This is a genomic window from Mycobacterium shunyiense, assembly GCF_058270075.1.
This window is the reverse complement of record NZ_JBZDPU010000017.1, coordinates 134,884-245,604: the sequence shown is the minus strand read 5'-3', so window position 1 is coordinate 245,604 and position 110,721 is coordinate 134,884. Positions and strand designations below refer to the sequence as shown.

Here is a 110,721-nt window from a genome sequence, read left to right as displayed (position 1 = left end):
TGATGCTGCACATGCTCGGCTTCGACGAATCGAAGTATCTGCAGTGGGTGAGCTGGGTACATGCGTTCGTTCACGATCGAACGCACGACGAAGAGAAGGCCGCTGCCGCGACCATGGAACTCTTCACCGAGATCCACAAGCACATGAGCGAGCGGCGCGAGGCCGATGAGGTCGGTGACGACCTGTTCGCGGCGATCCTGACGGGCCATATCGACGACACGCCGCTCGACGACATGCAGATCACGATGTACACGGTGCTGATGATGCTCGGCGGTATGGACACAACCAGTGGTCTCACGGGCAATTCGCTCTTGACGATGATCGAGCGTCCGGAACTGCGCCGCGCTCTTCTGGACGACCCGGAGATTCTCAAGCCGGCGACCGAAGAGTTCTTGCGGCATTCCACCCCGACGCTGGGATTGGCGCGGACCGTCTCCCGCGATACAGAGTTCCACGGCCAGGAGCTCAAGGCCGGCGACCGAGCCATCCTGATGTGGGCAGCTGCCAACCACGACCCTGCAGTGTTCGAAGATCCCGACAAGATCGATTTCAACAGGCCGAACGCGAAGAAGCACATGTCTTTTGGCATCGGTCAGCATCGCTGCCTCGGCTCGCACCTTGCGCGGGTGATGTTCCAGGAGATGATCGCCGAGATCCTTGAGCGGCTGCCCGACTTCGAGCTGAACGGGACTCCGGTACGTTTCGAGGACGCCGGCGAAGTCCATGCGCTGCGTCAACTACCGATCCGGTTCACCCCTGGTGCGGTCAAGACCCCGATCGGCGAGGGCGCGTTCTGATGACACGTATCGGTTTTGACGCACCGCACTGCGTTGGACATGCCCTGTGCAACGCGGTAGCGCCCCTTGTCTACGAGCTCGACGACAATGGCTATTGTCTTCCGCCCGCAGAGCGCATCGATGAATCACTACGTGCCAGCGCGATTGAGGGCGCCGATGCATGTCCCGAGCAGGCGCTGACGGTCATCGACGATCCTGCGGAGGCCTGAAACCCTCGGGTGATGCCGTCGGTATCACCGGAGCCGGCGGCATTCCGCACTACCGGATCGGCTCAATGCTGATCGTCGCTATCGCAGTGGACTGACGAAGGAGAGTGGGCGTGGCGGGTCGCGCGAAGCTGGTAATCGGAGCCAGCGGATTCTTGGGATCGCACGTCGCACGACAATTGGTCGAGCGCGGGGAGTCGGTACGTGTCCTGCTCCGCCGCACCAGCTCCACGAAGGCCATCGATGACCTCGACGTGGATCGCAGGTACGGAGACATATTCGATGCCGACGCCGTGCGCGAGGCCATGGACGGCTGTGACGATGTGTACTACTGCGTCGTGGACGCGCGGGCATGGCTGCGCGACCCCTCCGTTCTGTTTCGGACCAACGTCGAAGGGCTGCGTCAGGTTCTCGAGGTCGCGGCCGACGCCGAGCTGCGCCGCTTCGTGTTCACCAGCACGATCGGCACCATCGCGCTATCCGAGAACGGTGGACCCGTCACCGAGGACGACCCGTTCAACTGGCTCGATCGGGGCGGAGGCTACATCCGCTCCCGCGTTGAGGCCGAGAACCTGGTCCTTGCCTATGCGCGCGAGCGTGATCTGCCTGCGGTTGCACTGTGCGTGTCCAACACCTACGGCCCCGGCGACTGGCAGCCGACCCCGCATGGATCCTTGGTTGCCGCAGCGGCTGCGGGAAAAATGCCCGTCTACGTCAAGGACATGGCGATGGAAGTCGTCGGCATCGAAGACGCTGCTCGCGCGCTGATCCTCGCCGCAGACAAAGGCCGCGTGGGGGAGCGCTACATCATCTCCGAACGCTTCATCACCGCCCGCGAATTGTATGAAACCGCCGCGGACGCCGCCGGAGCCAAGCGACCGAGGTTCGGGATCCCGCTCAAGGCGATGTACGGCTTGGGATTCGGCGGAGATATGGCTGCAGCCGTGCTTCGCCGCGACATGTTGCTCTCGACGTTGAGCGTGCGGCTGATGCACATCATGTCGCCGATGGATCACGGCAAAGCCGAGCGGGAACTGGGATGGAACCCCGAACCTATCCACCACTCGATCCGCAAAGCGGTGGAGTTCTACCGCGGCCGAGCGTCGGCCTAGACCTTCCTGTGGCCGCGAGCCGGTCAGGCCGGTCCGAGCTTGAGACTCTGGCAGATGTCGGCTAGGGCCGACCGCAGCTGCCCGAGGCGACGGTCACCGATGATGTCTGTGATCTCGGCATCGAGCCGCTCGCCGACCGCGGCGGCGTCGGCCATCATGTCGACCCCTTTCTGGGTGTAGCGCACGATCTTTGCGCGCCGGTCACGAGAGTCGGCGACACGCTCGACGTAACCCAGCTCCACGAGTTCGTCGACGAGCTGCCCGATGGCGTTCTTTGAGACATCCTGGGCGCGGGCGATGTCGGAGATGCGACTGCCCTCCCATCCGAGGAAGACCATCAACCGCGCATGCGCGGGCCGCAGGTCGGTATGACCGAGCGACTGAGCGCGCTCGAGGCTGGCGCGCATCATCCACTCCCCGAATTCGATGGCATGCCGCTGCAGTGAATTCGTCTGAAACTGTTCGAGCTTGCGGTCTGTTCGTGCCGCGGCACGGGTCCGTTTCCTGCTCAGTTCGCAACCTCTTTCCAGCAGTCGTTGTGGTGTGGTTGACATTACAGCCGAATATAGTGAAGCTTACTTCACCATATCGTGAACTAGGAGCGGACACTGTGTATTTCGCCTCGGAAGAGTTGGTGCCGCCCGCCACGCTGGATCCGAGCGGGGTTTGGGTGTTCAACTGGGTGATCCCGATCGTGGGCAGCATCTTCATCGTGCTGGCGAGCGCCGACGTCGTCCGCAGACGGCGGTTCACCTGGGGTTTTCTGTTTCTGTTCAACAGCATCGCCGTGTACTGGATGGAAACCATCGGCGACTGGGGGCAGCAGTTGTTCTACAGCCCGGCATTCGCCGAGCACCATCTCCTCGAGTGGTTGCCCCTGAAGACCCCCAACGACCCACTGTTCATGCCGTTCGCCTATGCGGTCTACTGGGGCATGCATGCGCTGTTGGTGCTGTGGCTGAGCCAGTGGGTGTCATCGAAGTTTGGCTGGAGCATGCTGAAATCGATGCTGGTGCTTGCTATTCCGGTCAACTATGTCTGGGATTTCGTCGTCGAGGGCACCGCTACCGCCATGGGTTGGTGGACCTACGACCCCGGTATCGGCCCGGTTTTGGAGTGGGACAACGGCGGCCGGATCACGCTGGTGTGGACGATCGGCATCATGTGTACCTGGCCGAACCTGATCGCCTACTGGGCGGGTAAGCCGCCGATACGCGGGCTGAACCACCTTGAGCGGTTCTGCCGCCTCGATCGGTTCACCAGGCCGAAGTCGGCATCGGGGGTGCCGGCGAACGGTGGCCCCACGCCACAGGGTGGTGTCGCAGTGGTTGCCGTGACGCCGATGACAAAACAGCAGGAGTTCGACAGTTTCCTCAATTACGAAGTGACAATTGCCCGTTGGCGATTCGAACTGATGCGGCTCGGGGCATGGTTCATCGGCTTCCAGGTGTCATTCTTTGTGTTCCTCGTCCTGCCGCTGCTCACCATGCGGTGGGCCACCGGCTCCGGCAGTCCCTACATTCCGTGACCTGAGAGGACGACATGAATAACGAACCGCGCAAGCGCACCGCCATGAAGGACATGCCTGCCGAGTTCTTCCTACCACCGCAGAGCAACACCGCACTCTGGGACGAGACCGTCAAGCTCGTCGCGGGCTGCGTGGCCTATCTGGTGATCCTCGGCATCGTCGTGGCGCTGACACAGGGCATCGTCGTCTCAGTTTGACGGCAACGGACCCGCCAGTCCCCGCGGAGACGTGCCGTAGAGCCAGCTGACCGCCTGCCCGATCTCCGAGAAGTCGAGCGAAACACCATCTTTGGCGTAGTAGGCGCCAGCCGCTTCGCTGAAGCCTTCGATACGGGTGAGCTTGCCGCCGTCGATACGCAGGATTTGTCCGGTCAGCCAGGACGACTGATCGGACTGCAGCCACGCCACCACGGCCGAACTGCGCGCCGGATCGAGCGCGGGATCGTTCGCGCGATCGGCGAACACGTCAGCCGTCATTCGGGAAGCGGCCAGGGGTGAAATCGCGTTCACCGCAACGCCGTACCGCCGTGCTTCCATCGCGGTGACGACAGTCAGATTGGCGATTGCGGCCTTGGCGGCACCGTAGGCGCTCTGCCCGACGTTGCCCCACAGACCGGCTCCGGAGACGGTGTTGACGATGTGTGCGTCAATCACGTTGCCCGCCTTGGACTGGGTGCGCCAGTACTCGCAGGCGTGCCTGGTGACGGCGAAGGTACCCTTCAGGTGTACGGCGATGACCGCGTCCCAGTCGGCCTCGCTGCTGACGGCGACCATCGAGTCTCGCAGGATGCCTGCGTTGTTCACCACACCCGTCAGGGTGCCGAAAGTCTCGACGGCGGTGGAGATCATGTCGGCGACGTCATCCCATGCCGATACCGAACCCGTGTGCGCGACGGCTTTGCCTCCGGCCGCCTCGATCTCGGCCACGACATCAGCTGCCGGGCCCGAGCCGTCGGCGCTGGAACCGTCCCGGCCGACGCCGGGGTCGTTCACCACGACCGCGGCTCCCTGGCGGGCCAGCTCCAGGCAGTGGCCGCGGCCGATGCCGCGCCCGCCCCCGGTCACCAGGACAACTTTGCCGTCCAACGGACTTTCAGGCATTGCTCGTTAACTCCCTTATTTTGAGAATAATTCGGTGATCAGCTGTCGTCTTTGCGTCCAGTCCGCCGCGCGCAGATCGACGTGGCCGGACTCGGTGACAATCAGATCGACATCGTGGGCCGGCGTAGACGCGGGCCGGCTGAGTTGCGCGACGAGTGGTGAGCGCCCGTTCACTCTGGTGGGCACGGCGATGATTGACAATCCGCCGCAACTCATTCGGGCAGCCGCACAGTAGTCGGGATGCCCACCGATTCCGCCGAACACCTTGTCACCCACGCCTTCGACGTTGATCTGCCCGAATGGGTCGATCTCGATGGCGGTGTTCACCGCGATCAGCGGCGCGCCGCGCGCCAGTCGGGTGACGTCGTGCGTGTGGTCGATCCCGCGCAGGATCGGACGGCCGTCGGCCCAGTCGTAGAGTACGTCGCTGCCCAGCAGGTATGTCGCCGACGGGATGCCGGCCAGCAGGCCGCGACGGTCGAGGTCGACGACGGCGTCGGTGAGCAGACCGGTGTCGATCTGCAGCGGCGCCTGAGCCCGCTGGAGCAGTGCGGTACCGAGTTGGCCCGGCCCGTACTGCAACCGGGCGCCCTCGGGAACGAACCGCAGCACCGCGTCGGCCAGGGTCTGGTGGATCGGTTCGGGCCGCCGCTCCGGTAGCCGGGCCAGTCCGCCATCGACCGTGCCGATCACCTCCACCGTGGATGGATCGAACGCGGGTTCGGCGTCGGCCGCGGGAGCGGTCGTGTCGATGATTCCGAATGTCCTTGCACCGGCGTGGATCACCGTGCGCTGCCAGGACACCTCGGTGCCGAATTGCAGGCCATCGTCACGTTGCACGAAGCGGGTGAGCAAAACGTCGGGGCGCAGTACGTCGGTCAACAGCGCAGGAATCGCAGCCAGTCGGGTCGGCAGGAACCGTGCCGACGGACTGCGCAGTACGTCGCGCACACCCCAGCCCGGCATCAGCGCGACCACCTCGGCAAATGCGTCGGCGTCGAGGCCGTCCACCTCGGTGGGCAGCCAACCCAGCACGAGTCGTACCGACTCCACGTCGCGGGCCACGGCGCTCAGCACAGCTCCGACCGAAGTCCCGTCGTCGAGGCAACTCAGTGCGCCGACACCGTCGCCAAGGGCCAGCGTCATCCCCGGACGCAGCGCTTCGAGCAGTGCGCCCCCGAGGGAGGCTGCGGTCAAACCTGCGTTCAACTGAGCACTCTGCTCATCGCGGTTCCTTGGGGAGCCCCAGCACCCGCTCGCCAAGGATATTGCGCTGAATCTCGCTGGTACCACCAAGAATCGTCTGCGCCCGGCCGACCAGCATGTGGTGGACCAGATCGGCAGCATCACTCGGGCCCGTCGGATCGGTGCACGCATCGGTGCCCAATACTTCCGTGGCCATGTCACCCAGGTCCCGATCGGTCTCCGAGGTCATCAGCTTGAGCACCGAGAAAGCCGGCGATGTGAGGTCGCCCGAGTCAATGGCACGTTGCCAGGTGAAGCGCAGCAGCCACATCCGGGCCCACAACCGGGTCAATGATCGCGACAGCACCGGGTCGAGGAGGTTGCGGTCACGGGCAGCGTCGAGCATCCGTTCGTGCAGCTGGAACATGGCTACCGCCTGCGTGCCCAGCGTCAGCCGCTCGCGACCCAGCGTGACCATCGCCACCGCCCAGCCCTGGCCGACCTCACCGATCAGCGCGTCGTCGCGCAGTTCAGCACCGTCCAGAAAGACCTCATTGAATTTGCTTTCGCCGTCCATCTGGGTCAGGGGGCGAACCGTGACCCCTGGAATATCCATCGGCACAACGAACATCGACAGACCGCGATGTTTGTCCGGACTCGTGCGCGCGAGCAGGAGACCGTAGTCGGCCGACGCGGCCGCCGAACTCCATACTTTCTGACCGTCGATCCGCCAGCCATTCTCGGTGCGCTCGGCCCGGGTGCGCACGCTGGCCAGATCCGACCCCGCTCCCGGTTCGGAGAACAGCTGCGTCCAGACGTCGTCGCCGAATCGGATCCCGTCGAGATAGCGGTCCTTCTGGCCTTGGCTGCCGAACTTGATCAACACCGGGCCGACCAGATCAGCGCCGGTGATGTTCAGTTGACGTGGCACACCTGCGCGGGCGCATTCTTCGGCAAAGACAGCCTGGTACGCGACAGACGCTGCAGCACCGCCGAACTCGTGCGGCCAGTGCAGACACGCATAGCCGTGATCGGCGAGATAGCGGTGCCACTGCCGGCCCGCCTCGACGTCGTCGGCAGTGGGCGTGGGCCCGTAATTCCGCAGGCCCACCGGCTTCGGTGCGTTGTCCAGAAATTCGCGGATTTCGGCGCGCACGGCGTCGATGTCCTCGACGACGTCAGCAGAAGCCGACACAGTTACTCCTTGGTCTCGGCCGGGTGAAAATCACTTCCCGGCCAGATAGTCGTTGTACTCGTTGTTGATTGATTCCATGGCGTGGAGCCGGCGTTCCAGCAGGGCGATCTCGGCAGCGTTGCCGTCTAGCCTGACTTCGTCGAGCCGGACCCGGGTGCGAGCGATCTCCTCGACGAGGCGCTCCCGTGCCTCGTCCTTGGTGAGGAGATCCTGATCGGTCCAGTCAGACCGAGGGAGTTGCTCGATCCGTTCCGCGTCGTCGCCCGTCATGCGGCCCGCGGAAAGTTGTAGAACTCACGGGCATTCAATTCGACTATGCGGTGCACCTCGTCGTCGGGGACCTTTTCCAGGGCCTGCGCGGCGCGCTCCCGGCTCTGCGGCCAGAATGAGTCCGAGTGCGGGTAATCGCACTCCCAGGTGATCTTGTCGATGCCGATCATGTGCCGCGTCTCCACTCCGAAGTCATCCTCGATGAAGCAGCCGTGGATGTGCTTCTTGAACAGGTAGCTCGGCGGGTGGTCCTGGTTGATGTTGTTGTAGAAACGGTGCTTACGCCACACGCTGTCGCAGCGCTCCAGGATGTAGGGGATCCAGCCGATGCCGCCCTCGGACAGGCCGATCTTCAATTTGGGGTGGCGGTACAGGGTGTTGGAGAACAGCCAGTCCGTCATCGCAGTCATAGACATGGTGCCCATCAGCGTGATGAACACGGCGAACGGAGCGTCCGGCGCGATCGGGGGCGGGAACCCCCCGGAGCCGAAATGCTGCGCCAACACGAGGTCGGTGTCCTCCAAGGCCGACAGCAGCGGATCCCAGTGGTCGGAGTGCACTGACGGCAGCCCGAGCCGATCGGGCAGGTCGGGGAATGTCACGCATTTGGCGCCTTTGGCGGCAACGCGATGGATCTCTTTGACGCTCGCCTCGACATCCCAGAATGGCAACATCGCGACAGGGATGAAGCGATCCGGCGCGGTAGCCGCCCACTCGTCGAGGTGGAAGTCGTTCCACGCAGCCGAACACAGCTTGGCCAGTTCCTTGTCGTCACCTTCAGCGAACACCGCCCCTGCGAACCGCGGGAACGACGGGAAGCAGGTCATCGCCTGCACGCCGTCGATGTCCATGTCGGCCACGCGTGCCTTCGGGTCGTAACAGCCGGGGATCATGTCGTCGTATCGCACCGGCTCGATGCCGTACTCCTCGGGTTTCTTGCCCGCGACCGCGTTGAGACCGATGTAGGGGTAGATCCGGCCTTCGTACTCCCAGACCTGGCACATCTGGCCGGTGTCGGGCCGCTCCCATTCGATGATCTTGGGACCCGCCTCGAGGTACTTGCTGGGTAGCCGGTCGCTCCACACCTTCGGGTGTTCGATCAGGTGATCGTCGACGGAAATCAATTCCATCCATGGTTGCAATGGCACGGGTGACCTCCTCGATGCAACGCGGGCCGGACGGGCTTAAAGAGAAAAACATTTAGTTATTTAGCCCTGAGTCTAGTCACCAGTGGTTGGGCGGGCAAGCGAATCCTGACGGGGGTGTATTGCGAGGTCAGACCAGCTTGATCAGTGTGGCCAAGCGGTCCCAGTGCTGGGCGGGTGAGCCGAACAGCACCTCGTCGGTCCGGGCCCGCCGGAGGTAGAGATGCGCTGAATCCTCCCAAGTGAAGCCGATGCCGCCGTGAATCTGGACGTTGGCATGCACTGCATTGCGCAGTGCCTCAGAGCACACCGCTTTGGCCATGCTGGCCCGCCAAGCCGCTTCACCGGCGCCGCTGTCCGTGCCGTCGAGCGCCTGCAGCGCCGCCTCCGATGCCGACCGCGCCCACTCCAAATCGACGAGCATGTCGGCGCACTTGTGTTTGATCGCCTGGAAACTTCCGATCGGGCGGCCGAACTGCTCCCGAGTGCGCGCATAGGCGGTCGCGCTCTCGAGCACACGTTCGCATGCGCCGACCTGTTCGGCAGACAGCACCGCCATCGCCACGTTGACATTGCGTTCGATGACATCGTCGACCGGTTCTGCGCCGGACAGGCGAACCGCACGGGCCGTGCTGAACGTGATGGTGGCCATCGGCCTGGTGCCGTCGAGCACGGCTTCGGGTTCGACTACGACGGCGTCGTCTCCGGGGTCGAGGATGAACACCGCGGGTTCACCGTCTTCGGCATTGGCTACCACCACGAGATCGTCGGCGATGGCGCCGCCGAGCACATGACGTACGGTGCCGTCGACGTGCCATTCCGCACCGCTAGGAGTCGCGCTGAGCGTCACTGCATTTCGGCGCCACAGCCCGCCGTCACCGGTGAGCGCGGCCGCGGCGGTGCGCCGGCCCTCGGCGAGCCCGGCAAGCCGCTTGTCGGCGTCGGGGTCGCCCTCACTCAGGTCGAGCAGCAGTCCTGTTGCCAGCACGGTTGAACTGATAAATGGCACCGGCGCCAGCGCGCGGCCGAGTTCGTGGGCGACCACACCCAGCGCCGACGTGCCGTAGCCGGCGCCACCGAGGTGTTCGGGTAGCGCGATGGCGGCCACCCCGACCTGATTGCACAGTGCGTCCCAGAGGGCCGGGTCGTACCCGTCCCCGCCGTCGTCGGCTTCGCCGTAGGCGACGGCGCGCACCCGCTCTTCGGACGCCATCCGCTCGCAGGCAGCGCGTACCGACTGCGCGAGTTCGTGACGTTCGTCGTCCGCTAACGCGGTCATCGGGTTCCTCCTGTGATCTGCTGGGCCAGTTCGGATTTGGCCACTTTGCCCAACCCGGTCAGCGGTAACTCGTCAACGATGACGAGCCGCTCCGGCCATTTCTGCTTCATCAGTCCGCGCTCGTCGAGGAACCGGCACAGCTCCTCGAGGGTGACGTCGCGGTGCCGAGGCGAGCGGCGCACGACCGCACACACCAACTCGCCGCGCAATTCGTCGGGCTGGCCTACCACCGCGATTTCATCGACAAGCGGGTGAGCAAGCAACTCGTTCTCGATCTCGTCGGGCGCGATGTTCTCGCCTTTGCGGATGATGAGATCCTTGGTACGACCGGTGACCACGACGCGACCATCGGGACGCAGGTATCCGCGGTCGCCGGTGCGGAACCATGCGTCTGCGGTGATGGCCAGGTCCCACTGTTCGGAGTCGGTGTATCCGGGTGTCAGGTTGCCGCCGTGCACCTCGATCTCGCCGGTCGGCGCGATCCGGACCTGCGATCCGGGGATCGGCCGCCCCGCGCTGTTGGCGAGTTGTTCGTCAGTGTCGGTCGCCTCGCTGACGCAGACCATCGGAGCTTCGGTCATGCCATACGCGTGTACCACGGGAATGCGCAGGTGCTGGCGCACCTGCCAGTGCACTTCGGGTGGGCAGGCGGCGCCCCCGCCTATCAGCATGCGCAGCGACGGCATCAACAGTCCGGATGTCGGTGCGCTCATTTGGGCCGCAACGAGCATCTGGTACAAGGCGGTGCTGGCGCCGGCCAACGTGACGCGGTGTTCGGCAAGCTGGCGGGGCAGGCTCTCGACGGTGACCTTCGGGACCAGCAGCACCGGTAGGTCACCGAGCAGCGCGGCTGCGAGGTAGACCATTCCGCCCACGTGCGCGATGGGGAAGGCGATGCTTCCTACTTCGTTCGGATGACTGCCCATCCCGAGATGGGTGACGAATCCGCGGGAGGCGCTGAGTAGGGTGGCGTCAGTGTGTTTGACGCCCTTGGGGCGGCCGGTGGTGCCCGACGTGAAATACACCCAGCGCGGGTCTGTTGCGGCGCGCAGGCCGTCCAATTCAGGCCGCAGTCCGGGTGTGGTCTGCAGGTGTCCGAGGATGTCGTCGGGTATGACGACGGTGGGGATGTCCGCGGGCGCGTTGTCACCTGTCGACTTGTCGACCAGAAGGATATCCGCCTGGGCGACGTCGAGCGCTGTGCACACCTCGCGCTGGCGGTAGAGATGCAGCACCGGGGCCTGGGTGACGGGCATGCGGGACAGCGCCAGCATCACTACCGCCGCCACGACGTTCGAGGGCAGCTGCCAGGCCACGGTCATGCCGGGCTGCACACCGGCGTCCCGGAGCCATCGCGTGGCCGCCGCCGACATCGAGGCGACCTGTGACACGGTCAACGTGATGCCGTCGGTGTCGTGCAGCAGCGGCCGGTCCGGTCGGGCGGCCGCACACGCATCTAGCAGACCGGCGACGGTGGCTGGTGTAGTCGATTGTGTTACTGGCGAATTCATGGATCAGCCGTCCAGGAACTGGCGGATCGCGGACGCCGTCTGCTCGGGCCGGTCCGACATCACATATGTGGATGCACCGGCGATCGGCTCGAGTGTCGAGTTCGGGAAGGCATCGGCGAGGCGCCGGGCGTGGGACAGCGGAAACATCTCGTCGGCCTCGCCCCACGCGAGGAGAACCGGTTTGGTCCACGCTTCGACGGCATCCGCGGCGGCCATGGTGTGACGCGGCTGAAGGCCGGCGGTGAAGCGCAGTGCCTGACGGCGGACCGCCGCAGATGACAGGAAGCCGCCGAAAACCGCAGGGCGGCGTTCGGTGTCGATACCGTCTCGGGTAACCGCACCGATGAACACCTTCAGCCCCGGCGGCGTGGTCAACAACCGCAGCAATGCGGCGCCGACGAAGCGGTTGAGTCGGCACAGGCGCACTATTGGGGCAAAGCTGCGAGGCGGGAAGTGTTCGTAGCTATCGCAATTCGTGAACACCAGCCGCGAGACACGACTCCAGTCCAGCCTCGGATCGGCCAGCGCCGCCAGCACGATCCCACCGCCGGTGTCGTTGGCCACCAGCGTCACGTCTGACAGGTCCAGTGCCTCGAGCAGGCCCAGGATGCGTCGTCCGGCGGCCGCCACGGAGAGGTCGGCCGGTTCAGCGACAGGTTTGCGCTGTGCGCCGAACGGCCAAGTGGGGACGATGCACCGATGCGTGTCGGAGAGTCGGTGCGCAACGTCGTCCCACAGTGCCCCGGTCACATAGGCGCCGTGTACGAACACCACTGGCGACCCGGTGCCGCACTCTGTGTACTCGATTGCCGCTCTGTCCACCTGCAGCGTGAACGCCGTGTTTGTCAATGTCAGCTCAACCGTGTGCCGGGAGTGAACTTGACCGGCAGCTTGCGCACAGCATGGACCTCACCGGCATCTTCGAACCGCTCGTAGTCGCCGTCGAGTTCGAAGTCGGGCAGCCGCTCCAAGATTGCGGTGAGCATGACCTGGAACATCATCTTGGCGTAATGCGATCCAAGACAGCGGTGCATGCCGACGCCGAATGCCATCTGCTTCTTGGCATTCGCGCGTTCGAGATCCAGCTCGTCGGGATTCTCGAACATCGCGGGGTCACGGTTGGCCGCCGCCCACAGCAAGATCGCCCGGTCGCCGTTGCACATCGGCTGACCGTGGAACTCGGCGTCGCGTGAGACCGTGCGGGCCAGACCGAGGGTCGGTGTGAACATCCGCAGCAGTTCGTCGGTGCCCTTCACGATCTGGCTCGGATCGGCGATCAGTCGGTTACGCAATTCGGGGTCCTGGCACAGGCGCAGCAGCACGTTACCGGTGAACCCACTCGTGGTGTCCGTGCCGCCGAGCATCATCAAGAACCCGTACATGGTGATCTGGATGTCGTCGAGTGGCTGTCCGTCCAACGTGCCCCGCAGGATATCGCTGAAGAGGTCGTCGCCGAGGCCCTCGGCTCGTCGCTGCTCTATTTGCTTGGTGATCTCGCCGAACAGTTCCATGCCTGCCGTCGCGGCCCCTTCGGGGTCATGGGCGCGATCGTGCACGGTGGTGTGCACCCAGTTGACCCAGTCCAGGTACCGCGACTCGTCCCACTTCAGCAAGCGAAGGATCAGGCGGGCCGGCAACGGCGTCGTCAACTCACCGACGAGATCGCATTCGCCGCGCTCGATGAACTCGTCGATCGCGGCGTTGGTCATCTCGGCGGCCATCGCCCTGGCCCTGTCGGCTGACCCGGGCGAGAACTGGCGCAGCGTGACCTGACGCAGCTCGAGGGTCTGCGGAGGGTCGGATTCGATGGGCAGAATCGGGAACGGCATGCCACTTGCCGGCACACCGACCGACGGGTAGGAGTTGAAGAGTTCGTCGTCGCGGGCGGCCTCGAACACGGAAGCGTAGTCGGCCAGCGCCCAGAAGCCTCCGTGATGATCCGAATGCGCGACCGGACAGCCGGATTCGCGCATCTTCCGGAACGTGCCGTAGGGATCCTCACGGAACTCAGGTGAGTGGTGATCGAGATCGACCTCGGCGCGTTGGCGTGCTTCGGCCCGGGTTTCGGTCATTGGGGCTGTCCCTTCATTCGACTACCTTGAAAGAATCGCGACCGCGGCGGTTCCCGGGGCGCCGTACAGTTGGGCCAGTCCGACCCGCGGGTCGTTGGGCACCTGACGTTCCCCGGCAGTACCACGTAGTTGCTGCACCAGCTCATAGACCTGGCGCAGACCGGATGCCCCGACGGGCTCGCCGTTGGCGAGCAGACCACCGTCGGTGTTGATGGGCAGTCGGCCGCCGATCTTGGTAGCGCCGTCGGCCAGTAGCGACTCCTGCTCGCCGTCCTTGCACAGGCCGGTCTCGGCCATGTGAATGATCTCCGAGCCGGAATCGGTGTCCTGCAGTTGCGCGACGTCGACATCCTCGGGGCCGATGCCCGCGAGTTCGTATGCGGCCGCGGCCGCCTCAGCGGTGGTGCCTGGCACGATGGGCAGCTCGATGGAGGTCCGCAACAGCTCGTAGGCACCCTCGCGCCGGCTGCGCAGCGCCGTCGAACGCAGATAGATGGGAGTGTCGGTGTACTGCTTGGCCTTATCCGCACGGCACACGACCACCGCCGCGGCGCCCTCGTTCGGGTTGCAGTACATGTACTGGCGCAGCGGCGCGTTCACGACCGGTGAATCGAGGATCGCCTCGATGCTCATCGGCTTGCGCCGCCACGCGTGCGGCGCCAACGCGCCGTTGTCGAAGTTCTTGGCCGCGACGCGAGCGAGCGTCTGCTCGGAGATACCGTGGTCGTGCATGTAGCGCATGATCTTGGTGCCGAAGTAATGGGTGGTCAGGAACATGCCCTGCTCGCCGTACCACCGGGGCAGCCCCGATACCGACGGGTCGGCACCGAAGGCGCCGCGCGGGTGCTTGTCCAGTCCGACGCCGACGGCGATGTCTGCCTCGCCGAGTTGGACGTCGCGCGCAGCGAGGGTCAGCAGCGAGTTGCCGGTAGCGCAGCCGCTCAGCGTCGCGCGCGCCGGAATGCCGGTCATACCGGCCAACCCGGTCACCGCCTCCGGGTTGGACACTTCGAGGCTGCCTGCGTACAGACTGCCGACGTCTGACCACGCCACTCCGGCGTCGCGTAGCGCCCTGCTGATGGCCACGGCGCCCATCTCCAGCGCAGAGCGGTCCTCGTACCGTCCGAACGGATGAAGTCCGACGCCGATGATGGCGATATCGGGCGTGCTGCTCATTGTGCTCCTGGGGTCTGCTTTGACTTGAGTACGCTAACTCTATAACTATATAGCGGATTCTAGGGTCTCGAGTCTAGAATCGTGTCAACGCCAGATGGCGATGGACTCGTTGGCGATATTGCGCGTGAAAGCGGAGGACGTTGAGTATCTCGTTGCTACTTGAGATGGCTGTTTCGGGCGATCCGGGCCGGGTTGTCCTCGTAGACGGTGATTTTCGGCTGACCGCAGCCGGGCTCAGCGAACTTGCCGACGGCGGCGCGGGCGTTGTGGCCGGGTCGGGGGCATCGCACGTCGCCTATGTGGGCACCGGAGGAGCGATGCTGCCGCTGCTGATGTTTTCTTCAGCACGCGCCAACGTCGCGTTCACCCCGCTGAATTACCGGCTGAGCGCAGAGGGGCTGGGACAGCTCGTCGACCGACTGGCTGCGCCGTTGATCGTGGTCGATGACGACTATCGCCATATGGTCGCCGACACGGGGGCACGTGTCCTGAGTTCCGGCGAATTCCTTGCTGCCGCGCGATCCGCCGAACCCGCGTCGGAGTTCGCCGATCCTGATGACGTGGCGGTCGTGTTGTTCACCTCGGGCACCACGTCGCGACCCAAAGCCGTTGAGCTCACGCATAACAATCTCACCAGCTACATCACCGGAACCGTCGAGTTCGGCTCCGCCGACCCGACGGATGTGGCGCTGGTATGTGTGCCGCCGTATCACATCGCCGGGGTCATGGCCGCGCTGTCGAACCTCTACGCCGGTCGCAAAGTCGTGTACCTGCGCCGATTCGATCCGCGTGAATGGGTGCGGCTCGTGGCCGACGAGCGGGTCACCACCGCGACGGTGGTGCCGACCATGCTGGACCGCATCGTATCGGTATTGGAGCAGGAAGCGACCGAACTGCCTACGCTGCGCAGCCTGGCCTACGGTGGATCGAAGGTGGCACAGCCGCTGGTCCGCAAAGCACTTGACCTGCTCCCGCAGGTGGGTTTCGTCAACGCGTACGGGCTGACCGAGACCAGTTCGACCATTGCGGTGTTGACCCCGGACGACCACCGGCAGGCTCACGGCGCCGACGATGAGGTCGTGGCCCGGCGGCTGAGCTCGGTCGGACGTCCGGTCCCCGACATCGAGGTGCAGATCCGGGCGGAGGACGGCACTGTGCTCGGCCCAGGTGCAACCGGCGAGCTGTTCGTGCGCGGCCCGCAGGTATCCGGCCGGTATGCCGAGATCGGCTCGGTGCTCGACGCTGAGGGGTGGTTCCCGACCAAGGACATCGCGATGCTCGATGACGAGGGCTACCTGTTCGTCGGCGGCCGGTCCGACGACACCATCATCCGCGGCGGCGAGAACATCGCCCCCTCGGAGATCGAGGACGTGCTCGTAGAGCATCCCGACGTCCGCGAGGTCGCGGTCGTCGGTCTCGAGGATGCGGAATGGGGTCAGATCATCGTCGCGGTCATCGTGCGTGAGGCCGGCCGGGATCCGGAACCCGAGAAACTGCAGGAATTCGTCCGCACCGCGCTGCGAGGTTCGCGGACGCCGGACCGTATCGAGTTCCGCGACGAGCTGCCCACCACGCCCACCGGCAAGGTACTCCGCCGTGAAATCCTCGACGAGCTGAAGCTCGCCTCCGCCGAGCAATGAGAATTCCACCGAAAGAACAAGGAGCACAGCATGGTCAAGAACGGCACCCGGTTGCAGAGCCAGGTGTGTGATACCCAGGTGATTGTCGTCAAAGCGGCGGAGAGTCTCGATGATCTGCGCTGCGGCGGTCAGCCCATGATCCCGGTCGGCGCTGATCGACCGGCCGGTGTCTCGCCCGATCCGGCTTTTGCCGACGGCAATGCGATGGGTAAGCGCTATGTCGACGAGGGCGACGCCGAAGTGCTGGTCACCAAGGCCGGCGCGGGGACCCTCACCGTCGGCACGACCGTGCTGACGCTCAAGGAAGCCAAGCCGCTGCCCGCCAGCGACTGACAGCTCAGTCAGCGACTGACAGCTCAAAAGGGGCGCCCGGGCATAAGCCCTGGGCGCCCCTTTTTGATGCTCAGGCGTTGGCCAACACCGGCGGCTTGACGGCTTCCGGGTCGGGGTTGGCGATCGGCAGGCCCATGAATCGCCGCGCGTTGTCACCCATGAAGTCATAGGTGCGCCGTACGTCCATGCCCTCGGCGTACTTGAAGTAGCCCTTCGGGGTCGCCAGGCCTTCGGGATGCGGCCAGTCCGAACCGAACAGCACCTTGTCCCACCCGACGGTTTTGACGACATCGGCCACCGAGCCTTCCCAGAACGGGCTGACCCAGATATTGCGGCGGAAAACCTCGTGTGGGTGCTCGGGGAAGTTCTGCGGCATCTTGCCATAGGTCGAAGCCAGATCATCGAAAAGCGGTTGGATCCAGGCGCTTCCGTTCTCGACGCTGGCGATCCGCAGCTTCGGGAACCGAGTCAGGGTGCCGTGGCAGATCATGCTGGTCAGCATGTCGGCGATCTCGCGGTGGCCCAACGCCGTCCACTTGAACGCCGACATCTCGAAGGCGTTGCTGGTGTCAGCGGGCTCCCACTTCTCGATGTACTCCTGCAGTGGGGGCTGGCTGGCGTGGAACACGATCGGCAAACCGGCGTCCTCGACGTCCTTCCAGAACGGGTCGAACTCGGGAAGGGCGGGGGAGCGCCAGCCCTTGTAGCCCTTGACCGGGGCAGGCTTGATCAGCGCCACCTTGGCGCCGTTGTCCAGGATGTATTCGAGTTCCCGACGGCCCTCGTCGACGATGCCCAGGTTGATGACCGGCGTGGAGTAGATCCGATCGGCGTGGGTGAATCCCCAATGCTCGAGCATCCACTGGTTGAGCGCGTGGATGATCGCCGCGGTCAGTTCGGGATCTTCGGCTGACGAGTGCTCGACCAGGTTGGCCAGCGTGGGGTAGTTCAGGCACGCTTCGACGCCTTGACCGTTCAGTTCGGCGATGCGGTCTTCGGGATTACGCGCACCGGGAGGCGTGTCGATGCCACGGCCGGACATTTCGCGCATGGTCAAACCCTCGGGGTTCTGGCCCGAATAGAACTTCTCGTGTGCGCCGGGAGCGGCGACCCGGTCGAACGTCGGGTTGGGCATGTAGTCGGTGATCTTGTTCAGGATCGCGATCCGGGTGTGCCTGCCCATCTGCACGAACTGCACCTTCGACTTGTACTTGTCCGGCAGGAACTTGAGCAGCGCATCCGGGGTCTCGTACATGTGCTGATCGGCATCAAAGATCGGCGCATCTGTGAACTGTTCAGTTGGCTGTGTCATCGCGGTTCTCTCCCTTGAGTCAAACGTGGGCTTGGAAATAGCATTGCGCAGACTTGACACTACTGTCAAGTAGAGCCCGCGAAATTGATATAAACGTCGGGCAACTGCGCTTATTGCACTTGACAGTACCGTCATATATCGTCGCCGCATGACGGTGACCTCAGGTGCTGCAACCGGTGCGCAGTTGGACGGCAGTCGTGGTGAACGCACGCGGTCAGCGATCCTGGAGGCCAGTCGCCGGCTGTTTCTGGAGCGCGGCTATGCCGGCACCCCGATCAACGCGATCACCGAGGCCTGTGGCATTTCGCGGGCGGGCTTCTACACGTATTTCAAGGACAAGCGGGAGATCTTCAACATCCTGGGCAAGACCGCGTACCACGAGGTCCTTGCGGTCATCGCCGAGTGGGCTGAGGCCGATCACTCGTTCGATGCGACTGATATCAGGACCTGGGTCGGCCACTACTTCGATTACATGGACCACCACGGTGCGTTCGTGCTGGCTTCGACGCAATCGGCGCCCGACGACGACGCGTTCCGAAATTCCCGTAACCGCATGGTGTCTCGCGCGTCGTGGAAGTTGGGCCAGGCCATCGCCGGCGACGGCGCGCACTCGCCGGACGTCATCGGTGTCGCGGTGATGGGGTTGTTGGACCGGGCCTGGCACACCGTGCACCGGCAGACGGTCGCCGTCGACCGTAACGAGATGATCGCGGTGGTCGCCGAGATGATCGTCCCGATGGCCCCCCGGTCGGCGCCACAGCCGGGTTGAGCGCTGCGGCAACACGATTGAAGGAGTAGCCATGGCACGCATCTCGCCGATCCCGGTCGAGCAGTGGCCTGACGATATGGGTGGCTTCAAGCGCACTCCGCTCAGCGACGTGGAGCGTGACGTGCTGGGGATCCACGCGTATCTGCCTGCCACGGCAAAGGCCTTCTACAAGACCAAGGCCGTGCTGGCGAACGAGGGAACGCTATCTGCGAGGCTGATCGAACTGGTCCGGCTGCGTATCGCGTTCTTCAACCAATGCCGCTCGTGCATGGCGTTGCGCTACAGCGGCGATGAGGTCGACGAGAGGGCGGTGTGTTCGCTGGAACACCCGGCGGAGGCCGACGACCTGACCGACGCCGAAAAGGTCGCGTTGCGGTTCGCCGAGTTGCTCGCGACCGACCACCTCGCGATCGACGACGACCTCTACAACGAATTGCGTAAGCACTTCACTGAATCCGAACTCGTGGAACTGGGTACTGCTGCCGCGCTCAATGTCGGGATGGGACGTCTCGCGGCGACGTGGAAAGTTACCGACCGCGTTGAGCCGCGTTATGCCGAGCCCGGGACAGTCAGCCCCTGGTGAAGTTGCGTCCCCGGATGTGCTGCTGTGACTGTCATTTCGGTGGTGTTGATGACCGTGCGGCTACGGATGCGACCAGAAAGTTACGCAGCACGCCTTCGTCGCCGCCGTCTTCGGGTTCCCCGGGTTCGGTGGCCAGGCTGAGGCTTATCCGCCAGATCCATCGCAAGATGGCCTCGACGGGGACGTCGTCGCGGACGTACCCGTCGGCTGCGGCCCGCGTCAACCATGGTCCCAGTGTTTCCCGGGCCAGCGCGTGCCACTCCTGCGACGCCGTCGCCGCGTGAACCGTCAGGCCGGCAGCTTCACCGGTGCTCAGCAGTAGCGCCATCGCTGGTGAGTTCCGCGTAGCCGCAAGGCTTTCCAGCGTCGCGGCGATCAGCTGTTCGATGAATGGCTCGTCGGTGAGGAAGTGAGCTTTCGCAGCATCCAAGATCGCCCGGGCCGAGCGCACGAAGGACGCTGATATCAACGCACCTTTGGACGGGAAGTAGGAGTAGACGGTAGTCCGGTGCACGCCGGCCACCTGGGCAATGTGGTCGATGCGAGTGCCTGCAACACCTCGTCGGGCGTAGCACTGGTCCGCGGCGTCGAGCAACCGTCCTCGGGCTTCGTCGTCACTGCCGGGCACGTCGGTACCCCAGTGCGTGCTCCGCCGGCCGTGGTCCGTTTTCGCACTCGCCATTGACGCCAGCCTACAACTTCTCTAATTTGTAGCCAAACGACAAAAAATAATTTTTGTAGCCAAAGGAAGCGGGTCCGTCGTGGATCAAAGCCCACCTGTCCTGGGATGGCTGTTCGAAGTTGTCGGGCCCTTGATCTGGGTGGTCTTGGCGGTGTTCTTCGCCTACACGTGCATCAAACGCAAAGAGCTGACGCTGCCGACGCTGGTGTTCATCGGCGGAACTACGATGTGGTGGCAGGAGTGGTACGGAGACTGGGGTGCTTACGTGCTCTACAATCCGCATCTCGCTTTGATCCCCGGCTACGACTGGCCGATGACCAGCCCCAACAAGCCGTGGGCCGTCATCCCCGCTTATGGGTGGTTCTACGCGCTGGTGTACTTCCCTGTCCTCTGGGTGTGTCAGAAGGTGCACGCCCGCTTCTTCCCCGATGCTAAGTTGTGGATCATCATCGTCGCCGTCAGTTGGCCCATCTTCTACATCTGGGACACCCTCATCGAGGGCGGAGCGTCCATCATGGGCATCTGGAGCTATGTGGACTTCTACGGACCAGCCATGGAAAGTGCGCGTGGCAACTTCCCATTGCTGTATCCCGTGCTGACGTTCTCCGCGATGATGACGGTCACTCTGCTGGTCATTGCCGCCAAAACGCCACAGGGCACCCCGCTGGTCGAATCCTGGACGCGAGTGGACCGCCTGCAGGGCACGCCCCGGGCGATCGGCCGCATCGTGACATGGATCGTCACGATGAACCTCTGCTACATGATCTTCATCGTGCCCACGGTGGTCATTCGGCTTGCCTTCCTGCGAGACAACGCGCTGGTGCCATAGCGGGATCGGTACGCCCGACCGCGGCGGTCAGGCGGTTGGAGCGCTACCTGTGCGCGGTCCATTTCCCGTGCGGGATGTGGTCGGGTATTTCCCAGAAGCTGCGCACGGCGCTGCTGCCGTCGGGATTGAGGCGCCACACGTCGACGCTGGGGATGATGAGTGGCTCGCCGCGGTAGGTGCCCTCGTTGTGGCACACCACAACTGCTTCTGATCCGCCCAGGATGATCTGTTCGATACGTACGGCGGGATGATTTGGTCCGGTGCGATCCCACAATTCCGCGGCCAGATCCCAGCCACGTTTGACGGGTGTGCCGACGGGATCCTCAAGAGTCGGTTCACCCGGTGCGACGTCCTGCCAATGCTGTAGCCAGCCTTGCTTGTCCTGTTCGTTCCACAGTTCGTACCAGCGCCGGATGAAATGCTCGAGTTCCGTGCCCGTGCCCGTGACGGCCATCGATGTACCTACCTTTCGAGGGGGGCGTGCCAAGTCATGGTGAGTGAACAAATTTGGTCAACGAGTACTTGCGGCGGCAGTGGCCGTGTCCGGATAGAACTGACGTGACCAGGCGCGGAAGGCGCGGGTGTACTTCGCCTCGTACCCGACTGCCGGCGGATGCTCGCGGTAACGCTGGTTCTCCCATACCCGTCGATCGGCCGTCGGCCCGAACAATTCTCGGGTGTTGGCCGCGGCGATACCGAGGGCAAGACCGTCGGGTTCCGAAGAGCCACGCTCGCGTTTGGCCACCCAGACGGTGATGAAGCCTTCACTGCATGTCTGGTCGATAGGCGTGAAGGCTCCCAACGTGGTCGACCGGAATCCGTCCACCACCCGGTTGATGTTGAGTCCGACGCCGTAGGCGGTGTTTTCGGTGGCCACGCGAACCGAGCCTTTGGGGGTGGAGATCACGCCGTCGTAGTCGACTCGCAGGACGGGTCCGTCTTCCTGCCACAGCGCGATGTCGGGGATCTCTTCCCAGCGATGAACGTAACGCATGTGTGCGAGGTCGGGGAAGTTCTCGGCGGCGAACTGCGGGTGCATTCGCATCGGCTCCCGATGGGTAGCCCATGGGTGAGGCGGGTAGAAGTCGTCGGTTTCGGCCTCGGGTAGGCGCGGCGGATCCCAGCTGGGCGCCGAGCCGTCCGCGGCGTGCCACACATAGACAACACCGCTGACTTCGTACACTGGCCAGCTGCGGGCGCGGGCGTTGATCGATTGACGGTCTCCGTAAGGAATGTCGGCATTGCGGCCATCGGCATCCCACAACCAGCCGTGGTAGGGACAGCGTATGCAATTGCCTTCGACTGAACCGCCGTGCGCCAGATGGGCGCCCATGTGTGGGCAGTACGCGTCCAGCGCGACGACGCGGCCCCACGGGTTCCGGTCATCGGGATCGGTGCGGTACAGAACCAGGTCTTGTCCGAAGTATTTCTCGGCCACCACCAAGCCGGGGCGATATTCGGCCGACCACCCCACCTGGAACCACCCGGTGGGGTATGCCTCGTGGGGGAACCCGCGTTCCTGAAAAGTCTGGGCGCGACCGTCGAGCGAATACATCTGCGTCTCCTCATCGAGTTGGTCGGCATCGATGCAGACCGAGCGCAGCATGACCGTCGAGCGGTTGCCGGACCGCACCTTCAGGGAATGGTATTCCCGGTGTGGCGGATATTGTGCGGGAACGCCATTCCCACTATGGTCCGAGGATAACGCCTGCCGCGCCGGATAACCAGCCCGGGCGCAAGTGGGCAGGTCGATGAAGGTGCGACGAGGAGAACGAGCATGGATCTCGGACTGCAGGACTCATACGTTGTGGTCACCGGCGGAACGGCCGGGATGGGCCGCGCGACCGCGGAATGCTATGCGCGCGAAGGCGCACGAGTGGCCGTGCTGGCGCGCACGCGAAGCGCTCTCGATGCCACTGCCGCGGCACTGACCGACGCGGGCAGCCCAGACGCGGTGGGGATCGCCACCGACCTGTCCGAGCCGGGCAGTGTGAGTGCCGCATTCGACGAACTTGCGGCTCGATGGGGACAGCTCAACGTATTGGTGAACACCGCCGGCGCCGGCGCCACGATAGTCGGCGAGTTCGATGCGCTCGATGATGCGAAGTGGGATGAGGCGTTCGACCTGATGGCGATGGGCGCGGTGCGCACCTGTAGGGCTGCGTTACCGCTCCTGCGTAAAGCGGATTGGGCACGCATCGTCAACGTGTCGGCGCATTCGGTGCAGCGGCAGTCGCCGCGCCTGATCGCATATACCTCGGGCAAGGCCGCGCTGACGAGCCTGACCAAGAACCTGTCGCAGACATTGGCGAAGGAAGGCATCCTCGTCAATACGGTCTCACCCGGCAGCTTCGTGACCGCTCAGATCCGCGATTACGTTGCCGACGAGATCGCCAGCCGGGGCCTCGATTCTGACGATCCTGTCGACGTCGCCACGGTCTTGGAAGACATGTTCGGCGACGCGTTGGGCCAGCTGGGTCGGGCCGGGTTGCCCGAGGAGATCGCCCCGATGATCACCATGCTCGGGTCGCGCCGCAACACCTACACCACCGGCGCCGATCTCAACGTCGATGGTGGCTCAGACTTTCGGTAGGGCTTCACCGGGCGGCGATACCGGCTGGGTCGACGTGCACGGCGGGTGCGGAGAGCCCGGTCAACACCAGCCCGACCACCTGATCGCGAACCTCGGTGAAATCGGTGTGCACGCGACCGCGGATGCGCGCCTCGACGTGGCGTACGGCGATTGCATGGATGGCGAACGCATCGAGTTCGGGGCGGGCGTTGGGCAGGGTGCCGTCGGCCAGTCCCGCGGCCAGTGCGGCGGTGAGCACCTCGCGGTGGCGGGCGTAGGTGGCTTCGAGACCTACCCCGATGCCTGGCACGCCGGCAACTTCGGAAGACATGAACGCCATTGCGTCGCGGAACCTGGTTTCCCGCCAGCCGATGCTCAGGTAGTCCTCGATCCACGCGGCCACGGCCGCCGATGGCGTCGCGGCGGCGGCGACGGCCTTGTGCAAGTCGGCCAGGATCAACTCGCCCGCCCACTCCTGCATCGCGATGATCAGGTGGTCCTTCGAGGCGAAGTGCCGGTAGAAGATCCGCCGGTTCACACCCGCCGCCCGCAGGATCTTCTCGATCGATGTGCCGGCTGTGGTCGAGGTAGTGCCGCTGCTGATCAACCGGTATGCAGCACGCACGATAGCGTCGCGCTCGGACTGGTTACTCATACGCGCACTCCATTCTTGGGAATCCAATTCCCAAAATAGCACCGGTGTTGTGTGGGAACGCCATTCCCGATAGCATGAAGATCATAACTTCGCGTGCTGACCGAAGGCGCGACATCTAGATACAGGCACCTGCCGACAGTCCATCCAGGCGGGTGCAAATGACCGCCGCGGTGATGTGTGCCGACATCGAAGGAGTCAACATGAAGGGTCTGCCCAGCATGCAGCCGACCGGATGGTTCCAGGTCGGCTGGAGCGCTGACATCGCCGTGGGCGATGTGATCGGTTTGCATTATTTCGGTGTCGACCTCGTCGCCTTCCGTGACCGGGAGGGCGCGGTGCATGTGCTGGACGCACACTGCCAACACCTTGGGGCCAACCTGTCCAAAGGTGGCTGCGTCGTCGAGGACGGTATCCAGTGCCCGTTCCATGGTTGGGTGTGGAACGGCCAAGGCCGCAACGTGCGGATCCCTTACGAAAACCGTCCCAACCGTGGGCGCAAAGTGCGGTCCTGGCCGGTCGCCGAACTCAACGAATCCATCTACATCTGGCACGACGCCGCAGGGCGCGCACCGACCTGGGAGGCGCCCGACGGGCTACAGGTACTCGGGGATCACATCCGTGATCGGGAGTACCTCCCGGTTGGGCCGGAAGCGCGGATCAAGTTCCAGGGGATTCACGTGCACCCGCAGGTCATCGCCGAAAACGCTGTCGACCCCCATCATTTCCGATTCGTCCATCACACCCCGGTCAGCCCAACGGTGCTCCGTGAATACAGCGATGAGTCCACCTGGTCGGCCAAGGTAGGTTTCGGTCGACGGTGGAGTGAAGGCGTCGACATACCAGGGGAGACAACAAACACTCTGGAGATCTACTGGTCCGGCCTCGGGATTGCGTTCAACGGCGAGCACACCCGGGACGGGTACCGGGTCATCGCCATCTGCGCCACACCGGTCGACGACGAGACGTCAGACATCTTCTCCACCTACTGGATCGACGAAGCGAGCGGCAACTACGAGGAACGCCTGAACGCGGCGCAGGCGGCGCTGCCGGACGATATCGCGATCTGGGACAGCCAGCGCTACATGGATCCTCCGGGCCTGACGGCTTCCGAAGCCGCCGGATTCCGCCAGTTACGCGATTGGGCACGCAGCTTCTATCCCGAAAATGACACGGCCGCTGCCGATCCCATTCCATCCGGTGCCCGCTGACCAACGGCATTCGACTGACCCTCGTTACCGCACGGAGAGGATTCACCGGTGTCCACCAGGACGTGGAGCCTGACCGTATCCGAAGTCGTCCCCGAGACTGCCGATGCCGTCACCATCGTGTTCGATCCGGCCGGCACCACCGGCGACGACGGGTACCGCCCGGGCCAGTTTCTGACCCTGCGCGTGCCCAGCGAACAGACCGGAAGTGTTGCACGCTGCTATTCCTTGTGCAGTTCACCGGTGACCGACAAACGTATGGCCGTGACCGTCAAACGGACTGATTCCGGCTACGCCTCGAATTGGCTGTGCGACAACGTCCGTGCCGGCGACGAGATCGAGTGTCTGCCACCTGCCGGCCTCTTCACCCCTGCCGACCTGGACGCGGACCTGCTGCTGATGGCCGGCGGGAGCGGTATCACCCCGATGATGTCGATCGCCAAGACGACCTTGGCGGACGGATGTGGGCGCGTGGTGCTCCTCTACGCCAACCGCGACGCCGACTCCGTCATCTTCGCCGCACAGTTGCGCGACCTCGTCGCCCAGTATCCCGACCGGATGACGATCGTCCACTGGCTGGAGGCGGTACAAGGACTGCCGAGCGAGGCGACCATGGGCACGCTGCTCGCGCCTTACGCCAACTATGAGGTATTCATTTGTGGTCCAACGCCATTCATGAAGTCCGCACGGAGCGCGATCGAGGGGTTCGGGATGCCGCGCGCCAAGATCCACATCGAGAACTTCGTATCGTTGTCGGGGGATCCGTTCAGCGACAAGCCGGTCGAAGTTGAGGATGACACCGAGTCCTCCGCCGCCGCGCAGCTGACCGCGGAACTGATCGTGACTCTCGACGGTGCCACTCACACGCTGACGTGGACGCACACGGACACTTTGATCGACCTGCTTGTCGATCGGGGCATCGAGGCGCCGTACTCGTGCCGTGAAGGCGAGTGCGGAACCTGCCAGTGTGTCCTGATCGACGGCAATGTCGAGATGGACAGCCACGGCGCACTCGACGACGAGGACATCGCCGATGGCATCGTGCTCGGGTGCCAGGCGCGCCCGGCGTCCGAGCACATCACGATCGAATTCTGATGAGCGCCAACGAATATTCGCACAGTGTGCGGAGCCGCCGTGCTACTAGCCTCTGATCGCTCGCTCGATCAGAGCCTCGGCGTCGGCGACGCTGCGCAGCAGATCGTTGAGATGTGTGCAGGTACTGGTCCCGTACAGTTCCTGGCGGACTCGGAAGTGTAAGTCACCCAACACCATTCCGGTTATCTGCTCGGCGCTGGTGACCGCCCCGGGGCATTCCTGCCACGGCAGCACTCGCGGGGTGGCATGGGAGTCGAGGATCACCCCGGTGACGGCGTCCACCGTGGCAACCAGGGTGTACTCGTGGATGATCGTCTCCACGCCGTCGGCCCGCATGTAGGTATCGCGGAACATGGCGTCGATGCCGATTCGGCCTGGAGTTTCCTCGTACACATCGATCCGGCGCCGCCGGCGCATACCGTGCACCGGTAACGACGCCATCTGATGCCAGGCATCCGGGTCGTTGCCGTCATCGAGGTCGGGTGCCTCCGGTCCGGTGACCACGGCCGGATCGCCGGTCTCGAACGAGGACATCAGTAGTCCGCCGGTGGCGAAGCCGGCACATTGATCGGCAACGGGCAGATAACCAGACTTTCCGACATCACCGAGCAGACCGGACGCCGACAGGGCGTGCCCGGAGATCAGCGTCGCGACGGGAACGTCGTCGAGCAGTGTGTAGCGCAAGTCGCGGGCCTGCCGCAGCGACGGTGCGGCCTTGTCGGCCGCGGCGCGGAACCCACGCATCGCCGGTGCGCCGCACAGATGTGCGACCGCGGCGACGGGCGGCGTGACCTCGACGTGGCGGACGACCCGAGCCACCAATTCGATGGTGGCCGACAGCGCGGCCGTATCCCATTCGGTTGTCGTGCCGTCGGCTGCTGTCCACAGGTCGCGCGCCCGGCCGTTGAGGTACACCGGATCGAGCGCGCCGTCGTCGCGCGTCATGTCGATCGAGGTGGTTCGGCGCCCGGACCGGGGCCGCCGCGGCGGATTGCCGGTCGTGGGTTCGTGCACGCCGTGCAGGGGATGAAGCCCGAACGATGGGACGCCCAATTCCGTCACATCGTGGACCCTACGTGGCAGGACGGAACGCGAACGTCACCAGTGACTTGCCGTCTTCGGTCTCCAACGTCGTGGTGGTCGACACCAGCCGTTGGCCGATCTGCAGCTGGTCTGCGGCCGCACCAACGATGAGCGACTCCACCAGCACGCCCTCGGCCAGTTCGACGAAGCCCACCACGTACGGCTTGAACACCTTCGGATCCCGAATGCCCTTGTACGGCAGCGGTGGCACGAACTCCTGGGTGGTGTAGGTGTAAAGGATTCCCTCGGTGGACAACTCGATGGCGTCGATATCGTCTTGGATCTCGGGGTCGCCGTCGAAGAGTTCGGGCCGCTCGGCGGGGAATTTCACCACGCCCGTCGAACGCCTGCGCGAGGCCAACAAGACCGCGCGGTCGCCGTCGACCCGAAACAATCCCTCAGTGATCAGTGTGCTCATCTCATCCCACCTCGATAACCATCGCCGCGCCCATGCCGCCGCCCGCGCACATGGACAGCACGCCGAGACCGCCTCCGCGCCTGCGTAATTCGTAGATCGCCGAGGTGACCATCCGGGCACCGGTCGTGGCGATCGGATGGCCCAGGCTGATGCCCGAGCCGTACACGTTGACGATCTCCTCGTCGAGCCCGAGTTCGCGGGCGCACGCCACCGCCTGCGCGGCGAACGCCTCATTGATCTCGAACAGTGCCACATCCTCCAGCTTGCGGCCGGCCAGCTCCAGCGCCTTGGGGATTGCGGTGATCGGTCCGCTACCGGTGCGGTTCGGGGCCACTCCGACCGCCGACCACGACAACACGTTGGCCAGGACCTTTTGCTGCGTATCGGGTGACGCGAGCGCGACTACCGCCGCTGCGTCGTTGATCCCCGACGAATTTCCCGCGGTCACGGTGAAGCCTTCGATCTCCGGATGCAGCACCTTCAGCCCCGCAAGCGTTTCCAGAGAGCTGTCGCGGCGCGGATGCTCGTCCTCGGCGAAGGTGATGGTGGTTCCGTCGGCCTGCGGCACCTGGATCGGCACAATCTCGTCGACGAAGGATCCGGAGTCGATGGCTTTGACCGCGCGCTGATGGCTGCGCAGGGCCCACTCGTCCTGCGCTTCGCGGGTGATGCCGTACTGCACCGCGCAGTTGTGCGCCACGGTGATCGACATGTCCAGGGCTGGGGCGTCCTCGGTGGGCGGGTGGGAGAACGGGAACCATGGGTCCTCGTAGTCCTCGGCGGCCTTGCCGGTGGTGAACGGCTTGCGCTTTCGCAGCAGCGGTGTGGTGGAACAGGATTCCATGCCCCCGGCCAGGATGGCCTGGCTCATGCCCGACGCGATCTGGCCCGCGCCAACGGCGATCGCCGACAGGCTGGATGCGCACTGGCGGTTCACGGCAAGTCCGGGGATGTTGGTCAGACCGAGATCGACTGCGATGTAGCGGGCACTGTCGCCGCCGCCCTGCAGGCTCTCCGCAAGCACCAGGTCGTCGAAATCCGCGGCGTACAACCCGGACCGTTCGACGACGGCGGCCACCACTGGTTTGGCGAGTTCGATCGCGGGCATGTTGGCGAGCGTGCCTCTGCGTGCTGTACCGATCGGTGTGCGGGCAGCGGCCACGATCGCTGCCCGGGACCTCGTTGCGGCCATGTGTCTCCCAAGATGGTCGGTCGAGCGGGCTGATTACCCTACTGCGGGGCCAGTCTATACCGTTAAATAAATATCGGTATATCGGGATGACTGTCAACATCGAGCGTTCCTTGGCTCCCAGCGGCGAGGTTGATCGAAGCTGACTCGCTTGACGCATTCCGACAGCGATCCATACCGTGTTGGATGGACAACAAAACATGCAAAATGTTGGGTTCGCAACGCCGACGCGATGTGGAAAAGAAGGATTTGGTCGAGTGAGCGAAGAGGCGACGATTTCTGAGTGGATCGCCCGCAACATGGGTGCGCGGGTTGTCGGCATTGCGCGACAGGCGCGTTGGCGTTCGGCATGGCTGGTCGATGCGGAGCGCGATGGCGTTGTTATGCCGTTGATCGTGCGTGGGGAGAGAGGCGCCGGGATACCCATGCAGTTCCCGCTCCACCATGAGATGTCGCTGCAGCGGGTCATGGGGGAGTTGGGCGTTCCGGTCCCGACGGTATACGGCTGGATCGAGGCACTCCCGGCGTACGTGATGGACCGTGTCGAGGGGCGGCCCGGATTCGATGACCTCACCACTGAGCAACGCGACGCGGTGATGCGCGACTACATGGCCGAACTGGCCAAGTTGCATCGCCTGCCGCTCGAGCCGTTCCTCGAAGCGGGCATCCAACGTGCTCCCATCCCTGCCGAGGCGGGCGGCTACGGTATCGGGCAGTTCGAAAAGGTTTGGCGAGCAGGAAAGAGCGCGCCCAACCCGCTGCTCGAGTTCGTCCTCGGGTGGCTCAAGCGCAATCCTGTCGACACCCGTGGCCGCGAGTCGGCCATCGTGTGGGACTCTGGCCAACTGCACCAGAAGGACGGGCGCCTCGTCGCCATCCTGGACGTGGAAGCCGGCCACATCGGTGATCCGATGATGGACCTGGCTGCCCCCCGGATGCGTGACACCGTCCTCCATTTCGGCGACTTCGAGGCGCTCTATCGGGAGTACGAGCGGGCGGGTGGTTTTCCCATCGATATGGACGCAATCCAGTTGCACCACATCGCCTTCACGCTAACCAACGAACTGGCGTTCCGGAATTCGCTCAACAATCCCGAACCGGAGTCGGACTACATGACCAACCTGCACTGGTGCAGTGAGACCAACCTGCACGCCATCGAGGCGCTAGGGGAGCGGCTGGGCATTCAGCTGGAATCTCCGGAGATCCCCGCCGCGACAGTAACCCGAGCCGCAACCGCGCACGATCAGCTCATCCACATGCTGCGGGGAGTATCGACCGACGACGAGTTCATCCGGTATCGACTCCGTGTCGCCTTCCGGCTGGCCCGCTATGTGCAGCGCCTAGACGAGGTTGGCGCAGAGCTCACGGACGCCGATCTGGATGACCTCGCACCACTTCTGGGGCATCGGCCGCGGACCTGGCAGGACGGTGACGCCGCGCTGGAGCAGTTCGTCCTGGCGGACGGAGGCCAGCACGATGAACACCTATGCCAGTTGTTCTACCGTCGTCAGATTCGCCACAAGAGCACCCTTGGTCCGCTGGGGTCGGCAATGGTTGCGCATCACACCTGCCAGCCGTTCCCCGAGCCCGTGGCGTAATTGGCACTCGCACTACACCCTGCTGGAGACGTCCTCCGCGCTCTCCGCGTCGACGGTCGGTATGACCATTTTGTAGCCAACGACGACGAATACGATAGAGAGGACCGCCGAGGCCACGGCGCACAGGTTGATGATGAGCAACGACGTCGTTGAACTCATGCCCAGGCCGATCGGAACGATGGTGACGACGCCGACGCCGATGATGATGCTCGGCACCAGAAGGACCAAGTAGGCGGGACTCTCACGCACCAGTGCAGTCTTCATGGCAGCGTGTACCAGGAGCGACACGATGAAGATGACGGCACTGTTGGAGAACGCCATCCACAACGGGTAACCCAAGACCGCAATGGGCTGCTGAGATCCGTAGTACTTGTACAACCCCAAGGCGAGCATCGGCACCTCGAACAGCAAGGTCGCGGGGATGGCAAAGGCGAACATACGCAGCCAGCGCTTCAAGGTGGTGCCGGTCTCGAGTTGGTTTGTCAGATAGAGGATTCCAGGCGCCCAGAAGGCCACGTACATGAACATCGTCCACAGCGGAATGGTGCCGCCGAATCCGCTGAGCGACGTCAACGCGCCGGACGGGTGGTACACGATGTCGACCATGAAATCGCCCAACGGCTCATAGCAGACTGCCGCCATAGCCCCGAGCGACATCCAGAACATTTCAGACCGGCCGGTCGTTCGCCACATTTTGATGGCGTAGCCGAATACCGCGGCTGCCAGCAGCACCGTTACCGCCAACATCGAGACCTGCCACGTCATCGACTTGATGAGTTCGGGGGCCGGGTCCTTCGGGATGAGATCCGCCCGCGTTGGAAGATCTTGAAAGTTCACCATGTGCGCTCCTTGGCTGGTCTGTCGTCTACCGAAACCAGTGACGCCAAACACAAAGGGTTAGAATGTGGGATGTCCAACACAGTAAGCAATCGTGTCGGACAGGGTCAAGGTGTGAGTAGACTTCGTTTCGTGACCGCGCATCCCGATGCGGCCCGCGCTGGTGCTTGGGGTGCGGATGTCCCGCTCAATGAAGAACAGGCCCGGGAGCGCCTGCTGGCGGCGGCTGAAGCCTGTTACGCCGAACGGGGGCCCACCCGGACCCGCATGAGTGACATTGCCACCAAGGCGGGCGTGAACCGGTCGACGGTCTACTACTACTTCCAGAACAAGGAAGCGGTGCTCGTGGCGTCCTTTGTGAGGGCGCTGGCCAGTATCTTCGTATCCATCGAACCCTGTTGGCGCACTGATGAGCCGTTTCTTGATCAGTTGGTCGCGGCCTGCCTGGCGGGCAATGAAGCGGCCCGGACATCACCTACCGCAAAGCTTCTCATCGAGAACGATGAGGCGCTACACACCTACCATGCCGCCCAGGCATCGGACCTGTGGCGCACCGAACTCGCCAAGGCTCTCGGTCACCGGATCGCCGGTGCGGCCGCGCGCGGCGAAGTGCGCGACGATATCGACCCGGAAACATTGGCGCGATGGGTGACCCGCATCAACTTCAGCCTCATGACCGAACCTGCCAGTGCCGAGGATGGCGGCGAGGAAGGCATATTGCGCCATCTGCTCGCGGCCTCCCTTGCCCCCCGGCGGTAGGCAACCGGCCTTGCGTGCGCTGCCGCCTCCTCCTCGTATATAGTTAAATGAATAGTGATATCGCGCGAGATGGGGAGTCGAATGAAAGTCATCGGGTCAATCGCTGAGGCGGAACAGGCCGTCGGCGAGGAGCTGGGTGTCGGCGATTGGATCGTGGTTGACCAGCAGCGCATCGATGCCTTTGCCGACATCACCGAGGATCACCAGTGGATTCACGTTGACGTGGACCGGGCGAAGGGCGAAAGCCCGTACGGGGCAACCATTGCCCATGGCTTTCTGACGCTGTCCCTGCTCCCGGTCCTCAGCTCGCACAACTACCGGTTCGAGAATTCGAAGATGAGGGTCAATTACGGCCTGAACAAGGTGCGATTCCTGGCTCCGGTGACCGCAGGCAGCCGGGTGCGTGCACGGACGGTGCTCGTCGACGTCGTGAAGGTCGACGAAAACACGGTAAATGTGACGATGCGCCACACCATCGAGCTCGATGGCTCGGATAAGCCGGCGGCGGTGGCGGATTTGATCGTGCGGGCGATTTTTTGACCCCGGGAGACCGCATGACGGATCAGCGAGAAGCAAAGCGGGAGCACGCATGACGGGCGGTCCGTTCGACGGAAAGGCCGTCCTGACCGGGGCCGGCAAGTCGCAGGTCGGCCGCAGGTTGGGCCGGACGGGCCTGGACCTGACACTGGAGGCGGTGCTGCGGGCCATCGAGGACGCCGGTCTCAGCGTCGATGACGTGGACGGGATCGCGAGCTATCCCGGACCGGGTGTGCCCGACGCCGGATTCTCCGGCGCCACCGTCCAGGAGGTTCGCAACGCACTCGGATTGCGTTCGCGTTGGTATATGTCGGCGATGGAGACCGCGGGCCAGATCGGGCCGGTGATCGAGGCGTGCATGGCGGTCAGCCTCGGCTTGGCCAACCACGTCGTGGTGTATCGGTCGGTGTGGGAGTCCACTGCGGCTCAACAGGCCGGCGGCGGCAGGGCTTCGGTGCTCTTCGGTGGTGGCGAGTTGCCCCCGCATCTCGAGTGGATGGCTCCGTTCGGTGCGCTGTCGGCAGCCAACTGGCTGGCGATGCCGGCCCAGCGCTACATGCACGACTTCGGGTTGACCCGCGAGCATCTCGGCCACATCGCGATCAACGCCCGTACCAACGCCGGGCTCAACCCCGACGCCGTGTACCGCGATCCGATGACGATGGAGGACTACCTCAGCGCTCGGATGATCTCCGAACCGCTCTGCCTCTACGACTGCGACGTGCCGTGCGACGGCGCTACCGCCGTGATCGTGTCGCGCCGCGATGCTGCGACCGGACTGCCTCGGCATCCGCTGACGGTGGAGTCGGTCGGGCCGGGCATGTTCGAACGCGCCACCTGGGACCAGCGCGTGGATATCACCACGATGGCGGCTCACGATTCCGCCGCGACGCTGTGGGAGAACACCAATCTGACCCCGGCCGACGTGGACATGGCCCAGCTGTACGACGGCTTCTCGTTCCTGACCGTGATGTGGTTGGAAGCGCTGGGATTCTGCGAGCACGGCAAGGTCGGTGAGTTTTTGGGAGATAGCCCAGCCGATGGTTCCCCCATCTCCCTGGAAGGCCCCCTGCCGATCAACACCAGCGGCGGGCAGCTCTCCGGCGGTCGGTTGCACGGCATGGGCTTCCTGCACGAGGCCTGCGTGCAGATGTGGGGCGAGGGCGGCGAACGGCAGGCTCCCAAGACCCCCGAGGTGGTGGCTGTGGGGGTCGGCGGTGGACCGGTTGCCGGGTCGATGTTGTTGAGCAGCAGGTAATTCCACGCCGATGGGCTGTGCCGAGACCGCGGATATGACGCTCGGTGACATAGTCACTGACAATGCGGTGCGCTATCCCGACGTCGTTGCCTACCGGCACGGCAACCGCACCGTCAGCCATGCGCAGTTGCGCGACCGCGCCGTGCGGCTGGTGTCGGCGATGGCCGCGGCCGGCGTGCAGCGCCAGGATCGCATCGCGGTGCTCAGCCGCAACAGCATAGAGTTCGGCGAACTGAACGCGTCCGCCCAACTCAGCGGAATTATCTTGGCCACCATCAACTTCCGGCTCGCCCCGCCGGAGATCCACGACGTATTGCGTCGGGTGGAACCGTCCATCGTGTTCGTCGCCGACGAGTTCCTCCCGGTGATCGCTGGTCTTGTCGCTGATTTGGCGTCACCACCGATCGTGGTGGCTATCGGCGGTGAACCACCCGCGGGCACGATGGATTACGACGCGTTTGTCGGGAGCGGCGGGGGTGGTGAGCTCGAACTCGTCGCCGAACCGGATGATATCGCCTACCTCTTGTTCACCAGCGGCACTACCGGCGCCTCGAAGTGCTGCATCCTCGGGCAGCGGGAGATGCGCGCGGTCGCGCTCACCATGAACAATGAGATGCGGTGCGGCAGTGATGACCGTGGACTCATCACCATGCCGATGTTCCATGTCGGGGCACTCGCAATCGTCGGTGGCTTGCATGCCCGGGGTGCAACTGTGGTGCTGCAGCAGCAGTTCGACGCGGCCGATGCGGCGCGGTTGATTGCCGCCGAACGGATCACGGTGTTGCATCTGGCTCCGGTCATGCTCCGGACACTGCTCGACGCCGTAGGGGAGCTTACGGAGGTGGAATCCGTACGCACAGTGGTCTACTCGGCTGCGCCGATGACAGCCGCCGTCCTGCGACGGGCGATGGCGACGCTACCCGGCGCAGGGTTCCTCAACCTGTACGGGCAGACCGAAGTCATCGTGTCCGGTCTTCCGCGAGAACTGCACGCGCTCGACGGCCCCGACGTCGGGGAGCGTCTGCGCTCAGTGGGTTTCCCGTTCCCTGGCACACGGATTCGCATCGTCGACGAGGACGGGCGGGACGTGCCCACCGGGCATGCGGGCGAAATCGTCGTGCGGTCGGCCTCCATGTTCCGTGGTTACTGGCAGGACCCGGCGGCAACCGCGGCGACACTGGGCGACGGATGGTGCCACACGGGCGACGTGGGCCGCATGGACAAACGCGGACTTCTGTACCTGGTGGACCGTAAGAAGGACGTCATCATCAGCGGTGGGGAGAACGTCTACTCGCCGGAGGTTGAGGATGCGATCAACGCCCTCGACGGGGTAGCCGCCTGCGCTGTGGTCGGCGTGCCCGATGACCGATGGGGTGAGGCGGTCTGCGCGGTCGTCGTGCCGAAAGCCGGCGCGTCGCCCACTCTGGAGTCGCTGCAGGACGGCATCCGGGGGCGACTGGCTCGCTACAAGGTCCCCCGTCGGCTGGTGCTAGTCGCTGATTTACCGGTGTTGGCTAGCGGCAAGGTGGACAAGAAGCGGCTGCGTGCCGAACTCGCGGGCTGAGTTACAGCGCGGGCTGCCCGTACACCGCGACTACCACGGAGCGTGCCAGGCTGTTCTCCGACCACACCCCGATGGCGGTGTTCGCGCAGTCCTGCATGATGGCCCGCCGCGGCGGGTCATACCACCATTGGCCGAGGATCTCGATACCGCTGATCGCCAGGGCGGGGTTGATCGCGACGGTCTCGCTGACCTTGCCGACGAAGTTCTGCCCATTGGCCCGGTCCTGCGCGGTTGAGCCATCAGAGCCGATGTCGCCGTCTAGATTCGGGTTGTTCAGCACGTCAAGGGTATGAAGCCGAGCTGCCTCTACCAGTCGACCGTCGAGCTTCGGCTCGGTCGGGCAGTCGTTCTGCTTCTGAGCCGTGTAGATGTTGACGAACACGCTCTCGTTCAGCCTCTTGTTGTCGGCCTGGGCGGGAGGCACCGCGAAAGCGGGTGCCACAGCGGACATCAACGCCAACGTCAACGCGCAACGCCGGCCGGCGCGGGAAAACGACATGGTTGAAGAGACTACCGGCAAACAGGTATATGAATTACCATTTCGCTATCTATGAAGCGATCATTCTCATCGGTCGGATTCGCCGCGCTGCTCGCTGCCGTGATGGTGGGGACGCCGGTGGCCCACGCGGACAACATTGGGTACCTCGTCAACGTGACGATGCGGCCCGGATACAACTTCGCCAACGCGGACCAGGCGCTGGCCTACGGGTACGGGATCTGCGACAAGATCGCCGCGGGCAGACCGTATGCGCAGCTCGTCGGCGACATCAAGGCCGACTTCAACACCACAGATGAATTCCAGGCCTCGTATCTGATCTCGCAATCGGCGCAGGAGCTGTGTCCGGCCCAGATCTGGCAATTGCGCAATTCAGCAGCGGGCTATCGCGGTGCGCAGGGCTGACATGTTGTGCTCATGCAGAGCACAGCAGCGAGCGCCGCAGCAGGTTCACCATGAGGTGTGCGGAATGCTCCTCGCTGTCAGATTCGCCGGCCCCTGTCGGTTCGCTCATTCTGCCCAGCACTGCGAGAAACACTGCACTGGCCACGTCGCGGTCGACACCCGGGAGCAGATCAACCGAGCCCAACAGTGCACCCACCGCCTGGTGTATCGCACCTATGCCATGATCGACCGCGGCCTCGGACAGTTGTTCGGCGACGGTGCCATCGAACCACGCCCGGATCACACCGCGATAGCGGCGGTGAAACCGGACATAGCCCACCATCCAGCTGGTCAGTGCATCAATGTCAGCGACGCGCGGGAGGGTGGCGGCGTGCTCCTCGACCTCGGCCGCGGCCTCACCGGTGAGCTCGGCGAGAATCTTGTCCTTGGTGCTGAAGTATCGGTACAAGGTGGCGCGGCTGATGTCGGCGGCGGCCGCGATGTCCTCCATGCTGACCGCGTAGTAGCCGTGCTCGGCGAACAGGGCCGAGCACACCGACAGCACGTCGGCAGGGATCGGCGACGACAGGGTGACAGTGCCGTTCGATCTCGATGTGGCCTTCTCGGCAGTGGCCGGCGGCGTGGTCATTCCATCCTCGACGCACCGCGGTGCGACCATGAGATCAGCGGCGGTGTCGGGGAACAGCATCAGTTGCAAGACGACCGTCAATGACCACGACACCACATTCCTGGCGGGCAACGGGAACATTGCGCGGTGCCGGTATAGATGAACCATGTGCGGGATTCGCGTCAGCGTAGCCACCGCGTCCTCCAGAGCGAGTTCCCGCGGTCGTGCTGCGCGTAGCCGAGACGTGACGCGACGATGAAACTCCGCGGCGACCGGGCCTACATCGATGACGGATAGCGCTGCGGCGGTTCCGATGCCGGGGAACTCGGCGAAGACCGCCGCGTGTGTGTCGTAGATGTCGGCCCAATCGGTGAGCCAGCGGTGCAGGACTTCGACTCCCTCGCGGGTCGGGCCGAGATTGCCCAATCGTTCGCCGTGGTCAAGTACCGCATTACCGGCTGCGGCGCTCAACTCACCAAAAATGTCTTCCTTGCCGGCGAAGTACTGATAGACGGTCGCGCGGGACGAGTTCGCCGCCTTGGCGATCGTGTCCAGTGAGGTGCCGTAGTAGCCGTTTGCAAGGAACACGTCGGCCGCGCAGGCCAGTATTCGCTGACGGGTATGCAGCCCGCGGCGTCCGACGCCGATGCTGGCGGACGGGGCATATCCGGGACGGCGAATCTTGTCCGGAGTGAGTGCCATGCGAGAAGTATCCATGTGCCCTGGCGCATGCCCCGAGGCGCGGCGGGGAGCGGTGGTCATTCGGCTGAAGGAGGTCCCGGCAGGTTGCGCTTGGCCTTGCCGGGATATCCGAAGAATTTCTCGAAGTTGGCGTCGTTGATGGGCTGGGCGCTGTTGCGCTGGGCGGCTGCGCGCAGCGCCTCGAGGCGGGCGCGGGCAGCTTCGATATCGGTTGGCGTGCCCTCGGTTTGAAGTTGGTCGAGGTGGGCCGATGCGGCCGCGATCTCGAGGCGCAGACGTTCGCCCGCTTCACCGAAAGTGAGCAGATCATGGTCGTCCTCGTCAAGCTTTTCTCGGGCGGGGGCGGGCTCGGGCCGAGCAGAAGAGTCCATGTGGCACCTCTCAATCGATGGACGGATGTGGCGTCGATCATATAGTCTGTGAGACGAATCGTCAGAAAACAAGACGAACCGTCAGAAAGAAGGAGCGTGTCATGCCGCTTCAGGACCATCACCAGATCGTGTCCGTGGACGACCATCTGATCGAACATCCCCGCGTCTGGCAGGACCGATTGCCGGCCAAGTGGCGTGAGGCCGGGCCGCGGATCGTCGAGACGGAGGGTAAGCACCTGTGGCACTACGACGGGCAGATCTTCCCCACGATCGGGCTAAATGCGGTGGCCGGCAAGCCGCCGGAGGAGTGGGGCCTGGATCCGGTGCGTTATGAGGACATGATTCCGGGTTGTTATGACCCGGTGGCCCGGGTTGCTGACATGGATCTCGACGGCGTGCAGTCGGCCTTGTGTTTCCCGTCGTTCCCGGGGTTCGGCGGCGGCACTTTTCATCGTGCCAAGGACAAGGAGCTGGCGCTGCTCTGTGTGAAGGCGTGGAACGACTTCTACATCGACGAGTGGTGCGCGACTGCCCCGGAACGCTTCATTCCGTTGGCGATCCTGCCGACGTGGGATATCGACGCGTGTATCGAGGAGGCCACCCGGGTGGCTGCCAAGGGGGCGCGGACGGTCTCGTTCCCGGATAGTCCGGTGCCGTTGGGTTTGCCGTCGTTTCACTCCGATCACTGGGATGGCTTGTGGCAGGTCTGCTCGGAGGCCAAGATGCCGGTGTCGTTGCATTTCGGTTCGGGGTCTTTCGTCCCGGGGTTTTCGTTCTCCTCGTTGAAGCCCGACAACAGCATGGCGAAGGCGTTGCCCGACGCGCCGTTTGTGGTGGCAACCACCCTGTTTTCGTCGAACCTGATGTGGACGACGGTGGATCTGCTGTTCTCGGGCAAACTGCAGCAGTTCCCGGATCTGCAGATCTCATTGGCTGAAGGCGGTATCGGCTGGGTGCCCTACATCCTGGAGCGGTCGGATTATGTGTGGGAGCGGCACCGCTACTACCAGAACATCGACTTCGACACTCGTCCGTCGGATTTGTTCAAGAAGCATTTCTGGGGCTGCTTCATCGATGACATTCACGGCGTGAAAAACCGCTATGAGGTCGGTATCGACCGCATCACCTTGGAGATCGACTTTCCGCACTCCGATTCGAACTGGCCGAATTCGCGCAAGCGAGCCGCTGAGGTGTTGGCCGAGGTGCCCGACGACGAGTGCTCGCTCATCGTCGAGGAAAACGCCCGCCGGATGCTGAACTTTCCGCGCGTGCAGGCAGGCGAACAGCAATTGGCCGCGGTGTGAGCTGATCTCACTGGTTGGCGGCAGCCACCAGGGCGGTGATGTCGAATGAACTACACGCGGGGCCGGGACACCTCGGCCCCGCGTTGTCGTTCGACCGCGTCGCCCGCCGGGTGAACACTGCATGGGGTTACCGCGCCGCGCGAGACATGTTGAGCGGCAATGGCATTGCGCTGGATCTCGTTGGTGCCTCGGCCGGGTGATTGCGCCCACCGCTGGCTGGGCGAGGGTGCCGAGCCTGGTCGGCGATGACATCTCGCGAACACTAAATAGTTAATCCTTTAGTCTAATGGAGTCAGTTTCCGAACCGTCTGCCAGGACGGTCGAGTGGAGGAGGCCGCATGAAAGTTCGTCTTGAACACACGAAATGTGTGGGCCACGCGCAGTGCTACGCGGTTGATCCCGATCTGTTCCCGATCGATGACTCGGGGTACTCCATTCTCGAGCCGACCGAGGTGAGGCCCGAAGATGAGCAGCGGGTTCGTGATGGCGTTGCCGCATGCCCAGAGTTGGCTCTGATCCTCGAAGGCGGGTAGCGGGCTCTTGCCAATCGGTCGCAGCCGCGTCACTATGCTTACATAGTTAACCAGGTGATCGTAGTAGTGAGGTGTGATGCAGACAGCTGATTGGCGTGCGCGACTGGAATCGTTACTGGCCGAGTTCCGCGATCGCCAGGACCAGACAGCCCGGTCCGGCGTCAAACCGGACCGGATCGAGTCGGCATGCGCGTGGCATGCCGAACTGGTTGACAACGGGTTGGCAGCGCCGGGATGGCCCCGGTCGGTCGGCGGCCTGGAGTTGTCGCTGAACGATCAGCTGGACTACTACCGGTTGACCACCGACGCCGGCGCACCGCCGCATCCCTGCCCGCTGTCGTTCATCCTGGCTCCCACCCTCATCGCGCACGGCACCCAAGAGCAGAAGGACCGCTTCCTGAAGCCGCTGCTGCGGGCGGATGAGTTCTGGTGCCAAGGCTTTTCCGAACCGGGAGCGGGCAGCGACTTGGCATCGCTGTCCACTCGGGCGGTCCGCGACGGCGACGTGTACCGGGTCACCGGGCAGAAGGTGTGGACCTCGATGGCCGACCGGGCGGACTGGATGTTCGCACTCGTGCGCACGGGGTCTGGGGACAAACCCTCTGACGGCATCACCTACCTGCTCATCCCGATGAGCAGTGCCGGGATCACTGTGCGGCCACTGCGTGACATCAGTGGTGCTGCGCACTTCGCCGAGGTGTTCCTCGACGATGTGGCCGTACCCGTCGAGAACCGGGTGGGTGAGGAGGGCGCGGGTTGGTCGATCATGCGGACGTCATTGGGGCATGAGCGGGCGACCGCGTTCCTCGCCGACGAATTCAAGTACCGGCACACCGCAGACCGGGTGCTCGAGTTGGTGGCATCCCGGCAACTCGACAGCGATCCGCTGGTCCGCCAGGATGTCGCCCGGCTGGAATCCGGGGCACGCACCATCGCCGCCAACAGTGCCCGCGCGCTGGCCGCGGTGCTACGCGGGGAGGACCCCGGTGGAGTGGCCTCGGTGAACCGGCTTGTGAAATCAGAGTTCGAACAGCACCTGCATGCCCTGGCGTTGCGTGCGGTCGGCCCGTATGCCGCACTGGGCAGCCGGGCCCATGACGCCGTCGACAACGGCCGCTGGACATTCGGCTACCTGATGAGCCGCGCCACCACCATCGGTGCCGGCACCGCCGAGATCCAGCGCAACACCATCGCTGAAAGCGTGCTCGGCTTGCCGTCGCACCGCGGCGAGGGCACGCGAACCGCGGCCGTGACCCCCGGCGCACCGCTGGCCGTGCCCGAAGAGGGCGAAGGTGAGCTCCGCGATGTGCTCGCGAAGACGCTTTCGGCCAGGGTGGACGTGACGACGCTGCTCGACCGGAAACGCCCGATCGATGCCACCGACGACGCCGTGTGGTCGGCCCTTGTCGAGTTCGGCCTGCCAGGCCTGGCCGTAGCGGAGTCCCTGGGGGGCGCCGGTGCGCGACCGAGGCTGCTCTATGCCGCCATCGAGGAGGCCGGCAAAGCGCTGGCGCCTGCCCCGTTGGTCGCGACGGTGACCGCACTGGACGTTGCGGTGCAGTGCGCGGCGAAGGAGTTGGTGCAACGGATCACCGCGGGCACACCCGCCGCTTTCGCAGTGCCGTTGAACGATGGCGGTTGGGTGACCAGCGGACCGGAGCTACCTGAATGGGACGGCGCCGGCCTACACGGAGTGGTGCCGATCGTGGCGGGCGCACCGAGTGCCGAGGTGTTGATCGTGCTGGCTCGCACCGCCGTCGGAGAGGTGCTCGTCGCGGTCGACGCGGCCGACGATGGTGTCGAGGTGACGGCTCAGCAACCGCTGGACCTGACCGGCACGGTCGGTGCTGTGACCCTCACCGGTGCTTCGGGAGAAGTGCTGGCCGACGGTGCCGAGCTGAGTCGAGTGCTGCGTATCGCGCGCCGCCAAGCCAAGCTGGCCGTGGCTGCGGACTCGGTCGGTGTCGCGGCTAGGGCATTGGCATTGGCTGTGGAGTGGGCCCGCGAACGCCATCAGTTCGGGCGGGCGATCGGCAGTTTCCAAGCGATCTCGCACCGGTGCGCGGACACCCTGGTCGCTCTCGAAGGCGCCCGCAGCCAGGTGCTGGCGGTTGCTGAGCTCGATCTCGCGGGCGATGGAGCGGAGTCGGAGTATCTGGTGGATCTCGCTACCGCGGCTGCCCTTGACGCGGCGGTGAGCGCCACCGAGGCCGCATTACAGATCCACGGCGGCATCGGTTTCACCTGGGAGCATCCAATCCACCTGCTGCTGCGGCGTGCACAGGCGAACGCCGTGTTGGTCGGCCGCGCGGATGCGCTGCGCGACCGCGCCGCGGGGGAGCTGCTGCGGCCGTCGCAGGCGAAGCGCCCCGAACAAGCACTGACTCGCTGAGCCAGCCACATCGAACAGAAGGACAAAAAGTGGAATACGGTATGGGCCCCGAGTTGGAGGACTTCCGCGCAGAGGTCCGGGCGTTTGTTGCCGAGCACGCACCCGCCATCCCGCCTCGCGCGGGTGTGCGCAGTGCCGAGAACGAGACCGAGCTGAAAGCGCTGAAGGAATGGACGGCGCGGCTGTTCGAGGCAGGGTATGTCGGCGCGGACTGGCCTGCCGAGTTCGGCGGCCGCGATGACCGTTCGGCCGAGCACGCCATCGTCGTCGGTGAGGAGCTGGCCCGCGCCGTGGTCCCGGGGGTGCAGAGCGGCAGCATCCTCGCCTCGCACGCACTGATCCACTACGGCACCGACGATCAGCGCCGCAGGCATCTACCCGAGATCCGTGCGGGTCGACAACTGTGGTGCCAGCTGTTCAGTGAGCCCGGCGCGGGCAGTGACCTCGCGGCTCTGCGTACCCGGGCGGTGCTCGACGGCGACAGCTACATCGTCAGCGGGCAGAAGGTGTGGACCACCGATGGCCACTGGGCCGATTTCGGGTACATGTTGGCGCGAACCGACTCTGAGTCCCCAAAGCACAAGGGAATCAGCGCATTCATCGTCGATATGTCCAGCCCGGGTATCACCGTACGGCCGCTGCGCGAACTGACTGGCACCTCGGACTTCAATGAGGTGTTTCTCGACAACGTCAAGGTGCCCGCCGAGGCGATGATCGGCGCGCCGGGGCAGGGTTGGGCGATCGCGAATGCCACGTTGGCGCACGAGCGTACCGGTGTCGGCGCTGCGGTGGTGAAGCTCAAGCTGGCCGTTCAGGCGCTCACCGACCTGGCACGGCAGGTGCACGTGGGCGGGCGCCCCGCTATTGAGAGTGATCTCGTGAAGGATCGGATCGGCCAGTTCAGCGCCGAGGTCGAAGCGCTGGCAGCGCTGACCTATGCGAATGTGACGCGGTGGTCGCGTGGTACTGAACGGATGCACGACGCCGCCATGGCCAAGCTGATGTTCAGTGAGGTCAACCTCGAAATAGCCCGCTTCGCAGTGGAACTCGGTGGCGAGGACGGGGTGCTGGTGGAAGGCGACGCGAATGTCCTCGACGCCGGGCGCTGGCAGGACGAGTGGTTGTACGCTCGCGCGTACACCATCGCCGGCGGCAGCTCGGAGATCATGCGCAATCTGATCGCCGAGCGTGGACTGGGCCTGCCGCGTGGGCGCTAGGCCCTCACGCGGTGACGAGGGCGGCCCGGTGTTCGACGACCGTGCCGTTAAATGCCTCGTCGACCTTGATTCGGCGTAGCAGCAGATGCAGGTCGTGTTCCCACGTGAAGCCGATACCACCGTGCACCTGCAGGGCGTCACCGGCGACGCGGGCGGCGGCGGATTTCGCGTATGCGGCGGCCGCGGAGGCCGCCCGGGACCGGCTGGCACCGACCGAGGTGTCCAGCGCGAGTGCGGCGGCCCAGAGCGAGGCCCTGGCGGACTCCACCGCGACGACCATGTTGGCGCAGTGATGTTTGACGGCCTGGAACGAGCCGACCGGTACGCCGAATTGCTCACGCTGCCCGACGTATTCGACGCTCATATCGAGCAGTCGGGTCGCGGCGCCCAACGCGTCGAACGCACGGTGTACGGCCAGCGCATCCCGCACTGTTGCCAGGGTTCCGGGGGGCAGTTCGAGGCCATCGTCGGTCCCGTCGAAGTTCACTCTCGCCCACGACCGGGTCAGGTCGAGCGTCGTCATGGCGATCAGCGTGGGAGCGGACACCACCGACAGGTATTCCTTCTCACCGATGTGCCGTGCTACCGCGACGGCGGCCAAATCGGCTGCCATCGGCACAGGGGTGCCGACGCGGTCCCGGCCGGTGCTGAAGGCCAGCCCGATCAGAGCGTCGTCGGTGCTGATTCCTGCCCGGTCGAGCAGCCATGTGGTGATGGCCAGGTCGGCGATCGGCAGCGCACTGGCCGCGTAACCGTGGGCTTCGGTGAGGACCGCAAGATCGACGTGGGTGCCACCCATTTCGGGCGTGAGCAGCGCCAAGAGTCCGGATTCCGTGGCATGGGCCACCGCAGCCGGATCGATGGCGATGGGTGCTGAATCCAGCGTCGCGCGGACGCGAGCCAGCGGGTCGTTGCGGACCAGCCAGGCGCGTTCGGCCTCTGCCAGTTGGTCCTGCTCGTCGGTCAATCCGAAGTCCATGACGAAATCCTTCCAACTAAGTTGACCTAGTAAACCATGTCGATTAGGTTAAACAGAATACTGATTACGGCGAACCGTTCGGAAAGTGACGATGACGAGCATCGAAGAAGCGTTGGGCCGGCTGTGGGATGCCAATGACCACGCGCGCATGCTGCAATGCGACGGGCGTTGGGAGTCCTGGGGTCGCATCCGTAGTTTGACCGAGCGGATCGACAAGGAGTTGACCGCGGCGGGGTGCGGTGAGGGCGGCCGGGTCGCGGTTGTGCTGCCGAATCGCATGGAGTCGGTCGCCGCCCTCATCGCCATCTTCCGGGGCGGACGCACTCTGGTGACCATCAGTCCGCTGCAGCCACCGGAGCGGTTGAGCGCCGACCTGGCTGCAGCCGGAGTGGCCTACGTCCTGGCGCCGCACGCGGTGTGGACGGAAGATGTGTTCGACTGGACGGTCGGGGATCTCGGCGCCACAGGGTGGAGCCTCGACGGTGACGATGTGATCGTGCAGGCTCGGGGGCGCGCACAGGCGGACGCCGGCGATTCCACCGTCGCGATCGAGATGCTGACGTCGGGTACAACAGGCCCGCCGAAACGTATTCCCTTGACCCGTGCCCAGTTGGAGGTCGCCCTTTCCGCGGCGCTGCAACACAACGACCGGCCCGGGTCCCGGACCAAACCGCCGCTGTCGGGAACGGTCGGCCTGGTGACACTGCCCATCGTTCACATCGGCGGCCTCTGGTCGCTGCTGCAATCCTTGGTCGCCGCCCGACCGATTGCGATGCTGGACAGGTTCACGGTGCCGGGCTGGCACTCGGTGGTCAAAGAGCACAGGCCCGCTCTCGCGGGCTTGCCGCCCGCGGCCATCAGATCGGTGCTCGATTCCGATGTTCCGGTCGAGGATCTGGCGAGTATCCGCGCGGTGAACGCGGGCACCAGCCCGGTCGACCCCGCACTGGTCGACGACTTCTTCGAGCGTTACGGCATTCCGATCCTCGTCGTATACGGCGCAACCGAGTTCTCCGGTGCCGTGGCCGGGTGGACGATGAAGGACTTTCACGCGCTGTGGGCCGAGAAGAAGGGCAGCGTGGGACGCGCGTTCCCCGGCGTCCGGCTGCAGATCGTAGACGAGGACGGCGCGGTGCTCGGCCCGGATGCGACTGGAAGGCTGCAGGTTGCTACCCCACAGACCGGACGCGCGGACGAGTGGGTCACCACCAGCGATCTGGCGCACCTCGACGCCGACGGCTTCCTCTACATCGACGGTCGCGCCGACGACGTCATCGTTCGCGGCGGGTTCAAGGTGGCACCGGAGACCGTTGTGCGGGCGCTGCGAGGGCATTCAGCGGTAGCCGATGCGGCGGTGGCGCCCATTCCTGATCGCCGTTTGGGCCAGATCCCGGTTGCCGCAGTCGAATTACGTTCGGGCGTCGATGCCGACGGTGACGAATTGCGTGAGCACTGCCGTGCTGTGCTCACGCCATATGAGGTGCCCGCCCAGGTGTTCGTGGTGGATGCGCTACCGCGGGGGGCGGCGCTGAAGGTGGACCGTCGGCGCCTGCTGGCCATGCTGGCGGACCTCGGTGCCGGACAGGCAGATCCCCAATCAGAGAACGCCAACAATCCGCAGAAGGAGAATTCATGACTGACGCCGCCATAGTGGAGCGCAGAGGCAACGTCGCGCTCATCACGATCAACCGTCCGGACGCCCGCAACGCGGTCAACGGTGCGGTGAGCATCGCCGTCGGCAACGCATTGGAAGCCGCGCAGAACGACCCCGATGTGTGGGCGGTGGTGCTCACCGGGGCCGGAGACAAATCCTTCTGTGCCGGGGCGGATCTGAAGGCGATCTCACGCGGGGAGGATCTCTTTCACGACACAAACCCCGAGTGGGGCTTCGCCGGTTACGTACACCACTTCATCGACAAGCCCACGATCGCCGCGGTCAACGGCACCGCCTTGGGCGGTGGTTCGGAGTTGGCCCTGGCCAGTGATCTGGTGGTCGCCGGCGAAACTGCCAGCTTCGGCCTACCCGAGGTCAAGCGCGGCCTGATCGCCGGTGCGGGCGGGGTATTCCGGATCATCGAACAGTTGCCGCGCAAGGTGGCGCTCGAACTCGTCTTCACCGGAGAGCCGGTCACCGCCCAGGAGGCGCTGAGGTGGGGGCTGATCAACCAAGTGGTAGCCGACGGCACCGTGGTGGAGGCTGCTCTCGCGCTCGCCGAGCGGATCACGGTGAACGCGCCGCTGTCGGTGCAGGCCAGCAAACGGGTCGCGTACGCCGCCGACAATGGCGTGATCGCCCATGAGGAACCAAAGTGGGAGCGCACTCAGCGTGAGTTCACCGCTTTGCTGAAATCCGAAGACGCTCAGGAAGGCCCGCTGGCCTTCGCGCAGAAACGTCAACCGGTCTGGAAGGCACGCTGACATGGGCCGGGTAGAGGGAAAAGTCGTTCTGGTCACCGGTGGAGCGCGCGGTCAGGGGCGTAGTCACGCAGTCAAACTGGCAGAGGAGGGTGCCGACGTCATCCTCTTCGACATCTGCCACGACATCGAGACCAACGGATACGCACTGGCCACATCGCGTGATCTCGAAGAAGCCGGACTGGAGGTGGAGAAGACCGGCCGCAAGGCCTACACCGCCGAGGTCGACGTGCGGGACCGGCCTTCGCTGGCGCGTGAACTCGCCAATGCGGTGGGCGAATTCGGCAAGCTCGACGTGGTCGTCGCCAACGCCGGGATATGTCCGCTGGGGGTGGGCCGCCCCGTGCAGGCCTTTGCCGATGCGTTCGATGTCGACTTCATCGGCGTCGTCAACACGGTGCACGCCGCGCTGCCTTACCTGAAGGAAGGCGCGTCGATCATCACCACTGGGTCCGTCGCAGCACTTATCGCTGCGGCACAGCCCGGGGCCCCCGGGCCGGACGGTCCGGGAGGTGCAGGCTACAGCTACGCCAAGGAGTTGGTGGACTCGTACACGCTGCGGCTGGCACGTCAGCTGGCACCACAATCCATCCGTGCCAATGTCGTTCACCCCACCAATTGCAACACCGCGATGCTCAACAGCGAGCCGATGTACCGCCAGTTCCGGCCGGACCTCGAGTCGCCCACTCGGGACGACGCTCTGTTGGCGTTCCCCGCCATGCAAGCCATGCCGACGCCGTACGTAGAGCCGTCCGACATCTCGAATGCGGTCTGCTTCCTGGCCTCTGACGAATCCCGCTACGTGACCGGCCTGCAGCTCAAGGTCGATGCCGGCGCCATGCTGAAGTTTTAGGAGAAGCGATGACCACCACCCAGAAAAGCGGAGCAGATACGGCAGCCGAAGAAGGCCGGATCACCGACGAGGACATCGAGCGCGCCAAAGCGCAGATCGGGATTCCGGTATTCCAGCGCGACGAGGCATGGAACAAGCTGCCATCCGGCGATGCCATCACGCAGTTCGCCTTCGGCTGTGGCGACGACAACCCGTTGTTCCACGATCCTGCGTACGGACCGAGCACCCGCTGGCACGGGCAGATCGCCTCACCGACGTTTCCGATCGCGACCGGCCTGGATCAGACCCCGAAGTTCACGGACCCGGAACGAAAGAAGTTGTTCCGTGGGTTGTTCCGCGGTACCGGCAAGTACTACTCGGGAGTGAAGTGGACCTGGTACCGCCCGGTATATGCCGGACGTCCGGTGTTGGCCGAGAACTACACGCTCGATGTCCAGGTCAAGGAGAGCGAATTTTCCGGCGGTCGCTCGGTCAAGGAGACCTTCCGGTATCTCTACGTCGACATCGACGGGAATCCGATCGCCACCCGCGACGAGTCCTACATCAACGCCGAGCGGCAGGGTTCGAAGAAGTCCGGCAAGCTCAAGGGAATTGAGCGCCAGCACTGGACACCTGAAGAGTTCGCACAGGTCGAGGCCGAGTACGAGGCCGAGGTGCGCCGCGGCGCCGACCTGCAGTGGTGGGAGGATGTCGCTGTCGGTGACGATCTTCCTGGAATCATCAAGGGCCCCCTGACTGTGGTCGACATCATCTCGATGCACATGGGATGGGGCTGGGGTGGATACGGTGTCGGCCCGTTGAAGTTCGCCCACCAGTTGCGTAAGCGGATGCCTGCGTTCTTCCAACCCGACGAGTATGGCGTGCCCGATGTCGTGCAACGGCTGCACTGGGACGCGGCCCGCGCGCAGGCGCTCGGCATTCCGGCGCCTTACGACTACGGGCAGATGCGCGCAGCATGGGTCAGCCACCTGCTGACCAACTGGATGGGGGACGACGGCTGGCTGGCCGAGATGGACCTGCAGATGCGTGGCTTCAACTATCACGGCGACGTACATCGGTGCACCGGCAAGGTCACGGCCAAGGGCGACTGCGCCGACGAGGCGGTGTCGGTGGAGGTGTTTGCCACCAGTCAGCGCGACGAGGCCACCACCCGCGGCACCGCGAAGGTGCTGCTTCCGTCGAAGGCCACCGGCCCAGTCGTGCTACCGGTACCCGACGCTGACCTCAGAAGACGTGGAGCGCAGGTTGTTTCGCGAGTATCAGGCAAGGTCGGCGAGGAAATGCGCCGACTGTACGGAGAGTGAGACAGGCATATGAAGCGATTGGTTTTGGAAGCCGAGCACGAGGCGTTCCGGGATACGGTACGGCAGTTCATAGAGCGGGAGCTCGTACCGAATGCCGAGCAATGGGAAAGCGCGCGGCTGGTTGACCGCTCGGCGTATGTGGCTGCCGGCAAGTACGGCCTGATCGGGTTCAATATGCCAGAGGAATTCGGCGGTGGGGGAGTTGACGACTTCAGGTTCAACGCCGTAATCGACGAGGAGCTGGCCCGCTACGGGGGGCCGGCACCGTCGTTGAGTCTGCAGAACGACGTTGTCGGACCGTACTTCTCGTCATTGGCCAATGACGAACAGAAGAAGCGCTGGCTCCCGGGTATCAGCAGCGGGGAACTGATCGTAGCCGTCGCTATGACCGAACCGGGTGCGGGCAGTGACCTGGCGGGCATTCGTAGCACTGCGGTCCGCGACGGTGACGATTGGATCGTCAACGGCTCCAAGACGTTCATCTCCTCGGGTATCAACTGCGACCTGGTGGTAGTGGTGTGCCGCACTGATCCCGAAGCCGGGCACAAAGGCTTCACCCTGCTCGTGGTCGAGGACGGCATGGACGGGTTCAGCCGCGGCCGCAAGCTGGAAAAAATGGGTCTGCATTACCAGGACACCGCCGAACTCGTCTTCGAAGACGTGCGGGTCCCCGCAGCCAACCTGCTGGGCAAAGAGGGCCGCGGCTTCTATCACCTGATGCACAATCTGCCGTCGGAACGTTTGTCCATCGCCATCTCGGCCATCGCGGGTGCCCGCGAAACCTGGCGACAGACCCTGCAGTACGCCAAGGACCGCAAGGCTTTCGGGCAATCGATCGGCAGCTTCCAGCACAACCGGTTCCTGCTGGCCGAGATGGACACCGAACTCGAGATCGGTGAACAGTACATCGACCGGTGCCTGCAAGCGGTGGTCGACGGTGAGCTGACGGCAGTCGAGGCATCGAAAGCCAAATGGTGGTGCACCGAGCTGGCCAAGAAGGTGGTCGATGGCTGTGTGCAGTTGCACGGCGGCTATGGCTACATGACCGAGTACCGAGTGGCCCGCGACTACATGGACAACCGCATCATGACGATTTTCGGCGGCACCACCGAGATCATGAAGGACATCATCGGCCGCGACTTGGGCCTGTAACCACCTGTGCCAAACGGTGTTTCGGTCCACGACCACGACGCTGTCCGGCGGATCCGTCTGGACCGGCCGGAGAAGCTCAATGCCGTCGATACCCCGATGCTCGACGAATTGTCGTCCCGGCTCAGCGAAACCGCGGCCGACAACTCGGTTCGAGTGGTGCTGCTCACCGGAGCCGGGCGCGCCTTCTGCTCCGGTGGCGACCTGATCGGCAGGGATACAGAAGGTGCCGCGCACGCCGCCAACCGGGTGGTGCAGGCAATCACGACTCTGCCCAAACCGGTGGTTGCAGGGGTACACGGCGCGGCGGTCGGCTTCGGCTGTCCGCTGGCGCTGGCCTGCGATCTGGTGGTGGCCGCACCGCCCGCGTACTTTCAGCTGGCTGATTCTGACCGCCGATTCGGGAGTCGTTTGATCACGAATTTCGGAGTCGGTGTTGTGGCGAAGGTGTTGTTGACTGTGAATTCGGGAGTCACCGGCTGTCCATGTGGCGTGGCTTGGATGTCTGTGTGCGGCCTTCGGGGTCGAAGTTGGAGCTGTACGCGGCGATCCGCCGGGATGCTCGCGCTGGGAAGTCGGCGCGGGCGATTCAGCGTGAGTACCGGGTGTCGTGGACAACGGTGCACAAGGCCTTGGGGTCGGCCTGGCCTTCGGAACGAAAGCACTATCCGAACCGGGGCAGCAAGATCGACGGTTACCGCGAGGTCATCGACAGTTGGCTGCGGACAGATCTGACCGCCCCGCGCAAACAGCGTCATACGGCTAAGCGGATCTTCGATCGGCTGCGCGAGGAGCATCAGGCTGAATTGTCGTATTCGCGGGTGCGCGCGTATGTGTCGATGCGACGCGCGGAGATTCTCGCCGAATCCGGCCGGGCCCCGATCGAGGTGTTCGTGCCGCAGTCGCACAGGCCCGGGGAGGAAGCCGAGGTCGACTTCGGTGATGTGGTCGTAGAGCTGCGCGGTCAGCCGGTGACGTGCTCGTTGCGGTTCTCGTTGCGGTTGTCGTTTTCGGGTCGCGCGGTGCATCGGGTGTTCCTGTCGGCTGGCCAGGAAGCATTCTTGGAGGGCCACGCGCACGCCTTCGAGGTTCTCGGCGGGGTGCCGTTCGGCCGGATCCGCTACGACAACCTCAAATCAGCAGTCTCAGCGGTGCTGGGTATGTCGCGGCATCGGGTGGAAAACGACCGCTGGGTGGCGTTCCGGTCCCACTACGGGATCGAGGCGTTCTACTGCCAACCCGGAGTACAAGGTGCCCATGAGAAGGGCGGGGTGGAAGGCCAGATCGGCTGGTTCCGCCGCAACCACTTCGTGCCGGTGCCGCAGGTCGAATCGATCGCTGAACTCAACGCCATGATCGACAAGTGGGACGCCGATGACCTGGATCGCCGCATCGGTTCCCGGGTCCGCACCGTCGGTGAGTTGTTCACTGCCGAGGCGTCGTTGTTGGTGCCGTTGCCTGAGGCCGCGTTTGAGACCGGGCGCTGGTTCAACCTGCGCGTGGATCGGCACAGTCAGATCACGGTGCGCACCAATCGATATTCGGTGCCGGTCCGGCTAGCCGGACGTCATGTGCGGGTGCAGCTGCATGCCTCGCATCTGGAGGTGTATTGCGACCGCCAGCTAGTCGCCACCCATGAACGCTTGCCGGGCAAGGCCGAAACCCGGCTGGAGTTGGATCACTACCTGGAGATTCTGCTGCGCAAACCCGGTGCCCTGCCGGGTTCGACGGCGTTGGAGCAGGCCCGCGCGGCGGGGCGGTTCACCCCGGTGCACGACGCCTGGTGGGCAGCGGCCCGCAAGACTCACGGCGACGCTACCGGCACCCGCGAACTGATCGCCGTCTTGCTGGCGCACCGGCATCTGCCGCATGAACTGGTGGTCATAGGGTTGGTCCGCGCCCTGGGCGCCGGGGCGCTGACTGCCGACTCCGTGGTCTTAGAGGCGCGAAAGGCGGCTGAGGACAACACTTCTGAACACCAGGGCGAACGCCATGAAACCGCAGACGAGGCCGAGGCGGTGGCGTCGCTGACCGCGCGACGACTGGCCGCACTGCCTACTGATTCTCGGCCGCTGCCCTCGGTGGCGGCCTACGACGCTCTGCTGCGCAATCCTAGGAAGGACACCGCCACCTCATGAGTACGACTTCTGCGAGCACCAGTTTGCCGCACCGGCGCGGGTTGACCGAGCAAGCTGCTGACGCTGCTGTGGAGCAGGCCTGCCGGATGCTGCGCTTGCCGACGATTCGCGTCAACTTCGCCGAGCTGGCCGACGAGGCCGCCGCCGAGCAGATGTCCTATCGCGGATTTCTGGCCGAACTGTTGATGGCCGAATGCGATGACCGGGCCCGGCGCCGTGCTACGCGGCGGATCAAAGCCGCCGGCTTCCCCCGCGACAAGTCGTTGCGGGCGTGGGATTTCGACGCCAACCCTCACGTTGACGCGGCCGCGGTGTACACGCTGGCCAAATGCGAATGGGTCAAGAAAGGGTTGCCGCTGTGCTTGATCGGCGATTCGGGCACCGGTAAGAGCCATCTGCTGATCGCGTTGGGCACCGAGGCGGCGATGGCCGGGTACCGGGTGAAGTACACGTTGGCCACCAAGCTGGTCAACGAACTCGTCGAGGCCGCCGACGACAAGCAACTGTCCAAGACCATCGCTCGCTACGGCCGGGTCGATCTGCTCTGCATCGATGAGCTGGGCTACATGGAGCTCGACCGGCGCGGCGCTGAACTGCTGTTTCAGGTGCTCACCGAACGCGAGGAGAAGGCTTCGGTGGCGATTGCGTCTAACGAGAGTTTCTCTGGGTGGACCAAGACGTTCACCGACCCACGGCTATGCGCGGCCATCGTGGACCGACTTACATTCGGCGGCAACATCATCGAAACTGGAACTGATTCCTTCCGTCTGGCCCAGACCCGATCAAAACACAACCCCGCAGCCTCCGACGATGCTCGTGCCTGATCGTCGGCACTCGACGGCGAGCTAGCTGTGTCAGCTGTTTGAGGCGTCGTAGGCCTCGGCGATGAGTTCTGCGCTGGCGTCGGGATGGTTTGGCTGCCAGTGCCAAGCGCGGCCGGGCAGAGGACTGCGCCTCCACCCTCGCCGACCGCTACCTGGTTTCGTATTAAGGCGGGCCCTATCGTTCCTGGTTCGCGATGTTCCCGACACCGACGAGCAAGTCGACCAGGTAGTCGGCGAGCTGGGCGCGATCGATGTCGAGAACACCGCGAGCCCAACGCACCACGACTTCGAAGATGCCCGACGCCAACACAATTGAGGTAAGTTGTGCTTGACGATCGTTTTGATCGAGAAGTTCCTCGGCCGCACTTTGCATGAGTTGAGCGACCAGCGAGACAGCGTTGTCACGGCGTTCCCGCAGTGCCGGGGTGGCCGTCAGATTGACGATGAGATGTCGCCAACGGGGGTCGTCATCGACAATCGACAGAGTGGCCTCGGTAGCTGCCCGAGCCCACTTGGCGGGATCCGACCCCGCGTCAGTCAGCCGAACTTCTAGGTCCGGCAGTAGTCGCGCATGCAGCCCGTAGTCGGCCAGGGCCCCGAGCAGTTCATCACAGCTCGTGAAGTGCTCGTAGAAATAGCGGTCGTTGAGTTCCGCCCGCCGACAGACGCCACGCACAGTAATCGCTTCGACACCTGACTCGGCCAGCACATCCAGGGCCGCCCCTAGCAGCGCCACCCGGCGGCGCTCCTTACGCTCAGCGACGCTCAATCCGGTGTACCGGTATCGGTTCGGTGTCGTCATCGTCGAATCGATCCTAGGTAACCCCCCGGTATGTGATCGGTCAGGCCTGCTTGACGAACCCGCATCCTTTGGTGAACAGTATCACCAAATGATGTTTTGGTGAGTCGATTCACCAAAAGCCACATGGGAGGGCGTCGAACATGAGCGTGAGCATTCCTGCAGATCCGGACACACCGATCACCCCACTCGGGCCCGATTCGCTGTTCTGGCGGTTGTTCGCTGACTCCCGGGTGGTGCCCTATGTGTTCTGGGGTGGCACGATTCAGAACCTGTATCCCGGGTTAGCCGCAGTCGTGGAGGAACACTCCACGGTCAAACAGGAACCAATGCAGCGATTGCTGCGATCCCTGTACACGATCCTGGGCACCGCCTTCGACGGTGAGCGCGCCCACCAGACATCTCAGGAATTGGTGCGGTATCACAGCGGGCTGGTGTCGACCGACAGCACCGGACGCCGCGCCCCTGCGCTGCGCCCGGACACGTTCTACTGGGCACACGCCACCTACATTGTCGCAGCCCTGGAGATGGCCGAGAACTTCTACGGTGGATTCACCAAGGGGCAACAGGAGCAGCTGTTCGAAGAGTTCAAGGTGATCTGGCGCCAGTACGGCATCAAATACCGAGACGAACCAGACACCCTGGACACGTTCTGGGTCTACTGGGACCACATGGTCAGCCACGAACTGGTGATGACCCAGGCATTCAAGGATCTGTTCTACTACCGATTCGGCGTGCACAACACGCCACCGCGCTGGATCCCCGCACCGCTGTACCGAGGCGTCCTCAACGGAATCGGGATGCCGATCTTTCGCCTGTATGCGACCGGGATGTATCCCGGGCCGGTGCGTCGGCTCGCCGGGCTGAAATGGACCCGCACTCACCAACGGATTTTCGATGCCATCAACCTCGTGCTGCGGCTGGTGTGGCGGGTACTGCCCGAGCGGGCCCGCATGCACCCGCGAGCACGGCAAGGGTGGCTTCGAGTCCGCGGCGATCTGCCCGCCGACGCACCGCTGCTGACAGCACCGCCCCGCTACGCCCCGCCACCGCAGTACCGCAACCGGCCCCATAATTTCCAGCCGATCCCACCAACCGAGAACACCGCTGCGTCGCAGTAAAGCCCCGCCCCGTCGCGCAGCTGCCGCGCCGAGCCCCAGCCCCATATTCCGTTGAGCCCCAAGGGAGAAACACCGCAATGGTGCAACTTGATGTGTTCTGGTCATACAGTATCGGCGCCAGCCTGGCACTGTCGGCCACCCACCAACTCCGATCCGCCGCCCGCGCCCCCCGGCACACACCCATCGACCGGCCGCGATGGCAGTCAGCGTTGACCGACCCCTACCTGACCGCAACCATGTTGTTCTGCGCCGGCCTGTTCGCCCCCAGCGGGGCATGGCTGCTGTTGGGCTTCACCAGCTGGGAAACCATGCACGCCGCACCCACCCATGACGCACTGCCGGTATGGCTGGTCGCCGTGTTCGCCGCCACCAACACCACCCAAGGCGTACTGGGATACCTGGTGACCCGATGGCTCATCACCCGCGACCACATGCAGTGGGCCTTCATGCAGATGGTGGCCGGCTACTTTGCACTGTTCTTCATTCTCAGCTACGGCTGGAACGGCACCGGCTACCAACGCTTCTTCTCCGCCGATGCCACCACATTCGCGCACTGGACTGACGCTCCTGCATCCCAGAACATTCGGGCGTGGGCCACTTCCCCAGTGGCATTGACCCTCTATGCGTTACTCGGGATGCTCGTCGTCGTGATGCTGTTCATCATGGGACGCTGGCACGCCGACGGGCTACGCCTCACCGGACGCCTCGGCCCACGCCCTCTGGTGGCGCTCGGACTGTGGGCAACCACCATGATCGTTACCCTGGTGGCTGCGCTGACCACGGGACTGCTTGTGCACCTTCTTGGTTGGATACCCACCATCTTGTTCGCCGCGGCCATCACGTGGGGCCTAGTAACCCGCCGCAACGGAATCGCCGAGCGCACCGTCAAGCTCTTCGGCATCAACGACACCACCACCCACCCACTACCGGCCACCGCATCCCTTGTGTGAGAGGCGCGTTCATGCGCCATACCCAACTGAAGGTCAGCGGGCAGGTGCTATGCGTCAGAAGCTCGCCGGTCCACGTCGAGATCCAGACAGGCAGATGCTCGACGATGATGTGACACCTGGGATGCCCTATCTATCGCGAGATGGTGGGAGGATCCGACTGGGTAGGCCCATGACCGTAGCGAGACCTACCGGCGAGCAGCGCTAGAGAGACTTCGGTGCGTCACTGTTGCAGCGGTGGCGGGCCCACTAATCGTGATGTTTGATGTGACGTCCTGCGCATCTGAAACACGGCTCTGCTGGACGAAATCGTCCCATCCAACTTGATCGGTCGGTACCGGAAAGACGTCTTCAAACCGGCTGCGGGGGGCTGGATGGATGGGGCAATTGACAAAGTCCCTGACGCCGCAGTGGAGCCGAAGACGGGGGCGCGCATGTAACTCGCGACGCCGCGTTTCGTACGCGTGTTCTGCCCTTAACCCCTGATAAACCGTGGACCGCCGGGCCAGCGGTCAATCCACGCTACCGACTCCCATTTTCGTGATCAATCCAACCCACGAACCTCCCTCAGCGACTCCGAAATTCGTGATCAAACGACTCCCGAATCGGCGGTCAAAATCAGCTGGCATTCAGTCGTGTCGGGTTGATGCCCGACGGAGGTGCCTGTGCGCTCCTGCCGGCGCTGATCGGACGTGCCCGTGCCGCACGGATGGCCATGACCGCTGAACGTGTCGACGCCGCAACGGCGTTCGAGTGGGGGATGATCTCGCATCTGACCGCCGACGACGATTACGACACGGTTCTGGAGCAGGTACTGCGGTCGGTATCCGCCGGGCCGACGTTGTCGTACGCCTGGACCAAGCGTGCGCTGGCGGCGGGGACGCTCGGTGAGTTGGAGCAGGTTCAGGCCATCGAGGCCGATGGCCAGCTGACGTTGGCCGGCACTGCGGACTTCCGGGAGGGAGTCCGTGCGTTCCGGGAGCGACGGCCTCCCGATTTCCGGGGGTGCTGAGCGGTCTGGAGCGTCGCGATGAAATTTGGTGACAAGAACGCTAAACAGTTATCTGATTTATGGTATTTTTCTGTGGCTTGACACACTCGTGTGATTCGTTGTGATCCATGTCATAGGAAGGTAGCTCATGACCGGAGCGCTGCTGGGCCTTCTCCTGCTCAGCCTGGGCGTTGGTGCAATCACGGGTGTCGTCGTGGCCGCCGTGCTGGGGTACACCACCGCGGCCATCGTCATCGGGATCGTCTCAGGTGCCTTCTTCGCCGGTCGGGTGTGCTGAGCAGACGCATCATCCATCGGACGCCTGTTCGCGGGGGGAGCCGGCTTCGCTGCTGGGGCTCGGCCCTGAGCTCCTGGGTTGTCAGATGTGTCCTTCACCATCGTTATCGGGTCCGCCGGCAGCTGAAGATGCTGGCGCATGCCCATTTGCTCCCAAGCCCGCACGAGCATGGTCTTCGTCGCCATCAGTGTGGACAGCGACGCGCCAGCGATCTGGGCCGTCAACGCTTCCGTCACCGGTTCGAGCGCGACGTGGGCGACGACGCGGTTGACCAAGCCCATCCGCAAGGCGTCCGCCGCGGACAGGGGAGGTGCAGGGTCATCCGCGCTACTTCCGTTGAATTAGTTGCTGATGGCCGGTGCGGCCAGGGAGTATGTGGCATCGGTGAGCTGCGCGATGAGGAAGGTGGCGATATCGGCTCGTGTCATCGCCGATCCCACTTTGTCGCAGCCGAGGAAGCCCGCACGCACAGTGCCTTTCGGTTTCCCGTTGGTCGGGCGGGTGATCCGGGCGATGGTCCAGTCGAGTCCGGACCCGGTCACCGCCTGTGTCATCCCGACGAGCTCGGTGAGTGCATTGGGGAACATTGTCCCGGCGATCAGCGGCAGAACTTTGGCCTTCAAGGTGGGTTGGTCCTGCTCATCTGGAACCGACGGTGTGGCAAGGCCGATGAAGCGACCGACGTTCTCGGCTGTCATCGCGGCGACGATGTTCTTCGTCCCGTCGGTGACAGGCGTCCCTTTGACGCCGCGTTTCAACGACGGCCCGAGTGCGCTGATGACCGCGTCGGCCCCGCGTAGCTCCTGCCGGATGCGCTGCGCGTCCGATAGTTCCCCGGCGACTATGTTCAGTTGGGCATCGTCAATACCGAGCTTGGCGGGGTTGCGTACGTAGGCGGTGACCTTGTGGCCGGCGGCGAGCAGATCAGCAACGACGAAGCGTCCGATATTGCCGGAGCCGCCGAAGACAGTGATGTTCATAGCGATACCTCTAGGTTAGTCAGGGTCGGCGCTTGGTATCTGGGCTCCAATTCCGATCAGGACGATATCAACGAATGGTCGAACATGTTGGTAAGCATTAAGTTTCGCATCGTGATGACTACCCCGCGCCAGGTTCATCACGTGCATCAGGACACTTCCGAACAGGCACTCCGCGACATCGAGTGACGCCGCTTCCGTGGCCATTTCACCCTGGCGCAGCGCGCGCTGGAAGGTTGTCAGCCCCGCGACGATGCGTGCGATCGAGATCGGAAAGACAGGAGTGTCCGTCGAGGGCGTGCTGACGATGCCGAGGCTCTTGACGTGGACATCCGCACGCTGATCGGCGGTATGCGCCGTCCGCAGTCGCTTCGCAACAGCACACACCGGGCGAGTTCCCCGATCTGCGGCCAGGCGTTGTGGCGTGACTTTCCGCCACTGGCGCTCGACCCGGTACTGCGAGCCGCCGTCGAGTCGTTCGTGGCGACCCGCTATCATGGTGCCACCATGCGCTCTCTGGCGCAGCGGGCCGGCGTCAGCGTTCCCTCGGTCTATCACCGCCACCGCGACAAGCAGGATCTCCCGGTGCGCATCTTGGACATCACCATGGGTGAACTGCATTGGCGGGTACGCGCCGCCCGCGACGAGGGGTAGACGAGCATTCACCGGGTGGCGCTGATCGTCGAGGTGCTCGTGCTGTACCACGCGCACCGGCGTGACCTGGCATTCATCGGCGCGAGCGAGATGCGGAGTCTGGCCGGAACGAATCGATTCCGAATTCCTAAACCACGCAGTGATATCCAGCAACTGCTCGATGAGGAGATCGCGGCCGCGGTCAGTGACGGACATGTTGCGACCAAGCACCCGCGCGACGCCGGAAGTGCAATCGCGACGATGTGCACATCGCTGGCCCAATGGTTCCGGTTTGACGGTGCGTCCTTCCTGGAGCATATCGCCCGGGAGTACGCCGATTTCGCGCTTGACCTACTGCGCCGCGACTGATCAACGACCGCGCTGTCCGCCATGGAGGTGTCCCGCCGGTTTATTTCCACGTACGAAACACGTTGCGCTACAACAATACGACAACCGGTGCCGCCGGTTCGACAGCACGCCAACAGCATCTGCTCAGCATGGACGCGCCGATGACCCGCTGTTCCGCCCACCAACTCACGGACCGGGGGTTGGCCAGCGGAGAAATGTGCCAAATTTGTTAAGGAAGCTGAAGCCGGACCCCCTGTGGGGCTAGACAAGTAGGAAGGAAGGCGCGGATGAGTCCTTCGTCGCCGCCGTCATCGGCCCGGCCGGGTTCGGCGATCAAGCTGAACGCAATGCGTGTCACCCAGCGCGCCATGGTGTCGGCGGTGAGGTCGTCGCGAACTTCGCCGGCCTCCATGGCGACTTCGAGCCGTCGGCCCAGAACATGTGCAAGGTTCTGGTTCCAAGTTTCGGACGCTTCGGCCGCGTGAAAGGTCTTGCCAAGATCGTCAGCGCCGATCAGCAGTGCCATGGTGGGCGAGTTTCGTGCGGCCCGCAGCCCGACCGTGGTGGCGTTTACGAGTTGGTCCAGGAAGGGCTCCTCGGTGTCCCAACAAGGTTCGGAGACGTCAAGCACGGCGCGGACCGCTCGCACAAAAGATGCGGCCAGCAGCGCGTCCTTGGTGGGGAAGTAGTCATACACCGTGCGGCGATGCACACCGGCCCTGTTCGCGATATCACTCATCCGGGTGCGGCTGACGCCGCGCTCGACATAGCACGCTTCGGCGGCCTCAAGCAGTCGCTCCCTGGCCTGCTCTTCGCCGACGGGCGCGTCGGCACCCCATGGTGCAGCCCGCCGTGAACTCGTCCGCCCTGACACGCCCGCCATTCTTGCAACCCTCGATCGCGCGCTTCCTTGACTGCAAACCACGTTCCACCCTACCGTGTGGTGGCAACCACAATATTGAGAATATGTGGTCCAGGGCTCGACCGATGAAGCGGTTCAACATGTTGATCTTTCCGTAACGACGTGCACCTAGTAATCTATGTTGTCTATGTGATCCATATCTCGACAAGTTGAAAACGTTCGTCGATACTGTCGCGGACTGAAGTCTCATTGATGAGTCACTGATTAAAGGTAAGCGCACATGGAGCCCTGGCCCGAGGATGGATGTGGGTAGATGCAGAAACCGATGACCGGGGTGCGCGTCCTGGAAGTCGCGCAGTTCACCTTCGTGCCCTCGGCGGGCGCCGTCCTCGCGGACTGGGGTGCCGACGTCATCAAGATCGAGAATCCGGTGACGGGCGATGGGCAACGGGGCCTGGTGACTGTCGGCGGTCGCTCGGCCACTGCGCCAGGGGTCGCGTTTGCTCCCATGATGGAAGCACCGAACCGCGGCAAGCGCAGCGTCGGCCTGTCCCTTGCCCTCAACCAGTCGCGCCCGGTGTTCGAGGAACTTGTCCGTCGCAGTGATGTTTTCCTGACCAACTACCTTCCGCAGGCGCGGGCCAAGCTACGCATCGACCTCGATGAGATCCGGCGGATCAACCCGGCGATCATCTACGTCGCCGGCAGTGGATTCGGCAGCGAAGGACCGGATCGAGATACCGGCGCACACGATGTCACGGCGTTCTGGGCGCGTTCGGGCAGTGCCGACGGGGTGACGCCCGCCGACTCGGAAGTGCCGACCGGCATCCCGGCCGGGGGTTACGGCGACAACATGGGTGGCATCACCATCGCAGGTGCGGTAGCCGCGGCGCTGTACGGCAGGCAGGCCACGGGCCAAACCTCCGTCATCGACGTTTCTCTGCTGGCGGTCGGGGCGTGGGCCAACCAGTTCAACCTGAACCTGGCGATGCTGTATGACTGCCCGCTTCCCAAGATCGACCACCAAGGCCAGGCCCCGGGCAACCCGCTGACCGGGGCCTACCGGTGCTCGGATGGCCGGTTCATCCAGTTGTCGATGCTGCAGCCGACCCGCTACTGGTCACCCATATGCCGGCTGTTCGGTCTGGAGGGGGCTGCCGACGACGAGCGGTTTGCCTCGCTGGAGTCGCTCGCGGCACACGCCGACGAGGCCACGGCACTCATCGGACGGGCAATCGGTTCGCGGACCTTCGAAGAGTGCAAACGCCTACTCAGCCTGTCGGGCGGCCAGTGGGCGCCGGTGCAGGATGCCTGGGAGGCCGCCAACGACCAGGCACTGATCGCCAACGGGCGCATCGCCGATGTCGTTGATGCACAGGGTAATAAGCAGCGATTGGTGGCCAATCCGGTGAAGTTCGACGAGGCGGCCGCCCACCTCACCCGCGCACCGATGTTCGCCGAGCACACCGACGAGGTGTTGCGGGAGTTGGGCATTGGTGATCACGACCTGGTCGAGCTGAAGATCGAAGGGGCAATCACCTGACCAACGACGGAGGTGGCGTGAACCCGGGGTTCACCAACGCCGATGCCATGCCGCTGCCGATGGGCCCCGACTTGTCGAACAGCGTGGCGACGCCGGTGCCGACTCCGGCATTTCCGTAGTGCGTCAACGAGGCCAAGCCGATGTAGGGACCTTCGGGCAGCCGGCTGAGTGTGAGGGTGTAGTCGGCGTTGATGAATTGCAGCCCGTCGGTACCCCAATGGGTTATCGAGCTGGTCACATCCCCCGCCATCGCGGCGCGAATGAAAGGGGACAGCGGCTCGTCGTCGACGAGCGACTTTGTCTCTCGCACCCACGCGAATTTCTGCCCACCGTGGCGCCACTCGTCGACCCCGACACCCGGGCTGCCCGCAACCCGATCGCGGCCGTAGGAATGGAACAACATGAGGTCGCCGTCATTGACCGCATCGAGTTCAGCGGGGATCTCCGGCATCGCCATAGGCGTTGTCCACACGTTGTCTGTGGTGTGCTCGCCGCGACGGAGGAACAATGCGCTGGCCCGTGCCACCATGACGTTGTTCTGAGTCATGATCGCGTCGACGAGTCGAAGTCGGCGGCCGTCACGCACCACAGAGGAATGCACCTGCAGGGGTGACAGCGCGACGGGTCTGATCAGATCGACCGTCAGTCGGGCGGGCTGCCAGTCGGCATCGACAGCGTTGACTTCCTGCTCGACCGCTCGCCCGAGCAACCCGCCGACGTAGTGACCGCTGAGTGACGGGCCCCATGGCCCTTGTGTCAAAGGGGTTGGCATGTAACGAGCGCCGTCGCTGACAAAGAAGGAACTGGGCACTACCTTCACCGTTCGATCAGTTGGGACGCCAGCACGTCGATATCGGTGCGGAAGTCGCTGAAACTCCGGCTGGCCGGCTCGATGGTGATCCAGGTGACGCCCGCCTCAGCGTACGCGTCGACCTTGGGCCGCACTGCAGACGAGAACGCTGTGCAGTCGCCGCTGACGAGCAAGTCAGCCTCGAATGGCACGAACGACACGTCGGCCGGGCCACGGGCGAGCTCAGTCCGCTTCTTGTTCACCGAACCTATCCATTCACTGAGCGTCCCAATATCTTCCAGTGGTCGAGCCCGGGTGATGGCGGCCATCTCGCCCGATGCGGCCATCGGCATCCAGCCGTCGGCCACCTCGATCACACGGCGCTGTGCGGCGGTGCTGTTGCCGCCGATCCAAATCGGAGGTCCACCGTCCGTCAGTGGTGGCGGAAGCGCGATGTGTCCGCTCACCCCGAATTCCGGACCGTCGTGGTCGACGCCGGCCCAGGTGGCCCGCCACGCCGCGATCGCTTCGTCTAGCAGTGCACCGCGACGGCCGAAATCGGTTCCCAATGCCTCGAATTCGGACTTCAGATAGCCCGCACCGGTGCCGAGGGTGAAGCGGCCGCCGGACAGTAGGTCCAGACTTGCGGCTCCCTTGGCCGTCAAGAACGGGCTGCGATAACCCGACACCAGGATGTAGGTCATCACCCGGATGCGGGTGGTCGCGGCAGCGGCGAAACTCAACGATACAAACGGGTCGAACGCATGGTGGCCGCCGTGGGCCAACCACTCCTTATCGGGGTAGGGGTGCTCGGACATCGCGAACCCGTCGAAGCCGGCCTCTTCGACCAGCCGCGCGATATCGCCGATGGTGGCGCCCTCGGACCACCGATTCCAATGCTTGACCGCCCGCATCGGGAACATCAGGTTGTAGCGCACGTGACCCCTATCGCCAGCAATTAGTGAACTATATAACTATCTTGGTAATGACCTGGCAATGACCTCACGTGAACTTCGGTGGCACCTTCACCAAGCCGCTTGACCCGCAGGTCACGGAACCACCGTTCCAGCGGCAATCTTGGACCTGGGTATCAGTCGTGCGCTCCTCAGCGGGTTCGCGGCTTCTTCTTGTTGTTGAGCGAGTCGGGGGTCGCGCCGGCGTTGCCGAGGTCGGTGTAGAACTTGCCGTGGCGAGCGGCGATCGTGGGCGGCAGATCCCGTGCTTCCCACATCGCCCGCACCGTTCCCTGAATCCCTTCGGGCCGGCGCGCGGCGATCTCGGCCGCCAACTCGGCGGCGCGGCTGCGCAGCTGATCGTCCGGGACGATCTCGGTAACCAGGCCGATGCGCAGGGCAGTCTGGGCCGTCATCCGCTCCTCGCTGCCGAGCAGCGCCCAGCGCATCACCTCGCCGTAGGGCACGCCCAGGGGAAGCATGCCCATCGGCTCCAAGGCCGAGACGATGCCCGCGTTGGCATGGGGATCGAAAAAGGTGGTGGTCTCGGCGCAGATCGAGAAGTCGCATTCGTTGACGAAATACATCGCACCGCCGGCGACGATGCCGTGCAGGGCGGCAATGACCGGCTTCCACACCTTGTGCGCCTTCGGCCCCAGCAGCTCGCCCGGGTCCTCCTGGTTGAAGATGGACTTGTGCGTCCACCAGGTCCCTTGGGCGACGTCGATGCCGGTGCAGAAGGCCCGGTCACCGTTGGCCTGTAATACCGCGACGTGGATGTCGTCGTCGTCGCGAACCCGGGCCCAGACCGTCGCGAGATCGGCGGCCATCTGTTCGGTGAAGCTGTTCAACTTTTCGGGACGATTGAGCGCCACGGTGGCGACGTGGTCGCTGACGTGAAACTCGATGGTGCTCAGGCTGGTCGCGTCGGTCACGGCAGCTCCTCTGTCGATCCAATGGATACCGGCATCATCGCACTCCATCGCTGACATCATTCACCTGGTTAGCTATCTCGCATTCGAGGATCTTCCCGCGGGTGACCTGACTCGTCCTGTCGCAGCATCATGCTTTGCAACTGAGCTCGGGTATCACTGGGCAGCGGACAAGGTCCGTCGTCGTCGACCGCCACCAGCACGGTGTCGCACAGACTGATGCACTGATCGCCGAGGAAGACGGCCGAGGATGCGACGAACGAGGACGTCCCCACCCGCCCGACGCCGACGGCCGCCCGGAAAGTGTTGGGCCACAACGTCTCGGCCAGAAAATGCACCACGTTCTGCGCGCTGACCAGACGCAACTGTCGTTGTTGCGGATCATAGGTTCCGGGCAGCACAACGGCGTTCATCCTGGCGCGCACGTCCTCGTGTAGCGACTCGATGGCCAGGTTGTTGATATGTCCGTAGGCGTCCATATCGGCGTACCGCACCTGCATGTCCACGGTGATGGGGTACATGGCGATGTCGGATCGTTTGGGATGCGGCCGGTCGACCCGCTGGAACAGTCCGCTGTCGTCCTGGCTCACGGCTGGTCCGGACGCAGTTCGATGAACAGTCCTTCGGCCTCGGCGCACAAGGTATCGCCGTCCTTCAGCTCAGCTCGCAGCAGCCGTTTGCGGCCCTCCTCGTTGGCGAACCACCCGCGCACCGTCAGCTCCTTGCCGACCAGCGTGATGGACCGGAAGTCGGTGTGCAGATAGGCCGTTCGCGACGGCGCCCGGCCGCCGGAGTTGGACAGGCGGCCCAGCACCTCGTCGAAGAGCAGCGGGATCGCACCACCGTGCACAGCGCCCCCTCCGCCGAGGAAATATCGACCGAACCGCACCGTGCCCCGCACGCTGTCCCGGTCGCCGTCGACCGGCACGAAGTTCGGCGACATGGTCTGGCCGCGACCGGGCAGGTCGAGCCGGCGGGCGAAAATCTGGCGCCGTTCACCGACCACGGCCGGCGCCAACCGGTCGGACCAGCCACGCAGGTCCCGGGCCAGCTCCACCGTCGTCGCGGTATCCGGCGCCGCGGCGGCAACGCCATCGAGGAAGTCCCGCAATGCCGCGATCATGTCCCCATACTCAGGACCGCCGCCTGGATTGCGGAGGGCAGGCTCCTGCCAGGTGCGCATCTGCGGAAATCCACCGCGGATCGCGGAATCTTCGGTCATAGGCCGCACCATACAGGTATACATCTAACGCTAATGCATTGACATTAATCTGTGGCGCTGCCATGCTGACGTGGCGCGCATCACAACGCTGCGTCAAGACCTTTGGGGCTCACACGGAGGAGCGAATATGGCGGCAGATCACCCGGCAACCGAGGGCCCCCTGGCCGGCCTGGTGGTGGTCGACCTGTCGACCACGCTGCCTGGTGCGCAGGCGACGCAATTCCTCGCCGACTGCGGTGCCGAGGTCATCATGGTCGAACCGCCCGACGGTAGCCCGCTGCGTGATCTGGCCGGCTGGCCCGCGTTGCTGCGCGGTAAACGCAGCGTCACGCTCGATCTGCACGACGACGCCGATCTGAACCGGTTGCGAGCGCTGTTGCGTCGTGCCGATGTCACGGTCAACACGCTGCGACCCGCATCCGCGGAGCGACTCGGCCTGAGTCCTGCGGTGTTGTCCGAGCGGTATCCGCGGTTGGTGGTCGCCAACATCACCGGTTGGGGATCGACCGGGCCGTGGCGCGACTACAAGGGCTGGGAGGCCCTCGTCATGGCGAAGACCGGCGTCATGCACGAGAAGCGCGGTCTGACCCAGCGCCCAGGGCCGGCCTACATTTCGACGCCCTATGCGTCCTGGGGAGCCGCGCACGCTGCGGTTCAGGGAATTCTGGCCGCGCTCATCGAGCGTGACACCAGCGGGCTGGGCCAGATCGTCGAGTCGAATCTGATCACCGGCATGGGGTCGATGGACCCGTACAACTGGTTCTACGAGATGGTGCTCGAACGCTATCCCGGGGCGTTCGAGCCGATGGACGCCGCCTATGACGAATTGGGACGTCCGCAGGCCTACCTCATCTATGCCTTGCTGGTCGCTCCCACCAAAGACGGGCGTTGGCTGCAGTTCGCGCAGGTCTCACCGCGGCTCATTCACGCGTGGCTGACCGAGCTCGACCTGTTGGGGGAGCTGGCCGACCCGAAGTGGCAGGGCTTCCCGATGCTTCCCACCCCCGAAATCCGTACGGAGTGGTGGGACATGATGCTGGAAAGGGTGGGCGCCCGCACGCTGGCCGAATGGGAAGAGGCCATGGCCGCCAATCACGACCTGTCCGGTGAGCTGTTCCGTACCCCGGACGAGGCACTGGATCATCCCCAGGTTGTCCACGATGGCCGCGCCGTCACCGTGATCGATCCGGAGCTCGGGCCGGTGCGCCAGCCCACCACACTCATTCATTCCGAGGGCAAACCGCTGACCGAAATCCGGCCTGCGCCCCGCCTGGGTGAACACAACTCGTCAGTGAGCTTCGAAGCGCCCGACGCCGGCAATCGGCAGGCCGTCGACAATTCGGCCGATCTACCGCTGGCCGGGGTGACGGTGCTGGAGTTCGGCAGCATGTTCGCCGGTCCCTACGGAACGACGCTGCTGACCGATCTGGGCGCGCGCGTGATCAAGGTCGAGCCGTTGGAAGGCGACAACATCCGCAACCTCGTGGCTTTCCCCGAGGCAGGCGGGGCAAAGGTGTTGCAGGGCAAGGAAAGTGTCGCAATCGACTTCACCAAGGCCGAAGGGCTGGAGCTCGTCTACGAGCTGGCGAAACGGTCGGACCTGGTGCTGCAGTGTTTCCGCGGCAATGCCGCCGAACGGGCCGGAATCGACGAAGCCAAGCTCAAGGCGGCGAACCCCGACCTCGTGGTGCTGGGTATGTCCGGATATGGCGCCGACGGGCCGTATGCCCATCGGTCGGCCTATGCGCCGTCGATCGGCGCCGCATCAGGACTGTCCATGATCGACAGCCGCGGCGCGGCGACTCGGCCGGCAGACCTCGACGAAGCACACCAGCGTGCGGTGACCCTGCACGCCGCGGGTGCGGTGCCGGCAGTCCAGTCCGATGGCATCGCCGCCCTGGGAGTCGCGTCGGCGCTGCTGGTCGGCCTGTACGCCAAGCGCCGCGGGATAGTACTGCCGCACCTGACCGCCTCGATGTTCGGCACCGCATTGCAGGCGGTGATCAACCACAACACCGGATACGCCGGACGACCTGCGGTCCAATCCGCTGACGACGAGTTCTACGGCCTGAACGCGCTCTATCGGATGTACCGCGCCGCCGATGGCTGGGTGTTTCTGGCGGCGCCACTGGCTCGCGAGTGGCCGGCGTTCACCAAGGCCATGGCGTCCTACGTCGACCTGCACGCCGACGAGCGGTTCGCGAGCCAGGCGTCACGGACCGAGCATGACCAGGTTCTGATCGACGTGCTGACGCCGGTGTTCGCCACAAAAACGGCGACGGAATGGGAGCGCGAGCTCTCGTCGCAGGACGTCGGTTGCGTCGAAGTGGCGGAACGCAACTCGGAGATCCTTCTGCAGACCGACCCGTTCTTCGAGGCCGGGTATGCGGTCGAGGCGCACAGCCCCATTTTCGAAGAGCATCGCCGGTTGGCTCCGCTGTGCCGATTCTCGCGATCGCGGACAAGGGCCGATGCCGGCTGCACGATTGGCCAGCACACCGATTCGGTACTGCACGAGATCGGCGTCGACGACGACAGGATCGCCACCCTGCGGGCCGCCAAAGTGATCGGCGGCGACAGCTGAGCGACTCAGCTCTCTCCCTGGCCGGCGATGAGCCCACGAGTCTCATACGACACCGGTGCGGTGAGCATGCCGACCCAGGCATCGACGTAATTGTGCAACTGTGCCTCACCCACTCCGTGGCCAACGCGCGCTGCCGCGGCCAGTACGTTGATCAAGCTGGTGTAAAGCTGGAACGTCCGGCCACGCCGGATCCGCTCAGGCAGATCCTGCAGTGCGCCGTCGACCAGGTCCTCCAGTCTTTCCTGGGTCCATGCGTCTTCAAGGTGGTCCGGCCAGTAGTCGCTGCGCGCGCGGGGGTCCTCCATCAGGCGGGCCAGGAACGGCACGAACATTTCACCCGCAGCGATGCTGTTCGCCAACGGCCGCACCAGCAGCCAGATCACGGCACGGGGATCGGCCTCCTTGCCCTCGGCGCGCATCGCCTCAAGCATCTGATGGCGGTCGGCTTCGAGGGTGTGCTGGCGGTGCGCGATGAGCCCGCGGATGAGGCCTTCACGAGAGCCGAAGTGGTACCGGATCACCGAGGTGTTGGACTGCCCGGCGGCCGCCTGGATCTCACGCAGGGTAACCGCCTCGATCCCGCGGGTAGCGAACAAGCGCTCGGCAACCTCCATCAGCATCACCCGGGTCGACTCACCCGAAGCATTACGGCGCCGGGTCGCAGTGGGCGTATCGGTGCCCAGTTCGGTCATCGGTGCTCCTCCCATCGCTCACAGTTTCGCCCCTTGAGGGGGTCCAGGAAAATAGTAATGGGATAGCATTAAAAATGCTGGACTTCGCGTCTCGCCGCTGGCATCATCACCTGAAGAGCCCGCACACCTTGAAGGAGCAATGAGCATGATCTGGACGAATTCGGGCGACTCCCACTTCCTGGAACCCGAGGATCTGTGGCAGTCCCGCTTGCCCAAGCGCCTCGCGGATCTCACCCCGCGCGCAGAGAAGGACCCCGACGGCGAGTATGAGACGGTCTCCGTTGACGGGCAGATCTTCCGGCGGAAGCTGCCGTCCTCGGCGATGGTCGCCTTTGTTGAAGAGAGCATGAAGCCGCAGGGCATCCGCGACGCCAAGGCCCGACTGGGCGACCTCGACAAGGAGGGTGTCTGGGGGGAGGTGATCTTCCCTTCTCTGGGGATGTGGGGATCGACCTTCCGCACCCCGGAGTTGCTGAAGGCATGCATGCGAGCCAGTAACGAGTGGGCGTTGGAGGAAATCGTCTCCGTTTCGCCCCGGTACGTCGTGACCGCTCAGGTCTCCACTCTGGTGGTCGAAGATGCGATCGAGGAATTGCACTGGGCGGCGGGCCAGAACTTCAAGGCCGTGTTCCTGCCCACCACGCCACATCCGAGCGCACCTGACTGGCATCGCAAGGAATGGGAGCCGTTCTGGGCGGCGGCCGAGGAGGCCGGCATCGTGATCGCGTTCCACATCGGGACCGACCCGGTCGACATGACCGTCGGCGGCGCCACCGGGGGAGCGGGCATGGTCTACCGGGGCCCGGGCGGGGCCATCATGAACTACGCCGAGACGACGTTCTCCGGCCAGCGCGCCGCGATGAAGATGGTGGCGTCCGGGGCTCTCGATCGTCACCCCAAGCTCAAGGTCCTGATCTCCGAGGGTGGTGCGACCTGGGTGCCGTTCCTGGGCGACCGGCTGCTGGAGGGTTACCGTCAGCACCATATGGCGGTGCGGCCCAAGCTCACTCGCAGCCCGAAGGAAATTCTCTACACCCAGGTGTACGCGTCCTTCCAACATGACGAGACGGCGGTGGCCGCGTACGACCACATGGGCTATAAGAACGTGATGTTCGGTAGCGACTACCCGCACATGGAAGGCACTTTCGGCCACACGCAGGACACACTCAAGGGCCTCTTCGACGGTGTGAGCGACGAGACTCGATTGCGGATCACCCAGGGCACCTTCTACGAGCTCTTCCCCGATGTCCCGCCTATCCCGACCGAATTCGTCTGAGCCCGTGACCAATAACGCAGGGCTGCGCGACGTCGCCATCGTCGGCATCGGTGCAACGCCGTATTACAAGCGGGGCGGTTCTCTGCCGAAGACGACCACCGAGTTGGCCTGTGAGGCCATTCTCGCGGCATGTGAGGACGCCGGTCTCCCGGTGACAGACATAGACGGCTTTGCTTACTACTCGGGTGCCTCCGCCGGATACACCGACAAGATGGACACCGCGGATTTCATGGAAACCCTTGGGATTCCAGAAGTCCGGTTCACCGCAGCGCTCACGTCGGGCGGCGGTGGCTCAGCCGGTGCGATCGGTTTGGCGCGGGCCGCCATCGTCGCAGGTGACGCTTCGGTGGTGGTGACGGTGATGGCGCTGCAACAGTCCAAACAGCGTCTGGGATCTGTGTTCTCGGCTCTGGAGCCGGATCCGGTCAACTCGTTCCTGCAGCCGTCGGGTCTGGCCGGCCCGGGCCAACTGATGTCGGTGCTCGCACGCCGTCATATGCACCTGTACGGGACCCGTCGCGAAGCCTTCGCCGAAATCGCATTGTCCACCCGGGCGAACGCGGCCAACCGGCCCAAGGCCATGCACCCCGAACCGCTGACTCTCGAGGACTACTTCCATGCACGGATGATCGCGGATCCGCTGTGCCTCTACGATTTCTGCCAGGAGACAGACGGCGCGGTGGCAGTGATCACGACCGCGGCGGACCGGGCGGCCGACCTACGGCAGCCTGCTGTTCCGGTGGTGGCGGCAGCCCACGGTGGTGTCAAAGACTGGGGCAGGGCATTCGCCTGGATGGGGATGCCCGATGAGTACTTCGCATCATCGGGCAACAAGCCCATCGCCGACCGGCTGTACCAGCGGGCCGGCATCAATCCCGACGACATCGACGTGGCGTTGCTCTACGACCACTTCACGCCGATGGTGCTGATGCAGTTGGAGGACTACGGGTTCTGTGCCAAGGGAGAAGGCGGCGCGTTCGTCGAAAGCGGCGCCATCCGCTATGACGGGGGCAGTATCCCCGTCAACACCCACGGCGGCCAGCTCTCCGAGGCTTACATCATCGGAATGACTCACATCATGGAAGGGGTGGAGCAGATGCGCGGCACCGCCATCAATCAGGTCGCTGACGCCGAGCTGGCGCTCGTTACCGGCGGTCCGGCCAGCATCCCGGTCAGTGGACTCATTTTGGGGAAGTCGTCATGAGCGCCTCGACCGCCACACTGGCCACCACGATTCCCGGCGAGCACATCCGGATCGCGGTGGATGCGACGACCGAGCCGTTCTGGGTGGCTGCCAAGGACAGACGTCTGGTTGCCCCGCAGTGTGGTGACTGCCGCACCTTCCGGCTGCCTCCGACACCGTTCTGTCCCAATTGTCAGTCCAAGGCGGTCAACTGGATCGAACTCTCCGGTGAGGCCACGGTATACAGCTTTGCGGTTGTGCACGGATTCCCCGGAATGCCCGACCTGGTCCTGGTGCCTGCGGTGCTCGATCTGCCCGATGCGCCCGGGGCCCGCCTGGTGTCCAATGTCGTCGACGTCGTACCCGAGGAGGTGAAGATCGGAACGCGCCTGCAGGTCGACTTCACCCCGATCACCGACGGCTGGCTGCTGCCGATCTTCCGGGTCGCGCCGTCCCCAGCAAGCAAGGAGTGAGCACATGTCCGACGACAGCGCGTTGCACGAAAAACCACTGGAGTTCCTGACCAGCATCGCCAATACCGGCGGGGACTGCGACGGGCAGGCGATCCTTCCTGAGAACGGTCATTACCGGTGCACCTGCTCCTGCGACAACTGGGACATCGAGGTCGATGATCCACAGGAAGGTCTGCGCCGGGCCAGGATTCACACCGGCAGCATCGCCGACTAGATACTAGGAGCGCTAGGATCCATGGGAAATCTGGAGGGCAAGGTCGCCTTCATCACCGGTGCTGCACGCGGTCAGGGCCGCGCGCATGCAGTCCGATTGGCGGCCGATGGCGCGGACATCATCGCGTTGGACATCTGCCACGACATCGAATCGATCGACTACCCCCAAGCCACTCCCGATGATCTTGCCGAGACGGTGAAGCTGGTCGAGGGACAGGGTAGGCGCATCATCGCTCGCCAGGCCGATGTGCGCGACGCTGACGCCGTGGAACGGGTGGTCGCCGAAGGGCTCGTCGAATTCGGACGCCTCGACATCGTGATCGCCAATGCCGGTGTGGTCCGGTTAAGCGGCGATACCGACGCGAGGCAGACCTTCCGCGACATCATCGACGTCAACCTGATCGGCGCGTGGAACACCGTGCAGGCTGCGACTCCCGCACTGATCGATGGCGGCCGCGGGGGATCCATCGTCATCACCAGCTCGAGCGCGGGCCTCAAGGGCACCGGAACCGACCGGGCCGGCGGCCAGGCCTACACCGCGTCCAAACGCGGACTGGTCGGTCTGATGCAGGTGTGGGCAAATGAACTGGCGCAGTACTCCATTCGCGTCAACACCATCCACCCGACCGGCGTCGCGACGGGCATGGTGATGAACGAAACCATGGGCAAGCTCTTCGAGGCGGGTGACGTGGCGGTGGCGGCCATGCAGAACGCGCTGCCGATCTCGATTCTGATGCCGGAGGACATCGCCGGCGCGGTGGCGTTCTTGGTGTCCGATGAGGCGAAATTCATCACCGGCACGGCTTGGCCCCTCGACGCCGGCTTCGCGGTGCGGTAGCGGTAGCGGTACAGAAAGGGATACCCAGATGACCAGTGCAGCAGTCGAAACCGAAACGGAGCTGGAGACCGGAGAGGTGCTCATCGACGGGGCCGCCAACCTCGACGTGACCCGGCCGTTCGGTGGTATCGGAATCAGCGGCAGGGTCTCGAAGAATTCCTCCGGATCAAGACGGTCAGCATGGCCTGACGTGGCCGCCGCAACAGCGACGCGACCCGTACCGCACATAGTTGACCTGGTGTGATGAGTCGGATCCACCGGCTGCGCTGGTTTCCTCCAAATATGACAGTCAACTGTCGTAACATTGCGTCACGCGGCCGCTTCGAACTCGTGCTCGGCAGCAGTCACCGTGGAAGGGGAACATGAGCGAAAAGCATTTCAGGTCAACATGTCCCGTCCTGAATGTCGAGATGAACACGCCGGACTCCGCGGCATTGGCCCACTTCCGTCGGCTCGACGAATGTCAGGACGCGGCGGGGCCGATATTCCGCAACACCGAGGCCGGCATGGACTACTGGGTGTTCACCGACAACGCGGTGATCCTGGACGGTTTGCAGCACCCCGAGCTCTGGTCCAGCAGTGTCATCGTGCCGACCGAACCGGAGCCGCCGTACAAGTGGATTCCGATCATGATCGATCCACCAGATCACGCCAAGTGGCGACAGGTGTTGGCGGAGTACTTCTCGCCCGGTCGGGTGAAGGGCCTGCGTAACGCGCAGCAGACGTTGGCTGCCACCCTCATCGACCAACTGGTCGACGAAGGCGCGTGCGACTTCGTCGAACGAATCTCGCGGGTGTTCCCGTCGACGGTCTTTCTGACGATCATGGGCATGCCTGTCGAGGATCTGGAGAAGTTCCTCGTGTGGGAGGACATGATCCTGCATCAGAGCGGCGTGGGTGAGGAAGTCAACGCCGCCCGACTCGAGGGTATGACGCACGTGATGGGCTACTTCTCAGGGCTGATTCAACAGCGCCGGGAGAATCGCGACCCGGATGCCGACGACATCGTCAGCAAGGCCATCGACTGGACGATCGACGGTGAACCGATCAACGACCTGGAGCTACTCAACTGCCTCCTGCTGTTGTTCATGGCAGGCCTCGACACGGTGTCCAACCAGTTGTCCTACGCGATGCTGCACCTGGCCTCCCATCCGGACGACCGGGCCAGGATCGTAGCCGAACCTGAACTCATTCCGAAGGCGGTGGAGGAATCGCTGCGGGTCTATCCAATCGTGCAAACAGCGCGAAAGGCCACACAGGACATGAACTTCCACGGATGTCCGGTCCGGGCCGGCGATATGGCGTCGTTCTCGTTGGCGTTTGCGGGCCGCGACGAGTCGGCCTATATCGATGCCCGCAAGTTCGATCTCGACCGGGGCGTCACGCGTCACCTCTCGTTCGGCGGAGGGCCACACCGGTGCCTCGGTTCGCACCTCGCCCGCCAGGAAATGGCGGTGGTTCTGGAGGAGTGGCACAAGCGCATTCCGGACTACGAACTCGATGGGGAGCCAATCGAACACGGAGGTCAAGTGTTCGGCGTGGATTCGCTCCGGCTGAGGTGGCGTTGACAATGGCGCCAATCTCTCTGACGTTCGACGTCACCGCAGGTGTCGCTTCCGGTGAGAAGCTGACACAGGCCGCGTGGGTCTTCCTGCCCGAGCATCCGGCCGAGGCGCGTGGTGTACTGCTTTGCCTTGCCGGCGGCACCTATGACAAGCACTACTGGCATCTCGACATCGACGGTCACCCTGGGTACAGCTTCGGCGAACACCTTGCCGCCGCCGGCTTCATCGTGATCGCGGTGGATCATCTTGGTGTCGGCGGGAGCGCCGACCCAGTTGCCTCGGGTCCCCTTGGATTGGAGTTACTCGCGAAAGGCGACGCCGAAGTCGCGCGCCAGATCCGGGAACGGTTGCCCAGTGGTGAATTACACGAGGATCTTCTGCCGATCACTGCCCCGCTGATCGGTGTCGGACATTCGATGGGTGCCTGCCTGACAACCATGGTGCAGGCCACGACGCACCCCTATGACGCCGTAGTGCTGTTGGGCTATGGCGTGCAGATCACCAATGTGTACGGGGACACTGCTGACGCAGTGGAGTTGGAGCAGCGGATCCAGCAGACCATCGAGTTGTCTTGTCAGATAACCGGGGCCGACCCCACCGACTCCCATACCTTCGCTCCACGCGAATACCTGAGCGACCTGTTCTATGCCGGGGAGGTGCCGCAAGAGGTTGTCGATGCGGATACCGCAGTGCAGAGCCGTGTTCCGGTGCGGGCGGTTGGCGAGGTCACCACGCCGGGAATGGTCGAGCGTTACGCTCCGCTCGTGGACGTGCCAGTATTCCTGGCCTTCGGTGCCGTGCTGGACGTTTCGCCAGACACGCATGCAGAGCCCGCGAACTACACGTCTTCTCCCGACGTCACGTTGCATCTGGTTCCCCAGTCCGGGCACTGCCACAACTTCGCCAATTACCGCGTGCAATTGTGGGATCGGATCGCGACGTGGCTACCCACAGTTGTGCATGTCCCATCTGTCCAGATTTAGGAGAGTTCAATGACCCACACGATCGGATTTCTGGGAGCCGGCCAACTCGGGGAGCCGATGGTCGGGAGGTTGCTCGGCGCCGGGCACAACGTGCTGGTGTACAGCCGACGAGACGAGGTCCGGGACCGCCTCGCGGCGAGCGGTGCCAGGTTGGCCGGCTCGGTGGCAGAGTTGGCAGCGCACAGCGACATCTTGCTCTCGTGCCTGTTCTCCGATAGCCAGTTGCGCGAAACAGGCTTGGGCCCTGACGGTTTCATCGCCAACGCCAAGTCGGGCTCGGTGTTCGTCTCCCATACCACCGGCACTGTGTCCATCCTGGAAGCATTGCGGGACAGTTCCTCGTCGGCCCCGGTGATCTTGGACGCACCGGTCAGCGGCACGGCAGAGAACATCGCCGCGGGTACGCTCACCGTTCTGATCGGCGGACCGGTCGACACGGTCGAGAGGGTGACACCAGTGGTCGCGGCCTATGCGGACCCGATCGTGCCGACTGGCGAACTAGGCAGCGCACTGGCCATCAAGCTGATCAACAATCTGATGTTCGCTGCCAATGCCCAGCTTGTCGCCGCGGCAACAGAACTCGGTGACAAGTTGAACGTGGATTCAGGCGCGTTGCTCTCCGCGCTTCAGGTCTGCAGTGGCCGAAGCGGTGCCGCCGCGCACGCCCACCAAATTGGTGGTATCAACCGTTTCACGGAGCTGGCAGAACCGTTTCTGCGTAAAGATGTCGCGGCCTGCCGCGACGCTGCTGCCGAGGTCGGCGTTGATCTGGGCTTGCTCGGCAGGGTCGTACAGTCGGGACCGCTGGCGTTGACGGACAGCGCCCGCTGACCGCACACAGGTCACTTCTTCGACAAGGAGTCGCAGCAGTCGCGGTTTGACGGCGAACTTCTCGCCACGGACCAGCGCCGCAAGAGGCTCGCAGCGGCAGCCGGTTTGGCACGCGAACTCCCCGGGCGACAGCGGGCCGTGATCAATTAAGTGTCCATGTTGGGACACGGGAGGAGAAGTATGGCATTGCGGGTCGGCATCATCGGGGTCGGGTGGGGAGCGCATGTCCAGGTACCCGGCTTCCGGGCGGCGAACGGCTTCGAGCCCGTCGCACTCTGCGCGCGCACACCTGACCGGCTGGAACGCGTAGCCGCCAAGCTGGGTATTGCGGAGACTTCGACAGACTGGCAGTCGTTCGTGACCCGTGACGATCTGGATGTCATCTCGGTCGCGACACCGACCGTCCTCCATCGCGACATGACGCTTGCCGCGCTGGCGGCGGGCAAGCCCGTGCTGTGCGAGAAGCCGCTTGCCGGTGATCTCGAGGCCGCACGCGAGATGGTGCGGGCGGCCGCCGAGGCGAACCTGCCTACTGCCTGTTGCTTTGAGAATCGGTGGAATCCGGACTGGTTGGCCGTCGCGGACCGCGTGCGCTCGGGGTTTCTGGGCACCCGATATCTGGCCCGGGTCAGTCGCAGCGCGTCGTACTGGCATCCGAGTCACCCGCTGCAGGCCGGCTGGATGTACGACCGAAACCAGGGCGGGGGATATCTCGCCGGGATGCTGGTGCACGACCTGGACTTCCTGTGCAGCCTGCTCGGCAAGCCGGTGTCGGTGTGCGCCGAGGTGCGGACCACCGAGCCGGTGCGGGAGCGGCCCGATGGTACGACGCTGAACGTCACCGCCGACGACACCGCGGCGCTGTTGATGCGGATGGAATCCGGGGTGACTGCGATGCTGAGCGTTTCGGTGATGGGCGCCCACGCCGATCACTACCGGCTGGAGTTGTTCGGCTCTGACGGCACGATCATCGGCGACGGTGACCTGCGCTCCGCGGCATACTCGGTTGGCTTGGCCACCGACGACGGACTGAGCCCGATGACGGTCGACGACCGCGAACCGGCCCATCCGGAGAAGTTGCCAACTGGTCTGGCCGGACATGCGGGCCGTGCGATGGCGCTGATGCTTGAGGACTGGCTACCGGCCTTCGACGGGGCGGCCAGTGCGGCGGCGACCTTCGAGGACGGGTTGCTCTCGCTCGCCGTGATCGATGCCGCGCGCCGCTCCGCTGAAGGTGGCGGTTGGGAGCCTGTGCAAGCTTGAGTCGTATCGATTATCCCGCGGCCGGCGGATAGATCAGCACGCCACGGGTGTTGGCGCCCGCGTGCGTATTCCCGAGGTTCTCAAGACCGGCACCGGCTTCCTGCACCTGGTCGCGATCGGCGTCTATGGCCGCCGGTGAACCTCGCCGGTTCTACGCCGGACCGCCCGACACGTACCCGAGGTAGTCTGCGCATGCAGTACCGCGGCCCGGACACTCCGCGGGACTGCCCGACGGTACGCGCTTCGACGATCCTTGAACCTCGCTACTTCAGCACGGCCGGCAGCGCGGCGAACTCTTGGCGTATCAGGTCATCGAGGGCACGTCCCGGTGCTGTCAACCATTGATTCAGCGCGCGCTCGACGAGCAGCATGCCGATGGACGCCAGGAGCTGGCACTCACTGTCCGGAGACGATAGCCGGCGTCGGTCGGCGATCACCTTGGCTACGGTCTCGGCGTTGGCTTCGTGGTTTCTGCGCTCACGGCCCAACAGCACCAGCGAGGACGCGACGGCTTCGTGGTACTGCGCGATCCGCCTGCGGATGCGTTTGAGTCCGGGAGCAAGCAACGCGAAAGAGTTCGCCAACGCCTCGAAATCAGATAACTCTTCGGGTTGAGCGACGTAGACGCCGCTTACGGCATCGATGAAGTCGTACTCCCCGAAGAACAGCACCGACTCCTTGGTCGGGAAGTACCGGAAGAAGGTACGTGGGGAAACACCTGCGCTCTCGGCGATCTGATCGGTGGTCGTCTCGTCGTAACCATTGGCGCTGAACAGGTCCAGCGCTGCTTCCAACAGTCCGTTGCGCACCCGGTCGGCATGCTCGACTCGCGGTGAACGATCGCCCCGTGCCATCCGCCAACCTCCTCCACCGTCGCAGGTGGACCTGAGATTACAACGACGGCAGGAAACGCCACATCGTTGACACCCGCCGTCATGCCGACGACTTCGTTTCCCAAAGATGACAGTCTCTTGTCATACTCTGCCCGGTCGGCCTACGAAAGAGGGGATTCCGGCCCGATGACTGAGCTTGGCGTGACCGGTGCGAGGTGAGAACCAGACAACGATGCGGCCTGCGACCGAACGCGAAATGCACTGCCTTGCTCCCCGATTGCTCCCTCGCTGGATATTAGACCGTCATAGCGGTTCGGAAATGCTCATTCGACCTTGGGGATGATCTCCTCGGCCACCCAGTGCATGTGGTCCAGGTATGCGCTGAAGTCGTTCAGCGGTGGCGGGTTCACCCAGGTATCGGTGACGCCGAGGTCCGCGAGCATGCCGCAGTTGTCGATCACCTGTTGCGCGCTCTGGCCGAACTGCGCATTGGGGTCGTCCACGACCGCATGCTCCTGACCGATGGACAGGACGGCCAGGCTGTAGAACAGGGAGAACGGCCGGTCATCGAAACCACGCTGTGACCGCAGATAGTCCATTTTGGCCGGCAGTTCCTCCGGCTTCGTGAGCCAGGGCGCCCAACCGTCGCCGAAACGGGCAGCCCGGCGCAATACCGCATCGGCGTCTCCGCCCATCCATATCACCGGCCGCGGTTTGCGAATCGGCTTGGGCCCGAAGGCCACATTGTCGAACTTCACGAACTCACCATCGAAGCTCGGGCTGTCGCTGGTCCACAGTTCGTACATGGCCGAAAGGCACTCGTCGGTAATCCGGCCCCGCTTGTTGAATGGAACCCCGATCGCGTCGAACTCGTCCTTGAGCCAGCCAACTCCCACCGTGACCTGCGCCCTGCCGCCGGAAAGCCAGTCCAGCGTGGAAATGGCCTTGGCAGCGATCACTGGATTGTGCAGCGGCAGGATCGTCACCATCGATCCGACCGAAATCGTTGAGGTGGCACCAGCGATGAACGCCTGCGCCGTGGTGGCGTCGAAGTAGTGGTCACCGGACAGCTCGACATGTGCGGCGGGCGTCAGGAAATGCTCGGGAAGAAAGACCTGCGAGTATCCCAATTCTTCGGCGACGCGCGCGACGCGGGCGATGTCGCTGCCCGTGAGCGCATGCTCCCACGGCTGCGTCACCGCCGAGACGTGCATGGTGTTGGGCAGGTAAACGGTGAATCGCATGGTGAGCCCCTCCGGTTCAATGGCCCCGTGGCAACGTGGTGATTTCAGATACGATTGCACCGAGACTGTTGCCCGCATCATTATGGCAGCCGACTGTCAATCGTCAAGGTGCCTGATCGTGATGGGCTCGGGTCATGTGTTGGTTGCGCAGGGCTGTGCGCATCACCTTCCCGGCTGCGTTGAGCGGCAGGGCGCCGACGATGTACCAGTAGGCTGGGACTTTGAAGCCGGCGAGCCTCGCCCGAGTGAACGTGGCCAACTCCGCCGCAGTCGGTACGAGTGCTGGATCGGCGGGCACGACGAATGCCGCAAGGGTCTCACCCAGCCGCGAATCCGGAACCCCGACAACGCCTACGGCTGCCACGGCGGGATGGGCGGCGAGCACGTTCTCGACTTCGAGTGGGTAGACGTTCTCGCCGCCTCGGACCACCATGTCGTGGCGTCGACCGTGCAGGTGCAGGTAGCCGTCGGAGTCGACGGCCCCGAGGTCGCCGGTGTGCAGCCAGCCGTCAGACGCGTGCACCGAGAGGTGTGGTGCCGCTGCAATGACTTCGCCGACTCCCGCGGCGTCGGGTTGATCGATACGTAGCTGCAGACCGGGTACCGGCCGACCGACCGTACTGAGCAGCGAGGTGTTACGTGCCGCCGCTCGGCGGTGATCGTCGGCATTGAGACAGGTGATCGGGCTGCCCTCGGTCTGCCCAAACAAATTGACCAGTGCGATGTCGGGCAACAACTGCAAGACGCGATGCAAGGTGTGCGGCGTGATCGGCGACGCGCCATAGATCAACGTCTTCAGCGGTACGGTGTCCAACAGATTGTCGGCGAGCAGCATTTCGATCATAGTCGGAACCAGCAGGCAGTGCGTGGCTCCGCGCTGGCGCAGCCCGCGCCACCAGTCGGTGGAGAACCTGTTCGTCGCCAAGACCGCTGCGCCGACGGCCAGCGCGACAAGAGTGTTGCCCAGCCCTCCGATGTGGTGCAGTGGTGAACCTGTCGCGTAGCGGTCGTCGGGTCCGAACCCGACGAGTCCGCTCAGAACGTCCGTTCGTGCGCTGAGCACGTCGTCGGTGAACGGCACCGGTTTGGGGAATCCCGTCGTTCCCGATGTATGCAGATAGAAAAGTGCCACCCCGCATTCCCGCGAGAGCGGCGACCGCGATACCGGCAGCGTCGGCACTGTCACAGGCCTGACCCCGGTGGCCGCGGCGACCTCATCGGCCGCTTGGGTAAAAGCGGGTTCTGTCAACAGAACTGGTGAACCGGCTGCGCGCACGACAGCGCCTAGTTCGGTCGCGGTCAGCCTCGGATTCAGCGGAGCCAGCGGCTTGTCGGTGGCCGCGCCGCCGAACAGTAACGCCAGGGCATCGGCGTTGGTGGTGAGGAGCGCCGGCACCGGCTGACCATCGACCATGTTCAGCCCGGTCAGGAATTCCGCGGCTGAGGTGGCCTTGCCGATTAACTCACCACCGGTGACCGCGCCGGCTTCGTCGTCCATGACCGCTAGCCGGTCGCTGTCCTCGTGCGTCGCGATGACACGTTCCAGCCACATCATGGGGCCTCGGTGAGCAACTCAGGGCCAAATCGATCCGCCACACTTTCCTCCACGATTGGGCAGTGAACGCTATTGTGCGTGACCGCCTTTCGCCTCAGCTTCGCGGGTGCCAAACCACGTCGCCTGTTCTGACTCGGGCCAGCGCTGAGCTCAGCTTGTTCGCATAGCACGCAGGTGCGGCGAGGTGGCGAAGTCGGACACGTCTACATCGAGCGGTCCGATGTGGTAGCTGCCGGCCGCGTTGACTATGACAGTCGACTGTCATAATGTTTCAGTGGCGAATAAGCCCTGTACGAAAGGTGTGGCGGTGGCCGACAACCTGTTTCTTGTTCTGACCAATCCGATCACCGGTGAAGATGACGCCTTCAACAAGTGGTACGACACCCAGCATCTTCCGGAGGTCCTCGACGTGCCCGGCGTCGTGGCCGCCCAGCGGTACGACATCGCGGAAGTGGAGGTGCCCGACGATCAAGACCTGCCTGCGCAGTTGCCCCCACCAACCCACCGCTACATGGTGATCTACGAACTCGATGACGAACCCGATGTGGTGATGGCGGAGTTCCTCAAGCGCGTCATGGCCGGCACGATGTCGTTGGGTGAGTGGCTTGATCTGAGTACGGTGTCCTTGACTGGTTGGGTGCCACGCGGCGAACGCGTTGTGGCGGAACGATAGTGGGGGAGCTGCTTGCCTGCATCGTCGCCCAGCGGGCCTGCCGTCGCTTCGACCCGGATGGCGAGGTTTCCGACGCCGACGTGAAGCAGATGCTCGACGCGGCCGTGCACGCACCGAGTGCGGAGAACACTCAGCCCTGGAGTTTCGTAGTGGTCCGCGACGCGCAGAGCCGGAAACTGCTCGCCGAATGGTGGACCGAGACGTGGAACGCCGGGGGCGGTGACTTCGTCAAGCAGAGCCTTGACGACAAGGCGCTGGTCGCCGATCTCGAATATGGTTTCACCAAAGGCGGATTCGCGGCTGCGCCGGTGATCGTGGTGGTGTGCGTCGATACCGAGCGGGTCGCCGAGATCTATGCATCGTCATCGATCTACCCGGCAGTACAGAACCTGCTGCTCGCCGCGAACGACCTCGGTTACGGCTCATGCCTGACCACCGGGCTGACCACGTTCGGCATAGACCGGGTGCGTGAACTGCTGGAGCTGCCCGCCAACCTGAATCCGATGGCCGCAGTCTATCTGGGCCAACCCATCAAGAAGCTGTCACCGCCGCGTCGTCGCCCGGCCACGTCGGTGACCTACCGCGAGCGGTTCGGCACTCCGTGGTGACGAGAATGGAGTTGAGCCGATGTCATTGGCGATAGCTGAGGAACATCGCGCGCTCGCTGACGTGGCCTCCGCGATGGTGACCGGACGCGGCGGCGTCGCAGCTGGTCGCCGGACTCTGCTCGGCTCCGAGACCGTCGGCAGGTGGTGGACCGAAGACGGACTGTGGAAAGAGATCGTGTCCACCGGCTGGCTCGGCCTGCACGTCGAGGAGCAGTTCGGCGGCCAGGGCTACGGACTGCCCGAGCTCACCATCGTGCTGGAACAAATCGGTCGTGCGGCAATCGGCGGCCCGTTCCTGCCGACCGTCGCCGTGTCGGCAGTCATCGCCGAGGTCGGCAGCGACGAGCAGCGCAAGCGCTGGCTGCCCCAGCTGGTTTCCGGCGACGTCGTGGCAGGAATCGGCACCAAAAGCGATGCGGTGGTGGCTGATTCGATGATTTCAGTTACCGCCGTGGCCGCTCTTGCCGAGTCTGCCGTCGACCTGTTCTTGCTGCCGGTGGGCGACGATCTCGTGCTGGTCCGGGCCGGTGACGGGGTGAGCACGCGCAATATCGACTCGGTCGACCAGCTTCTGCGTCCGGTCACAGTGGTGGGTTTGGCGTCGGCACCCGTCGCCGACGTGTTCCGCGGCAGCGCTGCCGTTGCCCGCCGCCACGTGCGACTTCTTGCGGCGGCAGAGGCTGTTGGTGGCCTGAGCGCCTGCACGGAGATGGCTACCGCGTATGCCGCGGCCCGTGAGCAGTTCGGCCGACCTATCGGTTCTTTCCAGGCGGTCAAACATCATTGTGCCAACATGCTGGTCGACACTGAGCTCGCGGTCGCGGCGACCTGGGACGCGGCCCGCGCCGAAGGCACGGAGGCTGAACTGGCGGTGGCGATGGCCGCAGGGCACGCCCTGACCGCCTACCAGCGAGTGGCGCTGCAGAACGTCCAGGTGCACGGTGGGATCGGCTATACCTGGGAACACGACGCCCACCTCTACATCAGGCGTGCGACGGTGCTGCAGGCCGTTGCGGGTGACCAGGACGCAGTGCGGGACAGGGTTGTCGAGCTGCAGTCCGACGGCGTGCGTCGGGGACATTCGGTGGATCTGCCGCCCGAAGCCGAGCAATACCGGCAGGCGGCGCAGGAGTTTCGCACCGAAGTCGAGGCTTCCGATGTCGTGGGCCGCCAAAAGCTCTGGGGGCGCAGCGGCTACCTGCAGCCGCACTGGCCCACGCCATACGGTCGTGACGCCGACAGCACCGAGCAGTTGATCATCGAAGAAGTTCTCGACGGGCTCGACAAACCCAGCCTCGGCCTGGGCGAATGGGTGGTGCCGACGCTGTTGCAGCACGGCAGCGCCGAGCAGATCGAGCGGCTGATGTGGCCCAGCCTGGAGGGCGAGCTCCGGTGGTGCCAACTCTTCAGTGAGCCGGGGGCCGGCTCCGATGCGGCGGCGGTGGTCACCAAAGCCCGCCGCGTCGACGGCGGTTGGGTGGTGTCGGGTCAGAAGGTGTGGACCAGTGACGCGGTGAACTGTCAGCGAGGTCTGGCCACCGTCCGCACCGATCCGAACATGACCAAACACAAGGGCATCACGGCTATGGTCATCGACCTTGCCGATCCGGCGGTGCAGATCCGCCCCCTCACCGAGATCACCGGTGAGACGCTGTTCAACGAGGTCTTTTTCGACGATCTGTTCGTGCCTGATCGTGATGTGGTCGGTGCGGTGAACGCGGGCTGGGGTGTGGCGATGGCGGCGTTCGGCAACGAACGGGTGTCCATCGGCGGCGGGTCGGTCACGATGACCGCCGACGCACTGGTCGATCTGCTGGCGCGTCACCGTCCGGGTGATACCGGCCTGGCGCGTGATGTGGGTGCGCTGCTCATCGAGGCCTACACACTTGCCGCGCTGAACCTGCGGCAGGCTGCGCGGGCGGTCTTCGACTCCGGGCCCGGCATCGAGGGCAATATCGCCAAGCTCTTCGGTGCCGAGCACGCTCAGCGCGTCGCGGAACTCGCGCTGCGAATTGCCGGTCCGGCGATCCTTCTCGGTGCGGAACCCACGATCGTGCACGACTACCTGTTCAGCAGGTGCCTGACGATTGCGGGCGGCACGTCGGAAATCGTCAGAAACCTGATCGCCGAACGCATTCTCGGCCTGCCGCGCGATCCGGCGCCCAAGTAAATCGGAGAACATCATGACTTGTGCTGTCGTCGGTATCGGGCGGACTCGGTATTCGCGCAACTCCGGCCGAACCACCCGCGGGATGGCGGTGGCCGCGTGCCGCGACGCCATCGCCGACGCTGGTCTGACACCGGCCGACGTCGACGGCATCTGCACGTTCATGGTCAACGACTCCGAACAGCCGATCTTCGTCGGCTGGGCGCTGGGCATCGACGAACTGGCCTGGGCCAACGCCATGTACGGCGGCGGAAACCTGGTCGCCGACCAGATCGCCACCGCCGCAGCGGTGATCGAGGCCGGCCTGTGCAAGGCGGTGCTGGTATACCGGTCGCTCAACGGCCGGTCCGGCCACCGCTTCGGCCATGTCGACGGCCCGATGCAGGTGCAGCATCACGATCAGTTCGACACCGCGTCGGGCTTCATGGTGCCGCCGCAGTGGTTCGCCATGTGGGCCCGCCGGCATCAGCACGAATACGGCTCGACTTCAGAGGATCTCGGGCAGATCGCGATCACCCAGCGTGCACACGCCGGCCCCAACGAACACGCGCTGCGCCGCGAGCCGTTGACGATGGACGAGTACCTCGCCGCACGCTGGATCAACGAACCGTTCCGGGTGCTGGACTGCACCTCTGAGGTCGACGGTGCAGTGGCGATCCTGATCGCCGGCGAAGATATCGCGCGCGATACCAAGCAGCCGCCGATGTGGCTGGTCGGATCATCGAACTCCCAAGGTGGATCAGGCTGGAGCGAATGGGATGACCCCACCGAGATGTACTCGCGCACAGCAGGACCGAAGATATGGGAGAAGACCGGCCTGACGCCGGCCGATATGGACGTGGCGTGCATGTACGACTGCTTCACCTACACGGTGATGGCCACCATGGAGGGATTCGGCTTCTGCGAGAAGGGCGAGGTGGGCAAGTTCTTCTCCACTGGGCGGGCCACCTACGGTGGCGACGTGGTGGTCAACCCGCACGGGGGCCTGTTGTCCGAGGGGTACATCCACGGCCTCAACCACCACTACGAGGCGGCGCTGCAGCTGCGGCACGGGGCCGGTGTGCGCCAGGTCGAGGGCGCTCAACTGGCCCTGGTCACCGCGGGCGGGGGCCCCTTCGGTGGCGCCAACGTCTACAGCCGGGAGAAGCCATGACGAATCCTATGCTCCTGCCACCGATTCCGGTGCCCGATCCGGATACCGCGCCGTACTGGGAAGGCCTGAAGGACGGCAAGCTGATGCTGTGCCGCTGCGACGACACCGGCACGTGGATTCATCCGCCGCTGGAGCGCAGCCGGTACACCGGCGGCGCAGTGCATTTCGAGGAAGTCAGTGGCGAAGGCACGGTTTTCAGCTACATTGTGGTCCGCCAGGCGCTGGTGCCGGGCCGGATACCGCCATACATCGTCGGGCTGATCGAGCTCGCCGAACAGCCTGGACTGCGGATCAGCGCCGTCATCGACGCCGATCCCGCGGACGTACGAATAGGTCAACAGGTCAAGCTGCGCATCGCCGACCTCGGGGAAAGTGGTTACCGCATACCAGAGTTCGTTGTAGCGTAACTCCGCTCGCGCTGGGGAGATCAGGCCGTGTGGACCGGACGGAACAGCGGCATCCAGACCCGGCTGTCTTCTGCGCCGGAGAGTGCAGTCCAGTCCTCGAAGAAGACCTCGACGGCCATGCCGATCTGAATGTCGTTCTCGGACACCCCCACGACATTGGTGATGAGCCGGACATCGGGCTCGTCATCCAGCTCGACCATCGCCACGATGTAAGGCGGCTCGAAGCCGGGGATCCACGGCTGGCGGTTGACCGTATAGGTCGCCACCGTGGCGCGGCCGGACACCGGTTCGGCCGCGACGTGGGTGCTGCGGCAGCGCCAGCAGACCGGACCGGGTGGATGGAAGAAGTGCCGGCAACTGTGGCAGCGGTTGATCAGCAACTCACCGCGCTCACCCCCGGTCCAGAAGGCGCGCGACTCGGCGGTCGGGCTGGGCGCCAGCCGCAACTGTGGCCGCCGATATTCGGTCTCAGCCGTCACTTCGTGCCTCCCGTAGCGTGCAGCGACCGGCCGATGACCAGCCGCTGAATCTGATTGGTGCCTTCGAAAATCTGGGTGATCTTCGCTTCGCGCATATAGCGTTCGACACGATAGTCGCGGGTATATCCGTAGCCGCCGAGGACCTGCACCGCGTCGGTGGTCACCTTCATCGCTGCATCCGTCGCGACGAGCTTGGCGACCGAGGCGTTGCGTGAGTAGGGCAGTCCTGCGTCACGTCGGCGTGCGGCATCAAGGTAGGTGGCGCGCGCGGAGACCACCGCAGCGGCCATGTCGGCCAGTAGGAATGCCAGGCCTTGGTGGTCGATGATCTTGCGGCCGAACGTGGTCCGCTGCTGCGCGTAGGAGACCGCTTCGTCGAGGGCGGCCTGAGCGAGGCCGACCGCGACGGCCGCGATGCCCAGTCGTCCGGAATCCAGCGCGCTGAAGGCGATCTGCAGACCCTGACCCTCTGTACCGATACGGCGCTGCGCCTCGATGAATGCGTCGTCGTAGTGGGCGGTCGTGGTCGGAATCGCGTGTAGCCCCATTTTCTCCTCCGGCTTCCCGAATGAGAGACCCTTGGTGCCCTTGTCCACCAGAAAGCACGAAATAGCTTGTCCGCCTTCGCCGGTGCGTGCAAACAGGCTGTAGAAGTCGGCCACGCCGCCGTGGGTGATCCAGGCCTTCGCACCGTTGACGCGATAGCCTCCGTCGGTCGGGGTGGCCTTGCACGCCAATGCTGCGGCGTCGGAGCCGGCCTGAGGTTCGGACAGGCTGTAGGCGCCGATCGTCTGACCGCTCAGCATGGCTGGTAACCAGGTCTGTTGTTGTTCGGTCGTGCCGAACGCGATCAGCGGATGACAGGACAGGACGTGCACGCTGACCGCCACTGCGACCGCCGCCCAACGGGTCGCCAGTTCCTCGAGGACCTGCAGATAAACCTCGTAGGGTTGTCCGCCCCCGCCCCACTGCTCGGGGTGGGGCAGCGTCAGCAGACCCGTCTCGCCGAGGGTTGAGAAGACCCCGTCCGGGTACGTCTCGTTGCGCTCGTGCTCGTCGACGACGGGGTCGAGCAGTTTGTCGGCGACATCAGCGGCGAGCTGCACCAGTTCGTACGCTTCGGCGGTCGGCAGCAGGCGAGCTACGGTCACGAGGAAGCTTCCTGCCACTCGCAGCCGGTCAGTTCGGCAGACAGCTCCCATAACCGCCTTGCGCTGTCCGGGTCGATGGCCTTGTCCTTGAGCTTGGTGGGCTTCGGCTTGCCCCATTGGTGCATCAGACCGCGCGGTGAGAAGTAGGTGCCGTTGGGCAGGGTCGTCGTGATTGCCTGCACCGTTGAGCGCGCGCCGTTGGTCGGCGCCTGGCCGATGTGTGGCCCGAGCACTCGGCCTGCCCACTGCAGCGCGCCCGAACCGTCGCGGGTGATCGCGGTGTCGGTCATTCCGGGGTCCGAGGCGTACGCAGTCTTGCCGCGGGCCACCAATTCACGCACGAACAACAGGTTCGCCAGCTTGGACTCGCCATACGCGGCGAAGGGATGGTACCGACGCCGCTCCCAGTTGAGATCATCGAAGTGGATCTGCGCGGTGGTGTAGTTGGTACTCGCCACCGACACCACGCGATCGCGGATCCGGTCCCCGAGCAGGCACGTCAACGCGAAGTGCCCCAGGTGGTTGGTGCCCATGTGCGCCTCGAAGCCGTCGGCGGTACGCGTCAGCGGCAGCCCCAGCACGCCGGCGTTGTTCACCAGCACATCGACAGCGTCGACGGTGTCGGCGAACTTGCGCACGCTGGTGAGATCAGCCAGGTCGAGTTCGCGTACCTCGACCTGCCCCGCCATGGTCTTCGCGGCTTCGTGTCCTTTGCTCAGGGTCCGGCAGGCAATCACCACCTCATGGCCTGCCGCGACCATCGCGCTCGCGGTCGCCCTGCCGACGCCACTGTTTCCGCCTGTGACGATGATTCGCACGTCGCCGTCTCCTCCTTCGCACCGATATTCCATGAAACAGTAAACTATTTATCGCTTTGATGAAATGAAGATCGGGGCTGAATGCTCACAACGGTGACTGACCTGCTGAATCTGTTCGATCTTGCGGTGATCGGGCTCGACACCTTCGAAGGTATCTAGCCTGATGCGCCGAACCATCACATCGTGGGCGGCCAGATCGCCGCGCGTCGCCATGGATGCGGAGAGGCCATCGGGCATGGTGGGCCGGATCTGGCTGCGGGCACGCGGTGAGATTCCGGCTGATCCCGTGGTCAACAGCTGCGTGCTGACCTACCTCAGCGCGCTGCCGTGTCGGCAATACTTGACCGCACGGTCTGGTTCCATCGGTCTGCTGATTTTGCCAATTGGTTGTACTACGAACAGAACTCACCGACCGGGATCGGCGGGCGCGCGTTAGCGACAGGCACCTTCTACAACCGCTCCGGGGAGCTGATGTGCGTGGCCGGTCAGGAGGGGCACTTTCCGCCACGGCGTTATAGTTAGCGCATATAACCAATGGGCGTACGCTTACCGTAGTCGCCGAGCGTTGTAGAAGGGGATTCCCATGAGCAGAAGCGAAGACGACACCTGGGACATCACTGAAAGTGTTGGTGCCACTGCGTTGGGCGTGGCTGCCGGCCGTGCCGCGGAGACAAATAGCGAGAACCCGTTGATCCGTGACCCGTATGCGCAGATGTTCCTTGACGCGGTGGGTGACGGCGTGCCGAACCTGTATGTACGCGAGGGGGACCTGCCGCCCGAGCTCACCGAGATCGACCCGCGTATCGCTGAGCGGATGCAGGCGATGAAGGGTTACATTGCCTCGCGCACCTTGTACTTTGACGAGTTCTTCGTGGCCGCGACCGGCGCAGGTATCAGGCAGGCGGTGATCCTGGCTGCCGGCCTCGATGCTCGAGCCTGGCGGTTGGACTGGCCGGCAGACAGCCGGGTGTATGAACTCGATCAGCCGAAGGTGCTGGAGTTCAAGACTTCGACGTTGGAATCACACGGGGTTCCGCCGGCAGCAGCGCATGTCGGTGTTCCCGTCGATTTGCGCCATGACTGGCCCGCAGCCCTGCGCGCGGCGGGATTCGACCCTGCGGCGCCGACCGCCTGGTCGGCCGAGGGACTGCTGCCCTACTTGACCGCCGATGCGCAGGACGTGCTGTTCGAGCGGATCGCGAGCCTGAGCGCACCGGGTAGCCGGGTGGCAGTCGAGGAATTCACCAACGAATTCTTCAGCGCCGACAGCCTCGCACGCCGTGAGGAGCAGATGCAGCAGTATCGCGAGGCCGCAGCCAAGCTCGGCCGGTCCGATGCCGTCGCGGTGGGCAATCTCCTCTACGACGAGGAGCGGACCGAAGTGGTCGACTGGCTAACCAGGCACGGCTGGCAAGCTACCGGTATCACTGCGCCCGACCTGATGGCCGGCAATGGCCGACCAGTGCCAACCGATCTGGAGGACGGCATTCCGCAAAGCATGTTCGTCGAGGGACAGTTGGTCTAGCGGTCCTCGACGACCGTCTGCGCGATGAAGCGGTCCGCCTCCGTTTGCGGCGGATAGGCGGGTCCGTCGCGCTGCTCAGGGCTGACCAGCACGTCGACCAGACCATCGGCGAGGTCGTCGAGCTGGTCCGCTGAGCCGGCCATAGCCAGACTGTGCTGCACCGAGACCAGGCCGTGCAGCCCCGTCCAGAGAGTGTGGGCCGCCTGGTAAAGCGGCAGGGACAGCGGATAGCCCGCATCGGCGCAGGCGGCCAACGCCTTGCGTAGCCGCCCAGACACCTGCCGGGCCGGGTGCAGCCCCATCCGTTCAGGGTCCACCGCCGGCTGGCGGATTTCGTACATCAACCGGTAGTGGCCCGGGTTGTCCATGGCGAATCGGCAGTAAGCGTGGACTTGGGCTTGCAACCGCTCCCGCGGCCCGTCGCCGGCGGCGGCGCGGTCAGCCACGTCCATCCGGTCGGCGAGTTGGGCGTACTTGTCGGACAGTGCGGCCCAGACGAGCTCGGCCTTGTCGGCGAAGTGCAGATAGATGCTCGGCGCCGCGACTCCAACCTCTTGAGCGACGGCCCGCATGGTGAGCTTTTCGTCGCTGCCCCACTTGTCGAGGAGCCGGTTCACCGCATCGAGCACCTCGCCCCGGAGATCTCCCTGGCCCCGGCGGCGCCGTCGCCGCTCGGGCACATCCGTCACCCGCTCCACCGCACCTCCGGAATCGACACCGCCCGTCCAGCCTAAGCGGTGTCGATCGCCGGGTGTGGCGTCACCAGGTGGCGAGCAGTTCGCGGACGCCGTAGTTCGTCCCATGGGTATCCATCTCGACCTGGTCAAGCGGTGTCGCCAGACACAGCCCCGGAAACCGGGTGAAGAGCTGCGGGAGAATGGTTTTCAGCTCCGCGCGGGCGATATTCTGGCCTAGGCATTGGTGCACCCCGTAGCCGAACGCCAGGTGACGGGTCATCTTCCGATCGAAGTCGGGCTCGTCAGGGTTGTCGAATACTCGCGGGTCACGGTTGGCCGCCGGCATGGCGACCACCACGAGATCACCCTTGGCGATCTGCTGGCCGCCGATCTCGAGGTCCTCCTTGGCGGTGCGGCCGAGGCCGAACTGGACGATGGTCAGATAGCGCAGGAGTTCCTCCACGGCCGGCCCCACCTTCTCGGGATGCTCCACCAGATTCTGGCGCGCCCCGGGGTGGGTGAGCAGTGTCAGTGTGGACAGACCGATCATCGCCATGGTGGTGTCGTGTCCGGCGAACAGTAGTAGGACACCGATGGAGATGAGGTCGTTGTCGGTGAGGATCGATCCCTCCTCCTGGCTGCTGCGAATGAGGTCGGCCAGCAATCCCTCCGAAGCGGGATCGGCACGCTTGTCGGCGACCAGTCCGGTGATGTAATCGCGCAGCCAGTGTGCACCGGTATCACGTTCGGCGCGGGGGCGGCTGGTGTCCATCATCGTCTCGGTGGCGTGGTGGAATTTGTCCCGATCCGCGTAGGGCACGCCCAGCAGTTCGCAGATGACCAGGCAGGGGATCGGAAGGGCCAGGTGTTCGACGAGGTCGACGGGTTCACCGTTCGCGCCGAGGGCCTCGATGGCGTCGAGGTGTTCGGTCACGATCCGGTCGATGTAGGGCTGCAACCGGGTTTGGACCGCTTTGGGGGTGAATCGCCCCGACAGCAAGCGTCGGTAGGCGCTGTGATCGGGCTCGTCCATCAACACGAACGTGGGGTCGGCGGCCTCCGCGGTCTCGTTCGCATATGGGTCGACGCCATCTTCGGGTGCGACATCGTGACGGGGCCGCATGGCGCTCATGCGCGGATCGGAGAAGACCTGACTGCCCTCCTCGAATCGGGTGACCAGCCAACCGATTCGCCCACTGGGGAACCGGATTCGGGCGATGGGCTGTTCTTCGCGCAGGTGGTAGTACGCCATCGGCGGATCGAGCAGGCGTTGCCGTTCGATCGGCATGGCGGGAACTTCGAGTTCGAGTTCAGTGGTCATCGTCGTTGTCTTCAGGCTCTTGGTTGCTTTCGGTGTGGGCGCGTAGTGCGGCTTCGACGCCGTTGTTCAGCTGGGTCCCGTTGCCCCAGCCGACGTAGTACTGCAGTTGCAGAACGGCTTCGCGCAGTTCGCCGGCCGACAGTTCGTCGTTGGCCAGCGCACCGTGCACCTGAATCTCGACCAGATCGGCCCGGCCCAGTGCGGCGGTGGCGCCGAGGACCAGCAGCCGGCGATCCCGGATGGACAGACCCGGCCGGCTCCATACCTCGCCGAAGAGGTGGTCGACGGTGTTCTCGAGCATCGGCGTCCACTCGTCGGGGAGTGACTCGGCGAAACCGGGCCCGTAGACCGCATCCATGGTCTTCAAACCGAGTTCGGTGGTCTCACTCATCAGTAGTCCTCTCAGGTATGTCCAGGGTTTCGGTGCCGTGACTGCGGGCAGCGTCGACCAGCGGCACCGAGACGCCGCAGTCACCGGCCAATTCCTGTGCGGCCGCGAGGTCCTTGTCCATCAGCCGGCGTATTTGCGGGAGAAGCGCGCGGGTATCTGATTGTGCGGCAATCTGATTGTGCAACCAGGAGAACAACGTGGTCCCGTCAGGATCTGCGGACTGGACGACCTCGATCAGGCGTTCAGGTGCGACTCCCGCGGCCCCGACCAGCTCTGCGGCCTCGTGGACCGCGCGCCAAGTGCCGTAGGTGATGACGTTGCGGGCGATCTTGGTGGCCATCCCTGCGCCCAGCGGCCCGCAATGCACCACCTTCTTGGCGAAGTCGTTCAGCACCGGCATCGCCGCATGCACCGCTTCGTCATTTCCGCCGAGGATGGCGACCAGACCGTTGTGCGCCGCCTGATCGCCCGGGGTGACACCGCAATCCAGCAGTTCGACACCATTGGCGGAGCATGCCCGCGCGAGCTCGTGCACCACCGGGACAGCGACCGTGCTCAGCAGCACTACGATCAGCCCGGGATGGGCGCCGGCGAGCACACCGTCGTCGGCGCACAGCACGCTTCGTGCCTGATCGGCGTCGACGACTGCGACCAGAACCACGTCGCTCTCACGGGCCACATTGGCGGGTGAGGATGCCGGCGGCGGCACCCCCGGCAGGTCGTTGGCGGCGTCGGGGCGGATGTCGTAGACGACGGGTATGCGTCCGCGACGCGCCAGGCTTACCGCGACGCCGCCACCGATGGCGCCCAGTCCGATGACTCCTGCCCGGGGCGCAACGCGCACGGATTCTTCTGTGGCAGTGTCGGTTTGAACACTCATACGTTGACTCCTTGTTTGATGGTTGACCAGGGCGACCGGTCGGCGACGAGGGCACGTGCGGCACGAAGCGGACGAATCATGTTGGCGCCGACTGCGCCGCAGACCCGCCCGGCTTTGCCGTAGACCGCGACAAACCGCCGCTGCGCGAGATCGCCGTCGATCACTGTGAATGTGTCGGCTCCGCGTGTGAGCCCGTAGATCTGGAGTTTCAGGTCGTACTGGTCCGACCAGATGTAGGGGACGGGGGTGAATGGTGTGGGCTTGTCGCCGGCGAGGATGTTGCGCGCCACCGCGACGCCCTGTTCCGCGGCGTTGGTGCGATGCTCCAGCCGGAGGCGCTGCTCGAGGCCTACGTGGTCCCAGGACGCGACGTCGCCGGCCGCCCATACTCCGGGCAGCGCTCGGCAGAACTGGTCACAGATCACCCCGTTGCCGATCGGGATGCCGCTACCGGCAAGCCATTCGGTGTTCGGCATCGATCCGATCGCGACGAGTACGGCGTCGGCCTGCAGTGCGGAGCCATCGGCCAGCGTTACTCCGGTGACCTGATTGTCGCGATGCGTCACGCTCGCCACCTTGACGCCCGTTTTCAGGCGCACGCCGTGGTCGAGGTGTGCGCGCAGCAACAGCTCGCCGATTTCGGCGCCGAGTACATCGGACAGGGGCGAGGCGATATCGGACACCAGCGTCACGTCTGCACCCGCGGTGCGCGCGACCGAAGCGACTTCGGCGCCGAGGAACCCCGCCCCGACGATGACGAGGCGGGGATGCGAGTCGAGCACCGACCGCAGCTGCTGGGCATCGTCGAGGGTGCGCAACGTATGGACGCCCCGGATGCCCTCGGTACCTGGCAGAGGGCGGGGCCGAACACCGGTGGCGACCACCAGGTTGTCGTACGCGACGCGTGATCCGTCGGAGCAGATCACGGTGCGGGCGGAGCTGTCGACGTGGTCTGCTCGCGTACCCAGCCGCAGGTCGATGTCGAGCTTGGTGAAGGTATCGGGCTCCCGTAGGCGCGTCTTGGCGTCGGGCCAAGATCCCGACAGCACTTCCTTGGATAGGGGCGGGCGGTCGTAAGGGAGCCGGTTTTCCTCGCCGATCATCGTCAGAAGTCCGGAAAATCCATCCCGTCGCAGGCCTTCAGCAACTGCCAGGCCGGCCGCTGACGCGCCGGCGATCACGACTCCCGGCGCCGGTGTCATTCGTGCACCTCGATCAGAGCGGCAGGGCATACCGCGGCCGCCTCGCGCACTTGGTCGTGATGTTCTGCGGGCGGGTCTGCATCGAGCAGAATGACGACGCCGTCATCTTCACGCTGGTCAAACACACCTGGTGCGGCGAGCACACACTGGCCCGCACCGCAGCACTTCGTCTCGTCAATAGTGATGTGCATTTGCGCCCACCCCTTTCAGACTTAACCTAACTAAGTTCAGTACAAGGTGAGGCTATACCCGACGGATGCAAGCGCGCACGCCTCAGCGTCGTGATGTAGCACACATTAGATAACTGTACTAATTAATTAGATGGCGCAGCGGCCAGTCTGGGGAGGCGCTGGCGCCCCCGCTACGGAGTCGTGTAACCGGGCGGGTTGGGGGAATCGACCCACAGGTCTAGCTCGAGTTCGGAGCCGGGTGCGTAGTCGTATATCGAAAGGTCGGTGACGCCGTTGTCGAGCAGTACGTCCTCACAGAGCAGGCTCTGCCCGGTGTACTCGCGTGCCGGCTTGTTGAAGATCGCATAGGCGGCGTCGGCGTAGACGTCGGGCTTGCGGGCCCGGCCCATCGCCTCGTCACCGCCGAGCAGATTCTGCACGGCCGCGGTGGCCACCAGGGTGCGCGGCCACAGCGTGTTGGACGCGATGCCGGCCTCGCGCATCTCTTCGGCGATACCCAACGCGCACAACGTCATTCCGAACTTGGCCATCATGTAGGCGGTCGGCTTGAGCCATTCGGACTCCAGCCGGATCGGCGGGGACAGGGTCAGGATGTGCGGGTTCTCCCGGCCCTTCATGTGCGGGATGCAGGCCTGAGACACCGCGTAGGTGCCGCGGATCTGGATGCCGTTCATCAGGTCGAAGCGCTTGAGCGGCACTTCCTCGATGGAGCCGAGGTTGATCGCCGAGGCGTTGTTGACGCACAGGTCGATGCCGCCGAACTGCTCGACGGCCTTGGCGACGGCCTCGGCCACGGAGTCACCGTCGCGGACGTCACCGACGATCGGCAGGGCCTGCCCGCCGGCCTCCTCGATCTCCTTGGCCGCCGTGTAGACGGTGCCCTCGAGCTTGGGGTGCGGTTCGGCGGTCTTGGCGACCAGCGCGATGTTGGCGCCGTCGGCGGCGGCCTTCTTGGCGATCGCCAGGCCGATGCCGCGGCTGGCGCCGGAGATGAACATGGTCTTCCCGGAAAGCGACATGGTTGTCCTCCTGGCGGTTGGTTTGAGCTTGGCTCGGGGATCAGGTGAGCGGGCGGGTGGTCCAGGCCGGCTCGCCTCAGTCCCGACGGCGAGTCCAGCGCAGGACTTAAACAGTTAAACAGTTATTGCATTGTCTGATTGCGACGATACAATGTCTCGAAGTGCGGCCCGGCGAAGGGGTCGAACATGGATCCGAATCCCGACTACGACACGAGCGACGAGGTTGAGTTCTTCTTCAACTGGTTGCCGTGGGCATTGTGCGGCACGTACCCGACGCCGGCCTATCCTTCGAACTAGTCCGCGCGACGGCGGCTCAACGGTGGCTCTGTCCGCGTTGCGGTCACCAGGTAGGCGGCGGACTTCTGCTGCACCAATCGCCCACGCGCTCAAGGTCAAGTGCGTCGACGGTATGCCTGATGTAGGTGAAGTCCGCCAACGGGTTCCATCGCGGCGGCAGACGGAGTAGTCGCCGGCGCGACGCCGACGTAGCTGCCGTGCGACATAGTCGGGTGTTATCGGGCGAATCGAAGCAGTGCTTCGCTTCAGGTGCCTCTGGGTGACCGTTGTAGCTGGAGGGTGTCGCTCGTTCCCAGAATAGTGATTGTCTTACGTGCTCGCGAGAGGCCTACATACAGATCGTTGATGCTCGCATGCTCGTTGACGTTCGCGATGATGACGTGATCGTATTCCAGTCCTTTGACCAAGAGGGTGCGGGAGATAATGCGCCTGCGTTCGCGCCGACCGGCGTATCTGAGCACCTCACGTATCTTGGCAAGCTCGTCCAACAACGTTCCAGTGTCGCCCCCGCGAGCTACTGCACTACGGATCGACGCCTGCACGTCGTACCAGGCCTCGTGTGAGTGTAGTTGCAGCGCTGGCGATGTGGGTACGACGGTCATTGCCGCGGCCAGAGCTGGCAGCGTTGGGTCCAGCATCACCGAATCGAACGCTCGGATCGCAGGCTCAGCACCAGCCCTGCTTGAGCGGCCAGCCAGCAGATCGCTCGCGGTTCTACCTTTCGCGTAGCGTTTGCGCAGAGTCTGGGTGTCGAGAACGCCGTGGCCGGAATAGCACGATTTAGTCAGGTCAAACAGCCACAGTGGATACTCGGTTGGGCTGGCATTGGCCAAGCCGTGTAAATGCGCGGCCATGAACTTCCCGGCGATCTCTTCCATCACGGTGAAAGCTCCGTTGAGATTGCCGGCTATCGTGCGAGCACTGTTGGCGCGAGAAGCGATGATGAGGACGGTCTCGTCCGGGGCGCGGGCCTTCAGGGCGGCTTCCAGCAAGCCGTGCGAGTTCCCGGAGATGTTCTGGAACGTCACACCGTTCGGGAGTGCGATGCTTTTCCACCTCACTACATGGCCAGGGACCATGTGCGGGCGGATCTCCAAGAGCCAGTGCCCGAGCTCCTCGTTGTGGCCGTACCACCGGTTCGGCTTGATTGTCGTTGGGTGCGGAGGCAGCTCAACCTGCACAGCGGCCCAGTCCGCGAGTCGCTCGTTGAACCCGAAAATGGCCTGCAAAGGATCGCCGAACACCCCTGCCGCTGGGACAGCTACACGGACAGCGGACACGAATGCGTGATGCGTCTCGCTGCAGTCCTGATACTCGTCAACCAGTAGGTGAGTGAACGAGGCGGCCAGCACGGCCCGGATATTCTCGTTCTCGGCGACTCTCGTGGCCGCTTCGACGTAGGACTGCGACTGCGCCGGAACCATCACTTTGGGGATACACAGACCGCCTAGCTGTGGGTAGGCACGCGCGAGGCGGAACGCAAATGAGGTGATCGTCGAAACTTGGACGCCCTTCGTGATTCCGAACCGCTTTAGGCGTGAGTTGATGGCGTATACACCGGCATTGGTGTGCGTCAGAACCAGCACACGACCGCCCGCTTCGAGGATGTGCTTGGTAGTCGCGGACAACAAGTGGGTCTTCCCAGCACCGGCCGGCATTTCGATTGAGGCCGGGAGCGCCGCGGCAAACTCAGCCGCGTCCGCCGCCAGTTCGGGTGAGATCTCCTCAGGCATCGGCAGATCCGGGCGCGACGGGTGGTTCAGTGGAGCCCGGACGGCTCGTCGGTATCTCTGGCTGTGTGTGGCTGTCGTCGGTGACGGCAGCCGTGGTCCGCTGCCCGGGCACCGACTCTACGTAGATCGCAGCTCTGAGTTCGTCGATTGTTTCCTTGAATCGGCCAGTTTGCAGCGCTGGGGCTTCCAAGATAAAAGTCCCTAGACGCTGTCCCTTATCGACGCGTTTGAACCAGCTTTTCGACTTCGACACTAAGCCAACCGCGGCCCGGCAAGCGTCTACGCTGATGCCCGCAGCCGTCCACGTGGTCATGTCCAGGATTTCGATGCCCTCCGCCATGACGCCATCGACCACGGCATGTTTGCGCAAGTGGTCGGTGAACGACTGCCTGGACGCATCAGGGTCCTCGGCGACGTCGAGGGCGGCCCCGATATAGGCATTGAGGCCGGTCTCGTCGAGTTGAGAGCACACCGCCGATTCGATGCACGCATCCCCGGGCCACTGGACGACCACGCCGCCGAGTTGTTCCACACCGGGAACCATGGCGTTCGCACTCGGGTCGTCGCTGTCGATGAACAGGACGACTTCATAACCGACGCCGAGGAACTCCTTTGCCCACTTGCATGACCCGGTGCCCCCGTCCCCCTCCAATGCCACCACCCCAAGGGCCGCCGATGGGATGGTCTGCCCTGGGCGTGCGTCCCACTCATGTAGCAGTCGCAGCACAACCCCATACTCGGTCTTGCCCTCATTGATCACGATCCGGCGCGACAAAAACGCCTCAGGACTGCGTTTCAGCAACCCCCGCAGACTAAGCGGGTCGCCGAGTGATCGAACCTGCGTGGTTCCATCCGCAGCGGAACGAATCATGGTCAGGTCATCGGGTTCGAGGTGTCGCAACGCGGTCGGCGAGTGAGTCGTAATGAACACCTGCGAGAAAGCGTCCTTGTCTCTCAGATAACTCAGTAAATGTATGAGGCGGTGAGGTTCGAGGCCGTATTCCACCTCGTCGACTAGGAGCGTGGCTGTGCCACCATTGGCCAGCTGCTGGGTCGCAGCACCCGTCAGCCGACGGGTACCGAGCCCGAAATTAGTGAGCGGCACGTCCCCCTCAAACAGTGCGAGGTTTCCCCGCGTACTAGATAGCGACACGTCAAGGCCGGGCTTCAGCTCGTCGAACCTGGCAGTTCCGATAGCGTGGACGGCTTCTTGTACTTCTTGCGCAAGGATTTTGAGATCCTCGGTGACCGCAGCCGCGGCTGCGTCCCGCGCAGCGCGGCTTGCGGCAGTCAAAGTCGCTTTCGTGTCACCACGCTTTGCGGTGAGCTTGCCTAGTGACGATGTCGTCGACCAGCGCAGGTGAGCATCGACGCGATCGTCGATGCGGTACGCGGTCATTCGGGCCCGGTGTCGTGCGCGCACCGGATGCGGCTCTTCGTCCTGGTCCTGTGACCCGCTGAGCGGGGGCCGGTAGGACTGCCACACCGGCTCGAGATCGGCCTCGACGAGAAGCTCGACGATCACGCACCGTTCCGACTCATCGACCGGGTCGTGCGTCCATTCACCGGCGTCATCGATTCCGGCCAGGAAAGTGCCAAACGTGTCTATCGCAATCAGCTCGTCCGGCAGGTCGCCAATCGCTACCCGAATGCGAATGGGTTCGTCAACCGCCGACCCGTAGAAATCCGTGTCGTTGAACGTCATACCTGCTCGGTCATGCAGCGCCCGCTCGATCGCAGTCAGGAGCGTCGTCTTCGTGGAGTCACCCGGGCCAATGAGGGCGAAAAGCCTGCGGTCCTTGGGGAGTCGCCACGACGCGGACTTGATGCCGCGGAAGTTCTGAACATCGATACGGCGAATTCTCATACAAACCTCACTGAGTGAATTGGAGAGTCAAGACCATCTATTTGTCCGTCATCCACAGTCGGGCTCGCCCTTGCTCGATCAACAGGCAGACCTGATGGGCGCCCGTGCCGGCAATCAATCCCGTATGGGTTTAAACAATGCTGCACAGGGGGCAGGGTGCAGCAAGTGACCGGACTATGCCGACTATGCCGGAGCCGAAAGGACAGAACTCAAGGGGCCATTGTCATGCTCACGACCTCGATAACTCCGCTACAGCGCGAACGGGTTCTTGGCGTTTGAGTCACCGGGTCGCCGGTATGAACGACAAACGCAAAAACATGATTGCAGAACTCCTGCCCCTGGGCTGTACACGCGTCGCCTCGAACCGAGACTGCCTATGACTAGACGTCTCACGGTAAAGACGACGGCAACCCTAGCACCGAAGTTCGCTGTGAAAAGTCGGATTCGCACTGGATGGTGGCAGTCCCGAGGGGTGTCGGCGCATGGTAGGTGGGGTTCGGCGCTGGACGGCTTGCCAACGCGGTACGCCTGAACAATCTAGCCTCCGAGGGGTTGCTCTTTGTGGCAGCGGGAACACAGACCAATTGTTTCTGTTTTGCACGGTAAGCGATGAATACCTCAGTAGGTTCAAAGTGGCTGTCGATGGACGCTCGTTAGGCGAAGCTGGCATCGACGAGTGCATGGTCAAAAACCCGGACATCCGCCAGCTCGCCGCGGGGTCCGGTGTTGGGTCGAAATGTTGAGCGTCTTCGACCTGGCCATCGACTAAGGCACCGGCGTTCTGGGGCGGTTACAGGAGGCCTCGAGAAGATGCTCGCTAGCGAGGACTTGGGCGACCGCAACTTGTTCGGGTCCGATATCTGACGCCAGCTGCCGCAGGTGCTCTCAATCATGCGTACCTACCTGCTATCTGCGTTATCAAGCCGCTCACGAAGATGTAAGTTTCATAAGGCAAGTTCGAACGAATATCGCATGCACCATGCCGACGAAAGGCACCTCGATGTCAGCCGTATCGAAGATCGCTCGGCGCTGGAAACCCTTCGCCGTTGGAACAGTGTTCGCTGCCGCTGAGGCTTTCTTCATCAACAAGGTAAGTGGAGACGACCCAGCGTGGTGGTGGTGGATGATGCTCGTGCTCGCACTCGTCGGGGTAATTGGGTGTGGCGTCTGGGCGTGGTTGACTCCAAGCGAAGTTGAGGAAGCGCAAGGCAACAACTTCGTTCCCGGTGACGTTAAGGACGGTGGCGCGGCCACACAGCAATCGGCCGGCGCACACGGGCAGAACATCAACCTAAGGGCCGACAATGGCTCCGTCGCCGTCAATGAGATCGGCATCATCGGCACCCTCAATGTCGGTCAGCCGCCGACCGAGCCATCTGGCTCCTGAATCGCCGGGCCAACGTGACAGAGACGTCGTCGTCAAGCGAGGCTGTAGCCCGGATTTCGGCGACAGCCCAGAACAATTCGACCGCCATCGGCAACATCGGCAGTGTCGAGAACCTCAACGTGGAGAATCTCCACGTAAATTTGCAGCCCGTCGCCGACTGGCCGGCGAGCGCAGCGGCCTTAGCCGCACAGAATGCCGTGGCCACCGCAGATGCAGTCCTCCTCGGACCACTCTCGAGCACTGACGCTCAGGGTTTGCTCGATCAAGCCAACCAAGTTGCTTCAGACGATCCTGGCGCCGCTCTCGCACTCTACCGAGATGTGCAGACCAGATTGATTGACGCGGGATTCCCCGGTCACGCAGCCGAATTCAATGGACGAGTCGCCGAGCTCTGTGTCGCTACGGGCGATGAAGACACCGCGATCCGCTTGCTCATGGACGCGCTCTGGGCCGCCGATCGGGCTGGCAGCAATGTGCAGGTCGACCGTGTTGTCGGGATGCTGCGAGAACTGGCGGGCTTCTCCGCGATCGGGTCCACTCGATCGCAAGAGCCCCGCACGCCGGCGCTCGGCGCCGCATTTGCCATCGCTGAGTTCGTGTCCGATCTTCTCCATACCCCCGTACCCGTCTCAATCGAATTACCTTCGGGCGCACTTGCATTGGCCGACGATGCCGATCAAGCCCGAACCGTACTGTTCGCCGCTGAACACGCTCTCGGAAACGATGATCTGGCGTGGATCGTCGAGCACCGAGACCAGATCGAGGTAACTGCGAACACCATCGCTGCCCGCCACAACGACGTTGCTGTGCGGCTACGCCTGACTCTGGCGGACGCTAGCAGCGACTGGAACGGTCTGCTCCAAGACGCGCGATCTGCCATGCCGCGCGATCTCAGAGCCTTGACCCGAGCACGGCATGCTCGGCACCTACTCCTTCTGGCAGCACCGGTTGAAGCTGACAATGAGTGGCGCGATGCCATCGGCGATGCATGTCTGTCCGAACGCAACATGGATGCAGCAGACTGGCTCTACAGCCAACGATTCATCGCAAACCGATACGGCGGCCCCGCAGTTGACACGTGGCAGCCATTGGCGGTGGCGCTGTCTGCTCGGCCATCCAAGCCAAGAATCGTGCCCAGCGCCGGCCACGTGCGTGAATACGCATTGGCCGCACTGCACTATGACAAAGCCAGAACCGCCTCGATTAACCTTCGCCGGCAGCTTCTGGACGGGATACGGTCCGCATCCTTCCACGATGAGCGCGAGGCCCGCCTCCTACTCGGACAGTGCTACCGCGACAGCGGGGAACTTGCACTCGCCGCTGTGTACGCGATCGGGGCAGGCGACTACGAAGGCGCACGCGGAGTCGCCAAAGCGTTCGGCGACAGCTATTACGATGTCACCGAAATGATGAAGAGCCCCCTGTCGTGGGTCGCAGCGAGCGCACTGCAGTTCGCCACCGAGCAGGCCGACCTTATCCCCGACGAGGGCTTCGACACGGTCGTCGAACTCGCGCTCAGTGCAATCAATGACGTCAAGTCTGGTACACGCCTTGACTCTCCATTCCTGAGTCCAAAGATGAGCCTGTCTGGATACGGTTTGCTGGCAGCCGTTGCCGCGCGACTCTCACCCAATCAAGCGCTCAGCCTCCTCGAAATGCTCTCCGCGGCTGTCGAAGTGGAAGAGCACCACTACAGGTACACCGATGGGAGTCACATCGAGATCGCCGCAGGAATTGCGTCGGCCCACAGTGGTGACCTTCACATGATGGCGCTCGAACAACTCGTTGGGCTGTATGCGCGGGGAGCGCATCCGTTTAGATCATCGGCCCAGGATGTGCTGGTAGCCAACCTTGAACAGGTCCGAGGTCGACTAACAAAAATTGCCGAGGGCGGCAACCGCGACGCCGCAGCGCTCCTGGCCTACGGAGATGCCGACAGCGTCACCCAAGAGGCAGCCCGCGCCGCCGCACGGCGCATACAAACACCAACAACTAACGGGGCAGGTCGATTCGGAACAGGAGTAGGAGATGTCAGTGACTCCCTGCTCGCGGCTACCCTGGCCGTGGAGGACCGAATCGAATGCGTCAGGATGCTCATATCCAACGCTCGATCACCGTGGGAGCCAGCTACAAACCGCGACAGCTACCTGATCGCCGCGAGCAACCTAGTCGATGACTTCGATGAGGACCACCGCCGAAACTTCCTGCGTGACGCCATAGACTTCGCGACCAACCCACCTCGTTCTCAAGCCGACGAGTTCAATGCTTCCTTCAGCAGCCCGCTGGGCTCGATGCGGATCAACGACAAGAGCGACTGCAGGCCAGCGGCGACATTCTTGGCGGCGAAACTGGCTCAGACTCCCGAGGAGAAGCAGCTCGTGCGCGATACGGCGTTACGGCTTATCGGAGTGGGCACCGACGACGACTATAGAGTCACCAAGGCGCTTCAGCTTGTCCAAACCGAAATCGGTGGCAGTATCGGCATGCTCGCTCAAGGAAGCTGGACGTTACGCAGCCTCGCAGCCATCATGTGGGCCGAATCGACCGATATGCCAGACGAATTTGGGGTCGCATTGTGCAACGACCCGGATGTGCGTGTACGACGAGCGTTGGCGCGGGAGCTGGTTGCTGTGCCGCATCGTCAGAACTCCTCGGCACGGGACATGCTGTTGCGCGATCCGCGGTGGTCTGTCCGGTCCATCTTGCAGACAGACTAAAGTTGCGGCAGCCTAGCCCGCTCTAACGCCGATCAGGGTATTTCGTGAGGTTCCCGATGCCAATGTTGACCGTTCGAGTCGACAACTGTCGGCCATTGCTATGGGGCGATTCTGGCGACCAGGAATACTTCTTCTCATAGCTGACAGAGCACGGCATGCCGTCACATGCCAGCGGCGTGTCAGTATTCCTCATCAAAGGCGACGGGCTGCCAGCGTCGCCGAGACCCGGAGCATCGAGCGTATTCAGTCAGGTTCGGGCGGAATCAACCTGACCAGGGATTATGCAGCGAAGATTAACAAGCCTCCGCGACACGCCGAAGTCTTGTCAAAGTAGGCAGGCGTGTCTTGTCAATCTTCGCTGCATCTCGACAGCGGGTCGTCGCAAGCTAGGTCCCGTACAGATGTAGGGCCCGGCCGGTCAGTGTGGCCACTTCACCGCTCAGCCCGGCCATGGGCGGGGCGCCGCGCTGATGGATCACGTTCCCGAGGACGACGACGTAGCTGTCCGACCCCGGGTCCATCCACAACGTCACTCCGGTGAAGCCGGTGTGCCCGAAGCTGCCGACCGGAAAGACCATGCCCCGCGGCCGGGACTGCTCCGTGTCGATGTCCCAACCGAATCCGCGGAGGTCTTGGCCGGCGATGGCGGGATAGTGCGGTGCGAGCAGGGGATGTGTTGTGTTGGGGGTGTTCTCGACGGCTTCGCGGCTGGCGTTGTTGGCCGCATCGACCTGTGCCGGGTTGTGCCCCGGCTGCTGGGGGGTCGTCATCAATGCCAGCGTGGACTGCTTCAGTGGAAACGCGCTCGGCCGTCCGGCGAGGCGGTCGAGGAGCGCCTGCGCGAACCGGCCGACATCGTTCACCGTGGAGAACACCCCGGCGCTGCCGGCCACTCCGCCCATGCGTCGGGCCGTCGGATCGTGCACGGTGCCGCGCAGCGGATGACCGAAGTCCGGATTGAGGCCCGGGGTGTCCTCGTCGAGCGCCGTGGGTGCGACGCGCGCCAGAAGATCGGTGTTCCACGTACCGGCCGGGCAGTCGCCAACTTTGGGTGCATGCGGATCGAGCGTTATGGCAGTTCCCCGAACCTGGTGCGGGCCACATGCTTTGGTGACCGGGAGATAGCGGGTGTCCGTCATCGCGAGCGGTGCGAACACGTTCTTCTGGATGTAGGTGTCCTCGGTTTCACCGGTGATCTTCTCGAGGAGTGCACCGAGGATGATGAAGCCGATGTCGGAGTAGTGAAACCGCTCCCCGGGCTCGAACACCACCCACGCTCCGAGGGCACGGTGGATGCCCTCGGCCTTGTCGGGCTTGTCCAGTCCCCACGGCCCGTCCAGGCTCAGATCTCCCGCGATGCCCGACGTATGGGTGAGCAACATGCGCACTGTCACCCGCGCACGGCGTGGGTCGTTGTTGGGGTTGAAGTCGGGCAGGTAGGTCTGCACGGGTTCGTCGAGTTGAACCCGTCCCTGTTCGTGGAGCTGCAGGATGGCAACAGCCGTCGTGAGGCACTTCGACAGCGAGGCCAGATCGAAGATCGTGTCCTCGGTCATCGGTTCGGCGGGGGCAGGTGCCCCGTCCAGCCCCGGTTCGCCGGCCAGCTTGCGTGAACCGAAAGCCTGACGAAAGACGATGTTTCCGCCGTGGCCGACCTGGACCACCGCTCCGGGCAGCCGGGGCGCTGCGATCGCGTCGTCGATGATCTGGACCACCGGGGCGAAGTCACCGGTGGGAACGACGGCTGCCGTCGTGGGGGGTGGGGCGGTGGGTGCCGGCGTAGTCGCCGTCGACGTGGAACTGGCCGCCGGTGGACGTGTCGACGGCCCGCACGATGTGACCGCGGCGATCGTGAACACGACGGTTCCGACGGTGCAGAGCCGAGCAAGACGCGACCGTGACATTGCCACCGGATCGACGGTAGCCGGGCGGTGGACAGTGCGAGGAAGTTGGGCGTTGAAACACGCCGCGCCTTCGCACCCCAACATGTTCGCGGCGCACTGTGACGAACGTGCAGGTTCTTGTGGCGAGGCACCAAAGATCAGACAGAAGGCTGCACGTTCGCCACAGTGCTCAGCGGGCAACACCATCGGAGGAATCGCAGAGCCCGCGGGGCAGACAGCCCGATGTCCTACTACCGCGAGGGTGGGGACAGCCCTACCCCGGACACGCAGGCGCGCCGGATGGGAGCGGATCCGACAGATGCGTAGCGTCGAGCCCATGACCAGCGGGACCCTGTCGAGGAACACGGCGCAGCCCCAACGAGTCGGCCGCCTTCGGCAGCTCGGCGTGGACACCGGGTATGTACTGCTCGGATTTCCGCTCGCCACAGTGAGTTTCAGTGTGCTGGTGACCGGACTGTCAGCGGGGATCGGGACTCTGGTCATCGGTGTCGGCCTGCTGATCCTCGTCGGCACCCTGTTCGTGGCGCGCCTGTTCGCCGATATCGAGCGGCTTCGCTTTCCGGCCGTGCTGCGTCGGCCCCGCAGCCGGCCCGTCTACCGGGCGGCCCCGCCGGGTGCGGGCGTCTGGAAGCGGATCCTCGCCCCGCTCACCCAGGGCCAGTTCTGGCTTGACCTCGTGTACGGCATTCTCTGCTTTCCGGTCGCGGTGCTCACGTTCACCATCGTGATCAGCTGGTGGGCTTCGGCGATCGCCGGCACCTTGACCGTTCTGTGGGACTGGAGCATCCCGCGCAGCCCCGACAACACCTCGCTTGCCCAGCTGATCGGGCTCGGCGACAGCGCTTTTGCCCGGATCGCCTTCCAGACCGCGATCGGTCTGGTCTGTCTGATCAGCCTCCCGCTCGTGGTGCGCGGGTGCGCCGTGCTCCAAGCGGGCTTCAGCCGAGCCCTGTTGACCGGTGTGGCCGAGCTGCGTCAGACGATCACCGTGCTGACGGAACAGAAGGCCGCGGCCGCCTCCGCCGAGGCCACCGCCCTGCGCCGGCTGGAACGCGACATTCACGACGGACCGCAGCAGCGGCTCATCCGCCTCGCGATGGATCTGGGTCGCGCGCGCCAGCACCTGGATGGTGATCCGGGGCCGCTGCGCGACACCCTCGACGAGGCGATCAGTCAGACGCAGGACACGCTGAACGAGTTGCGTGCGCTGTCCCGCGGTATCGCCCCGCCGGTACTCACCGACCGTGGACTGCCCAGCGCGCTGGCCGCACTGGCTGCGCGGTGCACCATCCCGGTCGAGCTCGCGGTCGACTCCGCCCTGGGCGAGCCGGCGGGAAGGCTCGACGCCGCGGTGGAGACCACCGCCTACTTCGCGGTGGCCGAAGCGCTGACCAATGTCGCCAAACACAGTGGTGCACAGAACTGTTGGGTCACGGTCGCACACGGTCCCGGCGGTGTGCGCGTCGAGATCGTCGACGACGGTGACGGCGGTGCTCACGTGGCCAAGGGCCACGGCCTGGCGGGTCTGGCCGATCGGATTCGGGCCGGCGGTGGCACGCTGAGTGTGGTGAGTCCCGCCGGTGGGCCAACCACGATCGGGGTGGAACTGTTGTGTTGAGAGTGGTGGTGGCCGACGATGCGGTCCTCCTGCGGGAAGGCCTCATCCGGTTGCTGAACGAGAACGGCCACGACGTGGTTGCCGCGGTCGGCGATGGCCCGTCGCTGGTCCAGGCGATCGAACAGCACAGGCCGGACGTCTCGGTGGTCGACGTCCGGATGCCGCCGTCTCACTCCGACGAGGGCCTGCGTGCCGCAGTGGAAGCCCGGCGACGGGTGGCCCGATCGCCAGTTCTCGTGCTGTCCCAGTACGTCGAGGTGTCCTACGCCGACGACCTACTGGCGGACGGCGCCGGCGCGATCGGCTATCTCCTCAAGGACCGGGTCGTGGCGATCGCCGACTTCCTCGATGCGGTGCAGCGGGTGGCGTCCGGTGGCACGGTGCTCGACCCCGATGTGGTGGCCCAGCTGCTGGTCCGGCGCCGGCGTGATGACCCGCTGCGACAGATGACCGCGCGCGAGCAGGAGGTGCTCGCACTGATGGCGGAGGGCCGGTCGAACACGAACATTGCCCGCACCCTGGTCGTCAGCGCCGGCGCGGTGGAGAAGCACATCAGCAGCATCTTCGCCAAGCTCGGCCTGCCGATCGACGGCGAGCAGCACCGCCGGGTGCGCGCCGTGCTGACGTATCTGCGCGGTTGGGGATCGTGACCGCGGTGATGCGACGATGGGGGCCATGACCGCAACGCTTGTCGCGAAGAATGTGGCCGGCGGATTCGCCCATCGCACCCTGTTCGAGGGGGTCGACCTGACCGTGGCACCGGGCGATGTCGTCGGGGTCGTCGGCGTCAACGGTGCGGGCAAGAGCACACTGCTGCGGATCCTGGCGGGCGATCTCGAGCCGCTCGACGGCATGGTCAGCGTGGCGCCGGCCGACGCGTTCGTCGGATGGCTGCCGCAGGAACACGAGCGCGTACCGGGGGAGACCGTCGCGGCCTACATCGCGCGTCGCACCGGATGCGCCGAAGCCACGCAGGCCATGGATGCCGCGGCCGCGGCACTGGCCGACCCGGACCCCGGGGAGGAGGATCCGGCCGCTGCCTACTCCGCTGCGCTGGATCACTGGCTGGCCACCGGCGCGGCCGACCTCGACGAACGGCTGCCGGCCGTGTTGGCCGATCTCGGACTCGACACCGATGCGGTGCGACCGGACTCGACGCCGATGACCGCGTTGTCCGGTGGGCAGGCGGCGCGGGTGGGGTTGGCGGCGCTGCTGCTGTCCCGGTTCGACATCGTGCTGCTCGATGAGCCGACCAACGATCTCGACCTCGACGGGCTGGCCCGGCTCGAGCAGTTCGTCAGGGAGCTTCGCGGGGGTGTGGTACTGGTGAGCCATGATCGGGAGTTCCTCGCCCGCAGCGTGACTCGCGTGCTCGAGCTGGATCTGGCACAGAACACCACCACCGTTTTCGGAGGTGGCTACGAAAGCTATCTGGAGGAGCGGGAGGTCGGCCGACGGCACCGGCGGGAACAGTACGAAGAGTTCGCCGAGAAGAAGGCCGACCTGGTGGCTCGGGCCCGCACCCAGCGTGAGTGGTCGAGCCAGGGCACCCGCAACGCCATGCGCAAGTCACCGGACAACGACAAGATCCGTCGACGTGCGGCCACCGAGTCCAGCGAGAAGCAGGCGCAGAAGGTGCGTCAGATGGAGAGCCGGATCGCCCGCCTCGAGGAGGTCGAGGAACCCCGGAAGGAATGGACCCTGCAGTTCACCATCGGCACCGCGCCACGGTCGAGCTCGGTCGTCGCCACCCTCGACAATGCCGTTGTGCGGCAAGGTGATTTCGTTCTCGGCCCGGTGTCGTTGCAGGTTGACGCCGGCGAGCGGATCGGTATCACCGGCGCCAACGGGGCCGGCAAGTCGACATTGCTGCGACTGTTGCTGGGGCGCCGACAGCCCGATGAGGGTCGCGCCGGCCTGGGCGCCAGTGTCGCCATCGGCGAGATCGACCAGGCCCGTGCCGATTTCACGGGTACCGTGCGACTCGTCGACCGGTTCGAGCAGCACCTGCCGGACTGGTCGACCGCCGATGTGCGAACCCTGCTGGCGAAGTTCGGGCTGCGGGCCGATCATGTCGAACGCCCGGTTGACGAACTGTCACCGGGGGAGCGAACCCGTGCCGGCCTGGCGCTGCTACAGGCACGTGGCACCAATGTGCTGGTTCTCGATGAGCCGACGAACCATCTGGACCTGCCCGCCATCGAACAACTTGAGCAGGCGCTCGAGTCGTACGACGGTGCGTTGTTACTGGTGACGCATGACCGCCGCATGCTGCAGAACGTTCGGCTGGACCGAAGGTGGCTGGTCGACGACGGGCGCGTCGCCGAGTTGTAGCGCCGGCGTCTGCCGATATCCACGAAGGCGTCGGCGATCCATGGTTCTGCGGTTTGGCGATGTGCTCGCGGGGGAATGCAGCCCGGATCGCAATGTCGGGCCGAGACCCAGGACCGGCCGAAAGGACACGTAATGACCACCGACTACGACGCGCCCCGCCAGAAGGAAACCGAAGAGTCAGTCGACGAGTCTTTGGAAGCGTTGGCCGGTCGAGGCAACGACGCTGCCACCGACGTTGACGAGGCCGATGCGCTCGATGACTTCGAACTACCAGGTGCCGACCTTTCCGGTGAGGAGTTCACCGTGCGGGTGGTACCGAAGCAGGCTGACGAGTTCACCTGTTCGAGCTGCTTTCTCGTCCAGCACAGTCACCGCCTGGCCAGTAGTGGACCCGACAATCCGGTCTGCGTCGACTGTGCCTGATCGGCGGTCGCCGCCGTGACCGAGTCCGTGCAGTACGCGCCGGCGCGCTCGGCCGACGTTTTCGGTGACCGCGCGGCGCCGACGCTCGTCTTGTGGCACGGCATGCAGACCGATGCCCGCGCCGCCGTACGCCCGATTGCCGAGCTGGTGGCCAGACGCGGTTTCGGTGTCGTCGTGCCCGATTGGGATTCCCACGCTCCTGATGGGGGCCGATCAGACCTGCTGCGCTCCGTGGAGTTCGCCCACTCCTGGGCCGTGGAACCTGACCATCTCGCATTGGCCGGGTGGTCGTTGGGTGGTACCGCGGCCGCTGGACTCACCATCCACGCCGCCCGGTTCGGCGCCGCCATTTCTCATACGGTGTGCCTGGCCGGCGCCTTCATGGCGACGGACCCGATCTCGGGTGAGCAGTTGACATCCAGCCTTTCCGCCGATCGGGTGGGTGCGTCTTTTACCTTGCTGCATGGTGTCGGCGACGACGTCGTCCCGGTCTCGGTGAGCCGCACGTTCGCTGCCGAACTCGAGAAGGTCGGGTGGCCGGTCACCCTCGTCGAGCTACCGGCTGATCACGCCACGATCGCCGGTACCAGGTACGACGCTTCGCGAGATCAGTACGTGCCGGCCGAGGATGCCGAGACGCTGCGGAC

General features: G+C 64.4%; 112 protein-coding genes and 3 pseudogenes (2 of these 115 cut by a window edge). 64 read left to right on the top strand and 51 right to left on the bottom strand.

Annotated elements, in window-relative coordinates; all coding sequences use genetic code 11:
* The 3 genes from AC4ELH_RS22245 to AC4ELH_RS22235 all read left to right on the top strand — a co-directional run.
* Positions 1-797, top strand: the 3' portion of a protein-coding gene (locus tag AC4ELH_RS22245) for a cytochrome P450 (protein WP_498886714.1). The gene continues 436 nt to the left of window position 1, outside the view; only the last 797 of its 1,233 coding nucleotides appear in the window; its start codon lies off the left edge, out of view; its stop codon occupies positions 795-797.
* Positions 797-1,006 carry a ferredoxin gene (locus AC4ELH_RS22240; RefSeq protein ID WP_498886712.1) on the top strand — a complete coding sequence of 70 codons (210 nt, stop codon included), beginning with the start codon at positions 797-799 and terminating at the stop codon, positions 1,004-1,006. The genes AC4ELH_RS22245 and AC4ELH_RS22240 overlap by 1 nt, the downstream gene beginning before the upstream one ends.
* Before the next feature lie 110 nt (positions 1,007-1,116).
* Positions 1,117-2,115, top strand: coding sequence for an NAD-dependent epimerase/dehydratase family protein (locus tag AC4ELH_RS22235; RefSeq protein ID WP_498886709.1), 999 nt, complete (start codon positions 1,117-1,119; stop codon positions 2,113-2,115).
* 23 nt (positions 2,116-2,138) lie between these two features.
* On the opposite strand, the gene AC4ELH_RS22230 is transcribed toward AC4ELH_RS22235, so the two are convergent.
* Complete coding sequence (locus AC4ELH_RS22230) at positions 2,139-2,669, bottom strand: MarR family winged helix-turn-helix transcriptional regulator (RefSeq protein WP_498886707.1); 531 nt, start codon at positions 2,667-2,669, stop codon at positions 2,139-2,141.
* 56 nt (positions 2,670-2,725) lie between these two features.
* Between AC4ELH_RS22230 and AC4ELH_RS22225 the strand changes: the two genes are divergently transcribed.
* Positions 2,726-3,643 (top strand): spirocyclase AveC family protein, encoded by a 918-nt coding sequence (locus AC4ELH_RS22225; RefSeq protein ID WP_498886705.1) that lies wholly within the window; start codon positions 2,726-2,728, stop codon positions 3,641-3,643.
* 14 nt (positions 3,644-3,657) lie between these two features.
* A complete protein-coding gene (locus AC4ELH_RS22220) occupies positions 3,658-3,840 on the top strand; it encodes a DUF7156 family protein (protein ID WP_498886703.1) in 183 nt (60 codons plus the stop codon).
* Here AC4ELH_RS22220 and AC4ELH_RS22215 read toward each other — a convergent pair.
* The 10 genes from AC4ELH_RS22215 to AC4ELH_RS22170 form a co-directional block, all read right to left on the bottom strand.
* Complete coding sequence (locus AC4ELH_RS22215; RefSeq protein WP_498886702.1) at positions 3,832-4,743, bottom strand: SDR family NAD(P)-dependent oxidoreductase; 912 nt, start codon at positions 4,741-4,743, stop codon at positions 3,832-3,834. The two genes, AC4ELH_RS22220 and AC4ELH_RS22215, sit on opposite strands and share 9 nt — an antisense overlap.
* Positions 4,744-4,758: 15 nt before the next feature.
* Positions 4,759-5,889, bottom strand: coding sequence for an acetyl-CoA hydrolase/transferase C-terminal domain-containing protein (locus tag AC4ELH_RS22210; protein WP_498886894.1), 1,131 nt, complete (start codon positions 5,887-5,889; stop codon positions 4,759-4,761).
* A gap of 76 nt (positions 5,890-5,965) precedes the next feature.
* Positions 5,966-7,123, bottom strand: coding sequence for an acyl-CoA dehydrogenase family protein (locus AC4ELH_RS22205; protein ID WP_498886700.1), 1,158 nt, complete (start codon positions 7,121-7,123; stop codon positions 5,966-5,968).
* A gap of 30 nt (positions 7,124-7,153) precedes the next feature.
* Positions 7,154-7,393: a hypothetical protein gene (locus AC4ELH_RS22200; RefSeq protein ID WP_498886698.1), complete on the bottom strand. Its 240-nt coding sequence runs from the start codon at positions 7,391-7,393 to the stop codon at positions 7,154-7,156.
* Positions 7,390-8,541: an amidohydrolase family protein gene (locus tag AC4ELH_RS22195; RefSeq protein WP_498886696.1), complete on the bottom strand. Its 1,152-nt coding sequence runs from the start codon at positions 8,539-8,541 to the stop codon at positions 7,390-7,392. Before AC4ELH_RS22195 ends, AC4ELH_RS22200 begins: the two co-directional genes overlap by 4 nt.
* A 127-nt stretch (positions 8,542-8,668) precedes the next feature.
* A complete protein-coding gene (locus tag AC4ELH_RS22190) occupies positions 8,669-9,817 on the bottom strand; it encodes an acyl-CoA dehydrogenase family protein (RefSeq protein ID WP_498886694.1) in 1,149 nt (382 codons plus the stop codon).
* A complete protein-coding gene (locus AC4ELH_RS22185) occupies positions 9,814-11,328 on the bottom strand; it encodes a class I adenylate-forming enzyme family protein (RefSeq protein WP_498886692.1) in 1,515 nt (504 codons plus the stop codon). The genes AC4ELH_RS22190 and AC4ELH_RS22185 overlap by 4 nt, the downstream gene beginning before the upstream one ends.
* A gap of 3 nt (positions 11,329-11,331) precedes the next feature.
* Complete coding sequence (locus AC4ELH_RS22180) at positions 11,332-12,177, bottom strand: alpha/beta fold hydrolase (protein ID WP_498886690.1); 846 nt, start codon at positions 12,175-12,177, stop codon at positions 11,332-11,334.
* A gap of 2 nt (positions 12,178-12,179) precedes the next feature.
* A complete protein-coding gene (locus AC4ELH_RS22175; protein WP_498886688.1) occupies positions 12,180-13,400 on the bottom strand; it encodes a cytochrome P450 in 1,221 nt (406 codons plus the stop codon).
* Positions 13,401-13,421: 21 nt separating this feature from the next.
* Positions 13,422-14,576 carry a thiolase family protein gene (locus tag AC4ELH_RS22170; RefSeq protein WP_498886686.1) on the bottom strand — a complete coding sequence of 385 codons (1,155 nt, stop codon included), beginning with the start codon at positions 14,574-14,576 and terminating at the stop codon, positions 13,422-13,424.
* Positions 14,577-14,716: 140 nt separating this feature from the next.
* Between AC4ELH_RS22170 and AC4ELH_RS22165 the strand changes: the two genes are divergently transcribed.
* Together AC4ELH_RS22165 and AC4ELH_RS22160 are read left to right on the top strand one after the other, a co-directional pair.
* On the top strand, positions 14,717-16,216 hold the full coding sequence (locus tag AC4ELH_RS22165) for a class I adenylate-forming enzyme family protein (RefSeq protein ID WP_498886684.1): 1,500 nt from the start codon (positions 14,717-14,719) through the stop codon (positions 16,214-16,216).
* A gap of 30 nt (positions 16,217-16,246) precedes the next feature.
* Positions 16,247-16,549, top strand: coding sequence for a hypothetical protein (locus tag AC4ELH_RS22160; RefSeq protein WP_498886682.1), 303 nt, complete (start codon positions 16,247-16,249; stop codon positions 16,547-16,549).
* 70 nt (positions 16,550-16,619) lie between these two features.
* Here the strand turns inward: AC4ELH_RS22160 and AC4ELH_RS22155 are convergent, their stop codons facing one another.
* The gene (locus AC4ELH_RS22155) at positions 16,620-17,861 is read right to left on the bottom strand and encodes an amidohydrolase family protein (protein WP_498886680.1); all 1,242 of its coding nucleotides are present in this window, start codon (positions 17,859-17,861) and stop codon (positions 16,620-16,622) included.
* Positions 17,862-18,009: 148 nt separating this feature from the next.
* Here AC4ELH_RS22155 and AC4ELH_RS22150 point away from each other — a divergent pair, with 148 nt between their 5' ends.
* Positions 18,010-18,630 carry a TetR/AcrR family transcriptional regulator gene (locus AC4ELH_RS22150; RefSeq protein WP_498886678.1) on the top strand — a complete coding sequence of 207 codons (621 nt, stop codon included), beginning with the start codon at positions 18,010-18,012 and terminating at the stop codon, positions 18,628-18,630.
* Positions 18,631-18,661: 31 nt separating this feature from the next.
* Entirely contained in the window at positions 18,662-19,213 is a 552-nt protein-coding gene (locus tag AC4ELH_RS22145) for a carboxymuconolactone decarboxylase family protein (protein WP_498886676.1), read from the top strand.
* A gap of 31 nt (positions 19,214-19,244) precedes the next feature.
* Here AC4ELH_RS22145 and AC4ELH_RS22140 read toward each other — a convergent pair whose 3' ends face one another.
* Positions 19,245-19,895 (bottom strand): TetR/AcrR family transcriptional regulator, encoded by a 651-nt coding sequence (locus tag AC4ELH_RS22140; RefSeq protein ID WP_498886674.1) that lies wholly within the window; start codon positions 19,893-19,895, stop codon positions 19,245-19,247.
* 79 nt (positions 19,896-19,974) lie between these two features.
* On the opposite strand from AC4ELH_RS22140, the gene AC4ELH_RS22135 reads away from it, so the two are divergent.
* Positions 19,975-20,724, top strand: coding sequence for a spirocyclase AveC family protein (locus AC4ELH_RS22135; protein ID WP_498886672.1), 750 nt, complete (start codon positions 19,975-19,977; stop codon positions 20,722-20,724).
* 43 nt (positions 20,725-20,767) lie between these two features.
* On the opposite strand, the gene AC4ELH_RS22130 is transcribed toward AC4ELH_RS22135, so the two are convergent.
* A complete protein-coding gene (locus AC4ELH_RS22130; RefSeq protein ID WP_498886670.1) occupies positions 20,768-21,178 on the bottom strand; it encodes a nuclear transport factor 2 family protein in 411 nt (136 codons plus the stop codon).
* Positions 21,179-21,235: 57 nt separating this feature from the next.
* Entirely contained in the window at positions 21,236-22,357 is a 1,122-nt protein-coding gene (locus AC4ELH_RS22125; protein WP_498886668.1) for a Rieske 2Fe-2S domain-containing protein, read from the bottom strand.
* Between the two features lie 144 nt (positions 22,358-22,501).
* Here AC4ELH_RS22125 and AC4ELH_RS22120 point away from each other — a divergent pair, with 144 nt between their 5' ends.
* Positions 22,502-23,317 carry an SDR family NAD(P)-dependent oxidoreductase gene (locus AC4ELH_RS22120; RefSeq protein WP_498886666.1) on the top strand — a complete coding sequence of 272 codons (816 nt, stop codon included), beginning with the start codon at positions 22,502-22,504 and terminating at the stop codon, positions 23,315-23,317.
* Between the two features lie 4 nt (positions 23,318-23,321).
* Here the strand turns inward: AC4ELH_RS22120 and AC4ELH_RS22115 are convergent, their stop codons facing one another.
* Positions 23,322-23,951: a TetR/AcrR family transcriptional regulator gene (locus tag AC4ELH_RS22115; protein WP_498886663.1), complete on the bottom strand. Its 630-nt coding sequence runs from the start codon at positions 23,949-23,951 to the stop codon at positions 23,322-23,324.
* Positions 23,952-24,151: 200 nt separating this feature from the next.
* On the opposite strand from AC4ELH_RS22115, the gene AC4ELH_RS22110 reads away from it, so the two are divergent.
* Positions 24,152-25,159, top strand: coding sequence for an aromatic ring-hydroxylating oxygenase subunit alpha (locus AC4ELH_RS22110; RefSeq protein WP_498886892.1), 1,008 nt, complete (start codon positions 24,152-24,154; stop codon positions 25,157-25,159).
* Positions 25,160-25,207: 48 nt separating this feature from the next.
* Entirely contained in the window at positions 25,208-26,251 is a 1,044-nt protein-coding gene (locus AC4ELH_RS22105) for a 2Fe-2S iron-sulfur cluster-binding protein (RefSeq protein ID WP_498886661.1), read from the top strand.
* Positions 26,252-26,296: 45 nt separating this feature from the next.
* On the opposite strand, the gene AC4ELH_RS22100 is transcribed toward AC4ELH_RS22105, so the two are convergent.
* The 3 genes from AC4ELH_RS22100 to AC4ELH_RS22090 are packed head-to-tail and all read right to left on the bottom strand — an operon-like array spanning position 26,297 to position 28,944.
* The gene (locus AC4ELH_RS22100) at positions 26,297-27,313 is read right to left on the bottom strand and encodes a DUF2889 domain-containing protein (RefSeq protein WP_498886659.1); all 1,017 of its coding nucleotides are present in this window, start codon (positions 27,311-27,313) and stop codon (positions 26,297-26,299) included.
* Between the two features lie 10 nt (positions 27,314-27,323).
* Positions 27,324-27,752, bottom strand: coding sequence for a Zn-ribbon domain-containing OB-fold protein (locus AC4ELH_RS22095; protein WP_498886657.1), 429 nt, complete (start codon positions 27,750-27,752; stop codon positions 27,324-27,326).
* Between the two features lies 1 nt (position 27,753).
* Positions 27,754-28,944 carry a thiolase family protein gene (locus AC4ELH_RS22090; RefSeq protein WP_498886655.1) on the bottom strand — a complete coding sequence of 397 codons (1,191 nt, stop codon included), beginning with the start codon at positions 28,942-28,944 and terminating at the stop codon, positions 27,754-27,756.
* Positions 28,945-29,198: 254 nt separating this feature from the next.
* On the opposite strand from AC4ELH_RS22090, the gene AC4ELH_RS22085 reads away from it, so the two are divergent.
* On the top strand, positions 29,199-30,539 hold the full coding sequence (locus tag AC4ELH_RS22085; protein WP_498886653.1) for a phosphotransferase family protein: 1,341 nt from the start codon (positions 29,199-29,201) through the stop codon (positions 30,537-30,539).
* A gap of 12 nt (positions 30,540-30,551) precedes the next feature.
* Here the strand turns inward: AC4ELH_RS22085 and AC4ELH_RS22080 are convergent, their stop codons facing one another.
* Entirely contained in the window at positions 30,552-31,379 is an 828-nt protein-coding gene (locus AC4ELH_RS22080; RefSeq protein ID WP_498886651.1) for a hypothetical protein, read from the bottom strand.
* Between the two features lie 129 nt (positions 31,380-31,508).
* Between AC4ELH_RS22080 and AC4ELH_RS22075 the strand changes: the two genes are divergently transcribed.
* The 4 genes from AC4ELH_RS22075 to AC4ELH_RS22060 all read left to right on the top strand — a co-directional run bounded on the left by AC4ELH_RS22075 (position 31,509) and on the right by AC4ELH_RS22060 (position 35,494).
* A complete protein-coding gene (locus tag AC4ELH_RS22075; protein WP_498886649.1) occupies positions 31,509-32,135 on the top strand; it encodes a TetR family transcriptional regulator in 627 nt (208 codons plus the stop codon).
* A gap of 81 nt (positions 32,136-32,216) precedes the next feature.
* Positions 32,217-32,675: a MaoC family dehydratase gene (locus AC4ELH_RS22070; protein WP_498886648.1), complete on the top strand. Its 459-nt coding sequence runs from the start codon at positions 32,217-32,219 to the stop codon at positions 32,673-32,675.
* Between the two features lie 49 nt (positions 32,676-32,724).
* Positions 32,725-33,930 (top strand): thiolase family protein, encoded by a 1,206-nt coding sequence (locus AC4ELH_RS22065; protein ID WP_498886646.1) that lies wholly within the window; start codon positions 32,725-32,727, stop codon positions 33,928-33,930.
* Positions 33,931-33,940: 10 nt separating this feature from the next.
* Positions 33,941-35,494: a class I adenylate-forming enzyme family protein gene (locus AC4ELH_RS22060; RefSeq protein WP_498886644.1), complete on the top strand. Its 1,554-nt coding sequence runs from the start codon at positions 33,941-33,943 to the stop codon at positions 35,492-35,494.
* A 1-nt stretch (position 35,495) separates the two neighbouring features.
* Here AC4ELH_RS22060 and AC4ELH_RS22055 read toward each other — a convergent pair whose 3' ends face one another.
* Positions 35,496-35,993, bottom strand: a complete 498-nt coding sequence (locus AC4ELH_RS22055; RefSeq protein WP_498886642.1) for a CAP domain-containing protein — start codon at positions 35,991-35,993, stop codon at positions 35,496-35,498.
* Between the two features lie 51 nt (positions 35,994-36,044).
* Between AC4ELH_RS22055 and AC4ELH_RS22050 the strand changes: the two genes are divergently transcribed.
* Positions 36,045-36,395 (top strand): DUF732 domain-containing protein, encoded by a 351-nt coding sequence (locus AC4ELH_RS22050; protein ID WP_498886641.1) that lies wholly within the window; start codon positions 36,045-36,047, stop codon positions 36,393-36,395.
* A gap of 10 nt (positions 36,396-36,405) precedes the next feature.
* On the opposite strand, the gene AC4ELH_RS22045 is transcribed toward AC4ELH_RS22050, so the two are convergent.
* A complete protein-coding gene (locus AC4ELH_RS22045; RefSeq protein ID WP_498886639.1) occupies positions 36,406-37,704 on the bottom strand; it encodes a TetR/AcrR family transcriptional regulator in 1,299 nt (432 codons plus the stop codon).
* 56 nt (positions 37,705-37,760) lie between these two features.
* A complete protein-coding gene (locus tag AC4ELH_RS22040) occupies positions 37,761-38,075 on the bottom strand; it encodes an acyl-CoA synthetase (protein ID WP_498886637.1) in 315 nt (104 codons plus the stop codon).
* Positions 38,076-38,176: 101 nt separating this feature from the next.
* Here AC4ELH_RS22040 and AC4ELH_RS22035 point away from each other — a divergent pair, with 101 nt between their 5' ends.
* From AC4ELH_RS22035 to AC4ELH_RS22020, 4 genes are all read left to right on the top strand, one after another.
* Positions 38,177-39,379 carry an amidohydrolase family protein gene (locus tag AC4ELH_RS22035; protein WP_498886635.1) on the top strand — a complete coding sequence of 401 codons (1,203 nt, stop codon included), beginning with the start codon at positions 38,177-38,179 and terminating at the stop codon, positions 39,377-39,379.
* Between the two features lie 338 nt (positions 39,380-39,717).
* Positions 39,718-39,912: a ferredoxin gene (locus tag AC4ELH_RS22030; protein ID WP_498886633.1), complete on the top strand. Its 195-nt coding sequence runs from the start codon at positions 39,718-39,720 to the stop codon at positions 39,910-39,912.
* A 76-nt stretch (positions 39,913-39,988) separates the two neighbouring features.
* A complete protein-coding gene (locus AC4ELH_RS22025) occupies positions 39,989-42,304 on the top strand; it encodes an acyl-CoA dehydrogenase family protein (RefSeq protein ID WP_498886631.1) in 2,316 nt (771 codons plus the stop codon).
* A 29-nt stretch (positions 42,305-42,333) separates the two neighbouring features.
* On the top strand, positions 42,334-43,521 hold the full coding sequence (locus tag AC4ELH_RS22020; protein ID WP_498886629.1) for an acyl-CoA dehydrogenase family protein: 1,188 nt from the start codon (positions 42,334-42,336) through the stop codon (positions 43,519-43,521).
* Positions 43,522-43,525: 4 nt separating this feature from the next.
* Here AC4ELH_RS22020 and AC4ELH_RS22015 read toward each other — a convergent pair whose 3' ends face one another.
* Positions 43,526-44,500 carry an acyl-CoA dehydrogenase family protein gene (locus AC4ELH_RS22015; RefSeq protein WP_498886627.1) on the bottom strand — a complete coding sequence of 325 codons (975 nt, stop codon included), beginning with the start codon at positions 44,498-44,500 and terminating at the stop codon, positions 43,526-43,528.
* 91 nt (positions 44,501-44,591) lie between these two features.
* On the opposite strand from AC4ELH_RS22015, the gene AC4ELH_RS22010 reads away from it, so the two are divergent.
* The 8 genes and pseudogenes from AC4ELH_RS22010 to istB all read left to right on the top strand — a co-directional run bounded on the left by AC4ELH_RS22010 (position 44,592) and on the right by istB (position 53,183).
* Positions 44,592-46,136, top strand: coding sequence for a class I adenylate-forming enzyme family protein (locus tag AC4ELH_RS22010; protein ID WP_498886890.1), 1,545 nt, complete (start codon positions 44,592-44,594; stop codon positions 46,134-46,136).
* Entirely contained in the window at positions 46,133-46,918 is a 786-nt protein-coding gene (locus tag AC4ELH_RS22005) for an enoyl-CoA hydratase-related protein (RefSeq protein WP_498886626.1), read from the top strand. Before AC4ELH_RS22010 ends, AC4ELH_RS22005 begins: the two co-directional genes overlap by 4 nt.
* Position 46,919: 1 nt before the next feature.
* On the top strand, positions 46,920-47,768 hold the full coding sequence (locus AC4ELH_RS22000; protein ID WP_498886624.1) for a mycofactocin-coupled SDR family oxidoreductase: 849 nt from the start codon (positions 46,920-46,922) through the stop codon (positions 47,766-47,768).
* Positions 47,769-47,776: 8 nt separating this feature from the next.
* Complete coding sequence (locus AC4ELH_RS21995) at positions 47,777-49,072, top strand: FAS1-like dehydratase domain-containing protein (protein ID WP_498886622.1); 1,296 nt, start codon at positions 47,777-47,779, stop codon at positions 49,070-49,072.
* Between the two features lie 9 nt (positions 49,073-49,081).
* Entirely contained in the window at positions 49,082-50,224 is a 1,143-nt protein-coding gene (locus tag AC4ELH_RS21990; RefSeq protein ID WP_498886620.1) for an acyl-CoA dehydrogenase family protein, read from the top strand.
* Positions 50,225-50,230: 6 nt separating this feature from the next.
* A pseudogene (locus AC4ELH_RS21985) lies at positions 50,231-50,596 on the top strand (enoyl-CoA hydratase/isomerase family protein); the annotation flags it as partial.
* A gap of 134 nt (positions 50,597-50,730) precedes the next feature.
* The gene (gene istA / locus AC4ELH_RS21980; protein ID WP_498886618.1) at positions 50,731-52,359 is read left to right on the top strand and encodes an IS21 family transposase; all 1,629 of its coding nucleotides are present in this window, start codon (positions 50,731-50,733) and stop codon (positions 52,357-52,359) included.
* The gene (istB, locus tag AC4ELH_RS21975; RefSeq protein ID WP_498886616.1) at positions 52,356-53,183 is read left to right on the top strand and encodes an IS21-like element helper ATPase IstB; all 828 of its coding nucleotides are present in this window, start codon (positions 52,356-52,358) and stop codon (positions 53,181-53,183) included. The genes istA and istB overlap by 4 nt, the downstream gene beginning before the upstream one ends.
* A 175-nt stretch (positions 53,184-53,358) precedes the next feature.
* Here istB and AC4ELH_RS21970 read toward each other — a convergent pair whose 3' ends face one another.
* A complete protein-coding gene (locus AC4ELH_RS21970) occupies positions 53,359-53,985 on the bottom strand; it encodes a TetR/AcrR family transcriptional regulator (RefSeq protein WP_498886614.1) in 627 nt (208 codons plus the stop codon).
* A gap of 140 nt (positions 53,986-54,125) precedes the next feature.
* On the opposite strand from AC4ELH_RS21970, the gene AC4ELH_RS21965 reads away from it, so the two are divergent.
* The 4 genes from AC4ELH_RS21965 to AC4ELH_RS21950 all read left to right on the top strand — a co-directional run bounded on the left by AC4ELH_RS21965 (position 54,126) and on the right by AC4ELH_RS21950 (position 57,339).
* Positions 54,126-55,103, top strand: a complete 978-nt coding sequence (locus AC4ELH_RS21965) for an oxygenase MpaB family protein (protein ID WP_498886612.1) — start codon at positions 54,126-54,128, stop codon at positions 55,101-55,103.
* A gap of 77 nt (positions 55,104-55,180) precedes the next feature.
* A complete protein-coding gene (locus tag AC4ELH_RS21960; RefSeq protein ID WP_498886610.1) occupies positions 55,181-56,053 on the top strand; it encodes a hypothetical protein in 873 nt (290 codons plus the stop codon).
* Positions 56,054-56,696: 643 nt separating this feature from the next.
* Entirely contained in the window at positions 56,697-57,062 is a 366-nt protein-coding gene (locus tag AC4ELH_RS21955; protein ID WP_498886608.1) for an enoyl-CoA hydratase-related protein, read from the top strand.
* A 127-nt stretch (positions 57,063-57,189) separates the two neighbouring features.
* Positions 57,190-57,339 (top strand): hypothetical protein, encoded by a 150-nt coding sequence (locus AC4ELH_RS21950; protein WP_498886606.1) that lies wholly within the window; start codon positions 57,190-57,192, stop codon positions 57,337-57,339.
* Between the two features lie 341 nt (positions 57,340-57,680).
* Here the strand turns inward: AC4ELH_RS21950 and AC4ELH_RS21945 are convergent, their stop codons facing one another.
* Both AC4ELH_RS21945 and AC4ELH_RS21940 read right to left on the bottom strand, forming a co-directional pair.
* Entirely contained in the window at positions 57,681-58,319 is a 639-nt protein-coding gene (locus tag AC4ELH_RS21945; protein WP_498886604.1) for an NAD(P)-dependent oxidoreductase, read from the bottom strand.
* A gap of 15 nt (positions 58,320-58,334) precedes the next feature.
* A complete protein-coding gene (locus AC4ELH_RS21940; protein ID WP_498886603.1) occupies positions 58,335-58,814 on the bottom strand; it encodes a hypothetical protein in 480 nt (159 codons plus the stop codon).
* 9 nt (positions 58,815-58,823) lie between these two features.
* Between AC4ELH_RS21940 and AC4ELH_RS21935 the strand changes: the two genes are divergently transcribed.
* Both AC4ELH_RS21935 and AC4ELH_RS21930 read left to right on the top strand, forming a co-directional pair.
* A complete protein-coding gene (locus AC4ELH_RS21935) occupies positions 58,824-58,970 on the top strand; it encodes a TetR family transcriptional regulator (protein ID WP_498886601.1) in 147 nt (48 codons plus the stop codon).
* A gap of 15 nt (positions 58,971-58,985) precedes the next feature.
* Positions 58,986-59,318: a TetR-type transcription factor C-terminal domain-containing protein gene (locus AC4ELH_RS21930; RefSeq protein ID WP_498886599.1), complete on the top strand. Its 333-nt coding sequence runs from the start codon at positions 58,986-58,988 to the stop codon at positions 59,316-59,318.
* 208 nt (positions 59,319-59,526) lie between these two features.
* Here the strand turns inward: AC4ELH_RS21930 and AC4ELH_RS21925 are convergent, their stop codons facing one another.
* Positions 59,527-60,180, bottom strand: coding sequence for a TetR/AcrR family transcriptional regulator (locus AC4ELH_RS21925; RefSeq protein ID WP_498886597.1), 654 nt, complete (start codon positions 60,178-60,180; stop codon positions 59,527-59,529).
* 292 nt (positions 60,181-60,472) lie between these two features.
* Between AC4ELH_RS21925 and AC4ELH_RS21920 the strand changes: the two genes are divergently transcribed.
* The gene (locus AC4ELH_RS21920; RefSeq protein WP_498886595.1) at positions 60,473-61,702 is read left to right on the top strand and encodes a CaiB/BaiF CoA transferase family protein; all 1,230 of its coding nucleotides are present in this window, start codon (positions 60,473-60,475) and stop codon (positions 61,700-61,702) included.
* Here the strand turns inward: AC4ELH_RS21920 and AC4ELH_RS21915 are convergent.
* From AC4ELH_RS21915 to AC4ELH_RS21890, 6 genes and pseudogenes are all read right to left on the bottom strand, one after another.
* Positions 61,695-62,474: a thioesterase family protein gene (locus tag AC4ELH_RS21915; protein ID WP_498886593.1), complete on the bottom strand. Its 780-nt coding sequence runs from the start codon at positions 62,472-62,474 to the stop codon at positions 61,695-61,697. The two genes, AC4ELH_RS21920 and AC4ELH_RS21915, sit on opposite strands and share 8 nt — an antisense overlap.
* A gap of 44 nt (positions 62,475-62,518) precedes the next feature.
* The gene (locus AC4ELH_RS21910; protein ID WP_498886888.1) at positions 62,519-63,415 is read right to left on the bottom strand and encodes an LLM class F420-dependent oxidoreductase; all 897 of its coding nucleotides are present in this window, start codon (positions 63,413-63,415) and stop codon (positions 62,519-62,521) included.
* A gap of 51 nt (positions 63,416-63,466) precedes the next feature.
* Positions 63,467-63,567, bottom strand: a pseudogene (locus AC4ELH_RS21905) (acyl-CoA dehydrogenase family protein); the annotation flags it as partial.
* 30 nt (positions 63,568-63,597) lie between these two features.
* A complete protein-coding gene (locus tag AC4ELH_RS21900; protein ID WP_498886591.1) occupies positions 63,598-64,428 on the bottom strand; it encodes an enoyl-CoA hydratase/isomerase family protein in 831 nt (276 codons plus the stop codon).
* A 20-nt stretch (positions 64,429-64,448) separates the two neighbouring features.
* Positions 64,449-64,967 (bottom strand): acyl-CoA thioesterase, encoded by a 519-nt coding sequence (locus tag AC4ELH_RS21895; RefSeq protein WP_498886588.1) that lies wholly within the window; start codon positions 64,965-64,967, stop codon positions 64,449-64,451.
* Positions 64,964-65,560 (bottom strand): hotdog domain-containing protein, encoded by a 597-nt coding sequence (locus tag AC4ELH_RS21890; protein WP_498886886.1) that lies wholly within the window; start codon positions 65,558-65,560, stop codon positions 64,964-64,966. Before AC4ELH_RS21890 ends, AC4ELH_RS21895 begins: the two co-directional genes overlap by 4 nt.
* A 166-nt stretch (positions 65,561-65,726) precedes the next feature.
* Between AC4ELH_RS21890 and AC4ELH_RS21885 the strand changes: the two genes are divergently transcribed.
* On the top strand, positions 65,727-68,183 hold the full coding sequence (locus tag AC4ELH_RS21885) for a CaiB/BaiF CoA transferase family protein (RefSeq protein WP_498886587.1): 2,457 nt from the start codon (positions 65,727-65,729) through the stop codon (positions 68,181-68,183).
* A gap of 5 nt (positions 68,184-68,188) precedes the next feature.
* Here AC4ELH_RS21885 and AC4ELH_RS21880 read toward each other — a convergent pair whose 3' ends face one another.
* Positions 68,189-68,875 carry a TetR/AcrR family transcriptional regulator gene (locus AC4ELH_RS21880; protein WP_498886586.1) on the bottom strand — a complete coding sequence of 229 codons (687 nt, stop codon included), beginning with the start codon at positions 68,873-68,875 and terminating at the stop codon, positions 68,189-68,191.
* 139 nt (positions 68,876-69,014) lie between these two features.
* Here AC4ELH_RS21880 and AC4ELH_RS21875 point away from each other — a divergent pair, with 139 nt between their 5' ends.
* The 10 genes from AC4ELH_RS21875 to AC4ELH_RS21830 all read left to right on the top strand — a co-directional run bounded on the left by AC4ELH_RS21875 (position 69,015) and on the right by AC4ELH_RS21830 (position 77,500).
* Complete coding sequence (locus AC4ELH_RS21875; protein ID WP_498886584.1) at positions 69,015-70,151, top strand: amidohydrolase family protein; 1,137 nt, start codon at positions 69,015-69,017, stop codon at positions 70,149-70,151.
* A gap of 4 nt (positions 70,152-70,155) precedes the next feature.
* Entirely contained in the window at positions 70,156-71,355 is a 1,200-nt protein-coding gene (locus AC4ELH_RS21870; protein WP_498886583.1) for a thiolase C-terminal domain-containing protein, read from the top strand.
* Positions 71,352-71,807, top strand: coding sequence for a Zn-ribbon domain-containing OB-fold protein (locus AC4ELH_RS21865; protein ID WP_498886581.1), 456 nt, complete (start codon positions 71,352-71,354; stop codon positions 71,805-71,807). Before AC4ELH_RS21870 ends, AC4ELH_RS21865 begins: the two co-directional genes overlap by 4 nt.
* A gap of 4 nt (positions 71,808-71,811) precedes the next feature.
* The gene (locus AC4ELH_RS21860) at positions 71,812-72,021 is read left to right on the top strand and encodes a hypothetical protein (RefSeq protein ID WP_498886579.1); all 210 of its coding nucleotides are present in this window, start codon (positions 71,812-71,814) and stop codon (positions 72,019-72,021) included.
* Positions 72,022-72,042: 21 nt separating this feature from the next.
* Positions 72,043-72,858, top strand: a complete 816-nt coding sequence (locus tag AC4ELH_RS21855) for a mycofactocin-coupled SDR family oxidoreductase (RefSeq protein WP_498886577.1) — start codon at positions 72,043-72,045, stop codon at positions 72,856-72,858.
* Between the two features lie 28 nt (positions 72,859-72,886).
* Positions 72,887-73,102 (top strand): hypothetical protein, encoded by a 216-nt coding sequence (locus AC4ELH_RS21850; protein WP_498886575.1) that lies wholly within the window; start codon positions 72,887-72,889, stop codon positions 73,100-73,102.
* A 166-nt stretch (positions 73,103-73,268) separates the two neighbouring features.
* A complete protein-coding gene (locus AC4ELH_RS21845; protein WP_498886574.1) occupies positions 73,269-74,426 on the top strand; it encodes a cytochrome P450 in 1,158 nt (385 codons plus the stop codon).
* A 2-nt stretch (positions 74,427-74,428) separates the two neighbouring features.
* Positions 74,429-75,406 (top strand): alpha/beta hydrolase, encoded by a 978-nt coding sequence (locus tag AC4ELH_RS21840; RefSeq protein WP_498886572.1) that lies wholly within the window; start codon positions 74,429-74,431, stop codon positions 75,404-75,406.
* Between the two features lie 9 nt (positions 75,407-75,415).
* Entirely contained in the window at positions 75,416-76,237 is an 822-nt protein-coding gene (locus AC4ELH_RS21835; protein ID WP_498886570.1) for an NAD(P)-dependent oxidoreductase, read from the top strand.
* Between the two features lie 180 nt (positions 76,238-76,417).
* A complete protein-coding gene (locus AC4ELH_RS21830; RefSeq protein WP_498886568.1) occupies positions 76,418-77,500 on the top strand; it encodes a Gfo/Idh/MocA family protein in 1,083 nt (360 codons plus the stop codon).
* A 263-nt stretch (positions 77,501-77,763) separates the two neighbouring features.
* Here the strand turns inward: AC4ELH_RS21830 and AC4ELH_RS21825 are convergent, their stop codons facing one another.
* The 3 genes from AC4ELH_RS21825 to AC4ELH_RS21815 form a co-directional block, all read right to left on the bottom strand.
* Positions 77,764-78,354, bottom strand: coding sequence for a TetR family transcriptional regulator (locus tag AC4ELH_RS21825; RefSeq protein ID WP_498886566.1), 591 nt, complete (start codon positions 78,352-78,354; stop codon positions 77,764-77,766).
* 302 nt (positions 78,355-78,656) lie between these two features.
* Positions 78,657-79,577: a TIGR03619 family F420-dependent LLM class oxidoreductase gene (locus tag AC4ELH_RS21820; RefSeq protein WP_498886565.1), complete on the bottom strand. Its 921-nt coding sequence runs from the start codon at positions 79,575-79,577 to the stop codon at positions 78,657-78,659.
* A 103-nt stretch (positions 79,578-79,680) separates the two neighbouring features.
* Positions 79,681-81,132, bottom strand: a complete 1,452-nt coding sequence (locus AC4ELH_RS21815; RefSeq protein ID WP_498886563.1) for a class I adenylate-forming enzyme family protein — start codon at positions 81,130-81,132, stop codon at positions 79,681-79,683.
* A 307-nt stretch (positions 81,133-81,439) separates the two neighbouring features.
* Between AC4ELH_RS21815 and AC4ELH_RS21810 the strand changes: the two genes are divergently transcribed.
* From AC4ELH_RS21810 to AC4ELH_RS21790, 5 genes are read left to right on the top strand one after another with little or no spacing between them, the layout of a single operon-like run.
* Complete coding sequence (locus tag AC4ELH_RS21810) at positions 81,440-81,805, top strand: hypothetical protein (protein WP_498886561.1); 366 nt, start codon at positions 81,440-81,442, stop codon at positions 81,803-81,805.
* The gene (locus AC4ELH_RS21805) at positions 81,805-82,413 is read left to right on the top strand and encodes a nitroreductase family protein (protein ID WP_498886558.1); all 609 of its coding nucleotides are present in this window, start codon (positions 81,805-81,807) and stop codon (positions 82,411-82,413) included. Before AC4ELH_RS21810 ends, AC4ELH_RS21805 begins: the two co-directional genes overlap by 1 nt.
* Positions 82,414-82,432: 19 nt before the next feature.
* Positions 82,433-84,583, top strand: a complete 2,151-nt coding sequence (locus tag AC4ELH_RS21800) for an acyl-CoA dehydrogenase family protein (RefSeq protein ID WP_498886556.1) — start codon at positions 82,433-82,435, stop codon at positions 84,581-84,583.
* A gap of 13 nt (positions 84,584-84,596) precedes the next feature.
* Positions 84,597-85,733, top strand: coding sequence for a thiolase C-terminal domain-containing protein (locus tag AC4ELH_RS21795; protein WP_498886554.1), 1,137 nt, complete (start codon positions 84,597-84,599; stop codon positions 85,731-85,733).
* A complete protein-coding gene (locus AC4ELH_RS21790) occupies positions 85,730-86,140 on the top strand; it encodes a Zn-ribbon domain-containing OB-fold protein (RefSeq protein WP_498886552.1) in 411 nt (136 codons plus the stop codon). The genes AC4ELH_RS21795 and AC4ELH_RS21790 overlap by 4 nt, the downstream gene beginning before the upstream one ends.
* A gap of 20 nt (positions 86,141-86,160) precedes the next feature.
* On the opposite strand, the gene AC4ELH_RS21785 is transcribed toward AC4ELH_RS21790, so the two are convergent.
* From AC4ELH_RS21785 to AC4ELH_RS21775, 3 genes are read right to left on the bottom strand one after another with little or no spacing between them, the layout of a single operon-like run.
* The gene (locus AC4ELH_RS21785) at positions 86,161-86,619 is read right to left on the bottom strand and encodes a Zn-ribbon domain-containing OB-fold protein (protein ID WP_498886550.1); all 459 of its coding nucleotides are present in this window, start codon (positions 86,617-86,619) and stop codon (positions 86,161-86,163) included.
* Positions 86,616-87,770 (bottom strand): acyl-CoA dehydrogenase family protein, encoded by a 1,155-nt coding sequence (locus AC4ELH_RS21780; protein WP_498886548.1) that lies wholly within the window; start codon positions 87,768-87,770, stop codon positions 86,616-86,618. Before AC4ELH_RS21780 ends, AC4ELH_RS21785 begins: the two co-directional genes overlap by 4 nt.
* Entirely contained in the window at positions 87,767-88,588 is an 822-nt protein-coding gene (locus AC4ELH_RS21775; RefSeq protein ID WP_498886547.1) for an SDR family NAD(P)-dependent oxidoreductase, read from the bottom strand. The genes AC4ELH_RS21780 and AC4ELH_RS21775 overlap by 4 nt, the downstream gene beginning before the upstream one ends.
* Positions 88,589-88,915: 327 nt before the next feature.
* On the opposite strand from AC4ELH_RS21775, the gene AC4ELH_RS21770 reads away from it, so the two are divergent.
* Both AC4ELH_RS21770 and AC4ELH_RS21765 read left to right on the top strand, forming a co-directional pair.
* Entirely contained in the window at positions 88,916-89,110 is a 195-nt protein-coding gene (locus tag AC4ELH_RS21770) for an acyl-CoA thioesterase (RefSeq protein WP_498886545.1), read from the top strand.
* A gap of 61 nt (positions 89,111-89,171) precedes the next feature.
* Positions 89,172-90,113 (top strand): class I SAM-dependent methyltransferase, encoded by a 942-nt coding sequence (locus tag AC4ELH_RS21765; protein WP_498886544.1) that lies wholly within the window; start codon positions 89,172-89,174, stop codon positions 90,111-90,113.
* Here AC4ELH_RS21765 and AC4ELH_RS21760 read toward each other — a convergent pair.
* From AC4ELH_RS21760 to AC4ELH_RS21730, 7 genes are all read right to left on the bottom strand, one after another.
* A complete protein-coding gene (locus tag AC4ELH_RS21760; protein ID WP_498886541.1) occupies positions 90,110-90,811 on the bottom strand; it encodes a TetR/AcrR family transcriptional regulator in 702 nt (233 codons plus the stop codon). The genes AC4ELH_RS21765 and AC4ELH_RS21760 overlap by 4 nt on opposite strands.
* A 61-nt stretch (positions 90,812-90,872) precedes the next feature.
* Positions 90,873-92,111, bottom strand: a complete 1,239-nt coding sequence (locus AC4ELH_RS21755; protein ID WP_498886539.1) for a cytochrome P450 — start codon at positions 92,109-92,111, stop codon at positions 90,873-90,875.
* Positions 92,101-92,502, bottom strand: a complete 402-nt coding sequence (locus AC4ELH_RS21750; protein ID WP_498886537.1) for a carboxymuconolactone decarboxylase family protein — start codon at positions 92,500-92,502, stop codon at positions 92,101-92,103. Before AC4ELH_RS21750 ends, AC4ELH_RS21755 begins: the two co-directional genes overlap by 11 nt.
* Positions 92,495-93,382, bottom strand: coding sequence for an NAD(P)-dependent oxidoreductase (locus tag AC4ELH_RS21745; protein WP_498886535.1), 888 nt, complete (start codon positions 93,380-93,382; stop codon positions 92,495-92,497). Before AC4ELH_RS21745 ends, AC4ELH_RS21750 begins: the two co-directional genes overlap by 8 nt.
* Positions 93,379-94,584, bottom strand: coding sequence for an NAD(P)/FAD-dependent oxidoreductase (locus tag AC4ELH_RS21740; RefSeq protein WP_498886533.1), 1,206 nt, complete (start codon positions 94,582-94,584; stop codon positions 93,379-93,381). Before AC4ELH_RS21740 ends, AC4ELH_RS21745 begins: the two co-directional genes overlap by 4 nt.
* Positions 94,581-94,775, bottom strand: a complete 195-nt coding sequence (locus tag AC4ELH_RS21735) for a ferredoxin (protein ID WP_498886531.1) — start codon at positions 94,773-94,775, stop codon at positions 94,581-94,583. The genes AC4ELH_RS21740 and AC4ELH_RS21735 overlap by 4 nt, the downstream gene beginning before the upstream one ends.
* A gap of 170 nt (positions 94,776-94,945) precedes the next feature.
* Complete coding sequence (locus AC4ELH_RS21730; protein WP_498886529.1) at positions 94,946-95,794, bottom strand: SDR family oxidoreductase; 849 nt, start codon at positions 95,792-95,794, stop codon at positions 94,946-94,948.
* A 186-nt stretch (positions 95,795-95,980) separates the two neighbouring features.
* On the opposite strand from AC4ELH_RS21730, the pseudogene AC4ELH_RS21725 reads away from it, so the two are divergent.
* Positions 95,981-96,091: pseudogene (locus AC4ELH_RS21725) on the top strand (CAP domain-containing protein); the annotation flags it as partial.
* A gap of 245 nt (positions 96,092-96,336) precedes the next feature.
* Here the strand turns inward: AC4ELH_RS21725 and AC4ELH_RS21720 are convergent.
* Together AC4ELH_RS21720 and AC4ELH_RS21715 are read right to left on the bottom strand one after the other, a co-directional pair.
* Entirely contained in the window at positions 96,337-97,824 is a 1,488-nt protein-coding gene (locus AC4ELH_RS21720; RefSeq protein WP_498886527.1) for a UvrD-helicase domain-containing protein, read from the bottom strand.
* Positions 97,817-99,691, bottom strand: a complete 1,875-nt coding sequence (locus AC4ELH_RS21715) for an ATP-dependent nuclease (protein ID WP_498886525.1) — start codon at positions 99,689-99,691, stop codon at positions 97,817-97,819. Before AC4ELH_RS21715 ends, AC4ELH_RS21720 begins: the two co-directional genes overlap by 8 nt.
* Positions 99,692-100,670: 979 nt before the next feature.
* On the opposite strand from AC4ELH_RS21715, the gene AC4ELH_RS21710 reads away from it, so the two are divergent.
* Positions 100,671-101,078, top strand: a complete 408-nt coding sequence (locus tag AC4ELH_RS21710; RefSeq protein ID WP_498886523.1) for a hypothetical protein — start codon at positions 100,671-100,673, stop codon at positions 101,076-101,078.
* 14 nt (positions 101,079-101,092) lie between these two features.
* Entirely contained in the window at positions 101,093-103,795 is a 2,703-nt protein-coding gene (locus AC4ELH_RS21705) for an ATP-binding protein (RefSeq protein ID WP_498886521.1), read from the top strand.
* A gap of 386 nt (positions 103,796-104,181) precedes the next feature.
* Here the strand turns inward: AC4ELH_RS21705 and AC4ELH_RS21700 are convergent, their stop codons facing one another.
* Positions 104,182-105,699, bottom strand: coding sequence for a serine hydrolase domain-containing protein (locus AC4ELH_RS21700; protein ID WP_448445251.1), 1,518 nt, complete (start codon positions 105,697-105,699; stop codon positions 104,182-104,184).
* 316 nt (positions 105,700-106,015) lie between these two features.
* Here AC4ELH_RS21700 and AC4ELH_RS21695 point away from each other — a divergent pair, with 316 nt between their 5' ends.
* The 5 genes from AC4ELH_RS21695 to AC4ELH_RS21675 all read left to right on the top strand — a co-directional run.
* The gene (locus AC4ELH_RS21695) at positions 106,016-107,317 is read left to right on the top strand and encodes a sensor histidine kinase (protein WP_448445136.1); all 1,302 of its coding nucleotides are present in this window, start codon (positions 106,016-106,018) and stop codon (positions 107,315-107,317) included.
* The gene (locus tag AC4ELH_RS21690) at positions 107,314-107,967 is read left to right on the top strand and encodes a response regulator (RefSeq protein WP_448445253.1); all 654 of its coding nucleotides are present in this window, start codon (positions 107,314-107,316) and stop codon (positions 107,965-107,967) included. Before AC4ELH_RS21695 ends, AC4ELH_RS21690 begins: the two co-directional genes overlap by 4 nt.
* A 25-nt stretch (positions 107,968-107,992) precedes the next feature.
* Complete coding sequence (gene abc-f / locus AC4ELH_RS21685; RefSeq protein ID WP_448445138.1) at positions 107,993-109,651, top strand: ribosomal protection-like ABC-F family protein; 1,659 nt, start codon at positions 107,993-107,995, stop codon at positions 109,649-109,651.
* Positions 109,652-109,783: 132 nt separating this feature from the next.
* The gene (locus tag AC4ELH_RS21680) at positions 109,784-110,074 is read left to right on the top strand and encodes a DUF4193 domain-containing protein (RefSeq protein ID WP_448445141.1); all 291 of its coding nucleotides are present in this window, start codon (positions 109,784-109,786) and stop codon (positions 110,072-110,074) included.
* 15 nt (positions 110,075-110,089) lie between these two features.
* A protein-coding gene (locus tag AC4ELH_RS21675; RefSeq protein ID WP_448445143.1) for an alpha/beta hydrolase family protein crosses the window boundary here: on the top strand, positions 110,090-110,721 show its 5' portion. 49 nt of this gene lie beyond the right edge of the window; 632 of the gene's 681 nt are visible here — the first part of the coding sequence; the start codon lies at positions 110,090-110,092; its stop codon lies off the right edge, out of view.

What these genes read in the sequence shown, in the direction of transcription:
- AC4ELH_RS22040 (WP_498886637.1), bottom strand. Translation starts at nt 38,075, where the DNA reads ATGGACTCTTCTGCTCGGCCCGAGCCCGCCCCCGCCCGAGAAAAGCTT.
- AC4ELH_RS22050 (WP_498886641.1), top strand. Translation starts at nt 36,045, where the DNA reads ATGAAGCGATCATTCTCATCGGTCGGATTCGCCGCGCTGCTCGCTGCC.
- AC4ELH_RS21740 (WP_498886533.1), bottom strand. Translation starts at nt 94,584, where the DNA reads ATGACACCGGCGCCGGGAGTCGTGATCGCCGGCGCGTCAGCGGCCGGC.
- AC4ELH_RS21715 (WP_498886525.1), bottom strand. Translation starts at nt 99,691, where the DNA reads ATGAGAATTCGCCGTATCGATGTTCAGAACTTCCGCGGCATCAAGTCC.
- AC4ELH_RS21730 (WP_498886529.1), bottom strand. Translation starts at nt 95,794, where the DNA reads ATGTCGCTTTCCGGGAAGACCATGTTCATCTCCGGCGCCAGCCGCGGC.
- AC4ELH_RS21830 (WP_498886568.1), top strand. Translation starts at nt 76,418, where the DNA reads ATGGCATTGCGGGTCGGCATCATCGGGGTCGGGTGGGGAGCGCATGTC.
- AC4ELH_RS21935 (WP_498886601.1), top strand. Translation starts at nt 58,824, where the DNA reads ATGCGCTCTCTGGCGCAGCGGGCCGGCGTCAGCGTTCCCTCGGTCTAT.
- AC4ELH_RS22070 (WP_498886648.1), top strand. Translation starts at nt 32,217, where the DNA reads ATGAAAGTCATCGGGTCAATCGCTGAGGCGGAACAGGCCGTCGGCGAG.
- AC4ELH_RS22190 (WP_498886694.1), bottom strand. Translation starts at nt 9,817, where the DNA reads ATGACCGCGTTAGCGGACGACGAACGTCACGAACTCGCGCAGTCGGTA.
- AC4ELH_RS22185 (WP_498886692.1), bottom strand. Translation starts at nt 11,328, where the DNA reads ATGAATTCGCCAGTAACACAATCGACTACACCAGCCACCGTCGCCGGT.
- AC4ELH_RS21695 (WP_448445136.1), top strand. Translation starts at nt 106,016, where the DNA reads ATGACCAGCGGGACCCTGTCGAGGAACACGGCGCAGCCCCAACGAGTC.
- AC4ELH_RS21720 (WP_498886527.1), bottom strand. Translation starts at nt 97,824, where the DNA reads ATGCCTGAGGAGATCTCACCCGAACTGGCGGCGGACGCGGCTGAGTTT.
- AC4ELH_RS22080 (WP_498886651.1), bottom strand. Translation starts at nt 31,379, where the DNA reads ATGGTGAACTTTCAAGATCTTCCAACGCGGGCGGATCTCATCCCGAAG.
- AC4ELH_RS21915 (WP_498886593.1), bottom strand. Translation starts at nt 62,474, where the DNA reads ATGCCAACCCCTTTGACACAAGGGCCATGGGGCCCGTCACTCAGCGGT.
- AC4ELH_RS21890 (WP_498886886.1), bottom strand. Translation starts at nt 65,560, where the DNA reads ATGCGCACCTGGCAGGAGCCTGCCCTCCGCAATCCAGGCGGCGGTCCT.
- AC4ELH_RS21850 (WP_498886575.1), top strand. Translation starts at nt 72,887, where the DNA reads ATGACCAGTGCAGCAGTCGAAACCGAAACGGAGCTGGAGACCGGAGAG.
- AC4ELH_RS21710 (WP_498886523.1), top strand. Translation starts at nt 100,671, where the DNA reads ATGCCGACGAAAGGCACCTCGATGTCAGCCGTATCGAAGATCGCTCGG.
- AC4ELH_RS22095 (WP_498886657.1), bottom strand. Translation starts at nt 27,752, where the DNA reads ATGAGCACACTGATCACTGAGGGATTGTTTCGGGTCGACGGCGACCGC.
- AC4ELH_RS21970 (WP_498886614.1), bottom strand. Translation starts at nt 53,985, where the DNA reads ATGACGACACCGAACCGATACCGGTACACCGGATTGAGCGTCGCTGAG.
- AC4ELH_RS21880 (WP_498886586.1), bottom strand. Translation starts at nt 68,875, where the DNA reads ATGACCGAACTGGGCACCGATACGCCCACTGCGACCCGGCGCCGTAAT.
- AC4ELH_RS21825 (WP_498886566.1), bottom strand. Translation starts at nt 78,354, where the DNA reads ATGGCACGGGGCGATCGTTCACCGCGAGTCGAGCATGCCGACCGGGTG.
- AC4ELH_RS21855 (WP_498886577.1), top strand. Translation starts at nt 72,043, where the DNA reads ATGGGAAATCTGGAGGGCAAGGTCGCCTTCATCACCGGTGCTGCACGC.
- AC4ELH_RS22200 (WP_498886698.1), bottom strand. Translation starts at nt 7,393, where the DNA reads ATGACGGGCGACGACGCGGAACGGATCGAGCAACTCCCTCGGTCTGAC.
- AC4ELH_RS21900 (WP_498886591.1), bottom strand. Translation starts at nt 64,428, where the DNA reads ATGGAGTGCGATGATGCCGGTATCCATTGGATCGACAGAGGAGCTGCC.
- AC4ELH_RS21750 (WP_498886537.1), bottom strand. Translation starts at nt 92,502, where the DNA reads ATGAGTGAGACCACCGAACTCGGTTTGAAGACCATGGATGCGGTCTAC.
- AC4ELH_RS21680 (WP_448445141.1), top strand. Translation starts at nt 109,784, where the DNA reads ATGACCACCGACTACGACGCGCCCCGCCAGAAGGAAACCGAAGAGTCA.
- AC4ELH_RS21995 (WP_498886622.1), top strand. Translation starts at nt 47,777, where the DNA reads ATGACCACCACCCAGAAAAGCGGAGCAGATACGGCAGCCGAAGAAGGC.
- AC4ELH_RS22000 (WP_498886624.1), top strand. Translation starts at nt 46,920, where the DNA reads ATGGGCCGGGTAGAGGGAAAAGTCGTTCTGGTCACCGGTGGAGCGCGC.
- istB (WP_498886616.1), top strand. Translation starts at nt 52,356, where the DNA reads ATGAGTACGACTTCTGCGAGCACCAGTTTGCCGCACCGGCGCGGGTTG.
- AC4ELH_RS21815 (WP_498886563.1), bottom strand. Translation starts at nt 81,132, where the DNA reads ATGATGTGGCTGGAACGTGTCATCGCGACGCACGAGGACAGCGACCGG.
- AC4ELH_RS22120 (WP_498886666.1), top strand. Translation starts at nt 22,502, where the DNA reads ATGGATCTCGGACTGCAGGACTCATACGTTGTGGTCACCGGCGGAACG.
- AC4ELH_RS22015 (WP_498886627.1), bottom strand. Translation starts at nt 44,500, where the DNA reads ATGGACTTCGGATTGACCGACGAGCAGGACCAACTGGCAGAGGCCGAA.
- AC4ELH_RS21875 (WP_498886584.1), top strand. Translation starts at nt 69,015, where the DNA reads ATGAGCATGATCTGGACGAATTCGGGCGACTCCCACTTCCTGGAACCC.
- AC4ELH_RS22155 (WP_498886680.1), bottom strand. Translation starts at nt 17,861, where the DNA reads ATGACACAGCCAACTGAACAGTTCACAGATGCGCCGATCTTTGATGCC.
- AC4ELH_RS22030 (WP_498886633.1), top strand. Translation starts at nt 39,718, where the DNA reads ATGAAAGTTCGTCTTGAACACACGAAATGTGTGGGCCACGCGCAGTGC.
- AC4ELH_RS22170 (WP_498886686.1), bottom strand. Translation starts at nt 14,576, where the DNA reads ATGAGCAGCACGCCCGATATCGCCATCATCGGCGTCGGACTTCATCCG.
- AC4ELH_RS21790 (WP_498886552.1), top strand. Translation starts at nt 85,730, where the DNA reads ATGACGAATCCTATGCTCCTGCCACCGATTCCGGTGCCCGATCCGGAT.
- AC4ELH_RS21735 (WP_498886531.1), bottom strand. Translation starts at nt 94,775, where the DNA reads ATGCACATCACTATTGACGAGACGAAGTGCTGCGGTGCGGGCCAGTGT.
- AC4ELH_RS21745 (WP_498886535.1), bottom strand. Translation starts at nt 93,382, where the DNA reads ATGAGTGTTCAAACCGACACTGCCACAGAAGAATCCGTGCGCGTTGCG.
- AC4ELH_RS22160 (WP_498886682.1), top strand. Translation starts at nt 16,247, where the DNA reads ATGGTCAAGAACGGCACCCGGTTGCAGAGCCAGGTGTGTGATACCCAG.
- AC4ELH_RS21920 (WP_498886595.1), top strand. Translation starts at nt 60,473, where the DNA reads ATGCAGAAACCGATGACCGGGGTGCGCGTCCTGGAAGTCGCGCAGTTC.
- AC4ELH_RS21765 (WP_498886544.1), top strand. Translation starts at nt 89,172, where the DNA reads ATGAGCAGAAGCGAAGACGACACCTGGGACATCACTGAAAGTGTTGGT.
- AC4ELH_RS22025 (WP_498886631.1), top strand. Translation starts at nt 39,989, where the DNA reads ATGCAGACAGCTGATTGGCGTGCGCGACTGGAATCGTTACTGGCCGAG.
- AC4ELH_RS22130 (WP_498886670.1), bottom strand. Translation starts at nt 21,178, where the DNA reads ATGGCCGTCACGGGCACGGGCACGGAACTCGAGCATTTCATCCGGCGC.
- AC4ELH_RS22210 (WP_498886894.1), bottom strand. Translation starts at nt 5,889, where the DNA reads ATGACGCTGGCCCTTGGCGACGGTGTCGGCGCACTGAGTTGCCTCGAC.
- AC4ELH_RS22065 (WP_498886646.1), top strand. Translation starts at nt 32,725, where the DNA reads ATGACGGGCGGTCCGTTCGACGGAAAGGCCGTCCTGACCGGGGCCGGC.
- AC4ELH_RS21820 (WP_498886565.1), bottom strand. Translation starts at nt 79,577, where the DNA reads ATGCGATTCACCGTTTACCTGCCCAACACCATGCACGTCTCGGCGGTG.
- AC4ELH_RS22055 (WP_498886642.1), bottom strand. Translation starts at nt 35,993, where the DNA reads ATGTCGTTTTCCCGCGCCGGCCGGCGTTGCGCGTTGACGTTGGCGTTG.
- AC4ELH_RS21755 (WP_498886539.1), bottom strand. Translation starts at nt 92,111, where the DNA reads ATGACCACTGAACTCGAACTCGAAGTTCCCGCCATGCCGATCGAACGG.
- AC4ELH_RS22110 (WP_498886892.1), top strand. Translation starts at nt 24,152, where the DNA reads ATGAAGGGTCTGCCCAGCATGCAGCCGACCGGATGGTTCCAGGTCGGC.
- AC4ELH_RS22220 (WP_498886703.1), top strand. Translation starts at nt 3,658, where the DNA reads ATGAATAACGAACCGCGCAAGCGCACCGCCATGAAGGACATGCCTGCC.
- AC4ELH_RS21965 (WP_498886612.1), top strand. Translation starts at nt 54,126, where the DNA reads ATGAGCGTGAGCATTCCTGCAGATCCGGACACACCGATCACCCCACTC.
- AC4ELH_RS22045 (WP_498886639.1), bottom strand. Translation starts at nt 37,704, where the DNA reads ATGGCACTCACTCCGGACAAGATTCGCCGTCCCGGATATGCCCCGTCC.
- AC4ELH_RS22090 (WP_498886655.1), bottom strand. Translation starts at nt 28,944, where the DNA reads ATGGCCGCAACGAGGTCCCGGGCAGCGATCGTGGCCGCTGCCCGCACA.
- AC4ELH_RS22230 (WP_498886707.1), bottom strand. Translation starts at nt 2,669, where the DNA reads ATGTCAACCACACCACAACGACTGCTGGAAAGAGGTTGCGAACTGAGC.
- AC4ELH_RS21835 (WP_498886570.1), top strand. Translation starts at nt 75,416, where the DNA reads ATGACCCACACGATCGGATTTCTGGGAGCCGGCCAACTCGGGGAGCCG.
- AC4ELH_RS22010 (WP_498886890.1), top strand. Translation starts at nt 44,592, where the DNA reads ATGACGAGCATCGAAGAAGCGTTGGGCCGGCTGTGGGATGCCAATGAC.
- AC4ELH_RS22215 (WP_498886702.1), bottom strand. Translation starts at nt 4,743, where the DNA reads ATGCCTGAAAGTCCGTTGGACGGCAAAGTTGTCCTGGTGACCGGGGGC.
- AC4ELH_RS21865 (WP_498886581.1), top strand. Translation starts at nt 71,352, where the DNA reads ATGAGCGCCTCGACCGCCACACTGGCCACCACGATTCCCGGCGAGCAC.
- AC4ELH_RS22175 (WP_498886688.1), bottom strand. Translation starts at nt 13,400, where the DNA reads ATGACCGAAACCCGGGCCGAAGCACGCCAACGCGCCGAGGTCGATCTC.
- AC4ELH_RS22060 (WP_498886644.1), top strand. Translation starts at nt 33,941, where the DNA reads ATGGGCTGTGCCGAGACCGCGGATATGACGCTCGGTGACATAGTCACT.
- AC4ELH_RS22150 (WP_498886678.1), top strand. Translation starts at nt 18,010, where the DNA reads ATGACGGTGACCTCAGGTGCTGCAACCGGTGCGCAGTTGGACGGCAGT.
- AC4ELH_RS22140 (WP_498886674.1), bottom strand. Translation starts at nt 19,895, where the DNA reads ATGGCGAGTGCGAAAACGGACCACGGCCGGCGGAGCACGCACTGGGGT.
- AC4ELH_RS21940 (WP_498886603.1), bottom strand. Translation starts at nt 58,814, where the DNA reads ATGATAGCGGGTCGCCACGAACGACTCGACGGCGGCTCGCAGTACCGG.
- AC4ELH_RS21800 (WP_498886556.1), top strand. Translation starts at nt 82,433, where the DNA reads ATGTCATTGGCGATAGCTGAGGAACATCGCGCGCTCGCTGACGTGGCC.
- AC4ELH_RS22115 (WP_498886663.1), bottom strand. Translation starts at nt 23,951, where the DNA reads ATGAGTAACCAGTCCGAGCGCGACGCTATCGTGCGTGCTGCATACCGG.
- AC4ELH_RS21700 (WP_448445251.1), bottom strand. Translation starts at nt 105,699, where the DNA reads ATGTCACGGTCGCGTCTTGCTCGGCTCTGCACCGTCGGAACCGTCGTG.
- AC4ELH_RS21960 (WP_498886610.1), top strand. Translation starts at nt 55,181, where the DNA reads ATGGTGCAACTTGATGTGTTCTGGTCATACAGTATCGGCGCCAGCCTG.
- AC4ELH_RS21945 (WP_498886604.1), bottom strand. Translation starts at nt 58,319, where the DNA reads ATGAACATCACTGTCTTCGGCGGCTCCGGCAATATCGGACGCTTCGTC.
- AC4ELH_RS21955 (WP_498886608.1), top strand. Translation starts at nt 56,697, where the DNA reads ATGCCCGACGGAGGTGCCTGTGCGCTCCTGCCGGCGCTGATCGGACGT.
- AC4ELH_RS21845 (WP_498886574.1), top strand. Translation starts at nt 73,269, where the DNA reads ATGAACACGCCGGACTCCGCGGCATTGGCCCACTTCCGTCGGCTCGAC.
- AC4ELH_RS21840 (WP_498886572.1), top strand. Translation starts at nt 74,429, where the DNA reads ATGGCGCCAATCTCTCTGACGTTCGACGTCACCGCAGGTGTCGCTTCC.
- AC4ELH_RS21990 (WP_498886620.1), top strand. Translation starts at nt 49,082, where the DNA reads ATGAAGCGATTGGTTTTGGAAGCCGAGCACGAGGCGTTCCGGGATACG.
- AC4ELH_RS22145 (WP_498886676.1), top strand. Translation starts at nt 18,662, where the DNA reads ATGGCACGCATCTCGCCGATCCCGGTCGAGCAGTGGCCTGACGATATG.
- AC4ELH_RS22240 (WP_498886712.1), top strand. Translation starts at nt 797, where the DNA reads ATGACACGTATCGGTTTTGACGCACCGCACTGCGTTGGACATGCCCTG.
- AC4ELH_RS22035 (WP_498886635.1), top strand. Translation starts at nt 38,177, where the DNA reads ATGCCGCTTCAGGACCATCACCAGATCGTGTCCGTGGACGACCATCTG.
- AC4ELH_RS21925 (WP_498886597.1), bottom strand. Translation starts at nt 60,180, where the DNA reads ATGGCGGGCGTGTCAGGGCGGACGAGTTCACGGCGGGCTGCACCATGG.
- AC4ELH_RS21950 (WP_498886606.1), top strand. Translation starts at nt 57,190, where the DNA reads ATGACCGGAGCGCTGCTGGGCCTTCTCCTGCTCAGCCTGGGCGTTGGT.
- AC4ELH_RS22005 (WP_498886626.1), top strand. Translation starts at nt 46,133, where the DNA reads ATGACTGACGCCGCCATAGTGGAGCGCAGAGGCAACGTCGCGCTCATC.
- AC4ELH_RS21795 (WP_498886554.1), top strand. Translation starts at nt 84,597, where the DNA reads ATGACTTGTGCTGTCGTCGGTATCGGGCGGACTCGGTATTCGCGCAAC.
- AC4ELH_RS21860 (WP_498886579.1), top strand. Translation starts at nt 71,812, where the DNA reads ATGTCCGACGACAGCGCGTTGCACGAAAAACCACTGGAGTTCCTGACC.
- abc-f (WP_448445138.1), top strand. Translation starts at nt 107,993, where the DNA reads ATGACCGCAACGCTTGTCGCGAAGAATGTGGCCGGCGGATTCGCCCAT.
- AC4ELH_RS21910 (WP_498886888.1), bottom strand. Translation starts at nt 63,415, where the DNA reads ATGTTCCCGATGCGGGCGGTCAAGCATTGGAATCGGTGGTCCGAGGGC.
- AC4ELH_RS21885 (WP_498886587.1), top strand. Translation starts at nt 65,727, where the DNA reads ATGGCGGCAGATCACCCGGCAACCGAGGGCCCCCTGGCCGGCCTGGTG.